The 115343-nt window shown below is 42.9% G+C and carries 119 protein-coding genes, 4 tRNA genes and 18 pseudogenes (2 of these 141 only partly in view); 72 read left to right on the top strand and 69 right to left on the bottom strand.

Annotated features, from left to right (window positions below; translation table 11 throughout):
- Together CCS41_RS02735 and CCS41_RS02730 are read left to right on the top strand one after the other, a co-directional pair.
- Positions 1–210, top strand: partial view of a hypothetical protein gene (locus CCS41_RS02735; RefSeq protein WP_072550868.1) — the 3' end only. It extends 2610 nt beyond the left edge of the window; 210 of the gene's 2820 nt are visible here — the last part of the coding sequence; the start codon falls outside the window, past its left edge; its stop codon occupies positions 208–210.
- A gap of 120 nt (positions 211–330) precedes the next feature.
- Entirely contained in the window at positions 331–1224 is an 894-nt protein-coding gene (locus CCS41_RS02730) for a DMT family transporter (RefSeq protein WP_072550867.1), read from the top strand.
- An 11-nt stretch (positions 1225–1235) separates the two neighbouring features.
- Here the strand turns inward: CCS41_RS02730 and CCS41_RS02725 are convergent, their stop codons facing one another.
- Genes CCS41_RS02725 through CCS41_RS17555 form a run of 4 tightly spaced genes read right to left on the bottom strand, consistent with a single transcriptional unit; the run spans position 1236 to position 6401 of the window.
- Entirely contained in the window at positions 1236–2123 is an 888-nt protein-coding gene (locus tag CCS41_RS02725) for an SWIM zinc finger family protein (protein ID WP_072550866.1), read from the bottom strand.
- Positions 2124–2160: 37 nt separating this feature from the next.
- Entirely contained in the window at positions 2161–4920 is a 2760-nt protein-coding gene (locus tag CCS41_RS02720; RefSeq protein ID WP_072550865.1) for a DEAD/DEAH box helicase, read from the bottom strand.
- Between the two features lie 45 nt (positions 4921–4965).
- Positions 4966–5496, bottom strand: coding sequence for a hypothetical protein (locus tag CCS41_RS02715; RefSeq protein WP_072550864.1), 531 nt, complete (start codon positions 5494–5496; stop codon positions 4966–4968).
- A 2-nt stretch (positions 5497–5498) separates the two neighbouring features.
- The gene (locus tag CCS41_RS17555) at positions 5499–6401 is read right to left on the bottom strand and encodes a type I restriction-modification system subunit M N-terminal domain-containing protein (protein ID WP_083429643.1); all 903 of its coding nucleotides are present in this window, start codon (positions 6399–6401) and stop codon (positions 5499–5501) included.
- Positions 6402–6921: 520 nt separating this feature from the next.
- On the opposite strand from CCS41_RS17555, the gene CCS41_RS02705 reads away from it, so the two are divergent.
- From CCS41_RS02705 to CCS41_RS02680, 7 genes are all read left to right on the top strand, one after another.
- Positions 6922–7233 (top strand): DDE-type integrase/transposase/recombinase, encoded by a 312-nt coding sequence (locus CCS41_RS02705; RefSeq protein ID WP_119797173.1) that lies wholly within the window; start codon positions 6922–6924, stop codon positions 7231–7233.
- 267 nt (positions 7234–7500) lie between these two features.
- Positions 7501–7650 carry a hypothetical protein gene (locus tag CCS41_RS15545; protein WP_162859968.1) on the top strand — a complete coding sequence of 50 codons (150 nt, stop codon included), beginning with the start codon at positions 7501–7503 and terminating at the stop codon, positions 7648–7650.
- Positions 7651–8459: 809 nt separating this feature from the next.
- Positions 8460–8684, top strand: a complete 225-nt coding sequence (locus CCS41_RS02700; protein ID WP_072550862.1) for a hypothetical protein — start codon at positions 8460–8462, stop codon at positions 8682–8684.
- A 637-nt stretch (positions 8685–9321) separates the two neighbouring features.
- Positions 9322–9690 (top strand): IS630 transposase-related protein, encoded by a 369-nt coding sequence (locus CCS41_RS02695; RefSeq protein WP_119797707.1) that lies wholly within the window; start codon positions 9322–9324, stop codon positions 9688–9690.
- Between the two features lie 265 nt (positions 9691–9955).
- Entirely contained in the window at positions 9956–10081 is a 126-nt protein-coding gene (locus CCS41_RS17550) for a transposase (protein WP_119797172.1), read from the top strand.
- Complete coding sequence (locus tag CCS41_RS02685) at positions 10082–11629, top strand: IS4 family transposase (protein WP_119797171.1); 1548 nt, start codon at positions 10082–10084, stop codon at positions 11627–11629.
- A gap of 118 nt (positions 11630–11747) precedes the next feature.
- Positions 11748–12080, top strand: coding sequence for a transposase (locus tag CCS41_RS02680; RefSeq protein ID WP_162859965.1), 333 nt, complete (start codon positions 11748–11750; stop codon positions 12078–12080).
- A gap of 259 nt (positions 12081–12339) precedes the next feature.
- Here the strand turns inward: CCS41_RS02680 and CCS41_RS02665 are convergent, their stop codons facing one another.
- On the bottom strand, positions 12340–12870 hold the full coding sequence (locus CCS41_RS02665) for a glycoside hydrolase family 3 N-terminal domain-containing protein (protein WP_119797168.1): 531 nt from the start codon (positions 12868–12870) through the stop codon (positions 12340–12342).
- Positions 12871–13188: 318 nt separating this feature from the next.
- Here CCS41_RS02665 and CCS41_RS02660 point away from each other — a divergent pair, with 318 nt between their 5' ends.
- The 8 genes and pseudogenes from CCS41_RS02660 to CCS41_RS16345 all read left to right on the top strand — a co-directional run bounded on the left by CCS41_RS02660 (position 13189) and on the right by CCS41_RS16345 (position 18180).
- Positions 13189–13941 (top strand): DUF6651 domain-containing protein, encoded by a 753-nt coding sequence (locus tag CCS41_RS02660; RefSeq protein ID WP_119797167.1) that lies wholly within the window; start codon positions 13189–13191, stop codon positions 13939–13941.
- Positions 13942–13975: 34 nt separating this feature from the next.
- A pseudogene (locus CCS41_RS02655) lies at positions 13976–15123 on the top strand (major capsid protein).
- A 229-nt stretch (positions 15124–15352) separates the two neighbouring features.
- Positions 15353–16303, top strand: coding sequence for a hypothetical protein (locus tag CCS41_RS02650; RefSeq protein ID WP_072551134.1), 951 nt, complete (start codon positions 15353–15355; stop codon positions 16301–16303).
- Positions 16304–16477: 174 nt separating this feature from the next.
- The gene (locus CCS41_RS15535; RefSeq protein ID WP_162859964.1) at positions 16478–16648 is read left to right on the top strand and encodes a hypothetical protein; all 171 of its coding nucleotides are present in this window, start codon (positions 16478–16480) and stop codon (positions 16646–16648) included.
- A 1-nt stretch (position 16649) separates the two neighbouring features.
- Entirely contained in the window at positions 16650–17129 is a 480-nt protein-coding gene (locus tag CCS41_RS02645; protein ID WP_072551135.1) for a DnaT-like ssDNA-binding protein, read from the top strand.
- A gap of 4 nt (positions 17130–17133) precedes the next feature.
- Positions 17134–17484, top strand: a complete 351-nt coding sequence (locus CCS41_RS02640; RefSeq protein WP_072551136.1) for a hypothetical protein — start codon at positions 17134–17136, stop codon at positions 17482–17484.
- A 1-nt stretch (position 17485) separates the two neighbouring features.
- Positions 17486–17940: pseudogene (locus CCS41_RS02635) on the top strand (hypothetical protein).
- A gap of 24 nt (positions 17941–17964) precedes the next feature.
- The gene (locus CCS41_RS16345; RefSeq protein ID WP_240313826.1) at positions 17965–18180 is read left to right on the top strand and encodes a phage tail terminator-like protein; all 216 of its coding nucleotides are present in this window, start codon (positions 17965–17967) and stop codon (positions 18178–18180) included.
- Between the two features lie 34 nt (positions 18181–18214).
- Here CCS41_RS16345 and CCS41_RS16340 read toward each other — a convergent pair whose 3' ends face one another.
- Positions 18215–18370, bottom strand: a complete 156-nt coding sequence (locus CCS41_RS16340; protein WP_240313825.1) for a hypothetical protein — start codon at positions 18368–18370, stop codon at positions 18215–18217.
- 229 nt (positions 18371–18599) lie between these two features.
- Between CCS41_RS16340 and CCS41_RS02625 the strand changes: the two genes are divergently transcribed.
- Genes CCS41_RS02625 through CCS41_RS02610 form a run of 4 tightly spaced genes read left to right on the top strand, consistent with a single transcriptional unit; the run spans position 18600 to position 20180 of the window.
- Positions 18600–19232 carry a phage tail protein gene (locus CCS41_RS02625; protein ID WP_240313824.1) on the top strand — a complete coding sequence of 211 codons (633 nt, stop codon included), beginning with the start codon at positions 18600–18602 and terminating at the stop codon, positions 19230–19232.
- A gap of 11 nt (positions 19233–19243) precedes the next feature.
- Positions 19244–19555 carry a phage tail assembly chaperone gene (locus CCS41_RS02620; RefSeq protein ID WP_072551181.1) on the top strand — a complete coding sequence of 104 codons (312 nt, stop codon included), beginning with the start codon at positions 19244–19246 and terminating at the stop codon, positions 19553–19555.
- A 29-nt stretch (positions 19556–19584) separates the two neighbouring features.
- Positions 19585–19866, top strand: coding sequence for a DUF1799 domain-containing protein (locus CCS41_RS02615; RefSeq protein ID WP_240313823.1), 282 nt, complete (start codon positions 19585–19587; stop codon positions 19864–19866).
- Positions 19863–20180, top strand: a complete 318-nt coding sequence (locus CCS41_RS02610) for a hypothetical protein (protein ID WP_072551180.1) — start codon at positions 19863–19865, stop codon at positions 20178–20180. The genes CCS41_RS02615 and CCS41_RS02610 overlap by 4 nt, the downstream gene beginning before the upstream one ends.
- 1 nt (position 20181) lies before the next feature.
- On the opposite strand, the gene CCS41_RS17545 is transcribed toward CCS41_RS02610, so the two are convergent.
- The 6 genes and pseudogenes from CCS41_RS17545 to CCS41_RS02585 form a co-directional block, all read right to left on the bottom strand.
- The gene (locus tag CCS41_RS17545) at positions 20182–20373 is read right to left on the bottom strand and encodes a transposase (protein WP_240313882.1); all 192 of its coding nucleotides are present in this window, start codon (positions 20371–20373) and stop codon (positions 20182–20184) included.
- Positions 20374–20562: 189 nt separating this feature from the next.
- The gene (locus tag CCS41_RS16330) at positions 20563–20727 is read right to left on the bottom strand and encodes a hypothetical protein (RefSeq protein WP_240313822.1); all 165 of its coding nucleotides are present in this window, start codon (positions 20725–20727) and stop codon (positions 20563–20565) included.
- A 6-nt stretch (positions 20728–20733) separates the two neighbouring features.
- A pseudogene (locus CCS41_RS02600) lies at positions 20734–21757 on the bottom strand (IS630 family transposase).
- A gap of 273 nt (positions 21758–22030) precedes the next feature.
- Positions 22031–22252, bottom strand: a pseudogene (locus CCS41_RS17540) (IS1 family transposase); the annotation flags it as partial.
- A 198-nt stretch (positions 22253–22450) separates the two neighbouring features.
- A complete protein-coding gene (locus CCS41_RS17535) occupies positions 22451–22606 on the bottom strand; it encodes an IS1-like element transposase (protein ID WP_420866976.1) in 156 nt (51 codons plus the stop codon).
- 395 nt (positions 22607–23001) lie between these two features.
- Positions 23002–23511 (bottom strand): annotated as a pseudogene (locus CCS41_RS02585) (site-specific integrase); the annotation flags it as partial.
- A gap of 158 nt (positions 23512–23669) precedes the next feature.
- On the opposite strand from CCS41_RS02585, the gene CCS41_RS02580 reads away from it, so the two are divergent.
- A protein-coding gene (locus tag CCS41_RS02580; RefSeq protein WP_240313821.1) for an IS5 family transposase occupies positions 23670–24493 on the top strand; the annotation gives its coding sequence in 2 pieces (ribosomal slippage) (positions 23670–24057 and positions 24057–24493; 825 coding nt in all).
- 22 nt (positions 24494–24515) lie between these two features.
- Here CCS41_RS02580 and CCS41_RS02575 read toward each other — a convergent pair.
- From CCS41_RS02575 to CCS41_RS02530, 10 genes and pseudogenes are all read right to left on the bottom strand, one after another.
- Positions 24516–25148, bottom strand: a pseudogene (locus CCS41_RS02575) (integrase); the annotation flags it as partial.
- Positions 25049–25420 (bottom strand): helix-turn-helix domain-containing protein, encoded by a 372-nt coding sequence (locus tag CCS41_RS17890; protein ID WP_205411470.1) that lies wholly within the window; start codon positions 25418–25420, stop codon positions 25049–25051. The pseudogene CCS41_RS02575 and the gene CCS41_RS17890, both read right to left, overlap by 100 nt.
- A 367-nt stretch (positions 25421–25787) precedes the next feature.
- Positions 25788–26483 carry a hypothetical protein gene (locus tag CCS41_RS02565; RefSeq protein ID WP_119963794.1) on the bottom strand — a complete coding sequence of 232 codons (696 nt, stop codon included), beginning with the start codon at positions 26481–26483 and terminating at the stop codon, positions 25788–25790.
- Positions 26484–26775: 292 nt separating this feature from the next.
- The gene (locus tag CCS41_RS15970; RefSeq protein WP_119797161.1) at positions 26776–26955 is read right to left on the bottom strand and encodes a hypothetical protein; all 180 of its coding nucleotides are present in this window, start codon (positions 26953–26955) and stop codon (positions 26776–26778) included.
- Between the two features lie 11 nt (positions 26956–26966).
- On the bottom strand, positions 26967–27668 hold the full coding sequence (locus CCS41_RS02555) for a helix-turn-helix transcriptional regulator (protein WP_240313818.1): 702 nt from the start codon (positions 27666–27668) through the stop codon (positions 26967–26969).
- 136 nt (positions 27669–27804) lie between these two features.
- Positions 27805–28071, bottom strand: a complete 267-nt coding sequence (locus CCS41_RS02550) for a transcriptional regulator (protein WP_119797156.1) — start codon at positions 28069–28071, stop codon at positions 27805–27807.
- Positions 28072–28239: 168 nt separating this feature from the next.
- A complete protein-coding gene (locus tag CCS41_RS02545) occupies positions 28240–29004 on the bottom strand; it encodes a Rha family transcriptional regulator (RefSeq protein WP_119797160.1) in 765 nt (254 codons plus the stop codon).
- 366 nt (positions 29005–29370) lie between these two features.
- A complete protein-coding gene (locus CCS41_RS02540; protein ID WP_119797159.1) occupies positions 29371–30291 on the bottom strand; it encodes an Rpn family recombination-promoting nuclease/putative transposase in 921 nt (306 codons plus the stop codon).
- Between the two features lie 111 nt (positions 30292–30402).
- Positions 30403–31023: a lambda exonuclease family protein gene (locus CCS41_RS02535; protein WP_119797706.1), complete on the bottom strand. Its 621-nt coding sequence runs from the start codon at positions 31021–31023 to the stop codon at positions 30403–30405.
- Positions 31024–31173: 150 nt separating this feature from the next.
- Entirely contained in the window at positions 31174–31992 is an 819-nt protein-coding gene (locus tag CCS41_RS02530; RefSeq protein WP_119797158.1) for a group II intron maturase-specific domain-containing protein, read from the bottom strand.
- Positions 31993–32167: 175 nt separating this feature from the next.
- On the opposite strand from CCS41_RS02530, the gene CCS41_RS02520 reads away from it, so the two are divergent.
- From CCS41_RS02520 to CCS41_RS02470, 14 genes and pseudogenes are all read left to right on the top strand, one after another.
- The gene (locus CCS41_RS02520) at positions 32168–33349 is read left to right on the top strand and encodes a recombinase family protein (protein ID WP_205411468.1); all 1182 of its coding nucleotides are present in this window, start codon (positions 32168–32170) and stop codon (positions 33347–33349) included.
- On the top strand, positions 33289–33846 hold the full coding sequence (locus CCS41_RS15965; RefSeq protein WP_205411467.1) for a hypothetical protein: 558 nt from the start codon (positions 33289–33291) through the stop codon (positions 33844–33846). Before CCS41_RS02520 ends, CCS41_RS15965 begins: the two co-directional genes overlap by 61 nt.
- Positions 33794–34480 carry a group II intron maturase-specific domain-containing protein gene (locus CCS41_RS02515; protein ID WP_119797147.1) on the top strand — a complete coding sequence of 229 codons (687 nt, stop codon included), beginning with the start codon at positions 33794–33796 and terminating at the stop codon, positions 34478–34480. The genes CCS41_RS15965 and CCS41_RS02515 overlap by 53 nt, the downstream gene beginning before the upstream one ends.
- A 152-nt stretch (positions 34481–34632) precedes the next feature.
- A complete protein-coding gene (locus tag CCS41_RS02510) occupies positions 34633–35124 on the top strand; it encodes a lambda exonuclease family protein (RefSeq protein WP_240313820.1) in 492 nt (163 codons plus the stop codon).
- 238 nt (positions 35125–35362) lie between these two features.
- A pseudogene (locus tag CCS41_RS02505) lies at positions 35363–36182 on the top strand (Rpn family recombination-promoting nuclease/putative transposase).
- 365 nt (positions 36183–36547) lie between these two features.
- Positions 36548–36754, top strand: a complete 207-nt coding sequence (locus CCS41_RS02500; RefSeq protein ID WP_119797157.1) for an ORF6N domain-containing protein — start codon at positions 36548–36550, stop codon at positions 36752–36754.
- A 269-nt stretch (positions 36755–37023) separates the two neighbouring features.
- Positions 37024–37398 carry a Rha family transcriptional regulator gene (locus CCS41_RS15960; protein WP_240313819.1) on the top strand — a complete coding sequence of 125 codons (375 nt, stop codon included), beginning with the start codon at positions 37024–37026 and terminating at the stop codon, positions 37396–37398.
- Complete coding sequence (locus CCS41_RS15955; protein WP_205411466.1) at positions 37359–37787, top strand: phage antirepressor KilAC domain-containing protein; 429 nt, start codon at positions 37359–37361, stop codon at positions 37785–37787. Before CCS41_RS15960 ends, CCS41_RS15955 begins: the two co-directional genes overlap by 40 nt.
- 168 nt (positions 37788–37955) lie before the next feature.
- Positions 37956–38222 (top strand): transcriptional regulator, encoded by a 267-nt coding sequence (locus tag CCS41_RS02490; RefSeq protein WP_119797156.1) that lies wholly within the window; start codon positions 37956–37958, stop codon positions 38220–38222.
- Positions 38223–38358: 136 nt separating this feature from the next.
- Positions 38359–39060, top strand: coding sequence for a helix-turn-helix transcriptional regulator (locus CCS41_RS02485; protein WP_240313818.1), 702 nt, complete (start codon positions 38359–38361; stop codon positions 39058–39060).
- 11 nt (positions 39061–39071) lie between these two features.
- Positions 39072–39215 carry a hypothetical protein gene (locus tag CCS41_RS15525; protein ID WP_162859963.1) on the top strand — a complete coding sequence of 48 codons (144 nt, stop codon included), beginning with the start codon at positions 39072–39074 and terminating at the stop codon, positions 39213–39215.
- A 103-nt stretch (positions 39216–39318) separates the two neighbouring features.
- Positions 39319–39516 (top strand): hypothetical protein, encoded by a 198-nt coding sequence (locus CCS41_RS02480; RefSeq protein ID WP_072551072.1) that lies wholly within the window; start codon positions 39319–39321, stop codon positions 39514–39516.
- Positions 39517–39721: 205 nt separating this feature from the next.
- Positions 39722–40108 carry a helix-turn-helix domain-containing protein gene (locus CCS41_RS17530; RefSeq protein ID WP_072551071.1) on the top strand — a complete coding sequence of 129 codons (387 nt, stop codon included), beginning with the start codon at positions 39722–39724 and terminating at the stop codon, positions 40106–40108.
- A pseudogene (locus CCS41_RS02470) lies at positions 39997–41129 on the top strand (tyrosine-type recombinase/integrase). The gene CCS41_RS17530 and the pseudogene CCS41_RS02470 overlap by 112 nt, the downstream one beginning before the upstream one ends.
- A 32-nt stretch (positions 41130–41161) precedes the next feature.
- Here CCS41_RS02470 and CCS41_RS02465 read toward each other — a convergent pair.
- A tRNA-Arg gene (locus CCS41_RS02465) sits at positions 41162–41238 on the bottom strand.
- Positions 41239–41452: 214 nt separating this feature from the next.
- Between CCS41_RS02465 and folD the strand changes: the two are divergent.
- The 5 genes and pseudogenes from folD to CCS41_RS15520 form a co-directional block, all read left to right on the top strand.
- A pseudogene (gene folD, locus CCS41_RS16320) lies at positions 41453–42286 on the top strand (bifunctional methylenetetrahydrofolate dehydrogenase/methenyltetrahydrofolate cyclohydrolase FolD); the annotation flags it as partial.
- 51 nt (positions 42287–42337) lie between these two features.
- Entirely contained in the window at positions 42338–43651 is a 1314-nt protein-coding gene (pepP, locus tag CCS41_RS16315; RefSeq protein WP_072551073.1) for a Xaa-Pro aminopeptidase, read from the top strand.
- A 3-nt stretch (positions 43652–43654) separates the two neighbouring features.
- On the top strand, positions 43655–44833 hold the full coding sequence (gene ubiH / locus CCS41_RS02455) for a 2-octaprenyl-6-methoxyphenyl hydroxylase (protein WP_072551069.1): 1179 nt from the start codon (positions 43655–43657) through the stop codon (positions 44831–44833).
- 3 nt (positions 44834–44836) lie between these two features.
- Positions 44837–46045: an FAD-dependent 2-octaprenylphenol hydroxylase gene (gene ubiI, locus CCS41_RS02450; RefSeq protein WP_072551068.1), complete on the top strand. Its 1209-nt coding sequence runs from the start codon at positions 44837–44839 to the stop codon at positions 46043–46045.
- 134 nt (positions 46046–46179) lie between these two features.
- Positions 46180–46470 (top strand): hypothetical protein, encoded by a 291-nt coding sequence (locus CCS41_RS15520; RefSeq protein ID WP_162859962.1) that lies wholly within the window; start codon positions 46180–46182, stop codon positions 46468–46470.
- Between the two features lie 558 nt (positions 46471–47028).
- Here the strand turns inward: CCS41_RS15520 and CCS41_RS02440 are convergent.
- Positions 47029–47376 carry a hypothetical protein gene (locus tag CCS41_RS02440; protein WP_119797155.1) on the bottom strand — a complete coding sequence of 116 codons (348 nt, stop codon included), beginning with the start codon at positions 47374–47376 and terminating at the stop codon, positions 47029–47031.
- Between the two features lie 2 nt (positions 47377–47378).
- Positions 47379–47846 (bottom strand): hypothetical protein, encoded by a 468-nt coding sequence (locus CCS41_RS02435; protein ID WP_205411465.1) that lies wholly within the window; start codon positions 47844–47846, stop codon positions 47379–47381.
- A gap of 688 nt (positions 47847–48534) precedes the next feature.
- Between CCS41_RS02435 and CCS41_RS02430 the strand changes: the two genes are divergently transcribed.
- The 3 genes from CCS41_RS02430 (at position 48535) to CCS41_RS02420 (ending at position 48852) form a co-directional block, all read left to right on the top strand.
- A tRNA-Gly gene (locus tag CCS41_RS02430) sits at positions 48535–48607 on the top strand.
- Positions 48608–48681: 74 nt separating this feature from the next.
- A tRNA-Cys gene (locus tag CCS41_RS02425) sits at positions 48682–48755 on the top strand.
- A 10-nt stretch (positions 48756–48765) separates the two neighbouring features.
- A tRNA-Leu gene (locus CCS41_RS02420) sits at positions 48766–48852 on the top strand.
- Positions 48853–48955: 103 nt separating this feature from the next.
- Here CCS41_RS02420 and CCS41_RS02415 read toward each other — a convergent pair.
- The 11 genes from CCS41_RS02415 to CCS41_RS02380 all read right to left on the bottom strand — a co-directional run bounded on the left by CCS41_RS02415 (position 48956) and on the right by CCS41_RS02380 (position 55818).
- Positions 48956–49966, bottom strand: coding sequence for a tyrosine-type recombinase/integrase (locus CCS41_RS02415; protein ID WP_119797153.1), 1011 nt, complete (start codon positions 49964–49966; stop codon positions 48956–48958).
- Positions 49966–50199 carry a DUF4224 domain-containing protein gene (locus tag CCS41_RS02410; protein WP_119797152.1) on the bottom strand — a complete coding sequence of 78 codons (234 nt, stop codon included), beginning with the start codon at positions 50197–50199 and terminating at the stop codon, positions 49966–49968. The genes CCS41_RS02415 and CCS41_RS02410 overlap by 1 nt, the downstream gene beginning before the upstream one ends.
- Before the next feature lie 355 nt (positions 50200–50554).
- On the bottom strand, positions 50555–50698 hold the full coding sequence (locus CCS41_RS15515; protein ID WP_162859961.1) for a hypothetical protein: 144 nt from the start codon (positions 50696–50698) through the stop codon (positions 50555–50557).
- An 11-nt stretch (positions 50699–50709) separates the two neighbouring features.
- Positions 50710–51018, bottom strand: a complete 309-nt coding sequence (locus tag CCS41_RS16310) for a helix-turn-helix transcriptional regulator (protein ID WP_240313817.1) — start codon at positions 51016–51018, stop codon at positions 50710–50712.
- Positions 51019–51093: 75 nt separating this feature from the next.
- Complete coding sequence (locus tag CCS41_RS16305) at positions 51094–51411, bottom strand: PAS domain-containing protein (protein WP_240313816.1); 318 nt, start codon at positions 51409–51411, stop codon at positions 51094–51096.
- Positions 51412–51547: 136 nt separating this feature from the next.
- Positions 51548–51814 carry a transcriptional regulator gene (locus CCS41_RS02400; RefSeq protein ID WP_119797151.1) on the bottom strand — a complete coding sequence of 89 codons (267 nt, stop codon included), beginning with the start codon at positions 51812–51814 and terminating at the stop codon, positions 51548–51550.
- Positions 51815–51973: 159 nt separating this feature from the next.
- The gene (locus CCS41_RS15950; protein ID WP_205411464.1) at positions 51974–52402 is read right to left on the bottom strand and encodes a phage antirepressor KilAC domain-containing protein; all 429 of its coding nucleotides are present in this window, start codon (positions 52400–52402) and stop codon (positions 51974–51976) included.
- Positions 52363–52737, bottom strand: coding sequence for a Rha family transcriptional regulator (locus CCS41_RS15945; protein WP_240313815.1), 375 nt, complete (start codon positions 52735–52737; stop codon positions 52363–52365). Before CCS41_RS15945 ends, CCS41_RS15950 begins: the two co-directional genes overlap by 40 nt.
- A gap of 456 nt (positions 52738–53193) precedes the next feature.
- On the bottom strand, positions 53194–54117 hold the full coding sequence (locus CCS41_RS02390; protein WP_275887674.1) for an Rpn family recombination-promoting nuclease/putative transposase: 924 nt from the start codon (positions 54115–54117) through the stop codon (positions 53194–53196).
- A gap of 111 nt (positions 54118–54228) precedes the next feature.
- Positions 54229–54849 carry a lambda exonuclease family protein gene (locus tag CCS41_RS02385; protein ID WP_119797704.1) on the bottom strand — a complete coding sequence of 207 codons (621 nt, stop codon included), beginning with the start codon at positions 54847–54849 and terminating at the stop codon, positions 54229–54231.
- Positions 54850–54999: 150 nt separating this feature from the next.
- Positions 55000–55818: a group II intron maturase-specific domain-containing protein gene (locus CCS41_RS02380; RefSeq protein ID WP_119797149.1), complete on the bottom strand. Its 819-nt coding sequence runs from the start codon at positions 55816–55818 to the stop codon at positions 55000–55002.
- Between the two features lie 175 nt (positions 55819–55993).
- On the opposite strand from CCS41_RS02380, the gene CCS41_RS02370 reads away from it, so the two are divergent.
- From CCS41_RS02370 to rsmJ, 5 genes are all read left to right on the top strand, one after another.
- Positions 55994–57175, top strand: coding sequence for a recombinase family protein (locus CCS41_RS02370; RefSeq protein ID WP_205411463.1), 1182 nt, complete (start codon positions 55994–55996; stop codon positions 57173–57175).
- On the top strand, positions 57115–57672 hold the full coding sequence (locus CCS41_RS15940; RefSeq protein WP_205411462.1) for a hypothetical protein: 558 nt from the start codon (positions 57115–57117) through the stop codon (positions 57670–57672). The genes CCS41_RS02370 and CCS41_RS15940 overlap by 61 nt, the downstream gene beginning before the upstream one ends.
- Positions 57620–58306 (top strand): group II intron maturase-specific domain-containing protein, encoded by a 687-nt coding sequence (locus tag CCS41_RS02365; RefSeq protein WP_119797147.1) that lies wholly within the window; start codon positions 57620–57622, stop codon positions 58304–58306. The genes CCS41_RS15940 and CCS41_RS02365 overlap by 53 nt, the downstream gene beginning before the upstream one ends.
- A 251-nt stretch (positions 58307–58557) precedes the next feature.
- A complete protein-coding gene (gene prlC / locus CCS41_RS02360; protein WP_072551144.1) occupies positions 58558–60621 on the top strand; it encodes an oligopeptidase A in 2064 nt (687 codons plus the stop codon).
- Between the two features lie 171 nt (positions 60622–60792).
- On the top strand, positions 60793–61536 hold the full coding sequence (gene rsmJ / locus CCS41_RS02355) for a 16S rRNA (guanine(1516)-N(2))-methyltransferase RsmJ (RefSeq protein WP_072551145.1): 744 nt from the start codon (positions 60793–60795) through the stop codon (positions 61534–61536).
- Positions 61537–61675: 139 nt separating this feature from the next.
- Here rsmJ and CCS41_RS02350 read toward each other — a convergent pair whose 3' ends face one another.
- The 13 genes from CCS41_RS02350 to CCS41_RS02305 all read right to left on the bottom strand — a co-directional run bounded on the left by CCS41_RS02350 (position 61676) and on the right by CCS41_RS02305 (position 70100).
- A complete protein-coding gene (locus CCS41_RS02350; protein WP_072551146.1) occupies positions 61676–62734 on the bottom strand; it encodes a site-specific integrase in 1059 nt (352 codons plus the stop codon).
- Positions 62709–62939 (bottom strand): excisionase, encoded by a 231-nt coding sequence (locus CCS41_RS02345; RefSeq protein WP_072551147.1) that lies wholly within the window; start codon positions 62937–62939, stop codon positions 62709–62711. The genes CCS41_RS02350 and CCS41_RS02345 overlap by 26 nt, the downstream gene beginning before the upstream one ends.
- A 261-nt stretch (positions 62940–63200) precedes the next feature.
- The gene (locus CCS41_RS02340; protein WP_119797146.1) at positions 63201–63398 is read right to left on the bottom strand and encodes a hypothetical protein; all 198 of its coding nucleotides are present in this window, start codon (positions 63396–63398) and stop codon (positions 63201–63203) included.
- A gap of 104 nt (positions 63399–63502) precedes the next feature.
- Positions 63503–63646, bottom strand: a complete 144-nt coding sequence (locus CCS41_RS15510) for a hypothetical protein (protein ID WP_162859960.1) — start codon at positions 63644–63646, stop codon at positions 63503–63505.
- An 11-nt stretch (positions 63647–63657) separates the two neighbouring features.
- Positions 63658–64296 carry a helix-turn-helix transcriptional regulator gene (locus CCS41_RS02335; protein ID WP_240313814.1) on the bottom strand — a complete coding sequence of 213 codons (639 nt, stop codon included), beginning with the start codon at positions 64294–64296 and terminating at the stop codon, positions 63658–63660.
- A 399-nt stretch (positions 64297–64695) separates the two neighbouring features.
- Positions 64696–64959: a helix-turn-helix transcriptional regulator gene (locus tag CCS41_RS02330; RefSeq protein WP_119797145.1), complete on the bottom strand. Its 264-nt coding sequence runs from the start codon at positions 64957–64959 to the stop codon at positions 64696–64698.
- 167 nt (positions 64960–65126) lie between these two features.
- Complete coding sequence (locus CCS41_RS16300) at positions 65127–65510, bottom strand: phage antirepressor KilAC domain-containing protein (RefSeq protein ID WP_240313813.1); 384 nt, start codon at positions 65508–65510, stop codon at positions 65127–65129.
- 27 nt (positions 65511–65537) lie between these two features.
- Positions 65538–65891: a Rha family transcriptional regulator gene (locus CCS41_RS16295; protein ID WP_240313812.1), complete on the bottom strand. Its 354-nt coding sequence runs from the start codon at positions 65889–65891 to the stop codon at positions 65538–65540.
- A gap of 360 nt (positions 65892–66251) precedes the next feature.
- A complete protein-coding gene (locus CCS41_RS02320) occupies positions 66252–67196 on the bottom strand; it encodes an Rpn family recombination-promoting nuclease/putative transposase (protein WP_119797144.1) in 945 nt (314 codons plus the stop codon).
- Between the two features lie 219 nt (positions 67197–67415).
- Positions 67416–67685 carry a hypothetical protein gene (locus CCS41_RS16290; RefSeq protein ID WP_240313811.1) on the bottom strand — a complete coding sequence of 90 codons (270 nt, stop codon included), beginning with the start codon at positions 67683–67685 and terminating at the stop codon, positions 67416–67418.
- A gap of 3 nt (positions 67686–67688) precedes the next feature.
- Positions 67689–68843 (bottom strand): SIR2 family protein, encoded by a 1155-nt coding sequence (locus tag CCS41_RS02315; RefSeq protein ID WP_240313810.1) that lies wholly within the window; start codon positions 68841–68843, stop codon positions 67689–67691.
- Positions 68844–68984: 141 nt separating this feature from the next.
- Complete coding sequence (locus CCS41_RS02310; RefSeq protein WP_119797703.1) at positions 68985–69605, bottom strand: lambda exonuclease family protein; 621 nt, start codon at positions 69603–69605, stop codon at positions 68985–68987.
- A 150-nt stretch (positions 69606–69755) separates the two neighbouring features.
- Positions 69756–70100, bottom strand: coding sequence for a group II intron maturase-specific domain-containing protein (locus tag CCS41_RS02305; RefSeq protein ID WP_240313809.1), 345 nt, complete (start codon positions 70098–70100; stop codon positions 69756–69758).
- A 90-nt stretch (positions 70101–70190) separates the two neighbouring features.
- On the opposite strand from CCS41_RS02305, the gene CCS41_RS02300 reads away from it, so the two are divergent.
- Entirely contained in the window at positions 70191–70571 is a 381-nt protein-coding gene (locus CCS41_RS02300) for a transposase (protein ID WP_240313808.1), read from the top strand.
- A gap of 506 nt (positions 70572–71077) precedes the next feature.
- On the opposite strand, the gene CCS41_RS02290 is transcribed toward CCS41_RS02300, so the two are convergent.
- The 5 genes and pseudogenes from CCS41_RS02290 to ybfF form a co-directional block, all read right to left on the bottom strand.
- Positions 71078–72061 (bottom strand): FecCD family ABC transporter permease, encoded by a 984-nt coding sequence (locus tag CCS41_RS02290; RefSeq protein WP_119797142.1) that lies wholly within the window; start codon positions 72059–72061, stop codon positions 71078–71080.
- Positions 72058–72891, bottom strand: a complete 834-nt coding sequence (locus tag CCS41_RS02285) for a heme/hemin ABC transporter substrate-binding protein (RefSeq protein WP_119797141.1) — start codon at positions 72889–72891, stop codon at positions 72058–72060. The genes CCS41_RS02290 and CCS41_RS02285 overlap by 4 nt, the downstream gene beginning before the upstream one ends.
- Positions 72888–73958: a hemin-degrading factor gene (locus CCS41_RS02280; RefSeq protein ID WP_119797140.1), complete on the bottom strand. Its 1071-nt coding sequence runs from the start codon at positions 73956–73958 to the stop codon at positions 72888–72890. Before CCS41_RS02280 ends, CCS41_RS02285 begins: the two co-directional genes overlap by 4 nt.
- Positions 73959–73974: 16 nt before the next feature.
- Positions 73975–76057, bottom strand: a pseudogene (locus CCS41_RS02275) (TonB-dependent hemoglobin/transferrin/lactoferrin family receptor).
- Positions 76058–76231: 174 nt separating this feature from the next.
- Positions 76232–76972 (bottom strand): esterase, encoded by a 741-nt coding sequence (gene ybfF / locus CCS41_RS02270; RefSeq protein WP_119797702.1) that lies wholly within the window; start codon positions 76970–76972, stop codon positions 76232–76234.
- A gap of 563 nt (positions 76973–77535) precedes the next feature.
- On the opposite strand from ybfF, the gene CCS41_RS02265 reads away from it, so the two are divergent.
- Both CCS41_RS02265 and CCS41_RS02260 read left to right on the top strand, forming a co-directional pair.
- On the top strand, positions 77536–78042 hold the full coding sequence (locus CCS41_RS02265) for a CS1 type fimbrial major subunit (RefSeq protein WP_240313807.1): 507 nt from the start codon (positions 77536–77538) through the stop codon (positions 78040–78042).
- Positions 78043–78340: 298 nt separating this feature from the next.
- On the top strand, positions 78341–79702 hold the full coding sequence (locus CCS41_RS02260; protein ID WP_205411460.1) for a TcfC E-set like domain-containing protein: 1362 nt from the start codon (positions 78341–78343) through the stop codon (positions 79700–79702).
- A 114-nt stretch (positions 79703–79816) separates the two neighbouring features.
- On the opposite strand, the gene CCS41_RS02255 is transcribed toward CCS41_RS02260, so the two are convergent.
- The 6 genes from CCS41_RS02255 to CCS41_RS02230 form a co-directional block, all read right to left on the bottom strand.
- Positions 79817–80875, bottom strand: coding sequence for a tyrosine-type recombinase/integrase (locus CCS41_RS02255; protein WP_119797138.1), 1059 nt, complete (start codon positions 80873–80875; stop codon positions 79817–79819).
- Positions 80850–81080: an excisionase gene (locus CCS41_RS02250; protein ID WP_119797137.1), complete on the bottom strand. Its 231-nt coding sequence runs from the start codon at positions 81078–81080 to the stop codon at positions 80850–80852. Before CCS41_RS02250 ends, CCS41_RS02255 begins: the two co-directional genes overlap by 26 nt.
- A gap of 466 nt (positions 81081–81546) precedes the next feature.
- On the bottom strand, positions 81547–82305 hold the full coding sequence (locus CCS41_RS02245) for a helix-turn-helix transcriptional regulator (RefSeq protein WP_240313806.1): 759 nt from the start codon (positions 82303–82305) through the stop codon (positions 81547–81549).
- A 137-nt stretch (positions 82306–82442) separates the two neighbouring features.
- On the bottom strand, positions 82443–82709 hold the full coding sequence (locus CCS41_RS02240) for a transcriptional regulator (RefSeq protein ID WP_072551019.1): 267 nt from the start codon (positions 82707–82709) through the stop codon (positions 82443–82445).
- Between the two features lie 167 nt (positions 82710–82876).
- Complete coding sequence (locus tag CCS41_RS02235) at positions 82877–83641, bottom strand: Rha family transcriptional regulator (protein ID WP_119797136.1); 765 nt, start codon at positions 83639–83641, stop codon at positions 82877–82879.
- Positions 83642–84102: 461 nt separating this feature from the next.
- Positions 84103–85068, bottom strand: coding sequence for an Rpn family recombination-promoting nuclease/putative transposase (locus tag CCS41_RS02230; protein WP_119797135.1), 966 nt, complete (start codon positions 85066–85068; stop codon positions 84103–84105).
- Between the two features lie 425 nt (positions 85069–85493).
- On the opposite strand from CCS41_RS02230, the gene CCS41_RS02225 reads away from it, so the two are divergent.
- The 10 genes from CCS41_RS02225 (at position 85494) to CCS41_RS02180 (ending at position 96717) form a co-directional block, all read left to right on the top strand.
- The gene (locus CCS41_RS02225) at positions 85494–86516 is read left to right on the top strand and encodes an IS630 family transposase (RefSeq protein WP_119797134.1); all 1023 of its coding nucleotides are present in this window, start codon (positions 85494–85496) and stop codon (positions 86514–86516) included.
- A gap of 73 nt (positions 86517–86589) precedes the next feature.
- A complete protein-coding gene (locus CCS41_RS02220) occupies positions 86590–87612 on the top strand; it encodes an IS630 family transposase (RefSeq protein ID WP_119797133.1) in 1023 nt (340 codons plus the stop codon).
- Between the two features lie 715 nt (positions 87613–88327).
- Positions 88328–89824 carry an SH3 domain-containing C40 family peptidase gene (locus CCS41_RS02215; RefSeq protein WP_083429675.1) on the top strand — a complete coding sequence of 499 codons (1497 nt, stop codon included), beginning with the start codon at positions 88328–88330 and terminating at the stop codon, positions 89822–89824.
- Between the two features lie 923 nt (positions 89825–90747).
- The gene (locus CCS41_RS02210) at positions 90748–91662 is read left to right on the top strand and encodes an amidohydrolase family protein (protein ID WP_205411459.1); all 915 of its coding nucleotides are present in this window, start codon (positions 90748–90750) and stop codon (positions 91660–91662) included.
- A gap of 400 nt (positions 91663–92062) precedes the next feature.
- Positions 92063–92266 carry an endonuclease gene (locus tag CCS41_RS17525; protein WP_205411458.1) on the top strand — a complete coding sequence of 68 codons (204 nt, stop codon included), beginning with the start codon at positions 92063–92065 and terminating at the stop codon, positions 92264–92266.
- Positions 92267–93092: 826 nt separating this feature from the next.
- Positions 93093–93524, top strand: coding sequence for an IS200/IS605 family transposase (tnpA, locus tag CCS41_RS02200; RefSeq protein ID WP_119797021.1), 432 nt, complete (start codon positions 93093–93095; stop codon positions 93522–93524).
- A 230-nt stretch (positions 93525–93754) separates the two neighbouring features.
- Entirely contained in the window at positions 93755–94015 is a 261-nt protein-coding gene (locus tag CCS41_RS02195) for a hypothetical protein (RefSeq protein WP_119797132.1), read from the top strand.
- A gap of 26 nt (positions 94016–94041) precedes the next feature.
- On the top strand, positions 94042–95310 hold the full coding sequence (locus tag CCS41_RS02190) for a hypothetical protein (RefSeq protein ID WP_119797131.1): 1269 nt from the start codon (positions 94042–94044) through the stop codon (positions 95308–95310).
- 120 nt (positions 95311–95430) lie between these two features.
- Positions 95431–96222, top strand: coding sequence for a hypothetical protein (locus CCS41_RS16285; protein WP_240313805.1), 792 nt, complete (start codon positions 95431–95433; stop codon positions 96220–96222).
- A 123-nt stretch (positions 96223–96345) separates the two neighbouring features.
- A complete protein-coding gene (locus CCS41_RS02180) occupies positions 96346–96717 on the top strand; it encodes a hypothetical protein (protein ID WP_205411457.1) in 372 nt (123 codons plus the stop codon).
- A gap of 935 nt (positions 96718–97652) precedes the next feature.
- On the opposite strand, the gene CCS41_RS02175 is transcribed toward CCS41_RS02180, so the two are convergent.
- The 5 genes and pseudogenes from CCS41_RS02175 to CCS41_RS02165 all read right to left on the bottom strand — a co-directional run bounded on the left by CCS41_RS02175 (position 97653) and on the right by CCS41_RS02165 (position 105770).
- On the bottom strand, positions 97653–99809 hold the full coding sequence (locus CCS41_RS02175) for a hypothetical protein (protein WP_119797130.1): 2157 nt from the start codon (positions 99807–99809) through the stop codon (positions 97653–97655).
- A gap of 339 nt (positions 99810–100148) precedes the next feature.
- Positions 100149–100362 (bottom strand): annotated as a pseudogene (locus CCS41_RS16280) (IS110 family RNA-guided transposase); the annotation flags it as partial.
- 339 nt (positions 100363–100701) lie between these two features.
- Positions 100702–101580 (bottom strand): annotated as a pseudogene (locus CCS41_RS17370) (phage tail tip fiber protein); the annotation flags it as partial.
- Positions 101581–102138: 558 nt separating this feature from the next.
- Positions 102139–104673 (bottom strand): annotated as a pseudogene (locus tag CCS41_RS17365) (TipJ family phage tail tip protein); the annotation flags it as partial.
- Between the two features lie 74 nt (positions 104674–104747).
- Positions 104748–105770, bottom strand: a complete 1023-nt coding sequence (locus CCS41_RS02165) for an IS630 family transposase (RefSeq protein WP_119797129.1) — start codon at positions 105768–105770, stop codon at positions 104748–104750.
- 54 nt (positions 105771–105824) lie between these two features.
- Between CCS41_RS02165 and CCS41_RS17035 the strand changes: the two are divergent.
- The 5 genes and pseudogenes from CCS41_RS17035 to CCS41_RS17520 all read left to right on the top strand — a co-directional run.
- Positions 105825–106013 (top strand): annotated as a pseudogene (locus CCS41_RS17035) (IS701 family transposase); the annotation flags it as partial.
- 24 nt (positions 106014–106037) lie between these two features.
- Complete coding sequence (locus tag CCS41_RS15930) at positions 106038–106193, top strand: DUF4158 domain-containing protein (RefSeq protein WP_119963712.1); 156 nt, start codon at positions 106038–106040, stop codon at positions 106191–106193.
- A gap of 21 nt (positions 106194–106214) precedes the next feature.
- Entirely contained in the window at positions 106215–106748 is a 534-nt protein-coding gene (locus tag CCS41_RS15925; protein ID WP_119797792.1) for a DUF4158 domain-containing protein, read from the top strand.
- 55 nt (positions 106749–106803) lie between these two features.
- Positions 106804–108290, top strand: a pseudogene (locus CCS41_RS17360) (Tn3 family transposase).
- Entirely contained in the window at positions 108250–108519 is a 270-nt protein-coding gene (locus tag CCS41_RS17520) for a Tn3 family transposase (protein WP_205411454.1), read from the top strand. The pseudogene CCS41_RS17360 and the gene CCS41_RS17520 overlap by 41 nt, the downstream one beginning before the upstream one ends.
- Here CCS41_RS17520 and CCS41_RS02150 read toward each other — a convergent pair.
- Positions 108520–109071: pseudogene (locus CCS41_RS02150) on the bottom strand (ISAs1 family transposase); the annotation flags it as partial.
- A gap of 169 nt (positions 109072–109240) precedes the next feature.
- Between CCS41_RS02150 and CCS41_RS02145 the strand changes: the two are divergent.
- Positions 109241–110064 (top strand): IS5 family transposase gene (locus CCS41_RS02145; protein WP_240313804.1). Its coding sequence is split into 2 segments (ribosomal slippage): positions 109241–109628 and positions 109628–110064, totalling 825 coding nucleotides; the frame shifts between segments, so codons are not numbered across the junction.
- Between the two features lie 21 nt (positions 110065–110085).
- On the opposite strand, the pseudogene CCS41_RS02140 reads toward CCS41_RS02145, so the two are convergent.
- Positions 110086–110595, bottom strand: a pseudogene (locus CCS41_RS02140) (ISAs1 family transposase); the annotation flags it as partial.
- A 64-nt stretch (positions 110596–110659) separates the two neighbouring features.
- On the opposite strand from CCS41_RS02140, the gene CCS41_RS02135 reads away from it, so the two are divergent.
- Positions 110660–111013, top strand: coding sequence for a Tn3 family transposase (locus CCS41_RS02135; protein ID WP_205411453.1), 354 nt, complete (start codon positions 110660–110662; stop codon positions 111011–111013).
- A gap of 303 nt (positions 111014–111316) precedes the next feature.
- On the top strand, positions 111317–111454 hold the full coding sequence (locus CCS41_RS15905) for a hypothetical protein (protein ID WP_205411452.1): 138 nt from the start codon (positions 111317–111319) through the stop codon (positions 111452–111454).
- Here the strand turns inward: CCS41_RS15905 and CCS41_RS16270 are convergent.
- Positions 111400–111522 (bottom strand): annotated as a pseudogene (locus CCS41_RS16270) (IS3 family transposase); the annotation flags it as partial. The gene CCS41_RS15905 and the pseudogene CCS41_RS16270 sit on opposite strands and share 55 nt — an antisense overlap.
- 11 nt (positions 111523–111533) lie before the next feature.
- Positions 111534–111839, bottom strand: coding sequence for a transposase (locus CCS41_RS02130; protein ID WP_119797126.1), 306 nt, complete (start codon positions 111837–111839; stop codon positions 111534–111536).
- Positions 111840–112166: 327 nt separating this feature from the next.
- Here CCS41_RS02130 and CCS41_RS02125 point away from each other — a divergent pair, with 327 nt between their 5' ends.
- Both CCS41_RS02125 and CCS41_RS02120 read left to right on the top strand, forming a co-directional pair.
- Positions 112167–113273, top strand: a complete 1107-nt coding sequence (locus CCS41_RS02125; protein ID WP_119797125.1) for a hypothetical protein — start codon at positions 112167–112169, stop codon at positions 113271–113273.
- Positions 113274–113826: 553 nt separating this feature from the next.
- Positions 113827–115343, top strand: partial view of a hypothetical protein gene (locus tag CCS41_RS02120; protein ID WP_119797124.1) — the 5' portion only. It continues 337 nt past the right edge of the window; 1517 of the gene's 1854 nt are visible here — the first part of the coding sequence; the start codon lies at positions 113827–113829; its stop codon lies beyond the right edge, outside the window.

The following is a 115343-nucleotide window of genomic DNA, read 5'->3' as shown; positions in this document are numbered from 1 at the left end:
ATAGAACCGAGTCAGATAAGCAAGATATTGTCTGACAGCGTGAAAAAGATCATAAACCAGGATTTCGGTAAATTGGAAAGCCACGACGTTTCCTGGTCGGATGCAATAAAATATTGGCGGAAAGGTATTTTACCGATTGCCGTTGTGCAGCAGACAAATCAGATAGCGGCTTTACCTGCCATTAATACGCCGTTAAACACCCATGATTAGCCTTCGATTTCGCATAACGATATGGTTTTACAGGAAGTCTATTGGAAAAAAATTTACTTTCTGTTATAGGTAATAGAAATTATAGTAAACATCATTTTTATTTATATAAGAATAAAAAATATGCGTATAGTGTATCCTTCGTTAGCAGTCATCATTTGGTCGGGTAACGCCATTGTCAGCAAAATATCGGCCAATGCTATCGATCCTGCAGCCATTTCTTTCTACCGTTGGTTCTTGGCGCTAGTTATCTTGACACCTTTTGTATTCCTAAGCGTCGTACGTAATTGGCACAGCATACGAAAATATTGGTGGAAATTAATGGTATTGGGTTTGCTGGGCATGGTGCTGTACCAAAGTCTGGCTTACTATGCCGCGCATAGTATTAGCGCTTTATTTATCGGTATATTCAGTTCAATTATTCCCTTGTTGACCCTATTGATCAGTATTGTGGTATTACGTGTGGCTCCTACTGTCGGTATTGTCTTGGGAGGTATATTGTCTTTCGGCGGATTAGTGTGGTTAGTCAGCGCTGGCGATCCAGCACAACTATTACGGCAGGGTGTCGGTAAAGGTGAGCTGATGATGTTCTGTGCTTCTTTTTCTTATGCTTTGTACGGTGTATTGATCAAGTATTGGGTAATAAAACTGCCCAATTGGCAGTTTCTTTATATGCAAATTGCTTTCGGTGTCCTATTATTGTTACCTCCTTTTTTGCTGGCTAGTGATATACGACTGAATGCACAAAATCTCCCACTGGTACTCTTTGCTGGTTTGCCAGCTTCGGTAATCGCACCCTATTTATGGATCTTGGGTGTGATACGTTTAGGTGCTAATACAGCATCTATATTGATGAACTTAACACCTGTGTTCACTGCAATTATTGCCGTCAGCTTTTTACACGAACAGCTCTATGCTTATCATTTGATTGGTGGTGGCATTACTTTAATTGGAGTTATTTTAGCTCAACATTTATCCATTCCACTGTCTAAACAACGAGTCACTAATAGTCACTAACAACAAATTCACTAACAGTTATGGTCTAGGTTCGAGTGGTTTTTTTTCTTCGCTGATTTGGCTTTGTCCTTACCCTTAGTTACCGATTGTGATCTGATCACCTGAGGGGTGTCAAAGGGTGGTTCAATGTTTGTTTTGTGCTGTGTCTTGAGTGTGGGCATTGATGGATGACTATCAAGCGGTACTGTATTCAGCTCGATACCAAAGAGTGTAGACAAGTCGGAAGTATCCAATTGTTGATCAAGCACCGTCGGCGTATTTGCAACTGGCATACGGCCGGCTTGTAAGATCAATTCCTGCGGCTCGACATCGCGTAGCAGAAAGAGCAACTCTGGTTGACGATCAAAACGGACGCCAACACCATAGAGCGTCGCAGCAATATGTTTACATAGAAAAGCTGAATCAGGGCAGCTACAGTGAAAGGAAATTTGTTCTGGAGAAGGAAATAAACCACTTTTGGGACGAGTAACCACTTCCATTACTGCACTGGAAAGACGTCCTTGCAACAATTCAACCAAAGAGGCAACTTTGCCAGCACATTCATCAATGATTATTTGCCAAAGTTTGGGATCCAGTGAACTCACTTCAATACTCACGCGGTACGTAGTGGCGCCGACCACCAAAGCGGTGATCTTGCCTGCGGCGATTTTTAGATCAATCACAGAACCGTGGCGCACATAGGAACGGCCACGCGGTAACCGGTTAGCATAATCGCTGTAAGCCTCAAGGTGTTGACACCATTTTTTGCCCCAGAAAGTATCGACAATACAGCGTCCCCCAACTTCTACCGGATGGCAAATCTTCCCTTTCTTTTTAAGTTCTTTGATTTTGCACATCGCACTGGCGTGTAGTTCCGCAACTGGCACATAACGCGGCCAACCACCGTTAAAATAATTCATATTTGTTTTCCCTCACTCGCTGACTAATAAAATTAATTTATTTCTCTTCTGCTACTGTGCTGTTGATATCAAGCGAAACCAGTTTGAGTAATGCTTCATTACTCATTTCTGTCAAGAGCGTTTCACCTCCTCCGGCAAGCAGATCATTGGACAGCCCGATTTTATTCTCTATCATCGTATCGATTCTTTCTTCAATGGTGCCACGACAGATAAATTTATGTACTAGTACATTTTTTTTCTGTCCGATACGATAAGCACGGTCGGTCGCCTGATTCTCTACGGCAGGATTCCACCAGCGGTCAAAATGGATGACGTGCGACGCTGCTGTTAAATTAAGACCAGTGCCGCCTGCCTTTATTGAGAGTACAAAAAACGGTGGGCCGGTTTCCTGTTGAAATTTATCGACCAGTGCTTTGCGGGTTTTGACTGCTATTCCACCGTGTAGTTGCAATCCGGCACAACCAAATATATCTTGCAAGAATGCAGCCAAAGGTGCAGTCATTTCTTTAAATTGGGTGAATACCAGCACCTTTTCTTGACGTGCCGCAATATCTTGCGCTAACTCCCGCAAACGGACGAATTTACCGCTATTATTCTCTAAGTAAGCCTCATCGCCCAACCATTGAGACGGATGATTGCAGATTTGTTTAAAACGCATTAAAAACGCCAGTACCAAGCCGCGCCGCGCGATCCCTTCTACTTTATCGATTTGTTGCACAAGTGTAGCTATCGCTTGCCCATATAAACTTGCTTGCAATCGACTAAGCACACAATAAGTTTTGACTTCCGTTTTGTCTGGTAAATCAGCAATGATACGTTTATCGCTTTTCATACGGCGTAGGATGTAGGGTTTTACCAGATTACGTAGAGGTGCATAGCCTTGTTGCTTATCTTGTGCCAGCCGCCGAATAAACAGGCTGAAAGCCTTGCTAGAACCTAATAGGCCTGGACAAATGAAATCGAATAGTGACCATAGATCGCCCAGACGATTTTCCACCGGGGTACCGGTTAACACAAAGCGTACACGGCTTTTTAGTGCTTTAGCGGCTTTTGTCTGGTATGCCGTCGGGTTTTTAATCGCCTGTGCTTCATCAAGCACCACCAAGGACCAAGATGTTTGCAGTAACCATGGAAGACGGATCAAGCTGCCGTAACTGGTGATGACGACATCGACGTTCTCCAAACACTCGGCAGGAAGTGCATTCAGCGCTTCACTAGGTATTGCAGAGGGATGTGCAATCAATATCGAGAGGCCAGGCGCAAAACGGGTGATTTCTGATTGCCAGTTGCCTATCAACGAAGTGGGCAGTACCAGCAGATGCGGTTTAACATCACCCTCGCGTTTGGCCAGCAAAAGTAACGCTAAAATTTGCACCGTTTTCCCTAGCCCCATGTCATCTGCCAAACAACCCCCTAAGCCAAGGCGATTCAACAACCACAACCAGCGTACTCCTTCTTTTTGATAGGGACGCAATTGCACCTGGAGTTCATCTCCCAAATGCAGATCGTCAGCGATGTTATGTGGATCACGCAATCCTTCCAATGCTTGTTGTAATCCGTTGCCTGCCACTACGTTAGACCAATCGGCAGCATCAGGTAATAGAGCTACTTCGCTCTTGCCTTCTACCGCCGCACCTGCCAACAGTCGCATACCATCAATAAAGGATATGTTGCCGTTGGCAGCATCGCGTTGTACTTTTTTCCAATGCTCCAACACGCTTTCAAGTTTTTTGCGATCCAGTTCGATCCAACGACCTTTAAGCTGAACTAAACCATCACTCATGGTCAACAGTTGTTTCCATTCGGCGAGTGAAATTTCTTCACCGTCGAGGGAAAGCGATACATCAAAGTCAAGCATCGCATTCAAGCCTAAACCGGCGACACTGTTACCTATGTTCACTTTCACTTGCGGTCGTGGTGGTTGGCGCACTTGCCACCAATCAGGGATACGCACCACTATGCCGCAGGATTCAAATATCGGAATGTGGCGTAAAAATTGATGGGCTTTTGCTGGAGTCCAGGCGATCGGGTGAAAGAGGGTGCCGGAATCTAGTAGAGATTTTATCCATGGACTTTGCTCCGCTGCTTTATTCACTGGCTGTAACAGCCTGAGCAACATGTCATGGTTTCCAGCACCGGCATATTCTTGTAGTGCTTGCCGCAGGGGTTGATACTGCACACGTGACTGTTGTGACACGCCGGCAGCATAGGTGGCAAGAAATGCGAACGGCGCTTGTTCATGATTTTTATTTTCGGCGAGATGGAAACAGACACGACCTATTAGATTCCAACTTGGATGTTTACACTGAAGCCAGGCTTGCACATCGCCTTGTGTTGCCGCAATTTCTGTACGGGCAGCTGTTTGCAGATCAAGCCAAATCATGGTCAGCCGTGGAATATCCAGATATTCTGCGCCAACCATCGGTGGAGCCGTCACCACCCGCTGTTGTAATTCTACGACAGGTAAGGCGATTTCAACATGATCCCATTGACTCGCCAGATTTGGCACCGCACACAAACCTCTCATGAAAAGATGTGCCAACTGATAGCCAAACACCAGCGAAGGTGGTAGCAATTCACTCGCCCGTTTTACTGTCAGCAAATGCAGTAGACCGTCGCCACTGCCACGTTCGAATGCTTTAGTGATGCCAGTGACTTCTAGTGGAGAGAGAGAAGAGTGGCCAGCAATATGCCCCAGATGGATATGTCCCGTCGGTGATATTTGCAGGTCAAGAACTACAGCTTCTACCTCATCCGGTGGTGAGAATACGTTGTTGAAATCAGGTTTATTTGTCATAAAGTTGTACGAAAATATTTCATTTTAGCTATTTGCAAACTGAGATTAGAGCACCCATACCGGCTCCCTTGTGCTATTTTCTAGCCGTTTTTGCAGTAGGCTAGCGGATGCTGCAAAATTTTCCAGTGAGGGATCACCAAAATCAATGAGCTGTGTAACGTAAGAATAAGTTCGGTAAAAATGCCCAAGCCCTGTTTTGAATGCTAATAGCGTTTTGAGCTGATCAGCATAGGTGCACTTTTGACGATTTGCCGCTTTCATTGCAGAGAGATCGATATGACCACAACCGGAAATGGAGAAACCGCGTTTGAGTACCTGGAGAGTGCCATGCTGTTCAAGTGCTTTAACCAGACGATCCATCAGTACCTCACTGGCATGTTCAGCACTGTCTTTACAGAGCCTTGCCCACTTTGTAGATTGAGTTTCTTCTTGCCAAGCAATCAGATCATCCGGATACAAGGCACACGAGGTGTCGTCGTGAAACGTATTGCCAACCTTCCAGCCCTGACCCTGAGCCTCTAGTTTGGCAATGACATAAGCCGCAAAACGCTTTTCCTGGTGTGCGGTATCGATCATATTTACTCCCTGAGATCAATTTGGCCAGTGACGGAGGCGGTGATTGGAGCAGAGCTGCGCTCTTTGAGAAGATTAATGCTGTGTTGAGACTTTTCTGTTAGTTGAACGATGTGGGTGGCTTCGCGGTTGAGTGTATTTGTTATCGCCCGTTGTTCAAAAAATTCAGGCACAGCAATGAGGTGAGAAGAAAGGTCTTCACCTGTCATGCTTGGCAAAACCGTGTTTGTTGAATAGTGTCCAAAAGGAATGGTCTGCGTACTGTAATAGACGAATTTTGGAAAAGCATTGTCAGTGATCTTTGTGTAGAATAGAGTATCGACAGTCCGGGATGGTCCGTTGATGTATAGAGGTTTGTCGATAGTTCCCTTCCCTTCGAGTAAGACAGATTCCCCATTAAAAATACACGCAGATGCTTTTGCAGACTCGCCACCAAAACTCATTACAGGGTAGGCTCCGTCGACGTCTTCAATATCCTTTTCAGCCAGTTTGCGTGGTGTAACATACTTACAGAAGCAACGGTTAAAATTAATTTCGAACCTGACTCCTCCCACTTGTTTATCTTTATCATCACAGTAAGTTTCGTCACAGTAGGCATCGGGTAGATAGAGTAATACTTCACGGGTAAAGTAATCACGAATATTCTCCATAAGTGGAACGTTTTCATAATCTGTCAGATTGAGATTGGCAAGGATCAAATCCAGATCAAATCCGCCATCCTTGAAATCTTCATAGGCTTCAAAAACCGCCTTGCGAGTAGGTTCTAAAACACACTCTAAGCACCGTAAGAAAGTAAAGGGCAAGATGATTTTTCCAAAATCTATGTATTTGAAATCTTGCCAAAGATCTTCGGCGTTTTTCCAGATGAAACTTGCCAAGGATGCTGCTAAGCCCGCCAAGTTTGTCATTATTATCCTCCAAGCATTTTTTGCATAGAGCAACTTACCATTCCTGTATGACAAATCAACCCAGTTTTGAGTAAAACGGTGAGCGGTTATAAAACGAAAGAATTTGGCAAAAATCTTACAGATACATTTACACAATCAATATAAATAGCCGCTTATATATTAAAAATGTCCAATTACGAGAGATATTTCGTGTTTCATTAAGTTATTTTAATATTTAAAAATTTTAAGCCAGTAATTTCTATGGTAAACAATCACGGATAACACTGCCATTTTTTATTACCAACACGCGACTAGAATTAACCGAATAACTCAGCCTCATCGGACGTTGTAATACTAAATTACGGTTAGTTTAAATATTTTATTTGTATAGCAGAACGACTCTCTTCTGATTACACCATCAAAGATGAATCGTGCCATATATTCATATCGAATGGTATTCATTATGTAATCAAAACTACACCGCACCGCTATAGCCAGAGAGACCCGGTATGGACGATGGATATCACCTCTGTTTGGACTTATGAAGGCGGGGGATGTATTTGGCGGGGTGATGGATTTATACTCGCGCCAAATAATCGGTTGGGCCTTGGCAGATCCCATGAAGACAGCACTTTGTGTACAAGCTCTCCAGATGGCTTACTGGCGCAGAAAATCCCCAAAAGGGTTGCTCCGTCACTCAGATAGAGGCAGTCAATATATCAGTCATCAGTATTGTGCCCATTTGCAAGTGATGGGTGTGCAAGCCAGTATGAATGGTAAAGGGCAATGTTGGGATAACGTACCAACAGAACGTTTTTTTCGGAGCTTGAAATATGAATTACTTGAATTATGAAATACTTAAAACCCGCAATGATGCTCAGTTGAGGGGCTGGATTATTTGGCCTATTACAATTGATGCTCGGATAACCGACTTCGCCTTGACCGTTGTCGAAATTCACTTTGATGGTGTACATGGTTGACTCCTGTGTAGATGTGATCGACATGTCATGTCGTATGTCGATAAAAGTGAATAAAGCAAACATGAAAAGGGATATTTAATTGACAATGGTGATGTATGATCTATATTTAATACGTAAATTTAATTGCTAGGGGATAATCCATGAAGCTGTTACGTTTGGTTCTTATTGCAAGTTTAGCGCTCACTTCACTCGGCCTCAGTGCTAAAGTTGTGGTGAACGATAATAAAATAGACAATCAATTGTATGACAGTTCAGATCGAAAAAGATGCGGCTATCTCCGTTGTGAGTAATGTATCGTCTAATGTAAATGGACATCATGTTACTTGATTCGTCAGCTACTTGACGAGTGACCAATGTTAAAATGGTGGGCTAGACTGGCTATCATCAGGCAGAGGTGTAGCCGCTCTTGTTCATACATATTTACCATCGGTCGAATATTACCATTCTCATCAATAAAATCAGTGGGCACAAAATTGTGCTGCTTGAATGCGGGTCCGCAGGTTTATTTAAAATGGGGGCCAGAAATTCTTTTACATAGCCCTATGATTTTATTTCAAGGTGTTTTTTCACATTTTAGTGACATCTCACCATGCCATCAATGTAATCCACCTTCTCAACATTAAAGAGGTCAGTTGTCTTCATAATGCAGACGACTGACCTCTCTCTAATTTACGGATTGTACATCTGGAAGTGACGAAGACGCCCAAGGATCGGATTTCAAATGCTATAGCAGGGAGCGATATAACACGATGTGTAGCTTGTGAAATAAAGAGTAATAACTGACAATAAAAATTAAAAAGGAAAATAATTATTATTTTGACTAGACTCAACGGGTGACAAAAAGTGAGTACGTATCAAGTAACATCGATTTGAAATATAGGGTAACTAAATGAAAAAGATAAATATTTTTTTTAAGATATTACTCATTTTATTATTGCCAACACCTATTTGGACTTCTGCTACTGGTAGTCTTATTAGATAAATGGGGACCCCTTCCTCTTTGGTTTCCTAAATAGTAATTCAAAATACACTACAAGCCATTTATATTATCACTAGGCAGTAAGCATACATCACATTAAATAAAATTTTGGAGTACAAGATGAAAAGGATAAAAACGTTTTTGAAAGTATTGCTTGTTTTACTGCTGCCGATGCCCATTTTTGCTGCTGATGTTTGCAAAATATTGGTAGGGGTCCCAACGTTTAGGGGTCTCATTAAAGTGTGTACTAAACAGAAACCTACCGTACAAGAAACCAAACCTCCAGAGCAAAAAAAAGATGAAATCAACAAATGGAGACCTGCTCCTCTTTGGTTTCCCAAATAAGTAATCAGGAGAAAGAGGGGGCTAAAAAGTGCTTTAGGTTAACCTCTGTCTCTTAGTCACAAATAGGACTCAAGAGACAGACTAATTCTACAGAGGAACCTCGGCCGTGGCTACGCTGAAGGAATGCATTAATTTCATGTTATTCCCACTTTGCTAATGTTTCGGTGAGGTTAAAGTGACTCACTTTGGTTACTGTGCCACCTTTTCGATTATCTACTGCACCAAACAAATCTGTGTAATGTAGTACTGCAAACTATTGATTTTACGAGTGACTATTGTGATACCGTTTCGGAGACGGAAATAATCGTTGATATAGCTGCACAATTTAATTTTGATTGCTTAACGGATACATTGAGGAATAAATCTACGGAGTAGCTCATATTTTGTATGCTAATCAAAATTAAATTGCTATATATATGAACGACATAATAATAATCACATCATATATTCTAAAAATAAGGTATCGATGTCACAATTGAGGTCTCTTCTCTTACTTTTAGCCTGTACCCATTTATGTTCAATGGGATTGAGGTCTCACTTTTACCCACAAAGTTGAATGAAAAATGATTCAGGTGAAATTGGATTATTGGTAGAGTCAATATAGCGTAGGCTTTATAAATTGATGTATAATTTCGAGATGACTTATCCATTAAAATTTCGCCAACATGTATTGGCTATTAAAGAGCAAGAAAAGCTTACATATGCCCAAACGGCCACACGTTTTTGTATTGGAACCGCAAGTTTAATGCGCTGGGCTAAACGAATAGAACCTTGTCTGACACGTGATAAACCCGCCAGTAAAATAGCTCGAGCGGCGTTGATTCTTGATGTGGAAACCTACCCTGACGCGTCTCAATACGAGCGAGCCCAACGTATGGGAGTGAGCGCTAGAGGTATCTGCCATGCGTTAAAACGGGCAGGGTTTAGCTATAAAAAAAACATTTTATCATCCAAAAGCCAACGTCCAATCCCGAGAAGATTTTCAGGTCAAGATCCAGGCCTATGAAGCCAGCGAGCCCCCCATTATTTACGTGGATGAAAGCGGTTTTGCTCATGAGATACCCCGCCTCTACGGCTATTGAGCTAAAGGTAAGCGGTGTTACGGTCAACATGATTGGCACGCTAAAGCGCGTACCAATGTCATCGGCGCTCAGCTTAACGGAAAATTAACCACCGTTTGTGCCTTTGAATATAATATCAATAGCGATATTTGTTATGCGTGGGTAACCCAAGACTGACTGCCAAAAATCCCTCAAGGTGCTGTTATCGTGATGGATAATGTGAGCTTTCACAAACGCCAGGATATCCAGTCTGCTAGACAAAAATCTGGTTTTATTCTGGAATATCTCCCGACGTATTCTCCTGACCTGAACCCTCACTTTTACCCACAACGTTGAATGAAAAATGATTCAGGTGAAATTGGATTATTGGTAGAGTCAATAGTTAAATCAGGAAACAGGCACATGAAAACAGTAACGGGTAATGGGAATGAGTGGATCCGTGAAGAATTTCATCAAATTGATTTCGGAGATAAACGCCTTAAAGAGCGTTTTTTTGAAACAGCGGGCTTATTATCATCAAAAGCGTCAGGTTCAATTTACCCAAGCTGTCATGGCTCCTGGTCACAGGCCAAAGGAGCTTATCGATTTTTTAGCAATGAGAGAGTGAGCGAGAGCGCGCTATTCCGTACACATTGTGTGCAAACACAAAAACGTCTGGAGGGGCATTCACTGGTTTTTTCTCTTCAGGACACATCAGAGTTGAACTTTGACTCACATAAAAAGACAGAGGGGTTGGGAAGTATATCTAAAGCCTATCACAAACATAAAATGGGGTTGATGCTTCATGCAAGTTTGATGGTAACTCAGGAGGGCTTGCCGCTTGGGTTATCCTCGCTTAAATGCTGGTCACGTGTTTCCCGAGAGGAAACGCCTCAGGAAAAACAGCGGCGGCTTTATCAATCGACAATGAAAGAGAAAGAAAGTATTAAGTGGATAGAGACCCTCTACGAGACAGCGGCGCTGATACCCAAAGATACCTGCTTAATCACGCTGGGAGACAGAGAAGCGGATATTTTCGAACTTTTTCGGGTTGCAAGCTCACTAAAAACATTTTTTATTATCCGCAACCGGAAAGACAGAAAATTTATCGATGAAAAGGGGAAAAAAACAACGGTGCAAACCGCCTTGTCAAAGACGCCGATTTTAAAAACCATAGCGCTCACTCTGCCCAAAAATCAGCAAAGGGTAGCAAGAACGGCTTATGTGGATATTCGCTCCACTTCAGGCTGGTTCCCCATTAGAAATAATCTAGTTTATGGGCCTACCAATAAAGACGCTTCACGGCATATCCATGAAAAGGTTCACGTATCTGCCATCAGTGTTAAAGAACAGCCTCCTCCAGAAGGAGTAGCGCCTGTCGAATGGGTATTATTGACCAATTTGACGGCCACTGACGCCTTTGAAGCAGAAGAGAAAGTGAATTGGTATAGACTGAGATGGAATTGCCGCTTGGGTTATCCTCGCTTAAATGCTGGTCACGTGTTTCCCGAGAGGAACCCCCCTCAGGAAAAACAGCGGCGGCTTTATCAATCGACAATGAAAGAAAAAGAAAGTATTAAGTGGATAGAGACCCTCTACGAGACAGCGGCGCTGATACCCAAAGATACCCGCTTAATCACGCTGGGAGACAGAGAAGCGGATATTTTCGAACTTTTTCGGGTTGCAAGCTCACTAAAAACATTTTTTATTATCCGCAACCGGAAAGACAGAAAATTTATCGATGAAAAGGGGAAAAAAACAACGGTGCAAACCGCCTTGTCAAAGACGCCGATTTTAAAAACCATAGCACTCACCCTGCCCAAAAATCAGCAAAGGGTAGCAAGAACGGCTTATGTGGATATTCGCTCCATTTCAGGCTGTGGCTCCCCATTAGAAATAATCTAGTTTATGGGCCACCAATAAAGACGCTTCACGGCATATCCATGAAAAGGTTCACGTATCTGCCATCAGTGTTAAAGAACAGCCTCCTCCAGAAGGAGTAGCGCCTGTCGAATGGGTATTATTGACCAATTTGACGGCCACTGACGCCTTTGAAGCAGAAGAGAAAGTGAATTGGTATAGACTGAGATGGAAGATAGAAGAGTTCTTCAACACACTGAAATCAGGATGTTGTGTTGAACAATGTCGTTTAAATACGGCAACCAAACTAACGAAAATGATCACCCTCAAAAGCATTATCGCCTTCAAACTGATGTATATGACCAAAATGGCAGCGTTGTGTCCTGAGGCTACCTGCACCGATGTGTTGTCAAAGATAGAATGGCAAACGTTGTATTGTAGAATACAGACAACAAGCCGCCTTCCCGAGCATCCCCCACAGTGCTTCAGGCAATAACATGGCTGGGTCAATTGGGAGGATTTCTTAACCGACGTGCCGAGGGTTTACCGGGAATAATGTCGCTTTGGCGAGGGTATGAGATCCTGCAAGAAAATGTGAGATTGTTCATTATTCTTAATAACAAAAATTGTGGGTAAAAGTGAGACCTCAACCCAATTGAGCACAAATGGGCTCAGGCTAAAGCCCTTCGTAGGAAACGACAATGCGATATCGACACTCTCTTTTCTGACCCTTTGTTTTGAATCAATTTATACGGCTACAGCCATACCAACGTTTTAGCCATACTTTGAGTTTGTTGCTGTTTTTGCTGAATAGGCAGTTTAGCAAACTGTTGAGCAGAATAAGTTTCTGGAAAACCATAACGGCTGTTTAGCCGATTGACCTCTCCACCTTCGTAATCAACCGCAATGATTAAGGGATACGAGGATACTGCTGTATTGGCTCTATATCGGTCAGCTTCTGCTGCCAAACTTTGCAATTCTGCTGTTAATTTTTTTAATTGAGCGGGACTTTCAATATTTCGTCGATAGGTTTTCTTTTTGAGATCATAATCAAATAAAATGACACCGCCAAGCTGTCTATGTTGAATCGCACGAGCAATCGGACTATTGGTTTCTACCTTAAAACCGTCAAAACCCACAATCAGCATTTGCCCTATTTTTTCTTTCAACAGAGTTTCATCCAGTAACTCTCCCTGTTGCTTCGATGGGGATGAACAACCAGAGAGAGCAAACAGGAGAAACGTCCAGAATACTGCAATGCGATAACCATTAAAGAATAGGATCATACTACGTCTCCCAGGGGGCCGAATTATTTTTATCTCGTAACAATTTTTTGAACATACTTATGTGATTGAAGCAAGCTGCCAGTTCTAATTTTAAATACCCAATTTTTGCTAATTTTTTTGTTCGGTTCCCCTCTCATATTTTATATAATCTTATTCCTTAATCATTAACTTTTAAAAGCTAATGATCAAGATACAAGTCACTCAACTTCACACAGGCCACCCCAGGGTGGCTTTTTTTATGAACAGCTGTGAGCGGAGGCGCCACAGCGCCCGGGTCGGATGACCGGTTAACCCAGCCTATGGGCGGAGACAATAGCAATGAAATTACACCTCGATACAGAAGGAAAAGCGGTACTGGAAAACGGCATGCTGGTGTATTTGCATGAGGACGGCAAAGCGATCCCCTTTGATGCGGTGGCGGCCTTGAACAAAATTAACGCCCTCAATGGCGAGGCTAAAAACCACCGTGAGGCCAAGGAAGCACTCGAAGCCAAACTCAAGGCGTTTGCCGGCATTGACGACCCGGCGAAAGCCCGTGAAGCACTGCAAACGCTCACCCACATCGATCAAAAGAAATTAATCGAGGCCGGTGCGGTCGACCAGGTGAAAGCACAAATCACTCAAGCTTTTCAAACTCAGCTTGACGAGGCCAGCAGCAAAAATAAAACCCTGGAAGCCCAGTTGTATCAAGAGATGATTGGCGGACGTTTCAGCAGTTCGGCGTTTATCCAGGATAACCTGGCTATTCCAGCGGATTTGGTGCAAGCCCGGTTCGGTCAGGCGTTCAACATCGACGCGGGCAAGGTGGTTGCCACGGATGCGGCAGGCAACAAGGTGTTCTCACGCCGTCAGCCCGGGGAAATCGCGGAGTTTGAGGAAGCCTTAGAATACCTCATCGAACAGTATCCGCACAAAGACCACATTCTGAAAGCCTCCGGCCACCGTGGCGGCGGTTCACAACCCACACCCCAGCAGAACGGACAAAAAACACTCAAACGCAGCGCCTTTGATGCCTTGGACATCGGCAGTAAACAAGCCGCACTCAAAGACGGTATCTCGATCGTCGATTAATTACACACCTTACCCTTAACCCTGGAGCAACAGCATGGCAGGTAATACCTTAACGGGGTTGATCCCCACGATTTATACCGCATTAGACAGCGTTTCCCGTGAGCAAGTCGGTTTTATTCCCGCCGTTGCCCGTAATAGCAAAGCGGAAGCCGCTGCCCTCGATCAAAATATCACCGCACCGGTGGCCCCCATCGCTAAAACGGTGGACATCGTGCCAGGCCCCACGGCGGCAGGCAGTGCGGAACAAACACTCAGTACGGTGGAAGTTAAAATCAGCAAATCCAAAATGGCGCCCGTGCAATGGAACGGGGAAGAACAACTGGCTGTCGGGTCGGCAGGCACCTATAACTTGCTGCTGGCTGACCAGTTCAAACAAGCCTTTCGTGCCCTGGCGAACGAAGTCGATCGCGATTTAGGGGCACTGTACACCGGCTCAGCGCGGGCTGTCGGAAAGGCAGGGAGCACTCCCTTTGGCGTCAAAGAAGACCTGGCCGATTTTGCCGATGCGCGTCGCGTGCTGGAAGATAACGGGGCCCCGACCACCGATTTACAAATGGTCTTGGGGTCAGCGGCTATTTCCAACATTCGTGGCAAACAATCCGTCTTGTTTAAAGTCAACGAAGCGGGCAGCGAAGCCCTGTTACGTGAAGGCACCATCGGGCGTATTGAAGGCTTTAATTTGCACAATTCCGCGGGCATCAAACGGGTCACAGCAGGGACGGGTAGCGGGTTTCTGGTCAACAAAGCGGGCGGTTATCACGTCGGCAATCAGCTCATTGCCGTAGACAGTGGAAGCGGCACGATAAACCGAGGGGATATTGTCACCTTTACCGGCGATACGCATCAATACGTGGTGGCAGCAGCCAGCGCCTCGACTATCACCTTGTCTGCACCGGGCTTGTTGCAAGACCTGGCGGACAACACCGCTGTCACGCTGGTTGGTCACTACACCGCTAACATGGCATTCGATCGCAATGCGTTTCTGCTGGCGTCGCGGACACCGGCGATGCCTCAAGGCGGGGATATCGCCGATGATGTGATGAATGTCACCGATCCGGTCTCCGGCATGACTTTCCAAGTGGCGCTTTACCGTCAGTATCATCAGATACGCTATGAAGTCGGGCTAGCCTGTGGGGTGTCGCGGCAGTGAAACCGGAGCACAGTGCGCTGATTTTAGGCTGATGATGTTAACCTGATATAACAGGCACCCTGTAACGTAAATATTTTTTTAATAAACACTATTTAATATCAATATGTGATTATAAATTCTTATAATCAATTTATACGGTGCCTACTATTATTTTTCTTTTTATACTGTTTTTCATTAAACGAAAGTTGTTTTATCTGCCTTTATCTGCTTTTTTATCCGTTATTCTATAAAAACAATTCTTCTTTATATTGGAGCGACGATATGACTTTGACGGTGAAGGCAACTCATTTAATAGGGAGTATAGTTGCTGTTGATGGTAAACCTACTATTATTAGCGATAATCTTATTGATGTAGGCAACAACACGGGTAAACCCGAAAAAGAGGGTAGTAAGAGGGCTCTTGTATCTTTCTCTAGGGTAGTGACTTCGCAAACATTTCAAGTTGAAGAGGGTTTCGATGATCCTACTGATGGAGTTAATATAGTAGAGATACCAGCAGTAACTGTTAAGTTCACTTCATTAGAAAACCCAGTTGAGCATAATTATCCAATACTTGAGTGTTATAATGGTTTGAAAGAGAGCAGCATGGACCAGAAATCTCTGGAAAATTTTTTATTACAATTAACAAAAGAGATTAATTCCAAGGGCAAAGCCCCCTCTGGTTTACTAGGGCTACGGCGAGCAGTTGCCTGGATTTGTAGTTGTTTTAGATTTCATGGAGTATTTCAAACTAACTGCACATCTACTGCCACAGCGCTGGTAGAGACTTTACAAACAGGAATACTACATCGTGCAATCCCTGATTTGGAAGGAGCAGATATCGCACAGTTCCCCTGTGTTGGGACAAGGGATCCTGATAATGTTCCTATTAAACGTTTTTTAAAGCATTTTAGAAATAAAATAACGACCCCTCCTGGAGTTAATGACTGTGGCATTATTACCCTCCAACGCCCGGAATGGTATAAACGGTATGGTTTGGTGGGAGCACATGCGATTGCTTTTGCTAGAATCGATTCACATCTTTATTTGATGGATCCACAAAAGAAAAAACTGTGGTCATTGGATCTACGAAAAGGTATTTCCATCTCCGCATCCCGTGAAGCAGAAAAATTTCTAGGTTCCCTTAACGGGAAAGACGACAGTATCCAAGTTTATCATCTTGATTTACCAATAAAAAAAACTATAACCCACTCAGCTAAAGAGGCTAGCTAATTTCATTTCTACGTAATACATGGCAGGAGCATTGCGTAACAAGCGCCATGTAACGTGATCGTTTGTGTTAATAAATGCTAATGAGTATCAATATATTATTATTAAATTTCATAATCAATTTATCCGATAGCCCGCTATAAGAAAGGGACTCTAAGGTTATGTTAGGAAAAAAGAATGACGAAAAACAAAAAAGACAATACAGCAGTAACGCCGCTTTCAGCACTTATCCCGATGATGCATTCTTCCCCGCTTCACCCTGATGATCCGATAACCGCCAATGTACATCCCGATGAAGTCACCCGTTGGCAGGATGAGGGTTGGCAGCTTGGCGAACAGGAAAAATAACATGCTCATCACGGATATCAATTCACCCGAAAGGGAAAGTTATGCCCGTGTCGCCGATTTGCGACGGCTAGCCAACAAACGGGGTGAGCCGCTCCCCGAGGAGGACGCCGCCTGTGAAACCTTGTTGATAAAAGCCATGGATTACCTGGCGGGACTGAACTGGCAAGGCGAGCGGACCACCGCTTCTCAGCCCCTGGCCTGGCCGCGCTCAGGGGTTATCTTCGATGGCTATTTATTACCCAAAGAGTGCATTCCATCACAAGTCCTTCAGGCGCAATGCCGTCTGGCGTTGGTGGCACAGGCTATCGATTTGACGCCGTCGTTTTCAGGTGGCAGGGAAGTTATTCAAGAAAGTGTTTCAGGGGCAGTGAGTGTGACCTATGCGTCGGGTTCTGCTTCGTCACCTCATTTTAGCTGGTTGCCTGGCTTACTGCGCGGCCTGCTCATCAGCAGCCGCCAAATCCAGCTCGTCAGGGGGTGATGACATGGCGATCAATTATGCAGGCTTACGCCATACTGCCGACCGTTTATTGCGTGACAATGGCGCCCCTTATACCCTACAGCGAGGCGGGGGTGTTCAGGTCATCAAAGGCGTTGAAGTCGCTGTTCCGCGGGAGAATCACAGGTTGACGGGCGTCATTACTCGTTATACCACCGGTGAAATTGATGGCACGCTGATTCAGCAAGGCGATATCAAGATGTTTGCCACGGCTGAAACGGAAATTCGTCAGGGCGACCACCTTCTTATCGAGGGCAAAGCCCATCGGGTGATACAGGTCACGCCCGTGAAACCCGCTACGCTGCTGCTGTGTTATCAGTTGCAACTGAGGGCCTAATATGGCGGATAACAAACGCTTTATGGCCTCCATGACTGCCTTTATTGACCAGAGTAAACAGGCGCATCAGGCACTCCCCAGGTGCTGGGCATGAAAATATTGGCAAGATTGGTGACGATGTCACCAGTGGGTAACACGGACACCTGGCGAGGAAAAGCGCCACCCGGCTATACCGGTGGTCGATTTCGCGGCAATTGGCAGGTGACCTTTGATACGCCAGCAGAAGCGGAAACCGGACGCATTGACCCCCGTGGCAATCTGACGCTAACGGAGGGAATGCAGCAATTAACGCAGTTTACGCCGGGTACACAGGCCATCTATTTCAGCAACACCGTGCCCTATGCCTATCGGCTGGAGTTCGGTCACTCGAAACAGGCGCCCAACGGTATGGTTCGTGTCACCGCGGAAGCATTTCAGACGCTGTTTAACCAGGCGGTTAAGGAGGTGAAAAAATGAGCACGGGGCATGTCATAGCGCTACTTGAGCACCTGGGCAGCAAAAAAAGGGGTTTCCGTTGCCAGTCAAAACGTGCAGTTTAGCGACACCGGCAGCCTGTATCTGCAATCACATCTCTTGCCTGCGAGCACAGAATGCCTGGATTTGGCACAAGTTTCACGGGTTTATCACGGGGTCTATCAAATGACCCTCTGTGCCCCGATGGGCAGCGGCCAGGCTTCAGGTACAGGCTATCGCTGATGACCTCATCAGTCTGTTTGATTTGGGCACCCTTTTAACCGATGGCATTATCCGTTGTGCTATCACCAGCGTCCCCACGGTGTTTACGGGTATCATTCACTGTCACACCTACAGTCTGCCCCTCAGTCTGCGCTATCGGGCGCATGTGATCTGATCGGCTACCCCCTAGATGAATAGTGACGTGTTTCACATTCGTCAGAGGGTATTGCTACGTATTACCCTCAAGAAGACCACCGAATAACATTCAAGCAGATCAGCCAACACAATTGAAAGCACTCATTTTTTCGACAAAATGGTATTGGCCGATCTTCTGCATGGTAATACGTCCTTTATCCTAATCGACTTCTCTTTAAACATCCTCTTATTCTCTCAACACTCGGAGACAGCTTATGGGCTTTGCCTTACCAAATGGTGCTCAGGTGTACCTGGCATCGGACTACGAAACCGCGCTACCGTTTACGGCTATCACGAATGCTGCCCATGCGGTGCTCACGGTGGTCGGCAACGACAAAATTAAAAAGGATGACCTTGTTCACCTGTCTTCCGGTTGGACGGGACTCAATGAACGGGTTGCCCGTGTCTCTGCGGCCACAGCGACCAGTATCACCCTGGAAAATATCGACACCCGCCAGAGTGCTCAATTTGTTGCCGGTGGCGGCGCGGGCAGTCTGCGCAAAATAAAAATCTGGACAGAAATCCCGCAAATCAAAGAGGTTGCCAGTTCTGGCGGCGATCAACAAACGGTCAGCCTGCAATTTTTATCCGATACCGTGCAACGCAATATCAACACCGTGAAAGCCCCGCGCACCCTGACCTATACCTTGGGACATGATCCTGCTTTGGCGATTTATCCGCTATTACGGGAGACCGATCAGCGTCAGGACGTGGTCGCCTTCTCGATGTTCGTGCCACAGGCCAAAGAAAAGCGCTACTGGTCGGCGACGGTGGCTTTTAACGAGGTGCCTCATACCGAAGTTAACGCCGTTGAAACGGTCTCATTGGTACTGAATATGCAGAGTCCCGCCATGACATTTTACAAAGAACCCGCTTAAGGAGACACCGTATGTCGATCGAATTTACGTTGCAACCTCAGCCCAGATTTAAAGCCGATGTGGCGATTCCACGCGCGGGCCTGGAGGCAGGTATCGTGACCTTTACCTTCAAACATGTGCCGCTCAACGAGATGGCGGAGCGGGAAAAACGCAAAAACCAAACGGGATTGGATTTTGTTGAGCACATTACCGCCGCCTGGGCGCTGCCCGATGAGTTAAATCGTGACAATCTGACCAAGCTGGCGAATAACTATCCACAAGCCATTGAAGCCATCATTCACACCTTTTACCGTGAGCTCCTGGGACAGCGCGAAAAAAACTGAGGGCGGTTGCGACGGCGCTCTACACCCCGGTGCCTTGTGCGGAAGAATTAGCCAGTGCAGGTTTGCGCCCTGAGGATTTTGCCCCGCAGCCTCTTGAGATTTGGCCGGATATCTGGCCGTCTTTCCTCGTCATGCGGGCGATGTCGACCCAATGGCGCACGGGGATGGCGGGTCCGACTGGCCTGGATTATGGCTGCCTGCCACAAGTGATGACCCTGCTAGGTGTAGAACCCCACGCAACCGTTTTTGACGATATTCGCACCCTGGAAAGTATCGCCTTGTCCCTGATCCACTCACGGAGTGCCACATGACAGAGATTGCAACGATTTCGCTACGTGTCGACACCTCAAACCTGGAAAAAGGGGACAGGGCCCTCGAACACTTTGGCGACACGGCCGCGCGTACTGCCGCGCAAGCCGACAATATCAATACGTCGTTTACACCGGCTACCCGTACGCTCAATGCGTTCGGGCATCAAACAAGCCAGGCCACGCACAGCTTGCAACAACAGCGTGATGAATTGCATCGCTTATTGGGGAAAATTCATCCGGTCACCGCGGCCTTTGGCAAACTCGATGAGATGGAAGCCCAGCTCAGGCGGTATGGCTGTAGCCGTATAAATTGATTCAAAACAAAGGGTCAGAAAAGAGAGTGTCGATATCGCATTGTCGTTTCCTACGAAGGGCTTTAGCCTGAGCCCATTTGTGCTCAATTGGGTTGAGGTCAGGAGAATACGTCGGGAGATATTCCAGAATAAAACCGGATTTTTGTCTAGCAGACTGTATATCCTGGCGTTTGTGAAAGCTCACATTATCCATCACGATGACAGCCCCTTGAGGGATTTTTGGCAGTCAGTCTTGGGTTACCCACGCATAACAAATATCGCTATTGATATTATATTCAAAGGCACAAACGGTGGTTAATTTTCCGTTAAGCTGAGCGCCGATGACATTGGTACGCGCTTTAGCGTGCCAATCATGTTGACCGTAACACCGCTTACCTTTAGCTCAATAGCCGTAGAGGCGGGGCATCTCATGAGCAAAACCGCTTTTATCCACGTAAATAATGGGGGTCTCGCTGGCTTCATAGGCCTGGATCTTGACCTGAAAATCTTCTCGGGATTGGACGTTGGCTTTTGGATGATAAAATGTTTTTTTTATAGCTATACCCAAGTGAAATCAAGATGCAGGATTTAGCGCCTGGAAATTATCGTTTAAGCGAGATACCAGAGAACTTGCCATTTGTGGTAGCTTCACTTCAAAGAAGTTTAAGATATCGTTCTTAAAACTCTGTTTAGATGGGTAATATCTATTGTTTCGTGTTTGCTCATTCATCACCTTCCACAATCGCTCTATCGGGTTTAGATTCGGGCTATACGGCGGAAGGTAATGAAGCTGGATATTTCAACGTAAGCGCGGCGTCTTGCACAAGCTGTGAACGGTGATAGCCTGCACCCTCGAGGATCACATGTGCCGTTGTCGTGATGGGATAATGCGCGCGAATGGCAGACAGGAAGTGAACCACATTTTCGCTGTTAATCGTCTCATCATCACGGATTATGGGGTTAGCCACATTCTGGATGTTCAAGGCTCCCATGATATTCAACCGCGTTCTGCTCCCGGTGGTCTCTATCGTTTTATCCTGGCCTTTTCGTATCCAGCCGTAGCTTATTTTGGTGGCTTGTGTCGGATGAACGGCATCAATAAACAGTATGGGGTCATTACCCGCGGCGTCTTTCAATTCGCTGTAGGTCTTTATAAATTGCTGCTGTTTCTCAACGGCAAATTTATGCGGAACACCTTTCGGCTTTTTATAGCTAAAGCCATGCTGCTTCAACCCTTTATACAGACCTGATACGGTAAAGGTGATGTTCCAGCGTCCAGCGATATACGCCACAATTTGGTGATTGTGGTGGTAGAGCTGCTGGGTGAGATGTTCAACCAGCGACGTGGTCTGTTCCGCATTGAGATAGCCATCGGAGCCGCCATTTTCAGGCTTGAGCTTGTTGAGTTTATGATAGTCTGTAAGGTGGCGCCGCACCGTGGTTTCATTAATGAGCTGTGAGTGAGCAATCATAGGGGGAGTCCAGCCGTCTGCGGACAACAAAACACACCGGATCCTGTCACAGACACGGCGGTCATGGCTTTGACGATGTTGGGCTTCGAGGGTAATTTTCTGGTCAGCAGTCAGCTCTATTTTCATGGCTATGAGCATGATCCTTATCGACTTCAAAATCAAGCATCTTCATTGATCACGGGTATATAATATGGAAATGATTTATCCCTGCACAATAATCAAGATAACTTATTCATTAAAATTTCGCCAACATGTGTTGACCGTTAAAGAGAAAGAAGCTCTAATGTATGCTCAAACGGCAATACGCTTTAATATAGGCAGTGCGAGTCTGTTGTAGTGGGCTAAACGAATCGTCCCCTGCTTAACACGCGGTCATGTATTTAATAGGTTGTTAAGGTATCAAAAGTAGTATTCCCTTTCAATGAATGTGCCAATCACCTTATCGTGAATTTTTTCGGATTTTGAGTAACCTATGGTTTTACGATTCAATCGTTTAAGTCGCGTTCTCAGTGTTAAATTTTCTCTTTCTATCCTTTGCGTATAAAGCTTACCGGTGATGTGATTGGCAGAAGGTAAGATAGAATAAGCCGTAAAATTATCTGTACAGAAGAAGGCCCCTGAAAAGGGGCTAACAGGTCAAGGAGTCTCTGTAGCGTTGAGGTATCTCGTCGTCCGAAAACATGGGCGATGGTCCGCTTAAATCTCGGCTCTCAGGCGTACCACAGTCAGCGCTGATTCTCTTTTTGTTCGCGACAAAAGACCCTTGTTCATCCACTTCACAGATAAGCTCAATTGCAGCTTTATTAATGGGTAACGTGGTTACATTGCGGTGGGTGAGTTTTTTAAAATGCGTATCACCACATTAATACTGATGGATAGCACTCTTGCGGTGTCTCGAATACCTGAACTCTTCATTGCCATATCAACAACTTGCTCTTTAACTCCCGCTTTACAGGTGTTATACGAATAATCCAGTTGAAAGGTGCGTTTACAGGACAGGCAACGAACTTCTATTTTCGCTATCGTCCATTACCCTGCTAAAACTATGGATTATGACAGAGAATAAGCCTATCGAATACATGACCTTTTTCTGAATATTGAGGAAATCCAAATTAAAAATGATATGGTCTCGTGAAAATGCCTAACTGTAGAAAATGACTGTGTCGTATTTGTGTCGTCACTGAACAGCGTTGAATGTCGATCAAGGACATTAGAATGCACTTAATGACACAAACCCCGCCACTAACGTAGATTATATCAATAATGACAATAAGTTAAATTATCATCTACGGCCTTCTAAGCCGTAGGTCACAGGTTCGAATCCTGTAGGGCGCACCAAGTAAATCAATGAGTTACATGCAATTTTATCATTAATTTTTAACCGCCTGTTTTAAAAGTGTCAGATTGGTGACATGAAGGCTCATCACGTCATCAATTTTTCTAGCATGCTCGGTCAGATGGCTTGACGAAAGATGAGCATAGCGGCGAACCATCTCAATACTTTCCCAGCCTCCCATTTCTTGCAATGCTGATAATGGCACGCCAGATTGAACCAACCAACTTGCCCAAGTGTGTCGCAAATCATGAAAACGAAAATCCGTAATACCTGCCGGCTTTAAGCCCGTTTTCCAGGCTGTGTTATCATCAACTCGTATTTTTCTCACTTCGGCCGTCTTTGTACCATCAGCACGATACCCTGGGGTATTGTGAACAAAGACGTAACGAGAGTGACGACCTATCTGCTCCCTCAATACTTTGCAGGAGGTATCATTCAGAGCCACACCAATTGCCTTGCCCGCTTTGGCGTTTTCTAGATGGATCCAGGCCACCTTTCTTTGCATATCAATCTGCGACCACTCTAAATCGATAATAGACCTCTTCGGAAACTATAGCAGGCGCCATGTAACATGATCACTTTTGTTAATAAATATTAATTAATATCAATATGTTATTTCTAATTTTCATAATCAACTGATACGGCGCCTGCTATAGCATTCATGTAGGAATGTTGTTAAAAATCTCCTGAACAAGGAGCCCCATGAAATATGAACAAATAAAGGTATTGGAAGAGGAAAAATTTCGGCGCTTAACCGGAGTTAAACGCAGTACATTTGAAAAGGTGATAAAGATATTGAATGAAGCAGATAAATGTAAGCAAGGGAAAGGAGGTCGGAAACCCAAGCTGGGTTTAGAAGATCGCTTATTAATGGCTCTTGAGTATCTACGGGAATATCGCACTTATTTTCATGTTAGCCGAAGCGATGGGGTGAGTGAGAGCACCTGCTATGAAACGATTAAATGGATAGAAAATACGCTAATAAAGCATCCTGATTTTGCACTCCCTGGACGCAAAGCTTTATTAAAAAGTGATAGGGAGTATGAGCTCGTTCTTATTGATGCCACAGAAACGCCGATTGAACGTCCCCAAAAAAACAAAAGCAGTTTTACTCAGGAAAAAAGAAACGACCCACCTTAAAAACCCAAGTGATCGTCGATAAAAAAAGCAAAGCAGTCATCTGTACAAGCTTTACTCATGGGAGGCGTCATGATTTTAGGTTGTTCAAAGAGTCTGGCGTGCGAATACATCCTGAAATCAAAACAGTGACAGATACAGGTTACCAAGGGCTTGGCAAGATCCATTCAAACTCGGCGTTGCCTAAGAAAAAGACAAAGAAAAATCCCTTAACAAAAGAAGATAAACGCAACAATCGTGAGTTATCAAGCCAGCGTGTATTAAACGAAAATGTCATTGGTATGATTAAACGATTTAAAATCGTATCAGATCGTTATCGAAACAGGCGAAAACGTTTTGGATTACGATTTAATCTGATTGCAGCAATTTATAACATGGAAATTAGATAAATCAGAGTTTCCGAAGAGGTCTAATGTTTGACCGACGTAAACCGGTCGCCAAAGCAAAAATGACTATTGGCCGGAATTGATCCGGCATACAGTTTATTAGCGTTGTTGCTTCATCTTTAGTAAGCCAACGAATACGTTTGTTTTGCGGTTTCTTGGCCTTGATCGGGGGTGCCTGTTTTAGCCATCTCCATTCGTCAGCCGGGGCTCGCAACAAGCTTCTGATAAATGAAAGATACTGGCTACGTGTCGCCGCTGAAACCAGTTTCTCTGTGTATTTTGGAACCGGCTTACCTTTCCTTATCGCTGCATCCCTTTTAAATTCCCATATTTGCCGATGTTTCCTATTCGGCATTTTCGCCACCACTGCCATGACTTTGTCTTCCGTGAGCCAGAAGAGAAGTTTGCCAGAAAAATGGCTGAGGAAGAATTCTATCTTTGTACGGTCATCATCCAGTGAGCGTTTGTGTACTTTCTCTACCAACCAGCGGAGACAGGACTCATCGAATGTATGTTCAGGAATATCACCCAGCTTATGCACTCTCCATGATTCTGCCTTTAACTGATCGTACAACTCCTGCGCTTGTTTTTTATCTGTCGTTTCAAGGCAGCGCCTAACTCTTTTTCCACTCCCCGCCTCAACGAAATCACAGTACCACTATTCGCCGTACCTCTGTTTAAGTGCCATCTAGTCGTCCTTTCTATAAGGCCGTCTTCTGCATTCACGGCCTGATTATGTTGGTTGTTGTCGATACATTCAAGACACGCTGATTTTAAGATTTCAAAATTACCCCCACCGTTTTGCCCGCTTTTACCCGCTCGTAGCCGATGTGATTTAATTAGCTGGCGCACAGTACGAGGAGATTTTTGTAGAAAGTGAGCAGCTTGCGTGAGAGTAAATAACTCATCATCAAGCCTTATAGTATTCATGGTTGTCCTCTTTTTTTTATCCATGTTAAAAACGTAATAATTCAACCCAGGCTTGGCAGGCAAAGTGTTGAGTGGGTGAACGATTATTTGTTTGATGTACTTGTTGAAACTGGCAGTGAGGGGACTAATTTTCTGCGCGATGTTCAGCCGATTGACTCGTAGCCTGCTTTATAAATTCGATGAGAACGCTGTTTTCAGCGCTGCTTACGCAATAACGTACATATTAGGGGCAACACTTTGTCCTGGCTCAGTGAATTATTCGCCCCCTGGAGGGGGCCTGAACGGAGAGGGAGAAGGAGATCAGAATCTTAGTTATCGTCTAAATGGTCAGCGGTGATTTCAACTCAAGAGCAGAAAAAATTTAAGGTCAAGCGTATTTTATAGAAAGGTCTGACATAGGTCTTTCTTTTATTTCGTTATCATAATAAGTGTTCACGGGGTGAGGGTCAGCTTCGGGATTTTTTTTCAATATACTTTCCGTGTCGGTTGGATGTCTATCAAATTTTAAGACTGTAGTTTTTATCCCCGACGATTCAGCTTCAATCAACTCGCTTACTGCCACGTCACCACCACCAAGGGCATAAAATTCGCCTTTATCCTTACAAACGTAGACCATATAGGATTTCTTCTCCTCTTTCTCCTCATATAGCACTTTCCAATTGTTTTCCGGATCAGGGATATAAACCACATCGTTACAAGAAGGTGATATATCCTTAGGATGTTTTTTAGCTTGCTCAGAAACGATACCTAAAGTACGAATCTCCATCTCTTCTGCTATTTTATAGACTTCTCCAATACCACTGCTCGTGGCACCTGCTACAACTAGTAAATTGTTGTAGCCATGTTCCTTAACTGCGTTTTGTAGAATGCTTTTTAGTTTATTGGTAAATAATTCAGGATCTGCATAACCGGCGGAACCAGAAAATCCACTAAACACCAGCACATATTTTCCTTGAATTAGGGTGTCTAATCTTTTCTTTATAGGGTCTATCTGAGCAGGTTCTGATACAGTAGAAGACGTAATTGGTGAGAAGGTTGCGGAACTAGCACCAGTAGCAAACATAATCATACCCCACGACGAATATTAATGATGTAACATCATAATATTGATGATTTCTTTTAGATATGGCTAGAGATATGTAATCTCCTTATTTATATTAATAGCTATTATTATTTAATATTACTATGAATTTCACAATCAATTGATACAGTCGATACCCTACACTTGTGTTATTCAAACTCGATGGATAATCCCATGAGTTAGCGGGGATGTGCCGGATCCAACTGGCTTTCACTTTTATTTTAGGCATAAAAAAACCCTGGCAAACTCTCTCTTCCAGGATGAAGTTATTGAGTTATAAAAATCTTATATAAATAACGGAGTAGAGAATATTATGGCAATCGATGTTTAGGCTTTTTTTGGTCTTAAACCAACTTCTTAATCGGTTAAACCAATTTTTCTTTTCATTTCTTTTCGCTTCCAAGACCTTATCTTTTAACTCGCGTTTTCTCGCTCTGCTCTGTCTGTTACTCATAAGAAAGTCTCCTACTCAATAAACTGTATCCCGGGGTGTATAAACGCTTGGGGAACAGTGCGATCAAAGCCGGTTTTATGACAAAAGTGTTTAAAGTCTCGCAATGAATGCACTTTCGTTTTTTGGTATAGAATACGAATTCTATTTTCTATTGTGCGATGAGAACGTGCCAATTTTTTACCTATTTCCTTGGCACTCATCGTGCGTAATAAATAAAAGATTATCCTCAATTCAGATTGTGTGAAGAGATTCGATGGAGGCTCCAATAATAGCGTGTCCGTCAGCTTGTCTACGTAGTGGAGCAGTGAAATCATAGCCAGTTTTCTGCCATAAAAAACCGTGCCAATGCATTTCTTTCTTTTATTATACAACGGAAATGTTTCGTATAAATAAGGTTGCATTTTCTGTTCACGACCAAAAAAATGCGTTTTAATGAGGGTAATTTTTTGCCCGCTTTTTATAACTTCTCTTTCCAATTTTTGAGTTATTAAAGAAAATTCTGCAATACACGTAGGAAGTTCGTCATCACGCCGCCCTATCACATCAAATCCTTGTGGTACATTGTAAAAGTCAAAAAAAGCACGATTGGTATAAATAAAGCGTGAGTCGCTGTCTTTTATTCCCCAAACATCTTGACTGTTTTCCATCATAGCGGTCAGAGGTAATGAACGTGATACCTTTGCTATTTTTTTCATCATCTGTCCTAACTCCATTCAGTCCCTTCATTGTGAATGACGCCCATTTAGGAGAGGGTAAATTACTTAGTCAGTGCGAAAGTCTAATTAGAAAAATAAAATGGAATAGTCTCCACGAGAGAGACTATCTTTTCTATTTTTATCATGCTAGACGCTATCGCTTTCTACATCCCTTCAAAGCAAAAAGCGCAAGGCGGACATGAAATACGGTAAACAGACCATGCAGCGAATACGGTTCAAATTTGAGTTTTGCACTTGCCAATGTCTGTTTCACGGCGGGATAGGATACCGAGCGTAATAAAGCGATGTCTTTTTGTGATACGCCTAACGCGAAAAGCATCGCCGTTTCAAATTGCACCGGTGTTAATTCAGGAAACACTTCCCGTAATTCAGGAAATTGGGTAATATCGAGGTGAGCCATTGTAGCCTCCGTGAGAGGTTATGGTGGTTAGCTGACAGGGGTGGCTGAGAACCATCTCTGTTAGCGCTAAGGTTAAGTGATATAAACGGTGATTGCGTCACCGTCGCTATTTGCAACTTGTTGTGACTATTTATGTTTTCATGGTGTATGACTCCGTTGGTTTATGATTTATGACGCAATGTTGAGTTCTTTGGCGTGGGTGAATTGCCCGTCCCAATGGGTTTTCATCGGCAGCTTATTTTTGCGGTAGAGGTCAAATAATCGGATTGCCCCTTTGCGCAGTAAAACGGGTTGGTACTTGATAAAGTCATCACCGCTATGAATGCTGATTTTATGTTGATGTTCCGTCAAATATCGGTCACGCGCATAAGAGGTTGCACGCCAGCGGGTATGGGATTTACTTTCGTTATAGAGCCAATTTCTTTCTGCCAAACAGTGATTAATCTGTTGTGTATTAATACCGTTGAGCATTTTGCAAAATTGAGTGGTCGTTATTCCTTCCTTAAACAGGTTTTTCAACTCGTGTAATTCCGCTTCCTGTTCTTTGTTCACTAAGGCTAACCTGGTTTTTTCGCGAAACTGCTCTGCCCATGCCATAGCCGCAACAGGGGGGTCTTCGAAATTAGGTAATATGCAGACAGGCCGTGTTGCTTTCTCTTCCAGCTCCCGCCAGCGTGTGGCGACTTTATGGCGAAGTGGAATACTGTAACCCATGACCAATGTCATGGTTAAATCTTGGTCAAGCAAATATTCCTGATAGGTGCGACCACTGGCGTCTTTGTAATCGGCGGAAAAGTCCGCCGATTGAATAGTGAGCACTTCAAACATTTTTCTACAGTCATAAAGTACGTCTTTATGCTGTTTGCCTGTTAGTCGAGCAATTTCACGGCTAGACATTTTTACCTGTTGATAGATAGTGATGACATTTGACATGCAGAAATTCTCACAAATGAATTGCGATTCATAAAACCCCTGTACGTTACAGGAGTGGAAGATTAATTACGTCTTGGTGTTGTGCCAGTGGAGAGCTGGGCGTTGAGGCTTCTATTAACAAAATTGGCGAATACCATCCCATCTTTGAAACAGTCACAAAGATGGTAGGCTAAAGGTGAATTTAGTTTTATTGAAGGTGTATAATTGCTCACTATCTGACCCATTACACGCTATGGGCGTAAAAAAAACCGCACTACTTGCGTATGCGGCATTCGCTAGTTAAAGGTATTTAACACCTTTAACGAAATATTCCCCGAGGCTGAATCATCATTCAGCCTGTCCGGGTATAGCAGGTGTTAAGACACCTTAATGTAGCAATACTTCAATATCTTCAATATCTCGGTCAGAAAGTCCAGTAGATGTTTTAACCAAAGCACTATCTACACCACTTTTAAGAAGCTGCTTGGCAATTTCGAGTTTAGTTTCCTGACGTCCCTGTTGCATGCCCTGTTGCATGCCTTCCTCACGGCCCTCTCTTCTCAAGTCTTGTGCAATCGTCATGATGTCCTCACTGTAAGTCGGTGCGTGCTCCACAATCGTTTTGAAAAATTGCGGTGTATCCGCTGTTTTTCCTCTCTGAGCAATATAATACATTAATGTCTTAACCAGTTCACTCTCTGTATAACCCGTATTCAGTAAATGTGCAATAGACTGACTTATCACTATGATATCACGCGCATAAATGTGCTTTTGTACTAATTCAAGAAGAGCAACACTGCGGTGAGTCAAGATTTCTTCATCGGGTATCGTGGTCACATCCACCAAAGGAAAAGGCTGAGAATAGACTCTTTGTGCTAAGTCTCTGTCAGCAAAACAATCCAGCCAATCCATACTGTAGGGATAAGGGCTTGTTTCTCCATGATAAAAGAGGATCGGTATTACCACCGGCAACTCGTCATGGCCTTGGTCAAGATGCTGTTGCATGATGGGAATACTGTAGCGGAACAAGCGGAAAGCCATTAATTTTTTTGGCGTGCTTTGATGTTCGATGAGACAATGAATGTAGCAACGCTTACCCTCCTTCGTTTTGAGTGAATAAACAATGTCAGAATAATGTTGTCTCAAATTCGGCTCAATGAATGAACCCGGTTCGATCTTCAACGTAGAAAAATCGCATTGCTCCTTGATTTCAGGCGGTAAGTGGAACTGTAGGAAATCACGGGCAACGTTAACATTGCTCATGCACTTCCTAAATGTTGCATCATGTGGGTTCGGTACCTGAGGCACGGCGCAATCTCCCTGTGATTATTCTCTACAATGTGGCGTTGATATTATCGACAGGCAACTCTACGCGTATTTCATCCGCTAAACGATCACTTTTTTTCAGTGGCGTTATCTTCATGCCACTTTTCCATACGTTTTAATCTGTTCGATTTCATCTTCAAGTTCCTGCAGAAATTTTCGCACTTCGGTTTCAATTTCCTTGCCCAGCGCTTCATCAAAGTGAATGCGCTTTTTGAAGTAGGCTAATGTGTCAGGCAGTCGATTGTCATAACTGACAAAGTCACACCATCGACGCCCCGTACACAGCATTTGTGCGTGCATTTGCAGGCGGTATTTTTTTTCTGGTTCACCTGTTCTTATCGTTTTCAGATGCGTCCAGGTTTTGGGGCATTTAATCTCGATCAGGCCATCGTCGTTAACCAGTCCGTCGGGACTGGCCGCAAACCCCTCGATGGTAGGGTGGTCGACGAGACCCACCTCCGTGACCTCTACTGCAAATTCACGCAAGATGTAAGCCTCACGGGCGACGGGTTCCAGTGCCGTCCCGTGCTTCATATCGAGCGTGACAAAGGTGTCTTCCCGTTTCCCCGTCAGGCGTTGGCAAATCAGCTCGGCCCTGTATTTTTTTCGCGTTGCGGCATCGCCGGTTTTGACTTTTGCCATCACCTCTGCCAATTTGCTGGCCGTCACTTTGCCGCTTCTTGCAGCAAACCAGGCTTCTGTTCGTTGTTCCATTTTTACCTCGATAAATTGTCTTGTCATCAAAACGGAGAACCCCTCGTAGAGTAGGTCTCTGGTTTGACATCATCTCCCCAGCGACCTCTCGTCAAACCGTGCTTGCAGTTTTCCCGCACACGGCTTTCCGACTGTCTTCTTTCCACAGCGTTACGACGGCACAGGTCGGGCATACCGACTCCCTTCATCTCCGGTTACGGACAGGCTGTACAGCTTAAACAGCCCGTGGTAATCGTAGAACCAGGACGGCGGGTGGTCCCTCCACCCCTTACCCCGTTTCTTGTGCTTCTTCCGCAACATGATGCAGAGTGTCCATATCGTGTAATTCGCTATGCTCAAGAAATGCTTCCTTGAATTACCTGTCTTGAAGTAATTCCCCCATCCGCGAAGAATCGGGTTTACCTTTTCTTTCACCAATGTGGGCCAATCCCAGTGCTGCCCTTTTCGGACAACATCACGGATTTTCTGCTTAACAGACTTCATAGCCTTGGGAGTCGGATAGTAAAAGGTCTTCAACTCGCCCGTCACTTTCGATGGTTGAACTGCGAACCTGTGACCTAGAAAGTCAAACGGCTCTTTCATGGCATTAACTATCCGCGTTTTCTTGGCATTAAGCGTCAACCCAAGTCGGTCTAAGACTTTCTTGGCCTGATCCAGATAAAACTCCGGGCGCTTGCTGCACAAAATCACAAAATCGTCGGCATATCGCACGATATGAGCATCATGCGGACGTTTACCGAACGCCTTTTTCTCCCACGTCGAATCAAGCCAGTGCAGGTAGAGATTAGCGAGCAAGGGAGAAATTACTCCGCAAACAATAGTGCAAACTTTCGCGTAAGCTGGGGCCTGCGTTTTCACCGGCGCTGCCTCAAGTCTGGTCATCCGGATGGGAGCATCACTGAGTTTTCCCTCGTTATTGAGACTGATAACGGCACACGGAGTGACCCTCAGCAATGAAACCGAAGCCATTTTCACAACACGTACGTATCACTTTCGAGCCCAGCCGGTTTTCTGACGACCAGCTGACGGATGTTTATGAACAGCTGACTCCCGTTAACCACCACGTGCTTACCCCTCACGACCAGGCCCAGGCCAAACCTCACCGGGCTCCTGCCCGCTCAACCGCTAGACGGAGCAAAATGTTATGAACAAGGCACTGGTCGCACTCTACGCCCGCGTTTCTTCCGGGCAACAGGTAAAAAATGGCACCATCGGCAGTCAGCTTGCAGCAATCAAGGACCGCATCCGTGAGGACGGCCACGTGTTGCCTGACGCCATGCTCTTTATCGATGATGGTGTCAGCGGTGCTACACTTATCCGCCCGCAACTAGAGCGCCTGAGGGACTACGCGGCGGCAGGCGATATTGAATGCCTGTACATCCTGTCGCCCGACAGGCTAGCCCGTAAATACGCCTATCAGGCTCTGCTGATGGAAGAGTTCAGCGCCTGCGGCGTGGAGGTTATCTTTATCTGTCACACCCCCGGCGACACGCCGGAAGACATGATGCTTCTGCAGATGCAGGGGATGTTTGCTGAATATGAGCGGGCAAAGATTATGGAGCGCAACCGGCGTGGTAAGCTTCACGGTGCACGCTGTGGTAATGTCGGTGTCCTTTCCGGTGCACCTTACGGTTATCGGTATATCCGCAGGCAGCCGGACGGGACACCCGCACAGTATATTGTCAACCTTCATGAAGCCTCCGTGGTCAGGAAGATATTTAGTTGGGCTGGCATAGAGCGCCTGAGTCTAGGCGGTGTGGTCAGACGTCTGGCTGAGAAAGGCATAGAAAGCGCCACCGGCAAACCCGGCTGGGACCGCAGTACGGTATGGGGCATGTTAAAGAACCCCGCTTACAAAGGACTTGCTGTGTTCGGAAAAACGAAAAACTGCGCCCCCCGTCCCCGGGTGAGAGCAGCGCGCAACAGTGCAGATATCCTCAAGAACGGTTATTCAGTAATACGAAGTAAGCCGGATGACGGCATCGGGATCCCTGTGCCTGCCATCATCAACAGCGCTCTTTTCTTGACGGTCAACGAACAGCTGGAAGAAAACCGCCGACATGCACGACAGGGGCGCCGGGGAGCCGCTTATCTCTTACAGGGGCTGACTGTGTGCGGCCACTGTCGCTATGCGTATTATGGCAAAAAAGTCAGTAAATCTGCGGCAAAAGGGGGGGCGCAGTATTCTTATTACCACTGTACTGGGACGGATGCTTACCGCTTTGGGGCATTCGGGTGTGTGACAATAAACAGGTCAGGACATCCATGCTGGATGAAACGGTCTGGGCACAGGTCATTGCGCTGCTGTCTGAGCCGGAACGGCTGAAAAAAGAATATGAGCAGCGTCTAACGCAGGCGTCAGAGCACAGTGGACAGACCGCAGATGCTGAGCGTCTGAAAAAGCAAGAAAATCAGCTAAACGTGGGGCGATCCCGATTGATTGATAGTTTTGCCGAAGGGCTGATTGGCAAAACAGACTTTGAACCACGGATCAGAGTGATGACGCTCAGGCTGGCGGAACTTGCGCGCCAGAGAGTGAAGGTGAAACAGGCCACAGAGAACCAGCATGAGTTGCTGCTACTGGTTAACCGGGTGGAGGATTTTGCTGCTGCGGTCACGGAACGCCTGAGTACGGACGATTTTCTGATGAAGCGAGAAATTCTGCGTGCGCTGGTGAAACGGATAGAAATTTATCGTGATGAAATTGTGGTGGTTTTTCGGGTGAATCCCGGGAATGATACCAGCCTAGAAGCAGGATCAGACAAAACATATGGCAGAAGTTTGCCAGATTGTTTGCGGAGTAATTTCTCCCTTGCTCGCTAATCTCTACCTGCACTGGCTTGATTCGACGTGGGAGAAAAAGGCGTTCGGTAAACGTCCGCATGATGCTCATATCGTGCGATATGCCGACGATTTTGTGATTTTGTGCAGCAAGCGCCCGGAGTTTTATCTGGATCAGGCCAAGAAAGTCTTAGACCGACTTGGGTTGACGCTTAATGCCAAGAAAACGCGGATAGTTAATGCCATGAAAGAGCCGTTTGACTTTCTAGGTCACAGGTTCGCAGTTCAACCATCGAAAGTGACGGGCGAGTTGAAGACCTTTTACTATCCGACTCCCAAGGCTATGAAGTCTGTTAAGCAGAAAATCCGTGATGTTGTCCGAAAAGGGCAGCACTGGGATTGGCCCACATTGGTGAAAGAAAAGGTAAACCCGATTCTTCGCGGATGGGGGAATTACTTCAAGACAGGTAATTCAAGGAAGCATTTCTTGAGCATAGCGAATTACACGATATGGACACTCTGCATCATGTTGCGGAAGAAGCACAAGAAACGGGGTAAGGGGTGGAGGGACCACCCGCCGTCCTGGTTCTACGATTACCACGGGCTGTTTAAGCTGTACAGCCTGTCCGTAACCGGAGATGAAGGGAGTCGGTATGCCCGACCTGTGCCGTCGTAACGCTGTGGAAAGAAGACAGTCGGAAAGCCGTGTGCGGGAAAACTGCAAGCACGGTTTGACGAGAGGTCGCTGGGGAGATGATGTCAAACCAGAGACCTACTCTACGAGGGGTTCTCCGTTTTGATGACAAGACAATTTATCGAGGTAAAAAAATGGAACAACGAACAGAAGCCTGGTTTGCCGCACGATGTGGCAAAGTGACGGCCAGCAAATTGGCAGAGGTGATGGCGAAAGTCAAAACAGGCGACGCCGCAACGCGAAAAAAATACAGGGCCGAGCTGATTTGCCAGCGTCTGACGGGGAAACGGGGAGACACCTTTGTCACACCTGAAATGAAGCACGGGACGGCACTGGAACCCGTCGCCCGTGAGGCTTACATCTTGCGTGAATTTGCAGTAGAAGTCACGGAGGTCGGTCTCGTCGACCACCCCACTATTGAGGGGTTTGCCGCCAGTCCCGACGGACTGGTTAATGAGGATGGCCTGATCGAGATTAAATGCCCCAGAACCTGGACGCATCTGAAAACGATAAGAACAGGTGTACTCGAAAAAAATACCTCCTGCAAATGCACGCGCAAATGCTGTGTACGGGGCGTCGATGGTGTGACTTTGTCAGTTATGATAATCGACTGCCTGACACATTAGCCTACTTCAAAAAGCGCATTCACTTTGATGAGGCACTGGGCAAGGAAATTGAAACAGAAGTGCGCAAATTTCTTCAGGAACTTGAAGATGAAATCGAACAGATTAAAACGTATGGAAAAGTGGCATGAAGATAACGCCACTGAAAAAAGTGGTCGTCAACATCAAAACAGGGGCAGAGATGGTATGATACAGGGCATGCCTTTCTGAAACGTCGTTATATTAAGCTTAGGATAAAGCGATGAAAGCAATAATTTCTCCTCACGACGCCTTCTGTAAGAAGTTTTTGGGTAATCTTGAGGTGGCACGAGACTTTTTGAAAACACATTTACCGCCCGCTGTTTTGAAGAAATGTGACCTTTCTACACTGAAAGTAGAAGATTGCTCCTTTGTTGATGAAAATTTGAGACAATATTTCTCTGATATTGTTTATTCAAATTTGGCAAAAATGTTTTGACAAAAACCCGAACGAAAAATTACCTATTGTGGTGCCGATATTGTTTTATCACGGAAAAAGGCGGCCCTATCCTTACAGCAGGGATTTGATGGATTGTTTTGTTGACCCGGAGCTAGCCAGAGAAATCTACACCAAGCCGTTTCCTTTGGTGGATATTAGCGTTATTCCTGATGAGGAAATCATGACACACGGCCATGTGGCGTTGATGGAACTGGTGCAAAAACACATTTACATGCGTGATATGATAAACATTGTCGGACCCATTGCAGAACTATTGAATAAAGGTTATACAAACCGTGAATTGTTCCACGCTTTGCTCTATTATATCACCTACCAAGGGGAAACGAAGAATACTGAAAAGTTCTTCAAAGCGCTCGTGGATCAGACACCCACTTACCGTGAGGACATTATGACGATTGCACAACAACTCGAAAAACGGGGCATGCAACAGGGCATGCAACAGGGCATGCAACAGGGAGAAAAACAAGCGTCCTTAAAAATCGCGAAAGAACTTCTTGCTGACGGAGCAAGCAAAGAAAAGATTAAAAAATATACTGGACTTTCTGACCAAGATATTAAAGATATTGAAGTATTGCTACATTAAGGTGTCTTAACACCTGCTATACCCGGACGGGCTGAATGATGATTCAGCCTCGAGGAATATTTCGTTAAAGGTGTTAAATAACTTTAACTAGCGAATGCCGCATACATAAGTAGTGCGGTTTTTTTACGCCCATAGCGTGTTATGGGTCAGACAATGAGCAATTATACACCTTCAATAAAACTAAATTCACCTTTAGCCTACCATCTTTGTGATCGTTTCAAAGATGGGATGGTATTCGCCAATTTTGTTAATAGAAGCCTAAACGCTCAGCTCCCCGCTGGCACAACACCAAGACGTAATTAATCTCTCATCTCGGTAACGTACCGGGATTCTACGAATCGCAATTCATTTGTGAGGAATTTTGCATGCCAAATATCATTGATATTCATCAACAAGCCCCATTAAGTCCCGAAAACTTACCCGTTATTATCTATCACCACAAGCGGGTTATCACCACTGAACTGTTAGCACAAGGATACGGTACGGATAGTAATAACATTCAGCAAAATTTTAAACGGAATAAAGAGAGATTCATTGAGAGTAAGCATTATAGCAGGGGCCATGTAACATGATTTATTTTACCAGTAAATATTATTTAATATCAATGTATTAGTGTAAATTTTTACAGTCAACTTATACGGCCATTGCTATATCACAAGGTAGAAGGTGAAGAGCTTAAAGCGTTCAGGAACTAATTGACAGTCATTCGGTTAATAAACACACAACACGCTGGAACCATCCCAAGATGGATACCTTCTCGGTTATCGGATGGGAAGTGCCCGCAAACCCCACTTCACTGATGAGTTAATCACCATATAAGTTCAAGATAAGGAATTTCTCTATGTCAAATGTCATCACTATCTATCAACAGGTAAAAATGTCTAGCCGTGAAATTGCTCGACTAACGGGTAAACGTCATGATCATGTGCTAGTCGACTGCCGAAAAATGTTCGAATCGCTCAATATTCAATCTCCCGAGTTTTCGGGAGATTACAAAGACACCAATGGTCGCACTTATCAGGAATATTTACTTGACCAAGATTTAACCATGACATTGGTCATGGGTTACAGTATTCCACTTCGCCATAAAGTCGCCACACGCTGGCGGGAGCTGGAAGAGAAAGCAACACGGCCTGTCTGCATATTACCTAATTTCGAAGACCCCCTGTTGCGGCTATGGCATGGGCAGAGCAGTTTCGCGAAAAAACCAGGTTAGCCTTAGTGAACAAAGAACAGGAAGCGGAATTACACGAGTTGAAAAACCTGTTTAAGGAAGGAATAACGACCACTCAATTTTGCAAAATGCTCAACGGTATTAATACACAACAGATTAATCACTGTTTGGCAGAAAGAAATTGGCTCTATAACGAAAGTAAATCCCATACCCGCTGGCGTGCAACCTCTTATGCGCGTGACCGATATTTGACGGAACATCAACATAAAATCAGCATTCATAGCGGTGATGACTTTATCAAGTACCAACCCGTTTTACTGCGCAAAGGGGCAATCCGATTATTTGACCTCTACCGCAAAAATAAGCTGCCGATGAAAACCCATTGGGACGGGCAATTCACCCACGCCAAAGAACTCAACATTGCGTCATAAATCATAAACCAACGGAGTCATACACCATGAAAACATAAATAGTCACAACAAGTTGCAAATAGCGACGGTGACGCAATCACCGTTTATATCACTTAACCTTAGCGCTAACAGAGATGGTTCTCAGCCACCCCTGTCAGCTAACCACCATAACCTCTCACGGAGGCTACAATGGCTCACCTCGATATTACCCAATTTCCTGAATTACGGGAAGTGTTTCCTGAATTAACACCGGTGCAATTTGAAACGGCGATGCTTTTCGCGTTAGGCGTATCACAAAAAGACATCGCTTTATTACGCTCGGTATCCTATCCCGCCGTGAAACAGACATTGGCAAGTGCAAAACTCAAATTTGAACCGTATTCGCTGCATGGTCTGTTTACCGTATTTCATGTCCGCCTTGCGCTTTTTGCTTTGAAGGGATGTAGAAAGCGATAGCGTCTAGCATGATAAAAATAGAAAAGATAGTCTCTCTCGTGGAGACTATTCCATTTTATTTTTCTAATTAGACTTTCGCACTGACTAAGTAATTTACCCTCTCCTAAATGGGCGTCATTCACAATGAAGGGACTGAATGGAGTTAGGACAGATGATGAAAAAAATAGCAAAGGTATCACGTTCATTACCTCTGACCGCTATGATGGAAAACAGTCAAGATGTTTGGGGAATAAAAGACAGCGACTCACGCTTTATTTATACCAATCGTGCTTTTTTTGACTTTTACAATGTACCACAAGGATTTGATGTGATAGGGCGGCGTGATGACGAACTTCCTACGTGTATTGCAGAATTTTCTTTAATAACTCAAAAATTGGAAAGAGAAGTTATAAAAAGCGGGCAAAAAATTACCCTCATTAAAACGCATTTTTTTGGTCGTGAACAGAAAATGCAACCTTATTTATACGAAACATTTCCGTTGTATAATAAAAGAAAGAAATGCATTGGCACGGTTTTTTATGGCAGAAAACTGGCTATGATTTCACTGCTCCACTACGTAGACAAGCTGACGGACACGCTATTATTGGAGCCTCCATCGAATCTCTTCACACAATCTGAATTGAGGATAATCTTTTATTTATTACGCACGATGAGTGCCAAGGAAATAGGTAAAAAATTGGCACGTTCTCATCGCACAATAGAAAATAGAATTCGTATTCTATACCAAAAAACGAAAGTGCATTCATTGCGAGACTTTAAACACTTTTGTCATAAAACCGGCTTTGATCGCACTGTTCCCCAAGCGTTTATACACCCCGGGATACAGTTTATTGAGTAGGAGACTTTCTTATGAGTAACAGACAGAGCAGAGCGAGAAAACGCGAGTTAAAAGATAAGGTCTTGGAAGCGAAAAGAAATGAAAAGAAAAATTGGTTTAACCGATTAAGAAGCTGGTTCAAGAAGAGAAAAAAGCCTAAACATCGATTGCCATAAAACCATTTTATTGCTTCTTCGAAAAAAATGCGTTTAACGTAGGGCTTCGTCTTATCAATACAAGTGGAGTACTTACATATTATCTCTAAAAAAAGGAAGCGTTATGTTACAAGACGTGATGAAAGAACCGTCAGAGATGATTTATATTGGCGCGGCACTCCACCAAGCACTTGAAACCTTTGCCGCGTCTGTCAGCGCTCATTGTGGATACAGTATAACGGCGGCTCATTTCACTCAATACCTTATCGACCATTATGGTGAAATAGCCAAAGACACGATTATTGCCACATTGAAAAATTAACAAGGGATCGACCGTCATCATGATATTGTAATAATAGGTTTTCTAAGAACCCCAACGCGTTATAATTTTTATTATCCGGGTTTATTTATATTTATTATCCCTTCCTTTATTTTCATCACTGACAGCTTTCTCTTAGCAGAGAGAGCCTGTCATTATTTTTTATGCTTGAAATGACTTTATCTCACGCCCCCATGTGGACGGCGTGATGACGTTTTTAACCAATAAGAAGAGAGCCAGGATGAGTGAAGAAATCTTCACACTGAAAGAAGCCTGCAGATTCATGAAACTCAGTGAAAACACGCTAAAAGAGTGGATTAGAGCGGGCAGGCTGCCCTGTAACAGGACAGGCCACGATGGAAAAAGTGGGGGTTACAGAATATTAAAAACAGCGTGTATTGAATCAGTCCGTCGCAGGAATAACGACATAATCGTGAAGGCGACTGGCACACACAATGAGGAACAACGGGTATGTCAATCAAAATGCGGCACGGTGGGTGGCACTGTGATTTCGTTACGCCGGACGGTAAAAGAATTAGGCAATCTCTTGGAACAACGGACAAGCGGAAAGCACAGGAGCTGTACGATAGCTTAAAAGCTAACGCATGGAGAGAGAGTAAACTGGGCGAAATGCCACACAAAACATTTGAGGAGGCTTGTGTAAGGTGGATCAACGAAAAACAACATAAGCGATCGCTTGACGATGATAAAACGAAAATCGGGTTTTTCTTGCTGCATTTTTCAGGAAGAAATCTATCGAGTATCAATGAAGAGGAGGTGATAGAGGTGGTTTCAACCATGAAAAACCGGCGACACCGGCAACGTGGGAATTAACCCAGAAAGCGTCATTAAAAAAGGGGAATGAGCCCCCTGATTTCAAAGAAAAGCCGCCCTCGCAAGCCACCCGTAGCCAATACCTTTCTTTTATACGAGGTCTGATGCGGATTGCAGCAAATGAATGGGGATGGTTAGAAAAGCCTCTGAATTTGAAAGCCCGCAAGCCGAATGACAAGCGTGTTCGCTGGTTATCTCACGAAGAAGCCAACCGTCTGATTGCCGTGATGCATGAAAATTTCAGGCCGATAGTGGTGTTTGCGTTAGCAACCGGATTACGTCGGTCGAATATTATTAATTTAGAGTGGGACCAAATAGATATGGCAAGACAGGTTGCCTGGATCCCCCCTGAAAAGGCCAAGGCAGGCAAAGCGATAGGGGTGGCACTGAATGAAACAGCCTGTGCTGTTCTACGGGAACAGCGGGAGAGACATTCACGCTGGGTCTTCGTCAGGAGAAAAAAAGTGCCAGGTAGTGAGGGGAAAGACACGGCGATAATAACCAAATTTAGAGTCGATGATAATCGCGCGTGGCAAACTGGCTTAAAGCGCGCGGGGATCAGTGATTTCCGTTTTCATGATTTGCGGCACACCTGGGCCAGTTGGTTGGTTCAATCGGGTGTTCCCCTGTCAGCACTCCAGGAAATGGGAGGCTGGGAAAGTGTCGAGATGGTGCGTCGTTATGCTCATTTATCTCCCACTCATTTAACGGAACATGCTAAAAAGTTGGATGAGGTGATCACAATGCATGGCACGTTTCTGGCACGTGGCAAAAATAGGTAAGAAAAAAAAGGGTGCTAACCTATTGATTTACTTGGTGCGCCCTACAGGATTCGAACCTGTGACCTACGGCTTAGAAGGCCGTTGCTCTATCCAACTGAGCTAAGGGTGCTCGTGATATTGACGACAACTAAAATAAACTCTAACAGTCAACTGCGGATTGGAATTATACGGGCAGCCACTATCGAGTCAATGGCTTTTTACCTCATGATTTATCGTCTGTACATTTTATCGTAAATTAATTGCTATTCTAAACCTGACAGCGTAGCCAGCTTCTGACAAAATAGTCTATTCCCGCTTTTTTTAATTGATGGACTCCTCGAACGATGTCAGCAAAAATTATTGACGGTAAAGTTATTGCTCAAGAAGTAAAAAATGAGGTCACTGTAGCGGTAAAAGAGCGTGTAGCTAAAGGCAAACGCGCTCCTGGTCTGGCAGTGGTATTGGTTGGTACAAATCCAGCGTCGCAAATTTATGTTGGCAGTAAGAATAGAGCTTGTAAAGAAGTCGGTTTTGTTTCTTTTCCTCATCATTTACCTGAAATAACCACTGAAACTGAATTATTATCCTTGATTGATAAATTGAATCAGGATGACCAAGTTGATGGTATTTTAGTTCAGCTACCTCTGCCTGCTGGAATTGATAATGTTAAAGTCCTGGAACGCATTCATCCCAATAAAGATGTTGATGGTTTCCATCCGTACAATGTTGGTCGTCTGTGTCAACGTGCGCCTACATTACGCCCCTGCACACCTCGTGGCATCATTACTTTGTTAGAAAAAAGTGGAATTAAGATTCAAGGTCTGAATGCCGTGGTGGTCGGTGCTTCGAATATTGTCGGCCGGCCCATGAGTTTGGAACTTTTGCTTGCCGGTTGTACCACTACCATCACTCATAGATTCACGATTAATCTACGTCAACATGTTGAAAATGCTGATTTATTAGTTGTCGCTGTTGGGAAACCCAATTTTATTCCGGGCGAGTGGATTAAACCTGGGGCCGTCGTGATTGATGTCGGGATCAACCGTCTCGAAAATGACAAGACAGTCGGTGATGTTGAATTTGATAGTGCAGAGCAGCGAGCAGGTTGGATCACCCCTGTGCCAGGCGGCGTTGGACCGATGACGGTTGCCACTTTAATGCAAAATACCTTACAAGCTTGTGAAAACAGTGAGTTACCGTATCAACAAGATAAAATTCAAGGAGAGGTGATAATTCAACAAAAATATCAGCAGCGCCGTAAGACATTGTTGGCAAAGATGCCGATCAGCAGTGTGGCTGTTATTTTTTCCGCGCCACAGGTAACACGTAATGCAGACTGTGAATATCCTTATCGCCAAGACAGCAATTTCCGTTATTTAACCGGTTTTAATGAACCAGAAGCGGTATTGGTTTTGGTGAAAAAGAGTGAAATTGACACCGAAAGTGTATTGTTTAACCGAAAACAGGATCCCATTGCCGAGATTTGGTCTGGACGACGTTTAGGACAAACGGCAGCACTGGAGCAATTGGGTATTGATCGGGCGTTACCATTTGATGAAATCAGTGAACAACTCTATTTATTGCTCAATGGGGTGGACGTGGTTTATCACGCGCAAGGTCAATACGCTTATGCTGATCACATCCTGTCTACTACATTAGAGCGATTACGTCTTGGCTTGAGTAAAAATTTACGTGCGCCTGCAACATTAACCGATTGGCGTCCGTGGTTGCATGAAATGCGCTTATTTAAGTCGTCAGAAGAAATTGCCGTAATGCGTCGTGCCTGCGAGATCAGTGCCGGTGCCCATACTCGGGCGATGAAAATTTGCCGCCCAGGGCTGTTCGAATATCAGCTTGAAGGTGAAATTCATCATGAATTTACCCGGCATGGTGCCCGTTACCCTGCTTATGGCACCATCGTTGGTAGCGGCGATAACGGTTGTATTTTGCATTACACCGAAAATAAATCTAAGTTGCGTGATGGTGATCTGGTGTTGATTGACGCCGGTTGTGAATATCAGGGGTATGCTGCTGATATCACCCGTACGTTTCCGGTTAACGGTAAATTTAGTCCACCGCAACGGGCAATTTATGACATAGTGTTAGCATCAATTAATAAAGCATTACAATTGTTCAGACCGGGCATCAGTATCCACGATGTAAACCAAGAAGTGATAAAACTTATGATCAACCGGTTGCTAGATCTGGGTATTTTGCAAGGGAATGCTGAAGAATTGCTGGCAAAGCAGGCTCACCGATCATTTTTTATGCATGGTTTAAGCCATTGGTTGGGGATGGATGTTCATGATGTGGGTAATTACTGTTCTCCAGAAAAAAATCGGATCTTGGAAGTCGGTATGTTACTGACGGTAGAACCTGGTTTGTATATTGCTCCTAATGCTCAGGTTCCAGCAGAATACCGTGGCATCGGTATTCGTATTGAAGACGATATTTTGATCACTGAAAATGGTAATGAAAACCTGACGGCCAGCGTGGTAAAAGAAACAGGTGCTATTGAAGCGTTAATGGCGGCAAAAAATTAATCGATGAGTATTATTATCGTTGGCGCAGGTATGGCAGGTGCCACCCTTGCATTGGCAATTTCATCGCTAACTGGTGGCAAAATTCCAATATCATTGGTGGAAGCTTTGTCACCGAATGCTATGCAACATCCAGGCTTTGATGCGCGTGCGATTGCGTTGGCACAAGGCACGTGCCAACAATTAACCCGTCTAGGGATCTGGTCAGCACTGGCTGATTGTGCAACAGCAATCTCTCGGATTCAGGTCAGTGACCGTGGTCATCTTGGCTCCGTTAATTTACGGGCTAAAGATTACTTTGTCCCTACGCTAGGTAATGTGGTTGAGTTGCACGATGTAGGCAAACGCCTATTTGCGTTACTGGAACAAGCACAGGGTGTCAATTTGTATTGTCCAGCGAAAGTCGTCAATGTTGTTAGGACACAGGAAACAGCGAGTGTTACCTTAGATAATGGGCAGCAATTAACAGGAAAATTGTTGGTCGCCGCTGATGGTTCTTACTCGCAGTTGGCGGGTGGTTGTCACATTCATTGGCAACAACAGGATTATCAACAAATTGCGGTTATTGCCAATATCACAACAGCGGAAGATCCCGCCGGACGTGCTTTTGAGCGTTTTACCCGTTCTGGTCCACTGGCATTACTGCCGATGTCACAGCAACGCTGCTCGCTGGTTTGGTGCCATGCACTGCAAGATCGTGAGCAAGTGGACAGGTGGCATGATGCACGTTTTTTATCGGAGTTACAGCAGGCTTTCGGCTGGCGCTTAGGTAAAATTCTACAAGTCGGTAAGCGACATAGCTACCCGTTACATTTGCTTACCGCATCGCGCCATATCAGCCATCGTCTGGCGTTAGTGGGTAATGCAGCACAAACCCTGCATCCCATTGCTGGGCAAGGATTTAATCTCGCTCTACGGGATGTGATATCGTTGGCTGAAACCTTAGCAGAGGCGGCACGGCACAGTGCTGATCTTGGAGCCTATCAGATCCTGAGCCAATACGAATCGCGACGTCAAAAAGATCAGCAAGCAACCATAGGTGTCACTGATGGGTTAATCCACTTGTTTGCCAATGATTACTGCCCTTTGGTTATTGGGCGTAATCTTGGTTTGATGGTCATGGAACAGATGCCGACAATGCGGGATGCGTTTGTCCGGCGTGCTTTAGGTTGGAGTCAAGGTTAATGTATGCAATCATTTGACGTGGTTATCAGCGGTGGCGGTATGGTCGGTTTGGCTCTAGCCTGTGGATTACAAGGCAGCGGTTTACGAGTTGCGTTATTGGAACCAAACCCAACTGAAAATAAGCTGGGCTTCCCTTTACCTGATGCACCTGCTTTGCGGGTATCTGCTATTAATACGGCAAGTGAACGTTTGTTACAACATATTGGTGTTTGGGATAATATTTTGGCATTACGTGCCAGCCCTTATGGTGGGATGGAAATCTGGGATAAAGATAGTTTCGGCAAAATCGCTTTCCACGCCAACGAGTACGGTTTCAGCCATCTGGGACATATCATAGAAAATCGGGTGATTTTGCAAGCATTGTGGCAGCGTGCTAGTCAGTTAGCTCATATCACCCTACTGGTACCTGCCAAGTTGAAGCAAGTAGCTTGGGGAGAAAACGAGGTTTTTATTACACTGAGCGATGGTCGTCTACTCAGCGCTCGCTTGATGGTGGGTGCCGATGGAGCCAATTCATGGCTGCGCCAATATGCGGATATACCAAAAACATTTTGGCATTACCGTCATGACGCGCTGGTCGCTACTATCCGTATTGAAGAACCTCATCAGATTAAAGCACTTCAGGTGTTCCACGGTGATGGTATTTTGGCATTTTTACCGTTTTGCGATCCCCATCTCGGTTCTATTGTTTGGTCACTGCCGCCGCAGCGTGCCACTCAGTTATCGCAGTTACCCATAGAGCAATTTAACCGTGAGCTGGCGACAACATTTGATATGCGTTTAGGTAGGTGCCAGCTAGAAAGCGAAAGACAGACTTTTCCGTTGATAGGTCATTACGCACGTAGTTTTGCCGCTCACCGTTTAGTGCTGGTGGGCGATGCTGCTCATGGTATACATCCGCTGGCTGGACAGGGGGTTAATCTAGGTTTTATGGATGTGGTGGAGTTAATCTTTGAACTTAATCGTTTGTACCGTCGAGGTAAAGATATCGGTCAACATCTTTGTCTGCGCCGCTATGAACGCCGCCGTAAGCACAGTGCTGCACTCATGCTAGCCAATATGCAAGGATTCCGCGAATTGTTTGCAGGTAATAATCCACTACAAAAATGGTTGCGAGACATCGGGCTAAGCCTGACAGACAAGCTGCCCGGTGTGAAACTAAAGTTGCTGCGTCGAGCTATGGGCTTAGATGATATCCCTGATTGGCTGTGATCCTAGATAGTGCCGTCATGAAATTTTGAGCCATAGAGCAAGGCATCACATTTGTACAGCAGCGAGAAAAGAGGCGGTATTTTTTGCATGCGTGTAGCAATACCCCGCCAAAATGTGTAGCGGTTTGAGCGAAAGTGAGTTTTTCTTTAATAGCCAAAGCTTGTTGGCCAAATTTTACTGGATATGTCATCGCAATATTATACTTCAATTTATATGGAGTCAGCTATACATACAAGGTTTATCACGGAAAGCAATTACCTCTTATTATCAAAAACGTGCATTGCCACGCAAAGGAAAGAGAGGCAGGGTCAAGAAACCTTCGTTTATCTCCTGTCGTCGAGAAATCGATGAGTGACCACAAAACCCTGACCTTCACCGTCGGGGTTTTTGCATTTGAAGTTGATGAAAAAGATATACTCATTTGACTTGAATGATGCTAGTTTTCTTATTGAAAAAATTATTTTTATCAATAAAACAATAATGTTGCATAAATTAATGGCTCTTTATGTGTTTTGGATTCAGGGGGAGCGCAAAACCTTAAGAATATTGTTGCCGTTATGCATAAATTGGTCGCTATAATGAGTAGCGTTTATAAACGAAAATCGCCTTGGGTTGAAAATCTTGCTTAATTCTCTTGATTTCTAATATAGATGCTGAAGTTACTTATTCTGACTGGTTACAGCAACAACCCTATCATCGTCACGTGCAGGTGCTGGGCAAAATCCGTGCTAACCGACGTATTTTTCAGCGACAAAGGGGGAATGGTTCACCTCGGAACAACTGCGTGAAACCATCCATATAGAGTAGAAATCCAACAGTCAGCACAAACGATAAAGCACCCGACATGGCCGACCGGCTAGCACAACTTAACATGTGTTTGCTTGAGATAGCAAAAAATACGGTTACTCTACAGTAGAGTTGACATTGATGGGCAGTTTCTGTGATGTATCACACATAGCTTCCACTATTGAGACAAGGAGAACCTAATTGTTTTTCTTGAACGCTCTCGCATCACTTATTTGATTCGGCCAAAAATAGTCTTTTACCGCATTCTCCAATGGACCCACGGGATTACTGCTTGGTAACTCATGTTCTATGATAAATGTTATCTTTGCATGCGAGCGGCTAAAAGAATGACTTCCCTGAAAAATATCATCGATTTGCTTCCGGGATATATTATTGCTAGATATATCAATGTAACTAATACAAGATAACGTGCAGATAGCCGCTGGTAATTCGGTAAATTCATTGTAACTGAGGTCGAGGACAGTGAGTTTCATGGGCAAGGTTATCGGTAAATGGCTTAGGCAGTTCGCAGCAACATTGAGCACCTCTAGTGAGCCCGGTAAATTTTCCGATAAGTCATCCAGCTGATTGTGGTTAATATACAGCTCCTGTAGCAAGGGGGTAAATTCTTCGGCAGTTTGGTTAGGCAGTTTGCGGTAACACAAAGGACCTTCAGTGAAGGCGGTAAATTTTCCGGCAAAGAGATGAGTTGGTTATAACTGACATCCAGCTCTCTTAACGAGGGCGGTAATTTCTCTGGTAGGTGGGTCAGCCAGTTACCGGCAACCTTCAGTACTTGTACGAGGGGAGGTAATTTCTCTGGTAGGTGGGTTAGGTCGCAACCGGATAAATCCAATTCCACCGCGTTTACTCTCAGACATTCTTTCAATTTATTGATGACTACACCAAGAAATTTTCTGGCACCGGGTGTGACTGTTTGTGCCCATTCATCCCTTTTTTCATGAAAATAGGCATGACTGCTTTCTGTATTATTACAGACAGTTACCGATTGCACGGAAGTTGAAGAAAAAATTGGGGTGGAAATCGAACAATGACGACCCATTTTTTATCCCTCTTTTTTATAAGGGAAATTTTCTTTCCCCGCAGAATGGGAAACAATCAACCGTAAGTGAATCACCACAGCTTACTAAAAGAGAATGCTGTATTAAAATATAGATGATGGTGTCAGTTCCGTCCATGACGGTTCACATGCAACTACACCATGACTCCGTGTTACTACCCATGTAACCCACCCAGGCAACTTAACATGGGTTCTCATCACATAAAGTAGCAAAAACCGGACAGGTTAAAGTAGCGTTGATAACCAACGCCACTCAATATGAAAACGCTTCGCCGTTTCTTTTATACTCAACCCTTATTGCTCTCGAATAATCAATATTTTTTGCCGAAAATCAACTGAATAACTCATCTTTAACTCATTTGAATTATTTTTTATATTGTAATTAAAGTTAAATTTCATAGCTATATGCAAAGAATACCACTTCGTTTTTGGCTGCTGTACAAATACGATGCATTGCTCTACGACTCAAGATTTCATGACGATATTATCTAGTAGGGCCTCGATCATAGCGCCGTAAAAAACAGCGAACGGATGCTTTATTTGATAATTTTATTGACTCAGTGTGTCAGGCAAGTAGAATGCACCGCATTGAAAGACGGTATAGCACGGCGGAAATAGAATTGCGGGAATAGCTCAGTTGGTAGAGCACGACCTTGCCAAGGTCGGGGTCGCGAGTTCGAGTCTCGTTTCCCGCTCAAAATCTACAGATAAAAAAATTTGTTGACTTCAAATTATAAAAAAAGTCAGAAATAAAGGATCTAAGAAGTTAGGCGCGTTAACAAAGCGGTTATGTAGCGGACTGCAAATCCGCCTAGTCCGGTTCGACTCCGGAACGCGCCTCCAAAATTGTTTAGCCCGGGTGGTGGAATCGGTAGACACAAGGGATTTAAAATCCCTCGGCCTTAAGGCCGTGCGGGTTCAAGTCCCGCCCTGGGCACCACTGGTTTTAAGTTTTAAATCAAATAGTTGTCTTTAAACAAATTGATGATGAGAAGTACATTTTTTAATCAGCTGCACGGTTTTCAGAATATCGCTTCAGAATATTATTGACCTCCTACCACCGGAACTACGTTAATTTTCCTGTCGTAGCGAGCGGTTTGTGCCACATTCTTATGACCTGAAATAGTCTGTTTTTCGTACAATGTGCCTTCGAGATCGGAAATTCCCTTCGCTTTTAAATCGTGAAAAGTGAAGTCAAATGCCAGTTCAGGGTATTTCATTTTTGCCTCTTGCTTGGCCTTTAGCCACCGGCTGTTAAATCCATCCCGCGTATACCGCGCACCTGAAACCTGGTGAATAACAAAAATGCTGCTCATTCCCGTATTGAGTGGAAGTGACTTTGCTTGATTAATCACGGCTCTTAGTCGCTCAGTCCAACCTTTTATTTGTGCGACACCTGTTTTACTTTGTTGCAGCAATATACCTTCTTCAAGAACGTGCTCTTTTCTTAAAGCAAGAATGTCTGATTGCCTCGCACAACATAAATAAGCCAGCTCCATAGCAATTTGAACCACCCAAGGTGAAACATGATATAACGCGTCATATTCTTTATGCGTGATATACCGGGTTCTCGCTATTTCTTTGAACTGCTTGACACCTTGGCAAGGATTCATTTTGACTTTTCCTCTCTCATAACCCCAGCGGAATACACGAGAGATAAACGCCTTCTCGCGATTCGCCTGTATCCGACTTTTCACCCCACGGTGGTCCATATATTTCCTAATGTGCTCAGGTTTAATCTTATCAGCAGACATCTTACCGAAAACGGCCAGCGCGTTTTGTGCATATTTTCGGTAATCCTTCTGTGTTTCCCCTGCTAATTCAACAAAATCACCCGAATTAAAAAATTGCTCAACCAGGCCGGAGAAAATACTTTCGTCTTGCTTATGATTTAATAACGCTTCATAAGCCGCCCATACTTGTGAAGGCGTTGCTGTCAAATCACACAGTCTCAGGGTACCACCCAACTTGGGTTTAAACTCATAGGCTGAACGCCCTCTGTAAGTCCGAGGAGGCATCCAGTTATCTGCTGGCTTGCTCCGTTTTCTTCCCATCAGTTCAGTGCCCCAAAGTTAGGTGCAGCTGTTTCTTTGATAGGGTTTAGATGACGGAAACTGAGTGGATTTTGGAAGTGTCCCCATGTCGTCTGTGGACGCCCATCTCGGCGGGTGATAAAAAATATTCCCGCTGAATGTAATGATTCACACTGTTTTGAGGGGATTTTATAGCCTGTCAACTGTATTAAATCTTCAATGCTGATTATCTCATTGGCATCATGTTGAAACATCGTTATTTCCTTAGTCTTGTTATGAGTGAGTTGGTTTTGTAGCGTGAAGTGATATTAGAATTTCAGTTAGGGTGGAGTAATTGGGTAAGTTTGATCATTTGATTGTATTTTCCCATCACGCCTATTTTTTTCTTTATGCAGGTTTCTATAAACGTTTTTGTTACTTCAGCATTGATAGTATTTCTGGAGATTTGTAATCGTACCTTGGGTGGGTGATCCGATTAGCCTCCGGGAATGTGCCGGATCCAGCTGGCCTCCACTTTTATTTAAGGAAAAAAAATCTTGGCAAAATATTTCTGCCAAGATAGAGTTATTGAACAATAAAATTTTTATATGAATAACGGAGAAGGAAATATTAAGGCAATCGATGTTTAGGCTTTTTTTTCTTATTGAACCAACTTCTTAATCGGGTAAGCCAATTTTTCTTTTCATTTCTTTTCGCTTCCAAGGCCTTATCTTTTAACTCTCGTTTTTTCGCTCTGCTCTGTCTGTTGCTCATGAGAAAATCTCCTACTCAATACACTGTATCCCAGGACGTATAAACGCGTGGGGAACAGTGCGGTCAAAGCCGGTTTGATGACAAAAATGTTTAAAGTCTCGCAATGAATGCACTTTCGCTTTTTGGTATAGAATACGAATTCTATTTTCTATTGTGCGATGAGAACGTGCCAATTTCTTACCTATTTCCTTGGCACTCATCGTGCGTAATAAATAAAAAATTATCCTCAATTCAGATTGTGTGAATAGAGTCGAGTGAGGTTCAAATAATAGCGTGGCCGTCAGCTTGCCCACGTAGTGAGGCAGTGAAATAATAGCCAATTTTCTGCCATAAAAAACGGTGCCGATGCATTTATTTCTTTTATTATGCAACGGAAAGGTTTCGTATAAATAAGGTTACAGTTTCTGCTCACGACCAAAGAAATGCGTTTTAATGAGGGTAATTTTCTGTCCGCTTTTTATAACCTCTCTTTCCAGTTTTTGAATTATTAAAGCAAATTCTGCAATACACGTAGGAAGTTCATCATCACGTCGTCCTATTACATAAAATCCTTGTGGCACATTTAAAAAATCAAGAAAAGCACGATTCGTATAAATAAAGCGTGAGTCACAGTCTTTTATTCCCCAAACATCTTGACTGTTTTCCATCATAGCTGTCAGAGGTAATGAGCGTGATACCTTTGCTATTTTTTTCATCATCTGTCCTAACTCCATTCAGTCCCTTCATTGTGAATGACGCCCATTTAGGAGAGGGTAAATTACTTAGTCAGTGCGAAAGTCTAATTAGAAAAATAAAATGGGATAGTCTCCACAAGAGAGACTATCTTTTCTATTTTTATCATGCTAAACGCTATCGCTTTCTACATCCCTTCAAAGCAAAAAGCGCAAGGCGGACATGAAATACGGTAAACAGACCATGCAGAGAATACAGTTCAAATTTGAGTTTTGCACTTGCCAACGTCTGTTTCACGGCGGGATAGGATACCGAGCGTAATAAAGCGATGTCTTTTTGTGATACGCCTAACGCGAAAAGCATCGCAGTCTCAAATTGAACAGCCGTTAACTCAGGAAACACTTCCCGTAATTCAGGAAATTGGGTAATATCGATGTTAGTCATTCTAGCCTCTGTGGTAGGTTGTGGTGGTTAGCTGACAGGGGTGGTTAGTCCCACCTCTGTTAGCGCTAGGGTTAAGTGATATAAACGGGATTGCGTCACCGTCGCTATTTGTAAGTTGTTGTGGCTATTTATGTTTTCATGGTGAGTGACTCCGTGGGTTTATGATGCGATGCTAAGTTCTTTTTCGTGGGTGAAGTGCCCGTCCCAATGGGTTTTCATTGGCAGCTTATTTTTGCGGTAGAGGTCAAATAATCGGATTGCCCCTTTGCGTAGTAAAACCGGTTGGTATTTGATAAAGTCATCACCGCTATGAATGCTGATTTTATGTTGATGTTCCGTCAAATATCGGTCACGTGCATAAGAGGTTGCACGCCAGCGGATATGGGATTTACTTTCGTTATAAAGCCAATTTCTTTCTGCCAAGCAGTGATTAATCTGTTGTGTATTAATACCGTTGAGCATTTTGCAGAACTGAGTCGTCGTTATTCCTTCCTTAAACAGGTTCTTCAACTCCTTTAATTCCGCTTCCTGTTCTTTGTTCACTAAGGCTAGCCTGGTTTTTTCACGAAACTGTTCTGCCCATGCCATAGCCGCAACAGGGGGTCTTCGAAATTAGGTAATATGCAGACAGGCCGTGTTGCTTTCTCTTCCAGCTCCCGCCAGCGCGTGGCGACTTTATGGCGAAGTGGAATACTGTAACCCATGACCAATGTCATGGTTAAATCTTGGTCAAGCAAATATTCCTGATAAGTGCGACCACTGGCGTCTTTATAATCGGCGGAAAAGTCCGCCGATTGAATAGTGAGCACTTCAAACATTTTTCTACAGTCATAAAGTACGTCTTTATGATGTTTGCCTGTTAGTCGAGCAATTTCACGGCTAGATATTTTTACCTGTTGATAGATAGTGATGACATTTGACATGCAGAATTCCTTGCAAGTGAATTGCGATTAATGACCTCCGGTACGTTACCGGAGCAGAAGATTAATTAAGCTTTGATGTTGTGTCAGCGTGAGGTTGGGCTTTGCTTCTATTAACAAAATTAACGAATACCATCCCATCTTTGAAACAGTCACAAAGACGGCAGGCTAAAGGTGAATTTATAGCAGGGGCCATGTAACATGATTTACTTGACCAGTAAATATTATTTAATATCAATATATTAGTGTAAATTTTTACAATCAACTTATACGGCCCCTGCTATAGTTTTATTGAAGGCGTATAGTTGTTCACTATCTGACCATTACACGCTATGGGCGTAAAAAAACCGCACTACTTGCGTATGCGGTATTGGTTAGGCGTGTTCAACATCTACAATGAACATTCCCTGTGGCTGGAGCATTGTTCAGCCTGTTCAAGTAACGGGCACTACAACACAGTTAATGTAGCGAGGTGCCAAGATCCTGGTCAGAAAGACCAGTATATTTTTTAATCGTATCTCTATCTGCTCCGTCATCACGAAGTTTTTTAGCAAATTCTAGGGCAGCTTGTTTTTTCCCCTGTTGCATGCCCTGTTGCATGCCCTGTTGCATGCCTTCCTCACGGCCCTCTCTTCTCAAGTCTTGTGCAATCGTCATGATGTCCTCACTGTAAGTCGGTGCGTGCTCCACAATCGTTTTGAAAAATTGCGGTGTATCCGCTGTTTTTCCTCTCTGAGCAATATAATACATTAATGTCTTAACCAGTTCACTCTCTGTATAACCCGTATTCAGTAAATGTGCAATAGACTGACTTATCACTATGATATCACGCGCATAAATGTGCTTTTGTACTAATTCAAGAAGAGCAACACTGCGGTGAGTCAAGATTTCTTCATCGGGTATCGTGGTCACATCCACCAAAGGAAAAGGCTGAGAATAGACTCTTTGTGCTAAGTCTCTGTCAGCAAAACAATCCAGCCAATCCATACTGTAGGGATAAGGGCTTGTTTCTCCATGATAAAAGAGGATCGGTATTACCACCGGCAACTCGTCATGGCCTTGGTCAAGATGCTGTTGCATGATGGGAATACTGTAGCGGAACAAGCGGAAAGCCATTAATTTTTTTGGCGTGCTTTGATGTTCGATGAGACAATGAATGTAGCAACGCTTACCCTCCTTCGTTTTGAGTGAATAAACAATGTCAGAATAATGTTGTCTCAAATTCGGCTCAATGAATGAACCCGGTTCGATCTTCAACGTAGAAAAATCGCATTGCTCCTTGATTTCAGGCGGTAAGTGGAACTGTAGGAAATCACGGGCAACGTTAACATTGCTCATGCACTTCCTAAATGTTGCATCATGTGGGTTCGGTACCTGAGGCACGGCGCAATCTCCCTGTGATTATTCTCTACAATGTGGCGTTGATATTATCGACAGGCAACTCTACGCGTATTTCATCCGCTAAACGATCACTTTTTTTCAGTGGCGTTATCTTCATGCCACTTTTCCATACGTTTTAATCTGTTCGATTTCATCTTCAAGTTCCTGCAGAAATTTTCGCACTTCGGTTTCAATTTCCTTGCCCAGCGCTTCATCAAAGTGAATGCGCTTTTTGAAGTAGGCTAATGTGTCAGGCAGTCGATTGTCATAACTGACAAAGTCACACCATCGACGCCCCGTACACAGCATTTGTGCGTGCATTTGCAGGCGGTATTTTTTTTCTGGTTCACCTGTTCTTATCGTTTTCAGATGCGTCCAGGTTTTGGGGCATTTAATCTCGATCAGGCCATCCTCATTAACCAATCCGTCGGGACTGGCCGCAAACCCCTCAATAGTGGGGTGGTCGACGAGACCGACCTCCGTGACCTCTACTGCAAATTCACGCAAGATGTAAGCCTCACGGGCGACGGGTTCCAGTGCCGTCCCGTGCTTCATATCGAGCGTGACAAAGGTGTCTCCCCGTTTCCCCGTCAGACGCTGGCAAATCAGCTCGGCCCTGTATTTTTTTCGCGTTGCGGCATCGCCGGTTTTGACTTTTGCCATCACCTCTGCCAATTTGCTGGCCGTCACTTTGCCGCTTCTTGCAGCAAACCAGGCTTCTGTTCGTTGTTCCATTTTTACCTCGATAAATTGTCTTGTCATCAAAACGGAGAACCCCTCGTAGAGTAGGTCTCTGGTTTGACATCATCTCCCCAGCGACCTCTCGTCAAACCGTGCTTGCAGTTTTCCCGCACACGGCTTTCCGACTGTCTTCTTTCCACAGCGTTACGACGGCACAGGTCGGGCATACCGACTCCCTTCATCTCCGGTTACGGACAGGCTGTACAGCTTAAACAGCCCGTGGTAATCGTAGAACCAGGACGACGGGTGGTCCCTCCACCCCTTACCCCGTTTCTTGTGCTTCTTCCGCAACATGATGCAGAGTGTCCATATCGTGTAATTCGCTATGCTCAAGAAATGCTTCCTTGAATTACCTGTCTTGAAGTAATTCCCCCATCCGCGAAGAATCGGGTTTACCTTTTCTTTCACCAATGTGGGCCAATCCCAGTGCTGCCCTTTTCGGACAACATCACGGATTTTCTGCTTAACAGACTTCATAGCCTTGGGAGTCGGATAGTAAAAGGTCTTCAACTCGCCCGTCACTTTCGATGGTTGAACTGCGAACCTGTGACCTAGAAAGTCAAACGGCTCTTTCATGGCATTAACTATCCACGTTTTCTTGGCATTAAGCGTCAACCCAAGTCGGTCTAAGACTTTCTTGGCCTGATCCAGATAAAACTCCGGGCGCTTGCTGCACAAAATCACAAAATCGTCGGCATATCGCACGATATGAGCATCATGCGGACGTTTACCGAACGCCTTTTTCTCCCACGTCGAATCAAGCCAGTGCAGGTAGAGATTAGCGAGCAAGGGAGAAATTACTCCGCAAACAATAGTGCAAACTTTCGCGTAAGCTGGGGCCTGCGTTTTCACCGGCGCTGCCTCAAGTCTGGTCATCCGGATGGGAGCATCACTGAGTTTTCCCTCGTTATTGAGACTGATAACGGCACACGGAGTGACCCTCAGCAATGAAACCGAAGCCATTTTCACAACACGTACGTATCACTTTCGAGCCCAGCCGGTTTTCTGACGACCAGCTGACGGATGTTTATGAACAGCTGACTCCCGTTAACCACCACGTGCTTACCCCTCACGACCAGGCCCAGGCCAAACCTCACCGGGCTCCTGCCCGCTCAACCGCTAGACGGAGCAAAATGTTATGAACAAGGCACTGGTCGCACTCTACGCCCGCGTTTCTTCCGGGCAACAGGTAAAAAATGGCACCATCGGCAGTCAGCTTGCAGCAATCAAGGACCGCATCCGTGAGGACGGCCACGTGTTGCCTGACGCCATGCTCTTTATCGATGATGGTGTCAGCGGTGCTACACTTATCCGCCCGCAACTAGAGCGCCTGAGGGACTACGCGGCGGCAGGCGATATTGAATGCCTGTACATCCTGTCGCCCGACAGGCTAGCCCGTAAATACGCCTATCAGGCTCTGCTGATGGAAGAGTTCAGCGCCTGCGGCGTGGAGGTTATCTTTATCTGTCACACCCCCGGCGACACGCCGGAAGACATGATGCTTCTGCAGATGCAGGGGATGTTTGCTGAATATGAGCGGGCAAAGATTATGGAGCGCAACCGGCGTGGTAAGCTTCACGGTGCACGCTGTGGTAATGTCGGTGTCCTTTCCGGTGCACCTTACGGTTATCGGTATATCCGCAGGCAGCCGGACGGGACACCCGCACAGTATATTGTCAACCTTCATGAAGCCTCCGTGGTCAGGAAGATATTTAGTTGGGCTGGCATAGAGCGCCTGAGTCTAGGCGGTGTGGTCAGACGTCTGGCTGAGAAAGGCATAGAAAGCGCCACCGGCAAACCCGGCTGGGACCGCAGTACGGTATGGGGCATGTTAAAGAACCCCGCTTACAAAGGACTTGCTGTGTTCGGAAAAACGAAAAACTGCGCCCCCCGTCCCCGGGTGAGAGCAGCGCGCAACAGTGCAGATATCCTCAAGAACGGTTATTCAGTAATACGAAGTAAGCCGGATGACGGCATCGGGATCCCTGTGCCTGCCATCATCAACAGCGCTCTTTTCTTGACGGTCAACGAACAGCTGGAAGAAAACCGCCGACATGCACGACAGGGGCGCCGGGGAGCCGCTTATCTCTTACAGGGGCTGACTGTGTGCGGCCACTGTCGCTATGCGTATTATGGCAAAAAAGTCAGTAAATCTGCGGCAAAAGGGGGGCGCAGTATTCTTATTACCACTGTACTGGGACGGATGCTTACCGCTTTGGGGGCATTCGGGTGTGTGACAATAAACAGGTCAGGACATCCATGCTGGATGAAACGGTCTGGGCACAGGTCATTGCGCTGCTGTCTGAGCCGGAACGGCTGAAAAAAGAATATGAGCAGCGTCTAACGCAGGCGTCAGAGCACAGTGGACAGACCGCAGATGCTGAGCGTCTGAAAAAGCAAGAAAATCAGCTAAACGTGGGGCGGTCCCGATTGATTGATAGTTTTGCCGAAGGGCTGATTGGCAAAACAGACTTTGAACCACGGATCAGAGTGATGACGCTCAGGCTGGCGGAACTTGCGCGCCAGAGAGTGAAGGTGAAACAGGCCACAGAGAACCAGCATGAGTTGCTGCTACTGGTTAACCGGGTGGAGGATTTTGCTGCTGCGGTCACGGAACGCCTGAATACGGACGATTTTCTGATGAAGCGAGAAATTCTGCGTGCGCTGGTGAAACGGATAGAAATTTATCGTGATGAAATTGTGGTGGTTTTTCGGGTGAATCCCGGTAATGATACCAGCCTAGAAGCAGGATCAGACAAAACATATGGCAGAAGTTTGCCAGATTGTTTGCGGAGTAATTTCTCCCTTGCTCGCTAATCTCTACCTGCACTGGCTTGATTCGACGTGGGAGAAAAAGGCGTTCGGTAAACGTCCGCATGATGCTCATATCGTGCGATATGCCGACGATTTTGTGATTTTGTGCAGCAAGCGCCCGGAGTTTTATCTGGATCAGGCCAAGAAAGTCTTAGACCGACTTGGGTTGACGCTTAATGCCAAGAAAACGCGGATAGTTAATGCCATGAAAGAGCCGTTTGACTTTCTAGGTCACAGGTTCGCAGTTCAACCATCGAAAGTGACGGGCGAGTTGAAGACCTTTTACTATCCGACTCCCAAGGCTATGAAGTCTGTTAAGCAGAAAATCCGTGATGTTGTCCGAAAAGGGCAGCACTGGGATTGGCCCACATTGGTGAAAGAAAAGGTAAACCCGATTCTTCGCGGATGGGGGAATTACTTCAAGACAGGTAATTCAAGGAAGCATTTCTTGAGCATAGCGAATTACACGATATGGACACTCTGCATCATGTTGCGGAAGAAGCACAAGAAACGGGGTAAGGGGTGGAGGGACCACCCGCCGTCCTGGTTCTACGATTACCACGGGCTGTTTAAGCTGTACAGCCTGTCCGTAACCGGAGATGAAGGGAGTCGGTATGCCCGACCTGTGCCGTCGTAACGCTGTGGAAAGAAGACAGTCGGAAAGCCGTGTGCGGGAAAACTGCAAGCACGGTTTGACGAGAGGTCGCTGGGGAGATGATGTCAAACCAGAGACCTACTCTACAGAACCAAGTACCTTTGCGCAACCTAAAAGCAATTTAGCACTGGTTCGAAATCGTCATGTGTGACGCTCAGACGTTGCTTCGACTGTGTAACCCCTGGTGACGGCGCTAGTCGCTGTCTGACTCAAACAATGATTAGGATCACCCGATGACAAACCCGCTGTTGACTGCCTTTTCCCTGCCACCTTTTTCGGCCATTCGCCCTGAACATATTGTGTCTGCAGTGCAAGTGGCACTAAAAGAATGTCGACAATCGGTAGAAAGAGTGCTCGCACAGCAAGAGCCCTTTACTTGGGATAACCTTTGTCAGCCGCTAGCTGAATCTGATGATCGACTCGCACGTATCTGGTCGCCAATTAGTCATCTAAATGCGGTACAAAACAGTCCGCAATTACGGGCAGCCTATGAACAAAGTCTGCCGTTGTTATCCGAATTTAGTACGTGGTTAGGACAGCACAAAGGGCTATATCAGGCCTATCTTAACTTGCAGGCAGGATCGCATTTTGCCAAGCTGAACACGGCTCAGCGCACTGCCATTGAAAATACACTGCGTGATTTCAAACTATCGGGGATTGGTTTAGCCGCAGAGCAACAGAAACACTACGGTGAAATCGTCGCTCGATTGTCTGAACTGGGTTCTGCCTATAGTAATAACGTGCTTGATGCCACCATGGGCTGGAGCAAATTGATTACCGATGTTAAGCAATTACATGGCTTGCCAGAAAGCGCCCTGGCGGCAGCAAAAGCGATGGCTGAAGCTAAACAACAAGAAGGTTGGTTGTTAACACTCGATATGCCAAGTTATCTACCAGTGCTAACCTATGCGGATAACGCACAATTGCGGCAGGAAGTGTATTATGCCTACTCAACACGTGCATCCGATCAAGGGCCACACGCCGGCCAATGGGATAACAGCACTATCATGGAAGAAATACTGGCACTGCGTCACCAACTGGCACAGCTTCTGGGCTTCGTTAACTATGCGGATAAATCGCTGGCAACCAAAATGGCGGAAAATCCGCAAAAAGTACTGAATTTCTTAAATGATCTGGCAAAACGTGCCCGCCCACAGGCAGAACGAGAACTGGCTCAGCTACAAGCTTTTGCCAAACAGTATTATGGTATCGACGAACTGGCCGCCTGGGATATCACTTATTATTCCGAAAAACAAAAACAGCACTTATTTTCAATCAATGATGAACAATTACGGCCGTATTTTCCTGTAGGATCTGTGTTAAAGGGCCTCTTTGAAGTGGTAAGACGTATTTATGGCATTGAGGTCAAAGAGCGCCATGACGTTGATACCTGGCATTCAGAGGTACGTTTTTTCGATCTATTTGATGCTAATGGAGAGCTCTCTGGCAGCTTCTACCTTGATCTCTACGCACGTGAAAACAAACGTGGCGGTGCCTGGATGGATGACTGTACAAGCAGCCTACGCTTGGCTAACGGCAAACATCAAAAACCGGTGGCTTATCTGACCTGTAATTTTAACCCCGCGGTGGGTGATCAACCGGCGTTGTTTACACATGATGAAGTCACAACCCTGTTCCATGAATTTGGTCACGGCTTACATCATATGCTGACTAAAATTGATATTGCGGGTGTATCCGGTATCAGCGGTGTGCCTTGGGACGCGGTGGAACTACCTAGCCAGTTTATGGAAAACTGGTGTTGGGAATCGCACGCACTGGCATTTATCTCCGGTCATTATCAAACTCAGGAGCCATTGCCAGAAAAGATGCTAGATAAGTTACTGGCAGCGAAAAATTATCAGGCAGCGCTATTTATCTTGCGTCAACTGGAATTTGGTTTATTCGATTTCCGTATGCATTGTGAATATGATACTGCTAAGGGCGCACAAATTCTCCCAACACTGTATGAAGTAAAAAAACGGGTAGCCGTTGTCCCTTCACCTATCTGGAGTCGCTTCCCACATGCTTTCAGTCATATTTTTGCCGGAGGGTATGCAGCGGGTTATTACAGTTATTTATGGGCAGAAGTGTTATCAGCGGATGCTTTTTCTCGTTTTGAGGAAGAAGGTATTTTTAACGCGACAACCGGTCAATCTTTTCTCGATAACATCTTGTCTCGAGGAGGATCAGAAGACCCCATGCTCTTATTCAAACGTTTTCGTGGGAGAGAACCACAATTGGACGCCATGTTACGTCACTATGGTATTCAAAAAGAGGATGTCGTGCCTAGGGTCTAAAAGACGGTTCCAAATCTTTTTCGCTGTGCTTAGAAAAGGAAAAAATGGGCGAAAAAGCGCAGTTTATTCTTTGTATACAAGAGTCTAAGGGAGAAAATGAGCATTTTGAGCTCATTTCTGACGAAGTATCAGCGAGTATAAGAGATTTCTAACAGGCTCTAAGCCATACCTATGAATATTTGTTTACAGTATGAGGCAGGTAGCGATCCCAAAGCTCTATCGGCTCTGGCTGAACGTTGGGATCTGACCGATGACAACCAAACGGCTATGGCGCTGATTTTAACATCTGAACGCCTTGAACTGCGTAAAAGAGATGAAGCCAAACTTGGCGGGATCTATGTTGATTTTGCTTCCGGTACCATGACACATCGTCGCCGTTTTGGTGGAGGGCGTGGTGAAGCGATCGCCAAGGCGATAGGTATTAAAAAAAGCTACCTACCAACGGTGGTAGATGCAACCGCAGGGCTGGGAAGGGATGCTTTTTTACTGGCGGCACTAGGTTGTAACGTACAGATGCTAGAACGTCATCCGGTAGTCGCTGCGCTATTGGATGACGGTTTACAACGGGGCTACCAAAATGCTGAAATTGGTTCTTGGTTACGTGAACGCATGACGCTACTACACACATCCAGCCTTACGTCTTTGGCTAGCATCCTACCACGACCTGATGTGGTATATCTTGATCCAATGTATCCTCACCGGCGAAAAAGTGCGTTGGTAAAAAAAGAAATGCGTGTTTTTCAGTCGCTGGTTGGGACAGATGACGATGCTGATGGTTTATTGGCTCCTGCTCGTGAGTTAGCTGTCAAACGGGTAGTGGTTAAACGTCCTAGTTACGCACAACCCTTAGCGGGTGTCGTAGCGCAAGCGGCGATTACGACTAAAAATCATCGCTTTGATCTTTATTTCACATAGTGCGAGTATTTTATTTATGATAAAAATCAATAAATTAAAAACAAAAAGTCACAATCGATCGAAATTAGGTCAAAATGCCGAGTGGATTAATTTCATCTTTTAACGTCTGACTCGATAGCTCAAAAGATAATAATTAGTGTCAAATTTCGTCCCACTCACTCCCTCTGCTATCACGATATTTATCCGTCATGGCAGAGGATTTGTGTCCCAGTAATTTTTGTGCAAAATCCTTACTGTTAGCTTCACTATGCAGCCTCGCTGATAAACTTCTGATTTCATGAAATGAAGGCGGTGTTCCTTGCCATTTCAAGCCTGATTGTTCTCGTAAGTCTGTAAATCCTTGTGACAATCTTTTAGGATTGAGGTGAGTTTTTTTCTTCCATATAAATACGTACTCTTCACCCCTTATTTGTTGTCGACAATCAGCGAGAACACCTTCAAGGTTCTTGTCAATCACTTCCAGACTCAAGGTTAAGGGTATCGCCAGTTTCATCCCTGTCTTCTGTTGCTCTACCCACCATTTTCCATCATGAATATCTTGCCATTTCATTCTCTGAATATCCCCTACTCGCTGACCCGTAAGTAAGGCCAAGTCCATGCTTAAACCTATCCACGGCTGCCGTTGGTTTGCTGCCTCTCTGATCACAAGAAACTCTTCCAGTGATAAACGTTCTCGCTGTATCTGTACGCGAGGATTCTTCGTCGCTGTAGCCGGATTGGTTGCCAAATGCCCTTCTGCAATGGCTTCATTAAACATATCGATCAACAAGCTGCGGATTAATTTTGCACTGGCGGTTTTCCCTTGATCGCTGTAACTATTTAAAAATTCAGCAATGTCTTTGGTGGTAAGGGTATTCAATGTACTATCAGGAAAAGCCTGGGTGATGGCCGTTAATCTTGATTGGTAGTCTGTGAGTGTCTTAGGACGAAGACCACGTTGATGCAATTTTTCCTTAAATCTGGCTACCCATTCCGTCACCGACAGCGTATTAACCTCGTTGATCCTGTCTACTAAGCTATGACGTCGGTCAAAAATCTGCATATTCATGGCGATCGCTTCGTTGACCGCCACGCGTTTTACGCTCCCTACGCCGTATTCCTTGCCCGTCCGTGGGTCTCGATAGCAATAGTAGCCATTATTACGGACATACAAATTAGGGGGTAGGTCTCGGTTAGCCGGTTTTCTTTTGCGTGCCATGATACAGTCTCTCCATTAAGTGCTTTCCGGCGTAACTGGCGGGTTTTGTGGGGTCAATCTTCACGGCATTAGCGTTAACAAGGTATTCTCTGCCATCGAGCCGTGGTGGCGGTTGGATGACACCTGAGCGTACCCATCGGCGTACTTGTTCCATGCAACGCGGGCGAGGCTGGTTTTGATTCCATTGCTTGAGGCTGATTTCCATCGCAGCGCTTTCCTTATCAACGTTAAAAATGTCATGACCTCGTCCGTGTTTTAGACAGAAGAGTCATGGAGGGTCATGTGGATAAATTTATTTCAAGAATAAAAAATAATGACAGGCTCTCTCTGCTAAGAGAAAGCTGTCAGTGATGAAAATAAAGGAAGGGAGAATAAATATAAATAAACGCGGATAATAGCAATAATAACGCGTCGTTGTGCTTAGAAAGCCTATTATTACAATATCATGATGACGGTCGACTCCTTTTTAATTTTTCAATGTGGCAATCATCGTGTCTTGAGCTATTTCACCATAATGGTCGACAAGGTATTGAGCGAAATGAGCTGCAGTGATTTTATACTCAGAGTGAGCACTGATAGATGCGGCAAAGGTTTCAAGTTTTTGGTAGAGGGTTGCGCCAATATAAACCATCTCTGACGGTTCTTTCATCACTTTTTGTAACATAATGCTTCCTTTTTTTAGAGATAACATGTAAGCACTCCACTTGTATTGACAAGATGAAGCCCTACGTTAAACGCATTCTTTTTCGAAGAAGCAATAAAATGGTTTTATGGTAATCGATGTTTAAGCTTTTTTTTCTTCTTGAACCAAAGCCTTAATCGATTAAACCAATTTTTATTTTCATTTCGCTTAGCTTCCAAGACCTTATCTTTTAACGCTCGTTTTCTCGCTCTGCTCTGTCTGTTGCTCATAAGAAAATCTCCTACTCAATACACTGTATCCCAGGACGTATAAACGCGTGGGGAACAGTGCGGTCAAAGCCGGTTTGATGACAAAAATGTTTAAAGTCTCGCAATGAATGCACTTTCGCTTTTTGGTATAGAATACGAATTCTATTTTCTATTGTGCGATGAGAACGTGCCAATTTTTTACCTATTTCCTTGGCACTCATCGTGCGTAATAAATAAAAGACTATCCTCAGTTCAGATTGTGTGAAGAGATTCGAGGGCGGTTCCAATAATAGCGTGGCAGTCAGCTTGTCCACGTAGTGTGGCAGTGAAATAATAGCCAGTTTTCTGCCATAAAAAACGGTGCCGATGCATTTCTTTCTTTTATTATGCAACGGAAAAGTTTCGTATAAATAAGGTTGCAGTTTCTGTTCACGATCAAAAAAATGCGTTTTAATGAGGGTAATTTTTTGCCCGCTTTTTATAACCTCTCTTTCCAATTTTTGAGTTATTAAAGAAAATTCTGCAATACACGTAGGAAGTTCATCATCACGCCGCCCTATCACATCAAATCCTTGTGGCAAATTGAAAAAGTCAAAAAAAGCACGATTGGTATAAATAAACCGTGAGTCACAGTTTTTTATTCCCCAAACATCTTGACTATTTTCCATCATTTGATGTCAGAGACAATGAACGTAACGACAAGTTAATCTTATTCATAAATTATTCTATGAGTTTTTTTTTGTTTTTTTTCGTGCACATGAGTCGCGAATAAAATAGATAACCGATATTAAAATAAGCGGGGCTAATAGGATGAGAAAAGGCACCGTCATCCAGAATACAACGTTTTCAATCACGGGATTGTTCATCACGGTTTCTCCTTTGAAGTAACATCGGCTTTTGCGTTAAAAATGCGCCTTTTTTCCAATGCAGATTGGAACGTATTAATTACTTAAGCCAGATAATGCTAAAGGGAATAAACAGGATGCCGTAGGTGCCTTAAAGGCACCTATGCTCCTTTTTTATTTTGTAGTACGGGTTTGCTGTTGCTATTTAACAGAACCAGAGTCCGTTCATTTTACACATTGCTGCAAAGCAAACAGCACAAGACGCACATGGAAGATAGTGAGTAGACCATGAAGTGAACGAGGCTCAAATTTGATTTTTGCCGCCTCCAGGGTCTGTTTCACAACTTTGTATGAGATTGATCGCAATTCTGAAATTTCTTTTTGTGACACGCCCAAAGAGAACAGCATCGCCGTTTCAAATTGCACCGGTGTTAATTCAGGAAACACTTCCCGTAATTCAGGAAATTGGGTAATATCGATGTTAGCCATTGTAGCCTCCCATGAGGTTATGGTGGTTAGCTGACAGGGGTGGTTCGAGCCACCTCTGTTAGCGCTAGGGTTAAGTGATATAAAACGGTGATTGCGTCACCGTCGCTATTTGCAACTTGTTGTAGCTATTTATTTTTTCATGGTGAGTGACTCCGTGGGTTTATGATTTATGACGCAATATTGAGTTCTTTGGTGTGTGTAAATTGCCCGTCCCAATGGGTTTTCATTGGCAACTTATTTTTGCGGTAGAGGTCAAATAATCGGATTGCGCCCTTGCGCAATAAAACCGGTTGGTACTTGATAAAGTCATCACCGTTATGAATGCTGATTTTATGTTGATGTTCCGTTAAATATCGGTCACGCGCATAAGAGGTTGCACGCCACCGGGTATGGGATTTACTTTCGTTATAAAGCCAATTCCTTTCTGCCAAACAGTGATTAATCTGTTGTGTGTTAATACCGTTGAGCATTTTGCAAAACTGAGTGGTCGTTATTCCTTCCTTAAACAGGTTCTTCAACTCCTGTAATTCCGCTTCCTGTTCTTTGTTCACTAAAACTAACCTGGTTTTTTCACGAAACTATTCTGCCCATGCTATAGCCGCAACAGGGGGGTCTTCGAAATTAGGTAATATGCAGACAGGCCGCGTTGCTTTCTCTTCCAGCTCTCGCCAGCGAGTGGCGACTCTATGGCGAAATTGAATACTGTAACCCATGACCAGTGTCATGGTTAAATCCTGGTCAAGCAAATACTCTTGATAGGTGCGACCACTGGTGTCTTTATAATCAGCCGAAAACTCGGCCGATTGAATGTTGATCGATTCGAACATTTTGCGACAATCATCGAGAACATGTTTATGCTGTTTACCCGTTAGTCGAGCAATTTCACGGCTAGACATTTTTACCTGTTGATAGATAGTGATGACATTTGACATGGAGAATTCCTTGCAAGTGAATTGCGATTAATGACCTCCGGTACGTTACCGGAGCGGAAGATTAATTAAGCTTTGATGTTGCGTCAGCGGGGGTTGGGCTTTGCTTCTATTAACAAAATTAACGAATACCATCCCATCTTTGAAACAGTCACAAAGACGGCAGGCTAAAGGTGAATTTAGTTTTATTGAAGGTGTATAATTGCTCACTATCTGACCCATAACACACTATGGGCGTAAAAAAACCGCACTACTTGCGTATGCGGCATTCGCTAGTTAAAGGTATTTAACACCTTTAACGAAATATTCCCCGAGGCTGAATCATCATTCAGCCCGTCCGGGTATAGCAGGTGTTAAGACACCTTAATGTAGCAATACTTCAATATCTTCAATATCTTGGTCAGAAAGTCCAGTAGATGTTTTAACCAAAGCCCTATCCACACCATTCTTAAGAAGCGCTTTGGCAATTTCTGTGTTTCTTTCCTGACGTCCCTGTTGCATGCCCTGTTGCATGCCCTGTTGCATGCCCTGTTGCATGCCTTCCTCGCGGCCCTCTCTTCTCAGGTCTTGTGCAATCGTCATGATGTCCTCACTGTAAGTCGGTGCGTGCTCCACAATCGTTTTGAAAAATTGCGGTGTATCCGCTGTTTTTCCTCTCTGAGCAATATAATACATTAATGTCTTAACCAGTTCACTCTCTGTATAACCCGTATTCAGTAAATGTGCAATAGACTGACTTATCACTATGATATCACGCGCATAAATGTGCTTTTGTACTAATTCAAGAAGAGCAACACTGCGGTGAGTCAAGATTTCTTCATCGGGTATCGTGGTCACATCCACCAAAGGAAAAGGCTGAGAATAGACTCTTTGTGCTAAGTCTCTGTCAGCAAAACAATCCAGCCAATCCATACTGTAGGGATAAGGGCTTGTTTCTCCATGATAAAAGAGGATCGGTATTACCACCGGCAACTCGTCATGGCCTTGGTCAAGATGCTGTTGCATGATGGGAATACTGTAGCGGAACAAGCGGAAAGCCATTAATTTTTTTGGCGTGCTTTGATGTTCGATGAGACAATGAATGTAGCAACGCTTACCCTCCTTCGTTTTGAGTGAATAAACAATGTCAGAATAATGTTGTCTCAAATTCGGCTCAATGAATGAACCCGGTTCGATCTTCAACGTAGAAAAATCGCATTGCTCCTTGATTTCAGGCGGTAAGTGGAACTGTAGGAAATCACGGGCAACGTTAACATTGCTCATGCACTTCCTAAATGTTGCATCATGTGGGTTCGGTACCTGAGGCACGGCGCAATCTCCCTGTGATTATTCTCTACAATGTGGCGTCGATATTATCGACAGGCAACTCTACGCGTATTTCATCCGGTAGACGATCACTTTTTTCAGTGGCGTTATCTTCATGCCACTTTTCCATAGGGTTTTAATGCTCAACGGGCGCTTTGGATTTGACTTGATATCTTATAATCATAAAGACACAGTAATCTACGGTAAGGCGTCTCATTTTTTTTAGGATAATAAATGTTCTCTCACTTCGTTGAGTGGGATCTGGTCACGATATACGCTATAAATGATACAATTTTCTTTTCTAGCGTCAGAGATAGCGTTATCACATAAAATGGCGCGTAGGGAGGTAGGGCTATTTTTACAGATTTGCTCTATACGTTGAAAATGTTCATTGACTTTTTTAAGTTGTTGTGCTTTTAAACAGTCAACATTATCCAGAAAAGAACAAATAGCGCTAAATGCAAAAACAGAAAAAAACGGGTTAGATTGCATTTTTTATTTATTCAATGACTCTACCATTTTACCCTTCGCCTCATCAATGATACTGAAATAATTTTGCCTCATCTCAGATTTCGTTTGAAATTCATAGGAGAGGGTTTTTTCTGAACCAACAGCAATAACCCTCTCCTCATTTTTTAGATCGTCGATGTTTTCCGTTATTTTTACCTTAATTTCTCCGCCGCTTATTATTGTGTTCCATACTTTTTGTACTTTCCTGATATCCCTTGCTGAGACAGGAAGAACAAGACGAGACAGGGCGTCATAAATCGCTTTATAGTTATCCGTTTTGATTTTATTGATCCGTATCGTTGCCATACCTTCTATTTCTATGTCATGTTCAGTGATGTCTATCGAGTCAGTCCCTTTCTGATATTCAATCAATAAAAAATTCTCACGAATTCTCTTCGCTAATTCAGTGTTCACATTCACATAGGAAAACACCGTTTTAAGTAAATATTTAATATTTTGGTCGCTTATGCTATAACCTATAAATACTATGGGATTATGGATAAATAAAGAAAGCAGGTGAGACCTGATTAATTCGTATTTATTATTAAAATGGGCATAGTCTTCATGCGTTATGATGATATTGCAAGGGTCTTGGGCACACCCGTGAATTTTGTAAACTGACCCGTAGGGATTACTGAGTAATATGTCATTTCCTATTAATGGGGTAAAATTAAAAAACTTCTCTATCAATCCATCGTAGTGGGTTGTTATAACAGAACCCATATTTTTCCTTGCTTTAATCAGGTCACTGATTTCTTCCTGCCGCTCTTCTCTTATCTTCAATTGAGAGAATAGGGATGAAATGTATATTTTAAATCGACTTAATTTAATATTTTTTTTCATGTTTTCATAAAAAACAGTATTAATCTCTTTAAATTTACCGTCTCTCTCTTTAGATAAATGTTGATTAAATTCTTCTTCTAATTTTGTCGCCAGGCGATCAAAGTGACAAACACCAGATAGCATACAGGACGCTTTGAGATCATAATAGAATTCAGCATTGTCGGTTAACTCCAAGGAAATCTTTGATAATAGCCCATCCCAGCTATAGGCATTTTTAAGGTAACGTAAGCTAAAGCCGGTACCTATAAACAGAACGGGGTGGTTTTTATAATGACTGATAAATTCTTGAATATTCATGTCGATTTTTAGCGTTGACAGAGGGAATATTTATTAGCGAAATTTTCGCTAAACACCTATTTGGGTTGTCGTTTAATGACCTTTCAGACAATATGATGACCTCTTTGGAAACATAGGATCAGAGGGATGAAGACACCCTCTTCATGCTACCCGCCCATAGGTTTTAATCTGTTCGATTTCACGTTCAAGTTCCTGCAGAAATTTTCGCACTTCGGTTTCAATTTCCTTGCCCAGCGCTTCATCAAAGTGAATGCGCTTTTTGAAGTAGGCTAATGTGTCAGGTAGTCGATTGTCATAACTGACAAAGTCACACCATCGACGCCCCGTACACAGCATTTGTGCGTGCATTTGCAGGCGGTATTTTTTTTCTGGTTCACCTGTTCTTATCGTTTTCAGATGCGTCCAGGTTTTGGGGCATTTAATCTCGATCAGGCCATCCTCATTAACCAATCCGTCGGGACTGGCCGCAAACCCCTCAATAGTGGGGTGGTCGACGAGACCGACCTCCGTGACCTCTACTGCAAATTCACGCAAGATGTAAGCCTCACGGGCGACGGGTTCCAGTGCCGTCCCGTGCTTCATATCGAGCGTGACAAAGGTGTCTCCCCGTTTCCCCGTCAGACGCTGGCAAATCAGCTCGGCCCTGTATTTTTTTCGCGTTGCGGCATCGCCGGTTTTGACTTTTGCCATCACCTCTGCCAATTTGCTGGCCGTCACTTTGCCGCTTCTTGCAGCAAACCAGGCTTCTGTTCGTTGTTCCATTTTTACCTCGATAAATTGTCTTGTCATCAAAACGGAGAACCCCTCGTAGAGTAGGTCTCTGGTTTGACATCATCTCCCCAGCGACCTCTCGTCAAACCGTGCTTGCAGTTTTCCCGCACACGGCTTTCCGACTGTCTTCTTTCCACAGCGTTACGACGGCACAGGTCGGGCATACCGACTCCCTTCATCTCCGGTTACGGACAGGCTGTACAGCTTAAACAGCCCGTGGTAATCGTAGAACCAGGACGGCGGGTGGTCCCTCCACCCCTTACCCCGTTTCTTGTGCTTCTTCCGCAACATGATGCAGAGTGTCCATATCGTGTAATTCGCTATGCTCAAGAAATGCTTCCTTGAATTACCTGTCTTGAAGTAATTCCCCCATCCGCGAAGAATCGGGTTTACCTTTTCTTTCACCAATGTGGGCCAATCCCAGTGCTGCCCTTTTCGGACAACATCACGGATTTTCTGCTTAACAGATACCGTCTTGCCCATCATGATGGGCAAGACGGTATCTGTGGTACCCCGATAATTTACGTGGATGAAAGCGGTTTTTCCCATGATATGCCGCGTCTTTATGGTTATTGAGTGAAAGGTAAGCGCTGTTACGGCCAACACGATTGGCATGCCAAAGCGCGTACTAACGTCATTGGCGCCCAGCTTAACGGAAAATTAACCACGGTTTGTACCTTCGACTGCCATATCAACAGCGATATTTTTTATGCCTGGGTCACCCAAGATTTACTGCCAAAATCCCCTCCAGGCGCGGTCCTTGTGATGGATAATGTGAGTTTCCATAAACGCCAAGACATCCAGTCTGCTAGACAGAAAGCCGGCTTTATTCTGGAATATCTTCCTACTTATTCTCCTGATATGAACTCCATTGAGCACAAATGGGCTCAAGCTAAAGCCCTTCGCAGAAAGCGGCAATGTGATATCGATACCTTGTTTTCTGACCCTTTATTTTAAATCAATTTATACTGCCTATGCCATACCCTTAACCTTGAGTCTGAAAGCGATTGATAAGAACTTTGAAGGTGCTCTCAATGATTGTCGGCAACGAATAAGGGGTGAAGAGTATGTATTTATAGAGAAGAAAAAACTCACCGCAGTCCTAAAAGCTTATCTCGGAGTTTTACAGGATCAAGAAAAAAATTCGGTTTGAAATGGCAGGGTACGGCGCCTTCTTTTCACGAAATCAGAAGTAGAAGTTCATCAGCGAGGCGGCATAGTGAAGCTAGAGGTAAGGATTTTGCACAAAAATGACTGGGACGCAAATCCTCTGTCATGACGGATAAATACAGTGACAGCAGAGGGAGTGAATGGGACGAAATCTGATACCAATTTATGATCCTTGGGTTATCGAATGAGACGTTAGAGACGAGAGAATCCATTCGGCATTTTGACCTAATTTCGATCGGTTGTGACCTTTTGTTTTTAATTTATTGATTTTTATGATAAATAAAATATGCATCCTATTGACGTAATACTAGCCATAGAAAATAAGGACCTCCTATCAAGCTGGTGATCAGGCCGACTGGCATTTCTGCCGGAGCGACCAATGTTCGTGCCAGCGTGTCGGCGCTGAGTAACAAGCAAGCCCCACCTAAGGCCGCACCTGGCAATAGCCAACGATGATCGGCTCCTAAATTCATACGGATCAAATGTGGAATAACCAGGCCGATGAAACCAATAACACCGCTTAATGCCACGGCAGCAGCGACTAATAACGCACTGAGTAATAGTAGGAGTTTTTTAGTCCGCTGGACATCGATACCAAGGTAATGAGCCTCTTCATCACCGAGTTGCAATAAATTCAGTTTGCGTGCTTGCAATAGCGTCATCATCGTGGCAGGAATAATTAATGCCGCTGCAACCAATAGTGTCGACCACTGTACCTGGCTTAGGCTCCCCATCATCCACAAAGAAAATTGTCGCAGCTGTTGATCACTACTGAGATAATTTAGTATACCGATAGCGACACCACAAAGGGCATTGATGGCGATGCCCGCTAACAACAAGCGTGATAGATTGCCATGACTTACACGGCTTAGCGATAAGATAAGGAAAGAAATTAGCAGACTACCGATAAAAGCAGCAATAATATGCGAGTAAAAGCTCAAGGCTGTCGGTAAAGTACACGGCATAATAATAACCAGTGCGACTAACAATGCTGCACCACTACTGATACCTAATAAACTGGGATCAGCCAAGGGGTTACGGAACAGTCCTTGCATCACGGCTCCGGATGTCGCTAGTGCACAACCTACTAAAATAGCCAGTAGTACGCGCGGTAAACGGATCTGTAACCAAATTTGCCAAGGGATATCATCGAATGAACTGTACCATAAGGTATGAAAAGAGAGAGTCAGCGCACCCAAATTGACTGACCCTATGATGAGGAAAATTAATAATGCTAGCAAACCGCCCAGTGCATAATTGGGCGCAAGGTATCTCATAAGCTTTGTTCCGCAGCGTGACGTAATTGCCCGAGAACGTCTGGCGTCTGCAGACCAAAGCCAAGTAGCGCCATATCATCCAGCACTAATATCCGCCGATGTTTGCCTGCTGGTGTCAGCGCGATCCCGGGTAGTTGCCAGATTTTATCCACCCCTCCGAGCGATTTCACCCCGTCGGTGGTGACTAATAACAAATCTGGAGCACTGGCAATCGCACCTTCTTGAGACAACGGTTGATAGCGGTTAAATCCTTGCATTGTATTTTTAGCACCTGCCGCTCGTATCATGGCGTCAGCGGCGGTATGTTGCCCTGCCGCCAGTGGAGAATTGCCACCGTGACTCATAATACAGAGTACACGCACGGCAAGCGGATGATTGTCAATCGCGGCTATTTTTTGCCGATAGGTTTGCGTGAGTTGCAGTCCTTTATCAAACTGATCGATGGCAGCTGCGATGGCCGCAATCTTTTTAGGCACGGTATCTAACGTCGCATCTCCAGGAATGGAGACCACCTCGACACCACTGTCGGCGATTTGTTGCAAGACTAATGACGGTTCAGCCAGCGCACTGCTAAGCACCAGTGTCGGTTTCATTGCTAAGATTCCTTCCGCATTGATTTGACGCATATAACCAATATCCGGCAGTGCCCTGATTGCTGAAGGTTGTAAGCTAGTGCTGTCACGGCCGACTATCTTTTCACCCACGCCGAGCGCATAGCTAATCTCAGAAACATCACCTCCGATAGTAACGATACGCTCCTTGGCAATGCCAACCGTCGTAATGTTGAACAGCAGCAATGCCAATATGAATGACAGCAGCCAGGTTTTCATACGGCGACATCCTTTTTGACTGCCAGTGCTGCCAACTGCTCACGCCATTGATTTTGCTCCGGTTGCCCTTCCGTGCGCTGTCCGAATAGTTGCGCGATCTGTATACCCTCCGTGGAGAATAATTCCAAACTGGTAACAAAGCCATCTCTTGTCGGTTTGCGCGTGATCCAGCTTTCAGCGATAGCACTTTCGTTAAGCTGCAGAGTAAAGCGCCGATTATCAACCTTAATCCAATTATCTTTTGTTGTTTCCTGCAGTAAGACGCTTTGCTCAATTAGACCGGTAAAAATCTGCACACAGGCACCATTACTGACGAAAATCATAACCTCGTTCTGGTTTTGATGGGCAGCATTGAGGATTTGGGTCAACGCTGAGTTGTTGACTTGATAGGCAAGATCGTCGGCGACCACACGAAATAATTGCTGACGGGTCGCATTATATCGCTCCAGTAATCTGAAAAATTGGTGAATATCTGTCATCTTGCGCCATTCATCTTCAATTTGTGCAGCATTGTTGATCAGCAAGTTGTTATCCGTATCCTCTCGAGGTGCCAGGACGGGTTGTAGTACTAGCTCGGGATTATCATCACTGGCGTATTCTTTTATCAATGACTGCCAATTCAGTTGATCCGTTTCATTCATTGGATAAACCTCATGCGCGGCATTGCCTTGTAAATCGTAGAAATGAATACTGTGTTGCTCACCTTGTGTCTCATCGTATTCTCGCACACTAAAGATGCTGTCCCACTTAGCTAAAAATAGACGTAGATCCAATTCACGAGGATTGAGTATTAACCCTCCATGAGCCGTAAATTTTTGATTCTGATAACGCCCTATTAACTGATGTATTGCATATTGGTTAGCGGTAACAGATTTGACGAAACCTACAGTTTCTAACTTGGTTAATAAAGTTAAGGCATCGACTTGCAGTCGTTGTGCATCATACCCTACACGGGAATGAGTGAGTTCGACTTCTTTCACTTTGAGCATGTTGGCGATATCTCGTGTCAACAGGTGCGGATTGTTTTGTTTTGCCTGAAGATACTGTTGATATAGTGACGATTCCATCGTTATTTCCTTTTCGTTACCATTGATAGCTGACAAACAATTTAGCGCTACGGCCATCTTGTGAGATACCCTGGGGTGAGGTATTCTTTGTCGAAAGCATTCGCTAACACTACAGTGGTGGTCATTCCCTGAAAGCTACCTCGGCCTTTATAACTTAGATAAAAATCATTAACGCCGTAGCCTGCTTGCGGTTTTATCTCGGGTTTGACTTTTGGAGGAGTGGCCATAAAATGGTTATTTTGCGCCATGGTGACCACCCAACCGGCAGAAAAGCCGGTTTGTGCAATGGGAAGATCCAGCGTGCTAGTCACGGTGTCGGGATTGATACTGGAGATGTAGTTACCATCATTTTGATTTTTGCCTCGGGTACGGTTGTAAGCCAGATTCCAGCCAAACCAGTCCGTTTGGTAATCCATCATAATATCCCAGCCCCATATTTTAGCGCGCTTAATATTTATGTAGCTCATTTTTGTATCATGCCCAGACACATGAGGAACAATGTAATCTTTCGCTTGGGTATCAAAGTAACTGGTTTTAAACTGTAAGGCATCACTGTTAGCCAATACATCGTCGAACTGCAATCCGAAACCGTATTCTTGGGTCGCATTGGTTTCTGGTTTCAAATTAGGATTAGGCTGCCACATGTGCCAACCTACTACTCTACCACGTTTGATAATAGGACGATGTTTATCATCATTATACATCTCGCCTATTGTGGGAGCGCGGAAAGCCTGAGCGTAAGAACCAAATATCATCAACCAATCACGAGGGGTGACAGTGATTGCACCACGTGATGACCATTTATCTGCTGATACATCGGGATTTTTGGGATTTTCAGCGTGATAGCTATCAAAACGCGTGCCCAACAACAGAGATACCGGTAAATCGCGTACGGTGATTTCGTCCTGCGCCCAGGCAGAGCGAACGTCAATTTTCGCTTGTGGAAAACTTTTTGCTGCACCACTTGGGTCTTGTCGCTGATGATAGGTCTCGGCACCGTAGGTTAATAAATGTGTTGTCGGGCTGTTAGCCAACAATCGACTGCGGTTTTCCAATTTTATGCCATGGGTGGTTTGTTTATATCCTCCCTTGGCTTTTTTTTCCACATCATCATTAATATTAATATCGGAGTAGTACAATGTTGTCGTGGCATCCAACCAGGCTAAATCCTGCGGATTTAAGCGATAGTTCACTTGTGCATCACGTTGAATGGTGGAGCGCTTGGTCATTGGACTTTTTAATGTGACTTCAGGTTTTCGCGGATCTTCCGGTTCTCGTGAGCGGTTATTGTAGTAACGCAGGTTGGCACTGAGAGCCTGATGATCATCAATAACCCAGGTTCCTTTGGTCATCAAGTTATTGATAGCTTCATCGTTTGGTGCCGCAAAACCATTACCTTGATTGATATTGCCAACATCACGACTGCTAAAGGCAATTAAACCGTCTAAATCGGCGGTTTTGCCGAATACAGCGGCTCCCATCCCTAGGCTATGATTGCCACTGGCCGCCAAGCTAAATACCCGATAGCCAATATTTTTATCGGGACGCAACAGATCGGCGGCATCAACGGTTTGATATGACACCACCCCACCCAATGCCCCTCCGCCATACAGTAATGCTAAAGGACCACGTACGATCTCTGCCTGTTTTATCAAGCTAGGATCAAGAAAAATGCTGCTGCTATGACCGGCTCCAATCCCTTGACGGACGCCGTCTACGAGCGTTAATACACCGCGACTATCATAACCACGCATACTGACATCTTGACCATTAGTACGCCCTCCTCCCGCAAGAGTGATCCCGGGTATCGGGCGCAGCATGTTAGCAGCGGAAGAAACACCTTGACTCGTTGACACATCACCTGCAATCACTGTCACCATCATAGGTACACTGAAACTGTCACGAGCATTACCGGTGGAAATTACCGTCATGGTTTCATTTTTATACCGAGCTTTTTTCTTCTCTTCAGGAGAGCTACTGCTGCTGTTAGAACCCTTGTTAAGGAGATCGTTTGTAACATTAGCAAGTGATGGTAATGCACAAACAAACGCTAGACTTAAAGATGAAACACGCAATAGTTTGGATAAAACAGAAGGCATGGTGCCATTTCTCCGTTGTGGTGAAATATATAATCTGTTCAAGATCTGTTGCATTGGTTAACACAACACCTGCGATACAATCTACTATTAATGATAATAATTATCAATTTTATAACTATTATTATTTAATTATTATGATCACATCAAGCGAAATTTTGTGGTACAGCTTTTGGGCTATCGGTGGTAAATAAAACGGTGGATAGCACGTAATACGGCATCGGGTTTTTCGGCATGTACTGCATGACCGCAACCTGAGATAACATGGACACGTGCTTGCGGGAACTGTCGAACAATGTCCGCGCGGTAACTATCTTGAATATAAGGCGACGATTCACCACGAATAAATAAGACAGGATGTGGCCACATCGGAACCGGTTGCCAGCCAGCGATATGACTATATTGATCACAGAGTATCGGGACGTCAAAACGCCACTCTCCATCGTGAAAGGATTTCACTAAAAAGGGAATGATATCTTGTTCTTCTGTTATAAATTCATGCATCAGACTGGCAGCGGCTTGACGTTGCTTAATGCCAGCAGCTGTGACTTCCTTAAGTGCTAAAAATATTTGGTCATGGCGGTGCTCCTGATAAGCCACTGGGGCAATATCAATGACGATGAGTTTTTCGACACGTTGTGGAGCGATAGCTGTCATTGCCATCGCTACTTTGCCGCCCATAGAATGACCAATAACAATCGCTTTCTCTATCTCTAGCTGCGTCAATAATTGCACCACATCTTGCGCCATAGCGGGATAATTCATCTGTGGCGAACGTGGAGAAAGACCGTGGTTGCGTAGGTCAAGCTGTATAACCGGATGATTTTTTTGTAAATCCCGCGCCAGAACGCCGAGATTATCAAGGTTGCCAAACAGACCGTGGATCAGTACCACTGGTCGTATTGATGCCGCAGGCATCGTACCCTGTACTGGCACAGTACTTTGGGTTGACAGGGTATCTTGCATATTTTGTGAGCGGAAATTTAATTTCATAAAGCTAATATTATCGCCAGATTTATACAACAGACTTCTTGCCAAACCGTATAACCAGTGGTGTGAAGTCAAAGTGCCTGGCGCGCAGTAATCGCGCGGTACATACGAATACATGAGGATTGCGAGCACCGCGTAACGCCGAATTCACACCACTCCAGTAGGTTATGCAAGAAGTCTAATAAACAAAAGCAAAGGGTATCATAAGCAGATGATGCTGTGTATCTCCATGATCACACGAATTATATTACTCGTTATTTAAAATATAAAAATAATTTCCTAATAAAATGTTTACTTGGCGTGAAAATTAATTTGTAACTGATAGCTCATTAATATTTTATTAGTTGAATGTCAGTAGAAAAGAAAGAGTATAACTATATTTTAGCGTGCTTCACTTTATAATATCTAATTGAAAAAAAAAGACCAAAAATGTATTATTTTTAAGCCGGCAGTAATCGCAATGTATTCTCCACTAAATAAGGAATTCATTTATGAAAAAAATACATGAAATATTAACGATGAAAAAATTAATGACTTTTTCTTTAATTTCTGCTGCTTTGATAACAACTTCTGTTTACGCAGAAAATATAAGAAAAGAACAAGTTATACCCATAGAAGTAAAAGTAAATTCATCTGTAGACATAAAAATGACGACTACCGATGGTAGACCCATCACTAAAATTAAAATGTTACCTAACGCTCAAAATTTAGGTCATTATTCATTTTCCCAAAACATAGAAATAACGACCTTAGGCATGAATAATCAATTAAAGGTATCTCTAGGAAAAGAACTGGAACTCAGCCATGACGATCAGCAATTAACGAGAGTGGGTGTTTTCTTTGATAACAAAAAATTGAGCGTTGCTAATCCAGTAAATTATGATCCGGTAGAAAACAAGGTCACTGGTTTATTGAAAATCGATGCTTGGGCGTCTAATAATACCAAAAAAGGCGTTTTTAAAGGTGACTTAGTACTGCAACTAGAAGAAGTGGCTTAATCACTGATCACAGATAAAATCCACTTAAATAGTGCTGTATAGATACAGAAGGTATACATATTTCTTGCTGTATCTCTTTTAAAATAATATTGATTAGACTTTTTGCAAAACCATCGTTCGTTATGTGAAGTCAAAGCACCTGACGCGCAGTAGACTGCACAGTGCTGCGAGCACCACGTAACACCGAATTCACACCACGCAGCAGGTTATGCAAGAAGTCTATTATAAGGATAAATAATGAAATGGATGTTTCATGGCTAGGTATAGATATAAAATAGTGCTGGTTTTTTTATTCTATATGCTAACTGTTAATATTAATGCAAAAGAAATAGATATTGAATATTTGGTGCCAGATGGATTTTCTGCCGCTGAACAAAATATTGACATGAAATTATTTGGGATGCTAAACGGCAAAGCTTTGCCTGGTCCATTTTATTTTTCAGAAGAATTAAAAAGGCTGAGTTTCAATACACAACTTTATCGTGATAATGCTATCAGTGAATCCACGATACAATTATTAGAAAGAATATTATCTCAATTACCTTATATGCAATGTGTAAATGGCTGTGACTATATGTTAATTGGTTATCGTATTACCCTAGACAAAATTAATCAATCGCTGAATATCATCGATGGTACCCACGAAATTGTAATGCCAGCGACTACTTGGGGATTCGTTCATAATCAATCTATTTATTTAGGTGCTGCTACTAATCATTATCGCGCTATGTCAATCAATGGTCAGGGTTATATTGGTCTACCTGCACAGTCTTTTAGTTATATCAACTGGTTTTATAACAGGACGCATCAAGAAAATAATAATTTTACTCGTCAGGGCATTAGTAATTGGTATTTACAAAAAAATTTTCCACGAACTTATCTTCGACTGGGACAGAAAAATAATCTGGATAGCCAAGCAAGTGTTGTTCATACCCTGGTCAATCCCTGGTTGGACCAGTTTATTACCTTGGGTAGCCAGCATTATTTTACACAGGATAAACCTGTAAACAATACCTTAGTGCTTTATGCCGTTAGCTCAGGTGATTATGAATTTTATCACGAGGGGCGTTTAATTCACCGTATTCCTGCTCAAGTAGGACGTAATACCATTGATTATGATCAGTTACCTGGCGGATATTACGATCTCGATATCCGTTTAATAGATAGTATCGGTCACCAAGTTAGCCAAGAGAAGATTGCCATCAGTAATATCGATTATCAAGGTAGTCAAGGTTGGTTCATTACCAGCGGTCGCGGACAGCACGCAGAAAATCTATTACAGTTTGGTCAGAGTATAAATACGCGTTATTTCCAATACAATTTTACATTGGTTGGTAATAGTGATCACCAATGGGCAACTGAAGGTAATATATCGCGTCCAATGGAAGCCAATGGCATCAAGTTCAGCCCAACTTTTGGGGTGCTTTCAAGCGAAAAAAACAGCGGCGGCTATGGCCATTTGCGCAGCGGTAATCGGACCCTAGGTTATCTGACCTTATCCCATTACCAACACCCTGATATTTCTATCTACGTATCTGGACGGCAAAATAGCCATCTTTCTTACAGCCGCAATGTCGGTTCAGTCCAGCTGAATTATCGCTTAAACGACACTAACCGTCGTCTACAACAGAGTATAGTGAACGTATTTTATTTGTCATAAAAATCAATAAATTAAAAAAAAAAAGTCACAATCGATCGAAATTAGGTCACAATGCCAAGGGATTATCTCATCTCTTAACGTCTTACTCGATAACGCAAAAAATCATACTTTGTATCAAATTTCGTCCCACTCACTCCCTCTGCTATCACGGTATTTGTCCGTCATGATAGCGGATTTGTGTCCCAGTAATTTCTGTGCAAAATCCTTACCTCTGGCTTCACTGTGTAGCCTCGCGGATAAACTTCTGATTTCGTGAAATGAAGGCGGTTTACCCTGCCATTCCAAACCGGATTTTTCTCTTGACCCTGCAAAGCCTCGAGACAAGTTTTTAGAACTGAGGTGAGTTTTTTTCTTCCCTATAAATACGGACTCTTCACCCCTTATTTGTTGCCGACAATCATTGAGAATGCCTGCAAGGTCTTTATTAATTATCTCCAAACTTAAGGTTAAGGGTATCGCCAATTTCATCCCGGTCTTCTGTTGCTCTACCCACCATTTCCCCTCATAAATATCTTGCCACCGCATCCGTTGAATATCCCCTACTCTTTGACCAGTGAGCAAGGCTAAATCCATGCTTAATCCCACCCACGGTTGCTGCTGGTTTGCTACCTCTCTGATCACCAGAAAATTTTCCAGCGATAAGCGTTCTCGCTGTATCTGTATGCGAGGGTTCCTCGTCGCTGTAACCGGATTAGTTGTCAAATGCCCTTCTGCAATGGCTTCTTTAAACATATCTATCAAAGAATTGCGGATTAATTTGGCGGTGGTCGTTTTACCTTGATTACTGTAACTATTTAGAAATTCAGCAATCTCTTTGGTTGTGAGGGAATTGAGCGCCTTACCAGGAAAAGCACGGGTGATGACGGCTAATCTTGATTGGTAGTCTGAGAATGTCTTAGGACGAAGGCCGCGTTGATGCAATTTTTCCGTAAATTTAACAACCCATTCTGTCACCGACAACGTATTAACCTCGTTGATTCTGTTTATTAAACTATCACGTTGGTCAAAAATCTGCATGTTCATGGCAATCGCTTCGTTAATCGCGATACGTTTCACGCTCCCTACGCCGTATTCCTTACCTGTGCGGGGGTCTCGGTAGCAATAGTAGCCGTTATTACGGACATACAGATTGGGGGGCAGGTCTCGGTTAGCCGGCTTTCTTTTGCGTGCCATGATACAGTCTCTCCATTAAGCGTTTTCCGGCGTAACTGGCGGGGTTTGTTGGGTCAATTTTTACGGCATGCGCCTCGACAAGATATTCTCGGCCATCGCGACGCGGTGGCGGTTGGATGACGCCAGAGCGGACCCATCGACGTACTTGTTCCATGCAACGCGGGCGAGGCTGGTTTTGATTCCATTGCTTGAGGCTGATTTCCATAGCAGTGCTTTCCTTATCAAACGTTAAAAATGTCATCACGGCGTCCGTGTTTTAGACGGAAGAGTTATAGAGGGTCATGTGAATAACTTTATTTTAAGAATAAAAAATAATGAGAGGAATAATCAATATCAATAAATAATAGCGTCTTTCATTGTTATGAGGGGTAGTATTAAAATAGGGTCCTCTCTTCATAGTCCTAATAATGAGGCAATCATATAAAATTTATCCAAAAAAAATAGCCTTGACGAGGAAGGCTATTCTATTTTATTGATTCTGTAATAAAATCCATTTTTAATTTTTGAATGTGGCAATAATCGTGTCTTTGGCTATGTTAAACCCATTATTTTATGAAGCATCAATAAAATATATTTATGGTAATCTGCGTGCAGGCTTTTTTCTCTTCTTGAACCAACTTCTTAATCGATTAAACCAATTTTTATTTTCATTTCTCTTAGCTTCCAAGAGCTTATTTTTTAACTCTTTTTTTCTCGCTCTGCTCTGTCTGTTGCTCATAAGAAAACCTCCTACTCAATAAACTGTATCCCGGGCGTATAAACGCTTGGGGAACAGTGCGATCAAAGCCTGTTTGATGACAAAAGTGTTTAAAGTCTCGCAATGAATGCACTCTTGCCTTTTGGTATAGAATACGAATTATATTTTCGATTGTGCGATGAGAACGTGCCAATTTCTTACCTATTTCCTTGGCACTCATCGTGCGTAATAAATAAAAAATTATCCTCAATTCAGATTGTGTGAATAGATTCGAGGGAGGTTCAAATAATAGCGTGGCCGTCAGCTTGCCCACGTAGTGAGGCAGTGAAATAATAGCCAGTTTTCTGCCATAAAAAACCGTGTCGATGCATTTCTTTCTTTTATTATGCAACGGAAAGGTTTCGTATAAATAAGGTTGCAGTTTCTGTTCACGACCAAAAAAATGCGTTTTAATGAGGGTAATTTTTTGCCCGCTTTTTATAACCTTTCTTTCCAGTTTTTGAATTATTAAAGCAAATTCTGCAATACACGTAGGAAGTTCATCATCACGTCGTCCTATTACATCAAATCCTTGTGGCACATTTAAAAAATCAAGAAAAGCACGATTCGTATAAATAAAGCGTGAGTCACAGTCTTTTATTCCCCAAACATCTTGACTGTTTTCCATCATTGATGTCAGAGGCAATGAACTTGAGACCTTTGCTATTTTTTTCATCATCTGTCCTAACTCCATTCAGCCCCTTTCATTGTGGATGACGCCCATTTAGGAGAGGGTAAATTACTTAGTCAGTGCGAAAGTCTAATTAGAAAAATAAAATGGAATAGTCTCCACGAGAGAGACTCTCTTTTCTATTTTTATCATGCTAGACGCTATCGCTTTCTACATCCCTTCAAAGCAAAAAGCGCAAGGCGGACATGAAATACGGTAAACAGACCATGCAGCGAATACGGTTCAAATTTGAGTTTTGCACTTGCCAATGTCTGTTTCACGGCGGGATAGGATACCGAGCGTAATAAAGCGATGTCTTTTTGTGATACGCCTAACGCGAAAAGCATCGCAGTCTCAAATTGAACAGCCGTTAACTCAGGAAAAACTTCCCGTAATTCAGGAAATTGGGTAATATCGATGTTAGCCATTGTAGCCTCCGTGAGAGGTTATGGTGGTTAGCTGAAGGGGTGGCTGAATTCCATCTCTGTTAGCGCTAGGGTTAAGTGATGTAAACGGTGATTGCGTCACCGTCGCTATTTGCAACTTGTTGTAGCTATTTATGTTTTCATGGTGAGTGACTCCGTGGGTTTATGATTTATGACGCAATATTGAGTTCTTTGGCGTGTGTGAATTGCCCGTCCCAATGAGTTTTCATTGGCAGCTTATTTTTGCGGTATAGGTCAAATAATCGGATTGCGCCCTTGCGCAATAAAACCGGTTGGTACTTGATAAAGTCATCACCGCTATGAATGCTGATTTTATGTTGATGTTCCGTTAAATATCGGTCACGCGCATAAGAGGTTGCACGCCACCGGGTATGGGATTTACTTTCGTTATAAAGCCAATTCCTTTCTGCCAAACAGTGATTAATCTGCTGTGTATTAATACCGTTGAGCATTTTGCAAAACTGAGTGGTCGTTATTCCTTCCTTAAACAGGTTCTTCAACTCCTGTAATTCCGCTTCCTGTTCTTTGTTCACTAAGGCTAACCTGGTTTTTTCACGAAACTGTTCTGCCCATGCCATAGCCGCAACAGGGGGGTCTTCGAAATTAGGCAATACACAGACAGGCTGTGTTGTTTTCTCCTCCAGCTCCCGCCAGCGAGTGGCAACTCTATGGCGAAATGGAATACTGTAACCCATGACCAGTGTCATGGTTAAATCCTGGTCAAGCAAATACTCTTGATAGGTGCGACCACTGGTGTCTTTATAATCAGCCGAAAACTCGGCCGATTGAATGTTGATCGATTCGAACATTTTGCGACAATCATCGAGAACATGTTTATGTTGTTTATCCGTTAGTCGAGCAATTTCACGGCTAGACATTTTTACCTGTTGATAGAGAGTGATGACATTTGACATGGAGAATTCCTTGCAAGTGAATTGCGATTAATGACCTCCGGTATGTTACCGGAGCAGAAGATTAATTAAGCTTTGATGTTGCGTCAGCGGGAGGTTGGGCTTTGCTTCTATTAACAAAATTAACGAATACCATCCCATCTTTGAAACAGTCACAAAGACGGCAGGCTAAAGGTGAATTTATAGCAGGGGCCATGTAACATGATTTACTTGACCAGTAAATATTATTTAATATCAATATTTAGTGTAAATTTTTACAATCAACTTATACGGCCCCTGCTATAGTTTTATTGAAGGCGTATAGTTGTTCACTATCTGACCATTACACGCTATGGGCGTAAAAAAACCGCACTACTTGCGTATGCGGCATTCGCTAGTTAAAGGTATTTAACACCTTTAACGAAATATTCCCCGAGGCTGGATCATCATTCAGCCCGTCCGGGTATAGCAGGTGTTAAGACACCTTAATGTAGCAATACTTCAATATCTTTAATATCTTGGTCAGAAAGTCCAGTAGACGTTTTAATTACATCGCGATTTATCCCTCGAGAGAGAAGTTCTTTCGCAATTTTTAAGGATGCTTGTTTTTCTCCCTGTTGCATGCCCTGTTGTATTCCCTGTTCTATACCCCGTTTTTCGCCCCGTTTTTCGAGTTGTTGTGCAAATGTCATAATGTCTTCCTTTGCTTGTGGAACGGAATTAAGCCACAGTGCTAATGACTTGTCCAGCTCATCTGATTCTGCCAAATCACTGGCTCTACCACATATTTCAATAAAGTACCTCAGTACGTCTTTGAAATAGTCACGGCTCACTTGTGTGTAAATTGTAGTCATTTTCTCTTCAGATAACAACGCCTCTAACCAGGTGAGGGGAGATTGCTTTTCACGGTAGTGTTTGAATAAGATTTCCATCACTGACGCTAAACCATGTCGATTTATCTCTTCATCTGACATGACCGTTAAATCAATCAATTGAAAGGGCTTCAGGGCCAATTTTTTTGCTAATTTTGGCTCCTCAAAACATTCCCAGATTGCTCGTGAGTGGGGATAAGGCGATTTTTCTCCGTGATAGAGCACTAAGGGCACCACAATCGGCAATTTTTTATGACCCTGCTTTAAGTGGTAGTTCATCAACTCGACAACGTAACAGAGGATACGAAATGCCATCATTTCATCATCACTGCTTTGATGTTCCGCCAAAATATAGATGTAGCTCAGTTGGCCTTTAATCTTACAACTGAAAACCACATCGCTATACAGTGTATCAGGCCATTTAGGGGATAACTCGTTGGGTACCATCTTTAACGTAGAGATATCAATTAACTTCAGGATCCTCTTTGGAAGATGTGCCTTCAACCAATCCAACGTAATCTGTTGATGCTGTAGGGTCCCTTTAAATAATTTGTCATGAGGCTTCGATATGTCAGGCACGGTCTCTCCCTGTGGTTCTCTCTACAATGTGGCGTCGATATTATCGACAGGCAACTCTACGCGTATTTCATCCGGTAGACGATCACTTTTTTCAGTGGCGTTATCTTCATGCCACTTTTCCATAGGGTTTTAATGCTCAACGGGCGCTTTGGATTTGACTTGATATCTTATAATCATAAAGACACAGTAATCTACGGTAAGGCGTCTCATTTTTTTTAGGATAATAAATGTTCTCTCACTTCGTTGAGTGGGATCTGGTCACGATATACGCTATAAATGATACAATTTTCTTTTCTAGCGTCAGAGATAGCGTTATCACATAAAATGGCGCGTAGGGAGGTAGGGCTATTTTTACAGATTTGCTCTATACCCGTGATCAATGAAGATGCTTGATTTTGAAGTCGATAAGGATCATGCTCATAGCCATGAAAATAGAGCTGACTGCTGACCAGAAAATTACCCTCGAAGCCCAACATCGTCAAAGCCATGACCGCCGTGTCTGTGACAGGATCCGGTGTGTTTTGTTGTCCGCAGACGGCTGGACTCCCCCTATGGTTGCTCACTCACAGCTCATTAATGAAACCACGGTGCGGCGCCACCTTACAGACTATCATAAACTCAACAAGCTCAAGCCTGAAAATGGCGGCTCCGATGGCTATCTCAATGCGGAACAGACCACGTCGCTGGTTGAACATCTCACCCAGCCGCTCTACCACCACAATCACCAAATTGTGGCGTATATCGCTGGACGCTGGAACATCACCTTTACCGTATCAGGTCTGTATAAAGGGTTGAAGCAGCATGGCTTTAGCTATAAAAAGCCGAAAGGTGTTCCGCATAAATTTGCCGTTGAGAAACAGCAGCAATTTATAAAGACCTACAGCGAATTGAAAGACGCCACGGGTAATGACCCCATACTGTTTATTGATGCCGTTCATCCGACACAAACCACCAAAATAAGCTACGGCTGGATACGAAAAGGCCAGGATAAAACGATAGAGACCACCGGGAGCAGAACGCGGTTGAATATCATGGGAGCCTTGAACATCCAGAATGTGGCTAACCCCATAATCCGTGATGATGAGACGATTAACAGCGAAAATGTGGTTCACTTCCTGTCTGCCATTCGCGCGCATTATCCCATCACGACAACGGCACATGTGATCCTCGAGGGTGCAGGCTATCACCGTTCACAGCTTGTGCAAGACGCCGCGCTTACGTTGAATATCCAGCTTCATTACCTTCCGCCGTATAGCCCGAATCTAAACCCGATAGAGCGATTGTGGAAGGTGATGAATGAGCAAACACGAAACAATAGATATTACCCATCTAAACAGAGTTTTAAGAACGATATCTTAAACTTCTTTGAGGTGAAGCTACCACAAATGGCAAGTTCTCTGGTATCTCGCTTAAACGATAATTTCCAGGCGCTAAATCCTGCATCTTGATTTCACTTGGGTATATACCCGTGATCAATGAAGATGCTTGATTTTGAAGTCGATAAGGATCATGCTCATAGCCATGAAAATAGAGCTGACTGCTGACCAGAAAATTACCCTCGAAGCCCAACATCGTCAAAGCCATGACCGCCGTGTCTGTGACAGGATCCGGTGTGTTTTGTTGTCCGCAGACGGCTGGACTCCCCCTATGATTGCTCATTCACAGCTCATTAATGAAACCACGGTGCGGCGCCACCTTACAGACTATCATAAACTCAACAAGCTCAAGCCTGAAAATGGCGGCTCCGATGGCTATCTCAATGCGGAACAGAACACGTCGCTGGTTGAACATCTCACCCAGCCGCTCTACCACCACAATCACCAAATTGTGGCCTATATCGCTGGACGCTGGAACATCACCTTTACCGTATCAGGTCTGTATAAAGGGTTGAAGCAGCATGGCTTTAGCTATAAAAAGCCGAAAGGTGTTCCGCATAAATTTGCCGTTGAGAAACAGCCGCAATTTATAAAGACCTACAGCGAATTGAAAGACGCCGCGGGTAATGACCCCATACTGTTTATTGATGCCGTTCATCCGACACAAGCCACCAAAATAAGCTACGGCTGGATACGAAAAGGCCAGGATAAAACGATAGAGACTACCGGGAGCAGAACGCGGTTGAATATCATGGGAGCCTTGAACATCCAGAATGTGGCTAACCCCATAATCCGTGATGATGAGACGATTAACAGCGAAAATGTGGTTCACTTCCTGTCTGCCATTCGCGCGCATTATCCCATCACGACAACGGCACATGTGATCCTCGAGGGTGCAGGCTATCACCGTTCACAGCTTGTGCAAGACGCCGCGCTTACGTTGAATATCCAGCTTCATTACCTTCCGCCGTATAGCCCGAATCTAAACCCGATAGAGCGATTGTGGAAGGTGATGAATGAGCAAACACGAAACAATAGATATTACCCATCTAAACAGAGTTTTAAGAACGATATCTTAAACTTCTTTGAAGTGAAGCTACCACAAATGGCAAGTTCTCTGGTATCTCGCTTAAACGATAATTTCCAGGCGCTAAATCCTGCATCTTGATTTCACTTGGGTATATTCCCTTTGTTTTATGTAAAAAAATCACATTCACCGAGAAGAGTGTTGCTATTAGGAAGAGAAGGGAAAGGGATATCTTTGAACGTATCACCTGATTGGGTCAGAGCAACGATAACCCGTGATGGCATGGATGTGCAATACCTTGGGAAAGCCGGGCGGGGCTATTAGGAGAGTATGTTAACGCTGTCAACGAAGATATTGATATCACCATCCCGGCGGGTGAAGGGGAGGTATTAATTGGCTTAAGATTACAATCTACAAGGGGTAAGCTTAGAATGTTCAACTGGACGGCAAGCGGTGATATCTACACCATGAAAAACGCAGCCAGTATAAAACTGGCCTGATTAATAGGCTCATAACAAGCACCGTATAAGTTGATTATGGAAGTTAATAATAACATATTGATATAAATTAATATTTATTAACAAAAACCATCACGTCACATGACGTTTACTATAGTAATATTGACAACACTAGGATGTGAATAACAGGTCAAAATTAAAAGATAATTAATTGATAAATATTTAGAACAATTCTTATTTTGTTATTTTTGTTACCTGTGATTCAGGCCAATAATTCGACAAAGCCTCAAATCGCATTAATTAAACATTAGCATCTTATTCGAAACTCAGGTTATGCTACACAATATATCATTTTGTGCTGTGAAAAAATACGACAGAATGATTGTGTTTAGAGCATTATGAATGCTTTTGGTTTAATAAAAAATTTGGTAAAAATTATGAAAAAAATTATTTCTATAATTTTATTTTTAGCGTTGATTGGCTATATCTTTCAAATTCAACGCCTCAGAATGGATGAAAAAGATCACAATTCTAAAGCAGTTTATAACTATAATGTCGTAGATCCCACAAAAAGAATTTTTCCTTTGGATGGATATGATCAAAATATTGATTCGTGGATACCCCCTAATGCAAAAAATTACCATATCCCCATATTAATGGATAAATCCCAAAATTTGTATTTTTCCTATCTTAAATCACGTTATTTTGGTATTACAGAAAACGATGAGTCACCATGGAATCCTACTTTTATTACAAAAGAATTAGGCATCGTGGGTGAAAATAAAATAAAAAATGACGTGGAAAAATCTATTGAAAAATTCACAAATAATAATAGTCATGTTTATGGAGAAAACTTTAGAAAAAGGACAAATTCTTGGAAACAATGGTTAAGAGAAAATGCAAGTATTGATATTGATAAGCAATTTAATTCCCACAACAGAGCGATAATGATTACCGAGTCTTCAGTAAGAATACTTCCGACTGAAACGCCAGCATTTGATGATTTCAAAAAGGCAGGAGAGGGCTATCCATTTGATATGCTGCAGATTTCATCTGTTAAGCCTGGTACACCAGTTTATATTTTCGGCGAAAGTAAAGATAAAGCATGGAAACTGATTATTTCTCCATCGGTTACAGGCTGGGTGAAGAATAATGATTTAGCTAAAACAGACGAAAAATTTATCTCACAGTGGAGAGCTTATGCTGAACAAGCATTGGGGGCTTTTACAAAAGAGCCTGTATCAGTCAATGATTTACAAGGTCATTTTAGATTTATTGCGAAGATAGGGACACTACTTCCAATAAAGAGTGATGAGACAAAGGGTAATTTGGTAGTGATACCGATTAGAAATGAAGAAGGTTATGCAAAAATAGCTTATTCTGTTGTTACAGAAGACGCGTTTTCACTTATGCCAATAAAAACAACCCCTAAAAATTTTGCCAAATTGATTAAATCTATGCATGGAAAACCCTATGGTTGGGGAAACCTTTATTTAAATAACGATTGTTCTGCAGAAATTCGTAATCTGATGCTGCCTTTTGGTGTGTTTTTTCCTAGAAGCTCGACTAATCAGGCTAAGGTAGGACGACAAATAGACCTTAGCCACTACGATAGTGCAGGCAGATTGGCATATCTGGTAAGAAACGGAAAACCATTTACTACCATCATCTATATAAAGGGGCACGTGATGTTGTATACGGGCAATGCTAAAGTTAATGGTAAAGTTACACCTATGACATATCAAAATGTCTGGGGGATCAAGCCAGAAAAGGAAGAGAGCAGAAGTATTATCGGTGGTTCTGTATTTTTACCACTTTTGAGTATTTATCCAGAAGATCCGTCATTAGAATCATTTGCGAGTAAAGAATTATTTAAACTCATCTATCTTGATTAATGTATTGTTTAAGATACGAGCCCCATGTGGGATAGGTTACGAATAACCTAATGTGGTCGGTAATCGAATTTTGGTAGTGGGCTAGATCTGTAATTTATCCGTGGTACATTCATTTGTATTTGGTAGATTTTAGAGATGGCCTGTTACGAAAAAGTTATCTGTCCTGCCTGCAATGGAGACGACATTATGAAATCCGGGTACATACGAGAGATTCAGTGTTATCGTTGTCGCAGTACTCATTGTCACACAAAAACATTTTTGCGCGACTATCGTTATCAAGGATGTCGGCTCGAGGTTAAACGCCAATTAGTGTAGTAACTCAAACTTAATCTGTGTCTGTCAGATTAAGTTTGAGTTACTACATGCTTATCAGAAAAAATGGAATGTCACCAAATACGCCATTATTGACCATACAATATTACTATTAGCCTAATACCGCTGGCTCAGTGCGAAACTCGTGCTAGATTCTTCTGTAGACACCTTCTGATAATTTGTCTTTACAGGAAAGTGTTTGCCTTTTCTAGTGTCCAAATTTATTGGGCCAGAATAATCTAAAAGGAGGACTAAAACTAGACAGTGAAAAAGTAACATTCTTAGTGTGATGTTTTTTCCCAATGAATTAATTATCTGCAAACCTTACAAAAAAAATCACCGCATGCAGTTCCTGTTTATACAAAATGGAAGGATAGAATAAAATTAGTTCAAAGCTTTAACTCATAAAGATATCAAAAAACATACTGAATTTAGCCCTCTATTCGAACAATTTTCTGATTTTTTTGATGTAAAAGCAAATCTTTCTGATAAAATGCTGCTTAGCTTGGCTAAAGAATTGGAATCACTTACTTTTGTAAAATATTGTTCTTTATCAATGGATCTAGTTTATTTTATGCCATCATCAGAAATTAATGATATTGCCTTTAATTTTGAGAATCACCATGCCAATACCAACACCTCAAGAAACAACATTAGATCATAAAAAGAGATTTCTGATTCCCTGGGATGCATGTGATTCTCATGTTCATGTCATAGGGTCACAAGATCGCTACCCTATGCTATCCTCTCGTGCTTATACACCACCAGAAGCACAGGTTGCGGATTTACAGGCGCATTTGTCTACACTACACATGTCGCGTGTTGTACTAATTCAACCCAGTTTCTATGGATCAGATAATCGCTGTCTGGTTGCCGCACTACAACAGCTCGGAAATATCGCACGTGGTGTCGTAGTTATTGATGAAAAAACTTCCGATAAAGAGCTTTCAATGCTCACCATAAATGGTGTACGCGGGGTACGGATGAACTTGGAATCGATTGGTGTACGCAGCCCACAAGCTGCACACCGTGAGCTAAATTCACTTGCTACACGCATCGCGCCTTATGGATGGCATATTCAAATCTATGCATCGTCGCATGTAATCGCTGCTTCTATAAACCAGATTTCGACGCTTCCGGTGCACGTTGTTTTGGATCATTTCGCTATGATTCAGCCGAAAAAAGGGCTTAACCAGCCTGATTTTTTGTCTATTCTTGAACTTGTACAAACCGGTAAAGTGTATGTGAAACTTTCCGCCCCCTATCGTATTTCACAAGCTGTTCCTGATTATTCCGACGTGTTACCTTTTGCAAGTGCATTTATTGAGGCACATCCTGATCGTATGCTGTGGGCAAGTGACTGGCCGCATACCCGTCGAACATGTGGAAATTCAACGACAGAGCCAAGTCCGTTTAGGGTTGTCGACGATCAGTATATCTTGAGATTATTGCAAGAATGGGTTCCCTCAAAAGAAATACGTAAAAAAATCCTTGTTGATAATCCCGCTTGCCTGTACGGCTTTTAAATGCCCATGGCTAATCGTCCAGGAACTAAATCTATTAGTAACCACAATATTAAATAGCACATTGAAAACAATCAGATAAAATATTTTTTGCTTAAATGGCAGGCAATAAAAGACGACAAAACACGATTTTTAATTCACTATTTATCAATACGTTGCCTTTTCATTTTGACCTGTCATTTGTGCCATTATACGTCAATATTGCCGCTGTTTGTCTAATAAAAAAGCATTTTAGTCAGTCCTGCCTCCATCCACGGAACGAGTGAGTGTGCTGTCTGTTACATATACTGTGAGCCTTTTGAAGATGGTAGGGCACCTAAACCCAATCAATTTGCTTATACTGATATTCACCATTTACGACCGGCTGATATCAGCGTGAATAATACACGCTGGAACAAGGATTTTGATTGGGGCGGCACCCCCCTTGGCAGAGTCACCGGAGAATAAAATAGATCGCGACAGTTTTGAGCCTGCCGATAATGTCAAAGGTGATGTCAGTCGAATGCTGTTTTATATGGATGTACGCTATCAAGGAGACGTTGATTCCAAAGTGGGTAATTTGAGCTTAATAGGTACTAGTTGTCGTCGCCTAGCTATAATGAATTAGGAAAACTCTGCACGTTGCTAAAGTGGCACAGGCAAGACTCTGTTTCTGATTGGGAACAGCAAACTTGTTGCTTGTTAAGCAACAATAGGCACCATAGAAGGGCTTCTACGCGATTTTTTCGCACAAGGTAATGCAAAAAATGCCTAAAAACCGTTCTTTTTTTATTAGGCAACAAGTCTATTGATTTAACTTTTCAAATTTTTTCGCTGACTATTGCTTAAAATAACCTTTTCAATCGTACATATAATAGTCACCGCCCGTATAAAACGTGCGTCAGGCACGCAATACTTATAACAAGTATAAAAGTATTTATGATGAATAGGTAGTTACACAATTGAATCAGGGTGAGAGCACGAATGTTTTTTAATCTAAAAATACGCATAATTTACATTTTATTAATTCAGTTAAATGGAAGACAGCATGACTTCTTAGGTGCTAGTTAGATTAAATATTAATCAATTTGTTCATTTTTTGCCAACTCGTACTCTCACTCTGAATAGTTCATTGACCTGCAAAATGAAAAAAATTTACTATAAATAAAATACATTTTATTAGAAGATAATTTTTTCAAGAAGAGTCTAATTAATAATGAGATGGTTTTTGTGACAAATAGTTTAATAGAAGGCAGACATGATTAGGAGTAGAAGTACATTTGTAGAAGTAAGCTATGAAGGACTAGAGGGTAGTCTGAGTGGCAATACAGAAAAAGCTATGCATATGAATAAAATTAGGTAATCCCCCGGCTTTGCCGGGGGACTCCGTAAGGTTTGACCGTGTGGTGCGGTCACCCGAATCTTCTATCTCGACCAAGAGATAGGAAATTCAAATGAAAGATTACCAGAGTCTTAGCCATACGAAATGGGATTGTAAGTATCACATTGTTTTTATCCCGAAAGGCCGTAAAAAAACAATATTTGGTGAAATTAGAAAGCATCTCGGTGAGATGTTTCACGAGTTAGCAAGTCAGAAGGAATGCAAAATTATTGAAGGACATTTGATGATTGATCATATCCATATTTGCATAAGTATTCCGCCGAAATATTCAGTGTCATATGTAATGGGTTATCTAAAAGGAAAAAGTGCAATCTCAATCGTACGACGGTTTATGGGTAAAGTCCGGAATTATAGTGGTGAGAATTTTTGGGCTAGAGGTTACTTTGTATCTACAGTGGGTTTGAACGAAGAGCTGATACGAGCTTACATTCGATACCAAGAAAAACAAGACAATCATTATGAACAATTGAAGCTTAGGATGTAATGACCGCCTTCAGGCGGTTCAAGGTTTGTTGGCCTCTTCTAGGGGCTAATAATTAAAGCCCCCGGCTTTGCCGGGGGATATTTACTTTTCTTTGTGATTTTTTTGATTTATTTGGAAATCAAAGCGGAAAAGCGAAACTTGAGCAATTATATGATGAATTACATAAAAATTCGGAGGGGAGAGAAGACGATAGTATCGAAAAATTAATAATTTTTTCAGCTATGATCAATATGGCTACAAATGATAAAAAAGACAAATGTACAGTTTTTCTAAATAATCATGGAGGAATAATATTCTATATCAATGGAAAATCTATTTTCAGTCAGGTTATTGATAATACTTCTCATGCCATAATACTAAATATTTTTTTAGAACATAATTTATCCATCCCAAATTCTGATTCATATCTTATAAAAGATGCTAATAAATTAGAAGAATTTAATTTATTATATAATAAGCTACATAAAAAAATGAAAATAAATTTAAAATAGTAACGTTTAGAAATATATGTAATTTAATGATTTTTTCTCAAATAAGAGATTTAGCTCCTCATAATAAAAAAGATAAATTTATGGTCTCTGTAGGAGAGGGTAAAATGGTGTTTTCCATTTCTGGAGTGTCTATTCATACTGAGTCTATCTCAGAGCATTCTAGTCAATTTATCCAAAATAGTCTTTTAGGCTTTAATCAAACTATGCTAGATACAGAAGAATTAATAATACCAATCAAAAAAATAATGGATGAAAAAATTAGAAATTATTTCATCCCGTATGGAAAAAGATTAGTAGAAATAAAAAATCATGCTATCAATACTATGAAGGAATTTGTGAAATTAGTATATGCCGGTACTTATCTTAAACATGAGGGTATAATATATTATTATGATGTGGAGAAAAAGTATTGTAAGAGTGTTATTTATGCACCAGGTACAGAGCCAGAAAGTAAATTAACAGGAAAGTCTAAACAGGTAAAAAAAATGGATCACCGATTTGTGACGTTAATCCCTAACTTAGAATCTCAAGATAACCTTCCTGATAATTCTTCTGACCTTGGTCATTTTAACGAATTCAAACATGAGAATAATAAATATTATAACGAGTTATCAGAGCTAAATGCCATAATAGATGGTTTAGTGGTAGATCATGGTTTGATAATTATGCGTAATGCAGGTGATAACTTATATAGATTAATATTCGATGATAAAATTATTATTGGTATTATGAGTTTTACGAATGTGTTATTCGAATTAAAAAAATTGCATACCAACGGTATTTATATAACAGATATTAAACTTGGAAATTTGACCTATGATGAAAAAAGTGAAGAAGTTAGAATGATTGATGTACAAAATAGGGTTAGAAAAGGAGAAAAGCACAAAAAAATAGGACACACTAACAGATATGTTACTGTTCAAGTATATTCTTATTGTACTGAGCGAGTTGACCCAAACAGTGAAGAAATGCATGATAGTAATTATCACTATCTAAGAGTAGCGGACGAATATGCTATTCTTATATGTATGATGCAATCTACTACAGGAGATCGTGTTTTTCGTAGTCCATCACCTAGTAACGTTGGAGAGAAATGGAACCATCATGGAATAATGAATTATAAAAACCAAGATATTATTTCGGATTGGATCGATCATTATGTACAACTTGAATTTCGTGAGCATGTTAAAAAATTTTTAACAAACCCTGCTACAGCTGCAGATGAATCACCTGATCGAAAATATTTAGCCGACATGCTATCCATTCAGAATGGTCAATTTGTACAGAACTTTTAGCATAGAAGAACAGGTCGAAATGAAGAGGCAACATATTGATAAATAGTGACTGAAAAGTTGTGTTTTGTCGTGTTTTGTTGCCTATTATATAAGCAGAAATATTTTATCTATTTGTTTTTAATGGGTTATTTAATTTTGGTGTCACTACAACAGAGTATAGAGAGCAGTTGGCAATGGATGCAACCGGCTTTCAATACGGTGTTTACTGTCAGAGCAGAGAAAAACGGCGCGAATTATTCTCTATTTGCCAATGCCAGACTGACCTTTAATCACAGTGATTTGAGCATTGATACCCTGTACAGAGATAAACAAGTGGCAACTCATACCCAATATCAGCGGCAATTCAACGATAACTATGGTGTTACTACTCTCAATGTCGAGAGTGAAACCCTGGAGCGCGATTATTATTTTAGCAGTGATATTCACCGCAATGGTACCCGAGGAAATGTAGGACTACGAGTTGCTCTCAATAACCAGGTAGCCAGTAGCAGTTTTCATTACGATAGTATATTGGCAGCCAATACCAGTGGTATTGCCTTGGGGCGTAGCAATTACAGTGGCGTGGCAATGCTGGTGAAAGTACCCCGTTTGGCAGGAACCGCTTATAGCTTCAACGTTGAAGGTTCTCCAGTTGCAAATGGTGGAACCTATGCGGTGCCAATCTCTCGCTACCAGGATCACGCCTTTGTCCGTACGCAGAGCGAGGGAAGCTTGCATGATATAGCGGTGCAGCTCCCCGCAAATATCGTGCAAGCTCACCCGGGCCAGGTATTTTCGGTAGCAGCTAACGTCAAATTAAGTCTGCTTTATTATGGTTTTTTTGTTGATGCCAATCGTCAGCCGATAGAGGGTATTGTCCAAGAGACAGGCGATATTGTTTATCCCAATGGCATGTTTTCCATCAATATCTGACCTCGTATTGAAATACCTCACAATTAAGCATAAATCGGCGTTTTATCTCTGTGATATGAGTCAACAATCTGGCCATTATTATTTTTGTCAACCTGATACATTTACTGAAAAACAGAAGGAAAAATGATGAAACTCAAAGGGTTATTACTTAGTATTACACTATTACTTTTTTTTACTACAAAGGTACAGACACAACTACTGGTGATGCCAACTCGCACTACTGTAGAAGCATTACAGACAGATCAAATAATCAGGGTGATCAACAAAGGTGATACACCACTCTATTTAACAGTGACATTAGAACGTATTGAAAATCCGGGACAGGATCCAGAACGCAAAACGCCGATAGGGCGGATCCAAAAACCTGAAATGATGTTCAATCCGATTCGTATTACTTTAGGAGCAAAACAGGAACGCAATATTAATTTGTCTCCCTTGACCGTGCCAATACAGGAAACGTTATATCGCCTATATATTACCCCTGTGATAAAATAACCCATTAAAAACAAAAAGATAAAATATTATTGCTTATATAATAGGCGACAAAACACGACAAAGCACAACTTTTCAGCCATTATTTATCAATATGTTGCCTCTTCATTTCGACCTATCGTCTTGCACCGAGCGAAGGTTCCTTTCTGTCATTCATCGTAAAATAACTCATTTTCCCAGCATCCAAGGTAGCCTTGTTTGAAACCTGTTTCATAGACATCGGTAATGCTATCTTTTGCTTCTTGGTTTTTGTCATTAAGTGCACTCTAATGCCCTTGAACGGCATTCAACGCGGTTCAGTGACGACACAAATACGACACAGTCATTTTCTACACTTAGACATTTTCACAAAGCCATATTATCTTTAATTCGGGTTTCCTTAATGCTCAAAAAAAAAGAGACAATGCCGATTCATGAACAGAATTTGGCATTGTCTCAATTGACTTTTAATGAAGACTCAATAATAACCTTACTATGATCCTAGCAATTTATCCTGACGCAAAACTATCAACACTCTCTAAAAAACTAGCATCTTCAAGTCAATATGGGTGTATATCTTTCACCATGTTGCTGATAAGTAGCACTAAATTTAGACTCTTCCATACGGTACTCCTCTATACGTTGATTCATTGCCTTCATTGTTATTTGCATACTACATAAGATATTGTCTGCATACTCTTCAGAGTGACCACTGATTTCCACTATTGTATTTTTCAATGTTTTCCACAATTTATAGAGAGACTCTTGATAAGATCTTATCCTCGAGTCTGCGGAGGGGATGTTTTTAAAATATTATCAATGAAATGTTGTATCCCTATGGCGGAGTCTATTTTCGATTTATTACTATTCCGTTGAAGTAAGGCGTCAATATCCTGATTGAGTTGTGCAAAAAAATATTCACTTCCTTTTATGAATTTTTTAAAAATTATTTGATCAGTTTATTTTTTATCTAATTTCTTTAGAAAGATAAGATAAATTTCACGGCCAATTATAGTTTCTTCTATTTTTTTGATTAGACGAGTAATACTATCATTTTCTATAAACTGAATACAGTCATTACATTGTTTTCTCAAATGATTAAGATCGTCTATACTACTTGTTTTTTCTACTTCGTTTTGTATTCTATTGAGAATAGAACTCCATCTATCACTAACTATTTCTTTCTTTTTAATATCAATAAAATGCTTTATATTCTCACCTAAATTTGGATAGTTAATAATAGTATTCTTGCCCAACATTGTAATGTAACGGTCTAACCAGCCAATATGTTTTGGTGTTGCTTCTTTTTCTTCCATTATGGGTAAAAATTGAAAAGGTTTGAAAATATGCTCAAGTATCTCGCCCTTTATTTCTAAGTACTTATTTGTAATTTCTATTGGTGCTGGATACTTAAAGAGTTTCTCATAGGTTTTCCATAAAGCATTATAATCTTCGGCTGCCTTGGCATTTTCTAGTTTATCTCTCACTTTAGATAGAATAAACTTTAATGTTATTGCATTAATTTCATCAATATCAGAACTAAGAATTTCTTTAATGCCTTCCTCTAAACGAGGATCATGAATTATACAAGATGCAGATTTTATATATTCATTAAATGCAATATGCCAAGAAACAAGATCTTCTATAGTATCGTCATCTTTCCTTGGTGATATACGTGATTGTTCATCAAAAATCTTGCGAGCTGTAGTCTTTATTTCTTCGTTAAAAATATTTTTAAGTTTATCTTTATCAGCGTCATTTAATGACATATTCTTATGTATGGATATACGACATTTTATTAATGTATCTAATAATACTCTATATTCTTCTATTGTAGAGGGATCCACAATTGTACATATATGAAGTATTTCTTGTTGAGCAAGATTTAGCATTTCATTTTTTGTTTTTTCACTTAAATTTTTATTTTCAAATGCTGCAACAAGATTATCAGATAATTTCAATATTGAGGAATACATGTATTCTTCTTTATCTTCTTTATCTTCTTTATCTGGTTTAAATTTAAATAAATTTCTTTTAAAAATACAGATAGCAAGAGAATCTATTTCATTTTGAATCTTAGAGAGTATTGTCTTTTTATCTATCTCTTCTAAAAGGAGAGTAGAATCTATACACATATAAAGTCTATTTTTTTCAGAAAGAACTTCAACGAATTTATCTATAGGATCCGAATCTTTTTCATTTATTATCGAGTTATTTAATTTTTCTTTAAAAAAAGAAATTTGTATTTGATTAACCTCTTTAATACATTCGATTAATTCTTTATTAGGTATGCCCGATTCTATAGCTTCCTTAACATTCAAAATGTTATCTAATTTTCTAGAAAAATCTTCTTCCACCTGAAATAAATAAACTTGAATTTCGTTTTCTAGTTCTGTCTGTTCGACTCTAGAAAGAGATGACTGAGACCTAATTAATATATTAGTATCCATACGAAAGCGTAAAAGAAATTGGCAGATGTCTTTTCTCAGGTTCTTGTGATCTTGTAATATCTGATCGGGTACTGACATGTGCTTTTCTTTACTTTTCTCTAAATACTGTTCAGATCGTTTTCTTATTCCCTCTAAATCAGTATTAGCATTTTCAATAGGAAAGTTTCCAGAAAAATTATATTCAGATGTCACGACATTGAAATGCTCTTCAATATATTCTTTAATATCATCGTTATTTAAGCGTACAGCATTCTCTACTACAATTGTCTTTAATAGGTAATTATCATATTTTATACTGACAGAAATATTACCAGCAGAAAGATCCGTTTGATTATAGTCAATGATTACAGAAAATTCTTTTTGCATTTTTCCTGGAAGCAGATTTTTTAGATCAATAAATGGATCAAATACTCCTTTAAATGGATTATGAGATATCTCTAAATGAGGATTATCTAAACGCGTTTGTAATTTATTGAGCTGCTCCTGGAGGTTATCTGGTGAACTGTTTGTTCCCCTCAACATGTCATATAGACGACGAAAAAAATCTTGAAGAGTATCCCAAGAAGTCAATTCAAATTTGACACCTCCGTTACCGGTCATATTAAAACGTATATTAGATTGACTCAGCGTAAGACCAATAGTAGGAGAAGGATGTACTAACGGCATAATTATCCCATTAAATTTTTTATTTTAAGATAAGGAATTGTAAGAAAAAAAAGAATGAAATTCTTTCAGAAAAAGCATTTTTCATAAAATAGAATCGAAAAATTTGTAACAATAAATATTTCCTAAATTCATCTACGTTTGAAACTAGGCGAAATCATGACCGTTTTTTAGACATATTTCTACCTTGATTTAGTACTATAGCTGTCAGGGCGAAAGCTACCGTCTTGATTGTTAATCGTTACGGTTATAATTTACATCGTATAGCAGAGGCCGTATAAGTTGATTATAAAAACAAGCAATAACATATTGATATTAAATAATATTTATTAACAAAAGTGATCACGTTACATGGCACCTGCTATATGAGTACTGGTTATGTAAAACGCCATAACAAAGATGTACCAGTTTGCGCATTGCTGCCCCTAACACTGATATTTTGGCCTTACCACGCAGCAATAAACGCTCCATATTGTGCTTTAACATGGGGATTAAAGCGAATAGCGCTCAATTCCGCTATGTACAATTTTGCAAGAATTTCTGAGGGGCCTGCTTTGATATAGCTATACAATTTAATTTCCTGATTAGCAAGGAACCTAAGCTAGGTCTCCATTTATGTTAAAAAATAACTCATTGATTTAATATCATTTAATTTCAATGAGAGAATTATCTTTCCATATCAAAAGATAGCTTCAATACTAGCTCCACCGAAATGACCGATTAGCATGGCTTAATTTTCTTGCTAATCAGATTTGAGTTTGAATACAGTTAATAGCTAACAGGATGTGCAAGACACCCATGAGCCAACAGGTCGGGAGAGTATTGTCTGATGCGAAGGAAAATTATTCCTATTTGTTAACCTACGATAAAATTCATAGGCGGGTAGTTATTTTAATCAGGCTATTTTGATACTGGCTGCGTTTTTCATGGTGTAGATATCACCGCTTGCCGTCCAGTTGAACATTCTAAGCTTACCCCTTGTAGATTGTAATCTTAAACCAATTAATACCTCCCCTTCACCTGCCGGGAGGGTGATATCAATATCTTCGTTGACAGCGTTAACATATTCTCCTAATAGCCCCGACCCGGCTTTCCCAAGGTATTGCACATCCATGCCATCACGGGTTATCGTTGCTCTGACCCAATCAGGTGATACGCTCAAGGCTATCCCTTTCTCTTTTCTCCCTAATAGCAACACTCTTCGTGGTGAGGCTGTTTTTTTTATATAAAACAAAGGGAATATTACAGATTGGCTATCGGGAATGCTGCCTTTTTTTGTTTTAAAAAAATTAGGAGACATGTCCAGAATATCCCCTTCTATTTTATCCGCAGACACTGTCCCTTTAAACCAGCCATCGGTGGCATATATCGTCCCTCTGAAGGTGGCATCGTTAAACTCAGCGTGTCCGGCTTTCTCTATTTTCCATCCTGAACGGCCTGCTGCCCAGTTGGTCGACTGGAGAGGCCCACCAATTTTTGTATTAGTGATGGCGGCCTCTTTTATTTTAGCCGTGTCAATGGTCGCATCTTGAATAAAGCCTTCGCGTATAAAGACTTGATTATTTTTTACCGCAAAGGGTGAGAACTTTTTGCCGTTCTGACCGCTTAACAGAATAAAATTATCCGCATTAAAGCCTATTTGTGATTTCACACTGCCACCCTGGGTTTCCACACCCACCACCATACCCGCATCATAATATTTGCCCTGATGATGAATGCCCGCTTTGATGCTGTACAGGGCATTGCCGCCTGATGAGGTAAATTGTGTTGTGGCTTTGGTTTCAATGACGGCGTCGTTGTCACGGAATCGTGCAGTAATCATGTTTTGATATTCCGCTAGCGCCTGGGTTGCCAGGGTTTGAGCACGCTGAGTCTGGCTTATCGCCGTTTCATTTTTGCCAAATCGGGCGGCTATCCGGTTTTGATAGTCAGCCAGGGCCTGGGTCGCTGTGGCGTGCGCGGTGTGGATGTCGGTTATCAGTGCGTCATTTTTGTCAAAGCGAGCAGTCATATCCAGGCGGTAAAGGCTGAATGCCTGGTGGGTATCGGATTGCGCCTGTCTGACCGCTAGAACATCAGCATTGGCACGGTCAAATTGCGTGTCCATTTCCTCTTTGTAGGTGATAAATGCGGTATCCAGATGGGTAGCGGTCTTTTGCACATCTTGCGTTTGTAATTGGCTTATTTTGAAGCGTGATTTAAGTCCCTGATTATACCGTTGTAATGTTTTATCTTGTCGCTCTAGCCTCTCATTCACCTGCAGCAGCGTTTCTTCTACCCGGTCTTTGACCTCCTTTTGGAGTGTGATACGGCTGTGTTCCTGTTTTCTTTCATTGGCCTGGCTGGTTTTTATGAGGGTATCGAGTTGAGAGGTCAGTCTTTTACCGGCCTGCGTGGTCATAATATCATCACGGATGTGATCGAGCACCATCTCCGCATCGTCACTCGATGCCCCCTGCACCCACGGTGTCCAGGCGCCTTGATTGCCCAGTCGATCGACCAGACGGGCACGAAAGTAAAAGGTTCTCCCCGCAGCCAGACCCTGCATCGTGTAATGACGCTGCGGGTAGGCAATGTCAATCAGTGGCTTCTGATGGGCGTCATGAGCAAAACGGCTGCATTCCACCTCGGTTTTTAAGGTATCTTCGGCGCCCGCAGGAAAGGCCCAATTGAGCGTGATGCCAAACACAATTGGTGTGGTGGTCAAGCCAACCGGTTGGGGTGGTGGATTTTCTTTCCCCTGGAGAGGGATTTCTGGCGTCGTGACCCACAGGCTGGTGCTACCCGTCGCGTTAATGGCTCTCACTCTGGCCTGATAGCACCCAGCATAACTGTTGGGCACCTCAAAGCCGCAAGTCAATACCCGCAGTAGCGGCGTCCAGTTGCCCTTATCCCGCCGCCATTGGGCGTCGTAAGCGGTCGCACCGCTGGCTGCCTGCCAATTAACCTGTAAAGTGGTGACGGCTAAACCTTGAGCAATCACCGCATGGCTGGTCAACGTGATGTGTGTCGGAGGGGGTTGAAGGGTCAACGGAATCACACTGATAGGCCGCTCGTCGAGGCGCGTGCCGCTGTCGATACGTTCATATTTATCGGGGTCATGTTGGACAGCATTAATGCGATAAGTGTTGTCGTTATTGTCCTCGATACGGGTCACCCGGTAGTGCTGAAGGGCTACGTCATCGGCCTCCACCGACCAAATCGCCTCCGGTTGCGGCGTTTCACTGTAAGCCACACTGACGGTGATAAGTTGACCGTTAACCGCGTGGACGGTTCGAGCCTGAGCTGTGCCACTGGGCAGATTAACCAGCAGCCGATCGCCGGGTTTGACGTCAGCGGGTCTCTCTAAGGTGATGTCGCAGCCGACGGCATGACGAAGTCGCCCCCCACTTTTTCTTCCTGATAACATTTCATCGGCAACCGCAATGATGTGCCCTGGTAACGGAATAGCGCCATCCAAGCCGACATCAAAGGTCACCAAGCGGTCTTTGGCATTAGTCAACAGCGCCCAACGACCCCGCCGGTGAGCTTCTGTCTGACGGACACAGCCGATTGCCGTGGTACTCAGTTGATTGATGCCATAGCGTCGCACCAAGGCTTCATCCGAGACCGCTTCAAGGGTACCCTGATAGCTGTTAGCCGGGTCGCTCCAGCTGACCATTGCCGTACTGTAACGGCTTTTTTCTGAGCTACTCGAGTAGGAAAAACGTCCGTCGATGACATTGGCACGGGTGTACAGGTAATCTCGGTCACGGGGCATGTCGGCCAGGGCACAGAGTTGATTATTCGCCCAGTACGTCATGCCACGAAATATCGCCGCCAAATCACGTAATACGGTAAAAGCCTCGGCCTGCGATTGGATGTAAACATCACACAGAAAGCGCGGTTCGGTCCCGTTACCCCCTTTGCCATCGGGGACGAATTGGTCACAGTATTGCGCGATGCGATACAGCTCCCATTTATCCACCTGTGCAGCGGTTAACCGATGGCCGAGACCGAAGCGGTCGGCGAGCAAAATATCATAGAACACCCAGGCCGGATTATTGCTGTACGCCCATTTGAAAGTGCCATCCCACGTGCCCTTATACGTCCTCGTTGCGGGGTCGTAGGTCGTGGGCACCCGTATTGTACGCATCTTGGGCTCACAGGCAATCACGGGAATGTGCTGAAACTGGCTGGCATCAAATTCGATATACAGCAGAGCGGTGTTGGGATAACGCAACTTGGCATCAATGATTTCGGCCAATGCCTCAATGTGCATGTTATCGGCGAGTCGGTTACTGGTGCTGTTCGGTGTCAGACGACGGACACGGAGTTGCCAACCGGTTTTCGCGTCAGGCAAGTTAATACGGTGTGAACGCTGATACCCTGTACTGGTTTTGCCCTCCACTGTGGTCTTGAGGACAGTATGGTAAGCCCCGCCATCGGTCGCCATCTCTATCTCATACTCAACGCGAGTGCCGTTAACATCGCCGTTATCAGTCTGACGTTGCAGCGCCGGCCAGCTAAATCGAATACGCAGCGCAGATAACTGGGTGTTGCTGATAGCCCGCACCCACGGGGTGTCGGCCTTTAACTCGGTGTTGACCGTAACTTCATTTTCAACGTTCGGCATCCCGGTAATGTAGTCTTGCGATGGGGTGCCGGGGCGGTAGTCCCAGGTGACACCGGTAAAATTAGCGCTGCCGTCTGCATTATTAAGCGGGGTGCCATCCAAATAAATACGGGTGCCGTCTAATTCGCCCGCAAATTCCCCTTCACCCAGGGCCAATAATATTTTAGCTTTGGCGGTAGAATGCAGGCTGTCCGGGGATTCTGTGGGCGTAGGTGGCCGCTGGCTACCGCCTTTGTTTCCTGTGATGACCATAGTTTACCCATAAAAAAAGATCGCCTTGGCGACCTGGATTGTGTTCTCTGTTCTGGTATTATACCCAAGTGAAATCAAGATGCAGGATTTAGCGCCTGGAAATTATCGTTTAAGCGAGATACCAGAGAACTTGCCATTTGTGGTAGCTTCACTTCAAAGAAGTTTAAGATATCGTTCTTAAAACTCTGTTTAGATGGGTAATATCTATTTTTTCGTGTTTGCTCATTCATCACCTTCCACAATCGCTCTATCGGGTTTAGATTCGGGCTATACGGCGGAAGGTAATGAAGCTGGATATTCAACGTAAGCGCGGCGTCTTGCACAAGCTGTGAACGGTGATAGCCTGCACCCTCGAGGATCACATGTGCCGTTGTCGTGATGGGATAATGCGCGCGAATGGCAGACAGGAAGTGAACCACATTTTCGCTGTTAATCGTCTCATCATCACGGATTATGGGGTTAGCCACATTCTGGATGTTCAAGGCTCCCATGATATTCAACCGCGTTCTGCTCCCGGTGGTCTCTATCGTTTTATCCTGGCCTTTTCGTATCCAGCCGTAGCTTATTTTGGTGGCTTGTGTCGGATGAACGGCATCAATAAACAGTATGGGGTCATTACCCGCGGCGTCTTTCAATTCGCTGTAGGTCTTTATAAATTGCGGCTGTTTCTCAACGTCAAATTTATGCGGAACACCTTTCGGCTTTTTATAGCTAAAGCCATGCTGCTTCAACCCTTTATACAGACCTGATACGGTAAAGGTGATGTTCCAGCGTCCAGCGATATAGGCCACAATTTGGTGATTGTGGTGGTAGAGCGGCTGGGTGAGATGTTCAACCAGCGACGTGGTCTGTTCCGCATTGAGATAGCCATCGGAGCCGCCATTTTCAGGCTTGAGCTTGTTGAGTTTATGATAGTCTGTAAGGTGGCGCCGCACCGTGGTTTCATTAATGAGCTGTGAGTGAGCAATCATAGGGGGAGTCCAGCCGTCTGCGGACAACAAAACACACCGGATCCTGTCACAGACACGGCGGTCATGGCTTTGACGATGTTGGGCTTCGAGGGTAATTTTCTGGTCAGCAGTCAGCTCTATTTTCATGGCTATGAGCATGATCCTTATCGACTTCAAAATCAAGCATCTTCATTGATCACGGGTATAGAACGCTGTCAGGCCCGCACGGGCCGGGCGCAAAGAAATCATATTTTTCTAGCCATGGCTGCCTGGTTTGAACAACATAAACGCCGTCTGTCCGAAAAAATAACCCTTTACCAACAAAATTGGGCTGTCATTAAAAACGCTATTACTACACACATCAGAGCACTATTGGCTGCACCAGGTTAGATTCGTGCGAAACTCGTGTTTGAAATGAATCAGGTAGAATTAGATAAACTCAGTCAATTTGGTACGCTCAAAACAAAAATATATTTCATTTTGCAGCTTGCCTACTTCAAAGCCAAAAACCAATTTTTCATTTTTGTATTTGAGGATGTTCTGGCTGATGTTGCCTATGTGCTTGCCTAATTCTTCAAAAAAACCGACCCGATATTTCAGGGAAGCATCACACGTCAACGCATCAGTCAGCAAAAACAAATTATTCTCAGTCTGTTTAATTATCAGGATTGGTCAGTAAAACAAGCCATCCTGATTGAGGAACACCTGCGTGAATTGTTACGGTATTATCCTAAAGGCCATGACACCTTCCGCCAGTTATTGGTCTACCTTGATAATCAAAAAATCGTTATCCCGACCTATCGGTGTTTGCAGGATATGTTTACCCGGGAATTTGCTAAAGAAAGCGACAGACTTAATCAACTGATCATGTTGATACCCGAGATTAAACAAAAGCAATTATCAGGATTAATTAATAGGGATGAAGGAATCAGCAGGCTAAACACCCTACGTGCTGATCAAAAAAACTTTACCTATACTGCGATAAATGCCGAAGTAGAGAAAGCCTTGGCGATGGTTGAGTTGTATAAATTTGCAAAGGATTTTCTTCCAACCCTTCTGCTATCCAAAAATACTATTCGCTATTACGCTGATTTATGCCCCTTCCAGACTAAGGCAGTTAAGTAAACCGCAACAATGGTTGCAAACCATTTGTTTTATTTATCATCGTTATCAACAAATTATGGATAATTTAATCACCAGCTTCATGTATCATGTAAGGCGTATTATGGCGGAAGCCAAAGCTTATGCCGATAAGAAAAAAACCGAATACCATTCCGATCTGGTTGTTGATTTGCCTAAACTCGCTAAATTTCTCACGTGGTTTCCCAAACGAAAATTCAGTCTGCATCATGATGAATTAAATCAGGCGGCTTATAAAGTCCTGCCAGAAGAGCAATTCCCCGTTATAGCGCAATTTTTACAGGGAAGCACCTTTGATACAAAAGCAGCAATGCGTGAATTTTATTTAAAATCATCACGCTTATTCGCACTTTATCTAAGGCCAATCGTGCTAACCGTTCCATTTGTATTTTATAAAGAAAAAAATGAGGTTATCGCGCTGATTGATTTAATAAAAAAGCACTATGGTAGCGGAAAGGGTCCATCAACATTGATATTACCACAAGCACTTAAAGACGCTATATCCAGAACACAGCTCGCTTATTTGAAGAAAGGATCCAGTGAGGAACAGGTCGATCCCCATTTATTTGAATGCTTTGTTTACCATAAAATGTATCGTCGTCTGGATAAAGGCCTGCTCTGTTGCAATGAAAGTGTTTCTCACTGTGATATCAATCATGACTTGATCAGCGATGGGTTGGTCGATGATGTTGAAAAAATAGCGCTTGAATTTGGTTATCCAAAAATCCCAAATTATTGCGACCAACGCTTGGATGATGCCCTTTTGATGCTGGACACCACATGGGATAAAACGACAAAACGGATAAACCATCGAGAAAATACAGGGTTCAGTATAAAAGAAACCAAAACGGGCGGACAAGACTGTCGCTTGGATTATGATAGCAAGACGCCTCTTGAGGACGCTTTTTTCAGCACCTTGCCTCAGGTAGAAATACCCGACCTCATGCTGTATATGGGGGAGCGGATTAACATGTGGAGTTCTTTTACCCACATAAGAACACGCTACAATAAAAAAAAGGAACCCCCGCCGCTGGCCATTACCGCCTGTATTCTATCGGAGGCCTTTGGCATTAGTATAGAAAAGAGGGCAGAAATGTCTGATCTAAACCCTAACCTAATGCGCTCAACTCAAGAAGATTTTATACGCACAGCGCAGCGAATGACACAGTGGCTAACTTTATCCACTCACTGCCTATTTTTAAGCAATGGAATTTATTAGATGAAAAATTGTTAGCAGATGCGGATGGGCAAAAACTTCCGACCAGTGAAAGTACTATCCAGTCAAGGTATTCAAAAAAACATCTTGGGAAATCTCCTGGGCTGTCCATTTATACATTGATAGCCAATTTTGTTGCCGTTAATGCCAAGAATATTGGGCTTAATGAATATGAAGGGCATTCTCTTTATGACGTCATTCATGGTAATAAAACAGACATTACTATCGACAGGGTAACGGGTGATAATCACTCTCTGAATAAGCTAAATTTTGTTATATTGGATTCTATATACGCAAAGTCACATTGTTAGAAAACTAAATTCCTCTGCGCGTTACGCTGGATTAAAAAGAGCACTGATTGAATATAATACCCTCTTTAAAAGCACACATGTATTGAATTTAATCGATAATATGACGCTTCGAAAGGCTATCCGAACGGCCAGAAATCGAACAGAGGCCTATCAACAGTTACAAGGCAGGGCGGGATTCCACTTTGCTGATTTTTTAACCAAAAATAAGTTTACTACGAAAATCGGCTGATCAGGCGGCTCGTCTACGTTTACTGGCAATACTATCTTGTTTACCTTTGTGCTGTTTAATCACACCCAACGCGACGCGATTGAAAAGAGCGACATGGGCTGCTCCATCCGGAGCTTTTATCAAGAGTTCATCTTCTCTAAACACCACATCCAATACCCAGTGAAGTTGATTTTCTATCCCCCAATGCAGCCGAATTGCCTGTGCCGCTTGTTCTGCATTCAGCGGTAATGAGCTGACATACCAACGTGACCGACAGTGGGTGACATTATTTTTTGTTCGTTCACTAGCGACCTCAATGAAAGTACGAATGGTAGGCCATTTCGCTTTTAATTCATTGGGTAATTCCGCATTAATTTGCATAACCGTACGTTTTTCTATCCGGCCATGCCACTGATTAGTCTGCGTATATTCGTGCAATTTATCGCTATCATAGGCAAAAGCAAATTGCTGTTTTACCTGTTCAAACAGCTTCTTTTGAGTCGCTTTAAGCTGCACCACAAAATTGCCTTTACGTTGCGTGATAAGTGATAAAGTTGAGGTTTGGCAATGCAATAGACCTCTTCGGAAACTATAGCAGGCGCCATGTAACGTGATCACTTTTGTTAATAAATATTAATTAATATCAATATGTTATTTCTGATTTTCATAATCAACTGATACGGCGCTTGCTATAGCATTCATGTAGGAATGTTGGTAAAAATCTCCTGAACAAGGAGCCCCCATGAAATATGAACAAATAAAGGTATTGGAAGAGGAAAAATTTCGGCGCTTAACCGGAGTTAAACGCAGTACATTTGAAAAGATGATAAAGATATTGAATGAAGCAGATAAATGTAAGCAAGGGAAAGGAGGTCGGAAACCCAAGCTGGGTTTAGAAGATCGCTTATTAATGGCCCTTGAGTATCTACGGGAATATCGCACTTATTTTCATGTTAGCCGAAGCGATGGGGTGAGTGAGAGCACCTGCTATGAAACGATTAAATGGATAGAAAATACGCTAATAAAGCATCCTGATTTTGCACTCCCTGGACGCAAAGCTTTATTAAAAAGTGATAGGGAGTATGAGCTCGTTCTTATTGATGCCACAGAAACGCCGATTGAACGTCCCAAAAAAAACAAAAGCAGTTTTACTCAGGAAAAAAGAAACGACCCACCTTAAAAACCCAAGTGATCGTCGATAAAAAAAGCAAAGCAGTCATCTGTACAAGCTTTACTCATGGGAGGCGTCATGATTTTAGGTTGTTCAAAGAGTCTGGCGTGCGAATACATCCTGAAATCAAAACAGTGACAGATACAGGTTACCAAGGGCTTGGCAAGATCCATTCAAACTCGGCGTTGCCTAAGAAAAAGACAAAGAAAAATCCCTTAACAAAAGAAGATAAACGCAACAATCGTGAGTTATCAAGCCAGCGTGTATTAAACGAAAATGTCCTTGGTATGATTAAACGATTTAAAATCGTATCAGATCGTTATCGAAACAGGCGAAAACGTTTTGGATTACGATTTAATCTGATTGCAGCAATTTATAACATGGAAATTAGATAAATCAGAGTTTCCGAAGAGGTCTAATGAATCGAGCGTCACAATAGCATTATCCAGCGCTAACGCGTCAATGCTCTGACGGGCTAATTCTCCTTCTTTTCCCTTATTGTTCGCCGCTTTTTGATAAAGCGTAATACCAGCATCAACATCATAGGCACTCACCACATGCAGCGCAGTGCAAATCTCTTCAGACCAGGTTCTCCGCAAGGTTTTACCGTCGATGGCGAGCAACGTCTTACCGGCTCGTTGGCGTCGTTCGTTAATCCATAAAAACAAGGATTGAATCAGCAAATTTGTATCTAATGCATTGATGATTTTAGCAATACAATGACGACGTGGGCTCCCACCATGATAAGAGCCATATTTTTTTAGCCAATCGAGCTGAGCTTCGCCAAAATCCTGGATGGATTTCCATCCCGAGGCCCCACTTAACACGGCGGCAAAAAACAGGAAAATAACATCGAGCAGGTGATGTTTGATATTAATATCTTTACGCGGGTCAGGGATCAGGGCTAATTGCTTTAAAATACTCATGATTACATATTCTTTAGGATACATAATATTATGAGCTTACTGCCTATTATTAGTTCACATTAAAGTGGGATCCCGCCCTGAGTTACAAGGTCTCATCAGGAAAATTTATCACGGGGTTTTTAAAGGAAAAAAGAGAATAACTAATCAGGTCAGCGCGCATGCAGTAAGACTGGTTGCAAATTCTGTCATTGCGTACAACGCTATTATTTTAAATACCCTTTATGAAAAAATGCAAGTAGTAGAGGGAGTTAGCCAGACAATTATTGATGAATTTGTCAGGATTTCTCCTATTGCCTGGGCGCACATTGCCTTTACTGGTAAGTACCATTTTAAAAAGAGCAAGAGTGGTGTTGATTTGGATACGATGATCAATGAGCTTGAAAAACATTTAAAACGATGCTTCTGGAAAGCCGCTTAACTGAGAACGAACACTTTTTGGGGTTCCTTCACACGACCCCTTAAAGGAGGTCAATAAAAAACAACATTGATTACAGGTATTATTAAAAATTCTTCATCACAATATGTATTTAATTATTTTATAAGGCATGATTATGAAAAAAAACTTGCAATATCTTCAATAGACTTGCGATCCAGACATTATTATGTGCAGCATCTTTCAGTGTGATGACTGACAATCCATCTGCGACTTTAAAGATAACAGGCGTGCTGACACCCACTAGCTGTGATATCAGTCTATCAAACCTTTTATGATAATAAAAAAATGGCCGACATAAAAATATGGGAAATTAATGAAGACACTCCCTCTTCAGGATACGATTTTTCAGTAAAAATCACGCTAACGCTCATTTGGCGCGAGTATAAGTCCATCACCACCGCTAAATACATCCAGCCTTCATAAGTCCAAACAGTGGTGATATCCGTTGTCCATACCGGGTCTCTCTGAGTAAAGGTAAATTGCCGCGCCAACAGGTAAAATCTTATCCGTTTTCTTTCGCAAAGAAGACCGCCGCTTTTTTTAATATTTCACGCTCTATTAATAAGTTATTACGCTCTTTACGCAGACGAAGTAATTCTTCACGCTCGGCCAAACTAAGACTCGCCTGTTCAGATCCTACCGGGGACACTCCCCCCCTTTCAGCCTTGACCCAGCTTTTTATCGCACTTAATGAAACACCCAAACTGTCTGCCGCTTGTTGGCACGTATACGCCTTTTCCAGCACTAACTTTGCTGCGTCTTGTTTAAACTCCAGTGTCAATGTCGATGGCTTCTTTTTACTTTTCATTTTATACACCTCTGATTTGCAGTTTATTACAGCTCTTCAAAAGAGTCCGGAAACATTAGACCATTACAATCTTGACCTGGATGAAATGTATCAATTCACCTTGGATAAAAGCTGGACATAGTAACGAACGTGCCTGGCTGTTATACGAAAAAATTTGTGTCTTTCATTTATCTAACCCTTTCCTTCTCTAACCCGTTATCTTCTAGATTGCGGGTTTTTTTATCATTTTTTGACTGAAGTCTCACCCATTTTCCAATCAACCATTGAATTGACTATTTATTAACATTATGATTACAAACTTATAACGTCACACAGAGGATAAATGTTATGCCACTGACTATTCAGGGTAATACTTGCCTACCATTCAGCAGAGCCATTAGTGATAAAAGAATCAGACGGGCTGTTGAGAGTTCTTCGAAAGAAGAGGCCGCATACATGGGAGTCTGGGATAAAATTAAGGACTGGATTTGCAGGACGAAAAAAAGTGAAGCACTGGAGAAACTTTATGAGTTGACGCATACCGATCATGAGCCAGATACCGAATCAGCGTTGAAAACAATGATTTCTTTTTATCAGCTCAAGGAAATGACATATCCTGGCTTTCAGAATAGATTTCAGGCATCTGTCACAGAAAACGAGGATGGCACTTACACCTTTACCTTTTCTATAAAAGATGGGATGGATGAACGCAAGCTGGTATACGGGAATTCTGAAAAAGATATTCGTGCCTTCTCAGAAAAACAATTAACCAATCACAGTGAGTTTTTAAACATCAATCCCGTTTCTCGTGAAAGCGTTGATGCTGCCTTAGCTAAGGTGGCTTACAATACTGATCCAGATAAATTGGAGGGAATTTCTTCATCAAATCAGAAAAGGTTATACTTGCATTTGCTAAGTGGGCCAACAAAACAAGAGATGGTGTTTGATCAACGGCTGACTCAGAGATGGATTGCGTTGCAAATGAAATGTTTTGATTATTATGCTCTACAACGTTTCTCTCTGGATTCCACTGAGGGTATAGATCTGGGAAAGACAATAGGAACGGAAAGCGAATGGATCTATGACTTTGCTAAATCAATAGACAGTATCACAAAAAACATACAAAAATCGCTGGCTGAAAAATTTAATAACGAGACTAACAATCTGTATGACCCCATATATGCAGATCCCATGTATGCAAAAGTGACGGATTTAAACCTAGATTATTCTGAACGAACTGATAACACCTTCCAGGCAATGACATCAAACGCGTCAGAACTTCCGGTGATCAAACACTATAAAGGCCCCGTAAATGGTGATATCTACGCAACAGTGGGCAAGAAAAAAAGCGATAAATCAGAATTATTAAGAAGCATTGAAAATTATATACTTGAAAACCCTAAAGAATTTCCGTCAGCTTATAAATATTTTAAAGAAGGGTATATAGCCGGATAAATCTTCCCAGAATTTCAAGTAGGGGGTTCACAGTCCAATGGAACGAAAACGTACGTTAGGCCTCATTATCTTCACCCTGCCACATCCATTCAAAGTCATAATCTGCCATATGAGAGGTGCCCTCGCTGTATTATTTTCTAGGCTCTTGAACCATTGAATCAAGTTAACTTACTGGTCACTATAGAGCCATATGCAACCATCTTTCAATCTCACCTCTATTCTTAGCTGCAACAGGAAACCTGACCTTGCTCTACTGAAAAAGATGACCATCGCGATTAACCATGCGGCGGCGTTGGCTGCGCGCACTCATCCCAGTCATTTACTCCCTGTAAACTCCTGAGATTCGATTGATTGCAGCCTTGCCGTAACTCGAAATTCATTGGGTATATGCTTACCAAGGCAACATATAATTTACTTATTGTTAACATATTTTTAACAGATTATGTCAATAATTGATATCTATCCTCTTTTTTTTTCCATACCATCCTACAAACCGCAGTTTTATTATTTAATTTTTTATTCAAGAATTGAATATATGATCTAAGGGGAGAGTATGAAAACCACAAATAGTTATTTTCAAAGTCATGTGCCTACAAACAGAAGTTCAGGAAACACCTCAACTGAAAGAACTAAAAGCGTCAAAGATATTATTGTAGAGACCGGAAATACTCTGAGACTTCCCACCTCGACTAAAACGAAGTTTTGTGGCATGAAAAAGCGTGTAATTAAGGCAATCAGAAGGATGACAAATACTAAAGTTAAGCAAGATCCATTTGATGAAATACACTCTGGTATCGATATCGACACTCTCCGTCGTCAATCAACGGAAGTCAGTTCGGCACTAAAAGAGTTGGATCCGGTGACGGCTGAACAACAGCTGATTAATGATGTAGTTAAGATGTACACTGAAAGTGTGGTCGAAAAATATCAAGGAAACAAAGAGATTAAACTTAAAAATGATATTTCATCCATCAGTGAATTATGTGTGCAGCTCAATGATAAAGTTAACAAGGTAGACAATGAAAATAAAAGTACTTTTTTGCCATTATTTATAGCATTTACAAAAGAAATTGCGGGCAGAACCATTAACTATCTAGGCAGAATGTCTGGTTTTCCGTACCACCTATACTTACAGGAAAACACAAAACAGGTGGAAGAAGCAAAACAGATGAGTGAAAATAAACGATTATTGGCTGATTGTTTGAAGGGCTATATCAATAATGATAGGCATCTGAAATGCTTTAAGGACACATTGAAAAAAGAAGAAATTAAAAAATATGCGGTGATTGAATTAAAAGATGAAACAAATGTTGTTTTTAGAATTTTTCCTAAAAATAATAGAGAAATATGTAAATTACTCAATATACTATCGCAACATCATAGGGCGGATAAAACATGGGCTAAGGATTTAGCGAAATTTCTTCAAAAATCTGAATTAGCCGCTTTTATGAAAATAAAACCGTTAGAAAATAACGGGCAGTTACAGTTGGTGTTTTTAGAGGATGGTTTGTCATTAACATCAGTTAATGACAATATAGAAAAATTAACCTTGTTGACACAATTTGTCGGTAATAAGGTACCTTATAGTATAAACGTTCTTACTCATTTTAACAAACCTAATAATGACGCTGATAAATTGCAAAACGCACAACAGGTTTATTATAGAATGACACAAGCTTTTGCTAATGGAATGACTAAAGACTATCTAAAGGAAAGTGGTTTAGGTAATAAAAACAATACCATACAATATACAGTTAAGACACGTAATAGTATTGATAAGGCTCTAGAAGACATAGAACAAGCATCAAACTCAAAATTCTCTTTTAAGAAAGATAAATACGGAAAAGTGAAGACAAGATTAGAAAATATCAGAGCTATAGCTGATAACTGGGAGACTTTAAAATACAACATTGCTAGTAACAATACAGTGGAAAGTATAGATAACACGCTACGGGATGCAATAGTAGAAGATATCAAGCAGCTCGACCGTGAACTAACATCAATAAATCTTAATAAATTTACTCAAAAAATTAAGCAAGTCTCTATCGGAATTGGTGTAGCAACGGTTGC

It is taken from the genome of Candidatus Fukatsuia symbiotica (assembly GCF_003122425.1).
GTDB lineage: Bacteria > Pseudomonadota > Gammaproteobacteria > Enterobacterales > Enterobacteriaceae > Fukatsuia > Fukatsuia symbiotica.
This window is presented reverse-complemented; position numbering and strand designations above follow the sequence as displayed.

Coding starts and splice junctions, on each gene's coding strand:
- CCS41_RS02265 (WP_240313807.1), top strand. CDS start 77,536: ATGAAAAAAATACATGAAATATTAACGATGAAAAAATTAATGACTTTT.
- CCS41_RS02485 (WP_240313818.1), top strand. CDS start 38,359: ATGGAGTTAGGACAGATGATGAAAAAAATAGCAAAGGTATCACGTTCA.
- CCS41_RS15535 (WP_162859964.1), top strand. CDS start 16,478: ATGACGAAAAACAAAAAAGACAATACAGCAGTAACGCCGCTTTCAGCA.
- CCS41_RS15905 (WP_205411452.1), top strand. CDS start 111,317: ATGGCCGACATAAAAATATGGGAAATTAATGAAGACACTCCCTCTTCA.
- CCS41_RS02240 (WP_072551019.1), bottom strand. CDS start 82,709: ATGGCTAACATCGATATTACCCAATTTCCTGAATTACGGGAAGTTTTT.
- CCS41_RS02250 (WP_119797137.1), bottom strand. CDS start 81,080: ATGGAAATCAGCCTCAAGCAATGGAATCAAAACCAGCCTCGCCCGCGT.
- CCS41_RS02400 (WP_119797151.1), bottom strand. CDS start 51,814: ATGACTAACATCGATATTACCCAATTTCCTGAATTACGGGAAGTGTTT.
- CCS41_RS02255 (WP_119797138.1), bottom strand. CDS start 80,875: ATGGCACGCAAAAGAAAGCCGGCTAACCGAGACCTGCCCCCCAATCTG.
- CCS41_RS02220 (WP_119797133.1), top strand. CDS start 86,590: ATGAAAATAGAGCTGACTGCTGACCAGAAAATTACCCTCGAAGCCCAA.
- CCS41_RS02190 (WP_119797131.1), top strand. CDS start 94,042: ATGATTTTTTCTCAAATAAGAGATTTAGCTCCTCATAATAAAAAAGAT.
- CCS41_RS02555 (WP_240313818.1), bottom strand. CDS start 27,668: ATGGAGTTAGGACAGATGATGAAAAAAATAGCAAAGGTATCACGTTCA.
- CCS41_RS02365 (WP_119797147.1), top strand. CDS start 57,620: ATGGCAGAAGTTTGCCAGATTGTTTGCGGAGTAATTTCTCCCTTGCTC.
- CCS41_RS02715 (WP_072550864.1), bottom strand. CDS start 5,496: ATGATCGATACCGCACACCAGGAAAAGCGTTTTGCGGCTTATGTCATT.
- CCS41_RS02700 (WP_072550862.1), top strand. CDS start 8,460: ATGAAAAGGATAAAAACGTTTTTGAAAGTATTGCTTGTTTTACTGCTG.
- CCS41_RS02480 (WP_072551072.1), top strand. CDS start 39,319: ATGTTACAAGACGTGATGAAAGAACCGTCAGAGATGATTTATATTGGC.
- rsmJ (WP_072551145.1), top strand. CDS start 60,793: ATGAATATTTGTTTACAGTATGAGGCAGGTAGCGATCCCAAAGCTCTA.
- CCS41_RS02310 (WP_119797703.1), bottom strand. CDS start 69,605: ATGGAACAACGAACAGAAGCCTGGTTTGCTGCAAGAAGCGGCAAAGTG.
- CCS41_RS02620 (WP_072551181.1), top strand. CDS start 19,244: ATGTCGATCGAATTTACGTTGCAACCTCAGCCCAGATTTAAAGCCGAT.
- CCS41_RS02510 (WP_240313820.1), top strand. CDS start 34,633: ATGGAACAACGAACAGAAGCCTGGTTTGCCGCACGATGTGGCAAAGTG.
- ybfF (WP_119797702.1), bottom strand. CDS start 76,972: ATGCCTGCGGCATCAATACGACCAGTGGTACTGATCCACGGTCTGTTT.
- CCS41_RS02520 (WP_205411468.1), top strand. CDS start 32,168: ATGAACAAGGCACTGGTCGCACTCTACGCCCGCGTTTCTTCCGGGCAA.
- CCS41_RS02335 (WP_240313814.1), bottom strand. CDS start 64,296: ATGATGGAAAATAGTCAAGATGTTTGGGGAATAAAAAACTGTGACTCA.
- CCS41_RS02500 (WP_119797157.1), top strand. CDS start 36,548: ATGCCAAATATCATTGATATTCATCAACAAGCCCCATTAAGTCCCGAA.
- CCS41_RS02280 (WP_119797140.1), bottom strand. CDS start 73,958: ATGGAATCGTCACTATATCAACAGTATCTTCAGGCAAAACAAAACAAT.
- CCS41_RS02385 (WP_119797704.1), bottom strand. CDS start 54,849: ATGGAACAACGAACAGAAGCCTGGTTTGCTGCAAGAAGCGGCAAAGTG.
- CCS41_RS02550 (WP_119797156.1), bottom strand. CDS start 28,071: ATGGCTCACCTCGATATTACCCAATTTCCTGAATTACGGGAAGTGTTT.
- CCS41_RS02415 (WP_119797153.1), bottom strand. CDS start 49,966: ATGGGAAGAAAACGGAGCAAGCCAGCAGATAACTGGATGCCTCCTCGG.
- CCS41_RS02645 (WP_072551135.1), top strand. CDS start 16,650: ATGCTCATCACGGATATCAATTCACCCGAAAGGGAAAGTTATGCCCGT.
- CCS41_RS17555 (WP_083429643.1), bottom strand. CDS start 6,401: ATGACAAACTTGGCGGGCTTAGCAGCATCCTTGGCAAGTTTCATCTGG.
- CCS41_RS02640 (WP_072551136.1), top strand. CDS start 17,134: ATGGCGATCAATTATGCAGGCTTACGCCATACTGCCGACCGTTTATTG.
- CCS41_RS02565 (WP_119963794.1), bottom strand. CDS start 26,483: ATGTTTGCTACTGGTGCTAGTTCCGCAACCTTCTCACCAATTACGTCT.
- CCS41_RS17890 (WP_205411470.1), bottom strand. CDS start 25,420: ATGAATACTATAAGGCTTGATGATGAGTTATTTACTCTCACGCAAGCT.
- CCS41_RS02515 (WP_119797147.1), top strand. CDS start 33,794: ATGGCAGAAGTTTGCCAGATTGTTTGCGGAGTAATTTCTCCCTTGCTC.
- ubiH (WP_072551069.1), top strand. CDS start 43,655: ATGAGTATTATTATCGTTGGCGCAGGTATGGCAGGTGCCACCCTTGCA.
- CCS41_RS16295 (WP_240313812.1), bottom strand. CDS start 65,891: ATGTCAAATGTCATCACTATCTATCAACAGGTAAAAATGTCTAGCCGT.
- CCS41_RS15525 (WP_162859963.1), top strand. CDS start 39,072: ATGAGTAACAGACAGAGCAGAGCGAGAAAACGCGAGTTAAAAGATAAG.
- CCS41_RS15965 (WP_205411467.1), top strand. CDS start 33,289: ATGCTGGATGAAACGGTCTGGGCACAGGTCATTGCGCTGCTGTCTGAG.
- prlC (WP_072551144.1), top strand. CDS start 58,558: ATGACAAACCCGCTGTTGACTGCCTTTTCCCTGCCACCTTTTTCGGCC.
- CCS41_RS15940 (WP_205411462.1), top strand. CDS start 57,115: ATGCTGGATGAAACGGTCTGGGCACAGGTCATTGCGCTGCTGTCTGAG.
- CCS41_RS17550 (WP_119797172.1), top strand. CDS start 9,956: ATGGATAATGTGAGCTTTCACAAACGCCAGGATATCCAGTCTGCTAGA.
- CCS41_RS02180 (WP_205411457.1), top strand. CDS start 96,346: ATGATGAAACTCAAAGGGTTATTACTTAGTATTACACTATTACTTTTT.
- CCS41_RS15930 (WP_119963712.1), top strand. CDS start 106,038: ATGAATCAGGTAGAATTAGATAAACTCAGTCAATTTGGTACGCTCAAA.
- CCS41_RS02260 (WP_205411460.1), top strand. CDS start 78,341: ATGCTAACTGTTAATATTAATGCAAAAGAAATAGATATTGAATATTTG.
- tnpA (WP_119797021.1), top strand. CDS start 93,093: ATGAAAGATTACCAGAGTCTTAGCCATACGAAATGGGATTGTAAGTAT.
- CCS41_RS02215 (WP_083429675.1), top strand. CDS start 88,328: ATGAATGCTTTTGGTTTAATAAAAAATTTGGTAAAAATTATGAAAAAA.
- CCS41_RS02225 (WP_119797134.1), top strand. CDS start 85,494: ATGAAAATAGAGCTGACTGCTGACCAGAAAATTACCCTCGAAGCCCAA.
- CCS41_RS02660 (WP_119797167.1), top strand. CDS start 13,189: ATGAAATTACACCTCGATACAGAAGGAAAAGCGGTACTGGAAAACGGC.
- CCS41_RS02695 (WP_119797707.1), top strand. CDS start 9,322: ATGACTTATCCATTAAAATTTCGCCAACATGTATTGGCTATTAAAGAG.
- CCS41_RS02285 (WP_119797141.1), bottom strand. CDS start 72,891: ATGAAAACCTGGCTGCTGTCATTCATATTGGCATTGCTGCTGTTCAAC.
- CCS41_RS02330 (WP_119797145.1), bottom strand. CDS start 64,959: ATGGCTAACATCGATATTACCCAATTTCCTGAATTACGGGAAGTGTTT.
- CCS41_RS15970 (WP_119797161.1), bottom strand. CDS start 26,955: ATGAGTAACAGACAGAGCAGAGCGAGAAAACGCGAGTTAAAAGATAAG.
- CCS41_RS02175 (WP_119797130.1), bottom strand. CDS start 99,809: ATGCCGTTAGTACATCCTTCTCCTACTATTGGTCTTACGCTGAGTCAA.
- CCS41_RS15955 (WP_205411466.1), top strand. CDS start 37,359: ATGGCATGGGCAGAGCAGTTTCGCGAAAAAACCAGGTTAGCCTTAGTG.
- ubiI (WP_072551068.1), top strand. CDS start 44,837: ATGCAATCATTTGACGTGGTTATCAGCGGTGGCGGTATGGTCGGTTTG.
- CCS41_RS02340 (WP_119797146.1), bottom strand. CDS start 63,398: ATGTTACAAAAAGTGATGAAAGAACCGTCAGAGATGGTTTATATTGGC.
- CCS41_RS02410 (WP_119797152.1), bottom strand. CDS start 50,199: ATGTTTCAACATGATGCCAATGAGATAATCAGCATTGAAGATTTAATA.
- CCS41_RS02245 (WP_240313806.1), bottom strand. CDS start 82,305: ATGGAGTTAGGACAGATGATGAAAAAAATAGCAAAGGTCTCAAGTTCA.
- CCS41_RS02350 (WP_072551146.1), bottom strand. CDS start 62,734: ATGGCACGCAAAAGAAAACCGGCTAACCGAGACCTACCCCCTAATTTG.
- CCS41_RS15515 (WP_162859961.1), bottom strand. CDS start 50,698: ATGAGCAACAGACAGAGCAGAGCGAAAAAACGAGAGTTAAAAGATAAG.
- CCS41_RS16285 (WP_240313805.1), top strand. CDS start 95,431: ATGGGTTATTTAATTTTGGTGTCACTACAACAGAGTATAGAGAGCAGT.
- CCS41_RS02535 (WP_119797706.1), bottom strand. CDS start 31,023: ATGGAACAACGAACAGAAGCCTGGTTTGCTGCAAGAAGCGGCAAAGTG.
- CCS41_RS02530 (WP_119797158.1), bottom strand. CDS start 31,992: ATGGCTTCGGTTTCATTGCTGAGGGTCACTCCGTGTGCCGTTATCAGT.
- CCS41_RS15950 (WP_205411464.1), bottom strand. CDS start 52,402: ATGGCATGGGCAGAACAGTTTCGTGAAAAAACCAGGCTAGCCTTAGTG.
- CCS41_RS16290 (WP_240313811.1), bottom strand. CDS start 67,685: ATGCAATCTAACCCGTTTTTTTCTGTTTTTGCATTTAGCGCTATTTGT.
- CCS41_RS15960 (WP_240313819.1), top strand. CDS start 37,024: ATGTCAAATGTCATCACTATCTATCAACAGGTAAAAATGTCTAGCCGT.
- CCS41_RS02545 (WP_119797160.1), bottom strand. CDS start 29,004: ATGTCAAATGTCATCACTATCTATCAACAGGTAAAAATGTCTAGCCGT.
- CCS41_RS02165 (WP_119797129.1), bottom strand. CDS start 105,770: ATGAAAATAGAGCTGACTGCTGACCAGAAAATTACCCTCGAAGCCCAA.
- CCS41_RS02490 (WP_119797156.1), top strand. CDS start 37,956: ATGGCTCACCTCGATATTACCCAATTTCCTGAATTACGGGAAGTGTTT.
- CCS41_RS17530 (WP_072551071.1), top strand. CDS start 39,722: ATGACGTTTTTAACCAATAAGAAGAGAGCCAGGATGAGTGAAGAAATC.
- CCS41_RS02720 (WP_072550865.1), bottom strand. CDS start 4,920: ATGACAAATAAACCTGATTTCAACAACGTATTCTCACCACCGGATGAG.
- CCS41_RS02125 (WP_119797125.1), top strand. CDS start 112,167: ATGCCACTGACTATTCAGGGTAATACTTGCCTACCATTCAGCAGAGCC.
- CCS41_RS02370 (WP_205411463.1), top strand. CDS start 55,994: ATGAACAAGGCACTGGTCGCACTCTACGCCCGCGTTTCTTCCGGGCAA.
- CCS41_RS15545 (WP_162859968.1), top strand. CDS start 7,501: ATGAAGCTGTTACGTTTGGTTCTTATTGCAAGTTTAGCGCTCACTTCA.
- CCS41_RS02380 (WP_119797149.1), bottom strand. CDS start 55,818: ATGGCTTCGGTTTCATTGCTGAGGGTCACTCCGTGTGCCGTTATCAGT.
- CCS41_RS02195 (WP_119797132.1), top strand. CDS start 93,755: ATGGCTACAAATGATAAAAAAGACAAATGTACAGTTTTTCTAAATAAT.
- CCS41_RS02345 (WP_072551147.1), bottom strand. CDS start 62,939: ATGGAAATCAGCCTCAAGCAATGGAATCAAAACCAGCCTCGCCCGCGT.
- CCS41_RS02315 (WP_240313810.1), bottom strand. CDS start 68,843: ATGAATATTCAAGAATTTATCAGTCATTATAAAAACCACCCCGTTCTG.
- CCS41_RS02665 (WP_119797168.1), bottom strand. CDS start 12,870: ATGATCCTATTCTTTAATGGTTATCGCATTGCAGTATTCTGGACGTTT.
- CCS41_RS15510 (WP_162859960.1), bottom strand. CDS start 63,646: ATGAGCAACAGACAGAGCAGAGCGAGAAAACGAGCGTTAAAAGATAAG.
- CCS41_RS02130 (WP_119797126.1), bottom strand. CDS start 111,839: ATGAAAAGTAAAAAGAAGCCATCGACATTGACACTGGAGTTTAAACAA.
- CCS41_RS02305 (WP_240313809.1), bottom strand. CDS start 70,100: ATGATGGGCAAGACGGTATCTGTTAAGCAGAAAATCCGTGATGTTGTC.
- CCS41_RS16305 (WP_240313816.1), bottom strand. CDS start 51,411: ATGGAGTTAGGACAGATGATGAAAAAAATAGCAAAGGTATCACGCTCA.
- CCS41_RS02725 (WP_072550866.1), bottom strand. CDS start 2,123: ATGAATTATTTTAACGGTGGTTGGCCGCGTTATGTGCCAGTTGCGGAA.
- CCS41_RS02650 (WP_072551134.1), top strand. CDS start 15,353: ATGACTTTGACGGTGAAGGCAACTCATTTAATAGGGAGTATAGTTGCT.
- CCS41_RS02705 (WP_119797173.1), top strand. CDS start 6,922: ATGAAGGCGGGGGATGTATTTGGCGGGGTGATGGATTTATACTCGCGC.
- CCS41_RS02290 (WP_119797142.1), bottom strand. CDS start 72,061: ATGAGATACCTTGCGCCCAATTATGCACTGGGCGGTTTGCTAGCATTA.
- CCS41_RS02235 (WP_119797136.1), bottom strand. CDS start 83,641: ATGTCAAATGTCATCACTCTCTATCAACAGGTAAAAATGTCTAGCCGT.
- CCS41_RS17545 (WP_240313882.1), bottom strand. CDS start 20,373: ATGGATAATGTGAGCTTTCACAAACGCCAGGATATACAGTCTGCTAGA.
- CCS41_RS15945 (WP_240313815.1), bottom strand. CDS start 52,737: ATGTCAAATGTCATCACTATCTATCAACAGGTAAAAATATCTAGCCGT.
- CCS41_RS02610 (WP_072551180.1), top strand. CDS start 19,863: ATGACAGAGATTGCAACGATTTCGCTACGTGTCGACACCTCAAACCTG.
- CCS41_RS02730 (WP_072550867.1), top strand. CDS start 331: ATGCGTATAGTGTATCCTTCGTTAGCAGTCATCATTTGGTCGGGTAAC.
- CCS41_RS02685 (WP_119797171.1), top strand. CDS start 10,082: ATGAAAAATGATTCAGGTGAAATTGGATTATTGGTAGAGTCAATAGTT.